Origin of the sequence: Streptomyces sp. NPDC088745, from assembly GCF_044751045.1 — a bacterium.
Lineage (GTDB): Bacteria > Actinomycetota > Actinomycetes > Streptomycetales > Streptomycetaceae > Streptomyces > Streptomyces cremeus.
Genome location: NZ_JBIVLB010000018.1, coordinates 1 through 110,757, shown reverse-complemented (window position 1 = coordinate 110,757; position 110,757 = coordinate 1). Strand labels below are relative to the sequence as shown.

130 protein-coding genes (1 of these 130 only partly in view) are annotated in these 110,757 nt (G+C 70.6%); 83 read left to right on the top strand and 47 right to left on the bottom strand.

Translation table 11 applies throughout. The features are described from left to right. The 12 genes from ACIP93_RS33070 to ACIP93_RS33015 form a co-directional block, all read right to left on the bottom strand. Nucleotides 1-3,302, bottom strand: partial view of a LysM peptidoglycan-binding domain-containing protein gene (locus ACIP93_RS33070; protein ID WP_401765050.1) — the 5' portion only. 157 nt of this gene lie to the left of the window's left edge; only the first 3,302 of its 3,459 coding nucleotides appear in the window; its start codon is at nt 3,300-3,302; its stop codon lies beyond the left edge, outside the window. A 7-nt stretch (nt 3,303-3,309) separates the two neighbouring features. Further along, complete coding sequence (locus ACIP93_RS33065; RefSeq protein WP_401765049.1) at nt 3,310-3,768, bottom strand: TadE/TadG family type IV pilus assembly protein; 459 nt, start codon at nt 3,766-3,768, stop codon at nt 3,310-3,312. Then, nucleotides 3,765-4,208, bottom strand: a complete 444-nt coding sequence (locus tag ACIP93_RS33060) for a TadE/TadG family type IV pilus assembly protein (protein ID WP_401765047.1) — start codon at nt 4,206-4,208, stop codon at nt 3,765-3,767. The genes ACIP93_RS33065 and ACIP93_RS33060 overlap by 4 nt, the downstream gene beginning before the upstream one ends. Beyond that, nucleotides 4,205-4,627, bottom strand: a complete 423-nt coding sequence (locus tag ACIP93_RS33055) for a TadE/TadG family type IV pilus assembly protein (protein ID WP_401765044.1) — start codon at nt 4,625-4,627, stop codon at nt 4,205-4,207. Before ACIP93_RS33055 ends, ACIP93_RS33060 begins: the two co-directional genes overlap by 4 nt. A 27-nt stretch (nt 4,628-4,654) precedes the next feature. Continuing rightward, nucleotides 4,655-4,843 (bottom strand): hypothetical protein, encoded by a 189-nt coding sequence (locus ACIP93_RS33050; protein ID WP_401765041.1) that lies wholly within the window; start codon nt 4,841-4,843, stop codon nt 4,655-4,657. A gap of 18 nt (nt 4,844-4,861) precedes the next feature. Further along, on the bottom strand, nt 4,862-5,752 hold the full coding sequence (locus ACIP93_RS33045; protein WP_401765039.1) for a type II secretion system F family protein: 891 nt from the start codon (nt 5,750-5,752) through the stop codon (nt 4,862-4,864). After that, on the bottom strand, nt 5,749-6,669 hold the full coding sequence (locus tag ACIP93_RS33040) for a type II secretion system F family protein (RefSeq protein WP_401765036.1): 921 nt from the start codon (nt 6,667-6,669) through the stop codon (nt 5,749-5,751). The genes ACIP93_RS33045 and ACIP93_RS33040 overlap by 4 nt, the downstream gene beginning before the upstream one ends. Further along, nucleotides 6,666-8,225, bottom strand: coding sequence for a CpaF family protein (locus ACIP93_RS33035; RefSeq protein ID WP_401765034.1), 1,560 nt, complete (start codon nt 8,223-8,225; stop codon nt 6,666-6,668). Before ACIP93_RS33035 ends, ACIP93_RS33040 begins: the two co-directional genes overlap by 4 nt. Then, nucleotides 8,218-9,141, bottom strand: coding sequence for a hypothetical protein (locus ACIP93_RS33030; RefSeq protein ID WP_401765032.1), 924 nt, complete (start codon nt 9,139-9,141; stop codon nt 8,218-8,220). The genes ACIP93_RS33035 and ACIP93_RS33030 overlap by 8 nt, the downstream gene beginning before the upstream one ends. After that, complete coding sequence (locus tag ACIP93_RS33025; RefSeq protein WP_401765029.1) at nt 9,138-9,830, bottom strand: SAF domain-containing protein; 693 nt, start codon at nt 9,828-9,830, stop codon at nt 9,138-9,140. The genes ACIP93_RS33030 and ACIP93_RS33025 overlap by 4 nt, the downstream gene beginning before the upstream one ends. A 38-nt stretch (nt 9,831-9,868) precedes the next feature. Then, a complete protein-coding gene (locus ACIP93_RS33020) occupies nt 9,869-10,444 on the bottom strand; it encodes an ATP/GTP-binding protein (RefSeq protein WP_401765026.1) in 576 nt (191 codons plus the stop codon). A 287-nt stretch (nt 10,445-10,731) separates the two neighbouring features. Beyond that, entirely contained in the window at nt 10,732-11,331 is a 600-nt protein-coding gene (locus ACIP93_RS33015; RefSeq protein WP_401765024.1) for a hypothetical protein, read from the bottom strand. A 1,351-nt stretch (nt 11,332-12,682) separates the two neighbouring features. On the opposite strand from ACIP93_RS33015, the gene ACIP93_RS33010 reads away from it, so the two are divergent. Continuing rightward, nucleotides 12,683-13,171 (top strand): hypothetical protein, encoded by a 489-nt coding sequence (locus tag ACIP93_RS33010; RefSeq protein WP_401765021.1) that lies wholly within the window; start codon nt 12,683-12,685, stop codon nt 13,169-13,171. After that, nucleotides 13,168-13,497, top strand: coding sequence for a hypothetical protein (locus tag ACIP93_RS33005; RefSeq protein ID WP_401765018.1), 330 nt, complete (start codon nt 13,168-13,170; stop codon nt 13,495-13,497). Before ACIP93_RS33010 ends, ACIP93_RS33005 begins: the two co-directional genes overlap by 4 nt. 131 nt (nt 13,498-13,628) lie before the next feature. On the opposite strand, the gene ACIP93_RS33000 is transcribed toward ACIP93_RS33005, so the two are convergent. The 14 genes from ACIP93_RS33000 to ACIP93_RS32935 form a co-directional block, all read right to left on the bottom strand. After that, entirely contained in the window at nt 13,629-14,570 is a 942-nt protein-coding gene (locus tag ACIP93_RS33000) for a replication-relaxation family protein (RefSeq protein ID WP_401765015.1), read from the bottom strand. An 18-nt stretch (nt 14,571-14,588) separates the two neighbouring features. After that, the gene (locus ACIP93_RS32995; protein ID WP_401765012.1) at nt 14,589-16,763 is read right to left on the bottom strand and encodes an ATP/GTP-binding protein; all 2,175 of its coding nucleotides are present in this window, start codon (nt 16,761-16,763) and stop codon (nt 14,589-14,591) included. Continuing rightward, nucleotides 16,760-17,221: a hypothetical protein gene (locus ACIP93_RS32990; protein ID WP_401765009.1), complete on the bottom strand. Its 462-nt coding sequence runs from the start codon at nt 17,219-17,221 to the stop codon at nt 16,760-16,762. Before ACIP93_RS32990 ends, ACIP93_RS32995 begins: the two co-directional genes overlap by 4 nt. Nucleotides 17,222-17,597: 376 nt before the next feature. After that, a complete protein-coding gene (locus ACIP93_RS32985; RefSeq protein ID WP_401765006.1) occupies nt 17,598-18,749 on the bottom strand; it encodes a C40 family peptidase in 1,152 nt (383 codons plus the stop codon). Then, entirely contained in the window at nt 18,746-21,127 is a 2,382-nt protein-coding gene (locus ACIP93_RS32980) for a hypothetical protein (protein ID WP_401765004.1), read from the bottom strand. The genes ACIP93_RS32985 and ACIP93_RS32980 overlap by 4 nt, the downstream gene beginning before the upstream one ends. Further along, nucleotides 21,124-23,667 (bottom strand): ATP-binding protein, encoded by a 2,544-nt coding sequence (locus tag ACIP93_RS32975; protein WP_401765002.1) that lies wholly within the window; start codon nt 23,665-23,667, stop codon nt 21,124-21,126. Before ACIP93_RS32975 ends, ACIP93_RS32980 begins: the two co-directional genes overlap by 4 nt. A gap of 14 nt (nt 23,668-23,681) precedes the next feature. After that, the gene (locus tag ACIP93_RS32970) at nt 23,682-24,305 is read right to left on the bottom strand and encodes a hypothetical protein (RefSeq protein ID WP_401765000.1); all 624 of its coding nucleotides are present in this window, start codon (nt 24,303-24,305) and stop codon (nt 23,682-23,684) included. Next, nucleotides 24,302-24,586, bottom strand: coding sequence for a hypothetical protein (locus tag ACIP93_RS32965; protein ID WP_401764997.1), 285 nt, complete (start codon nt 24,584-24,586; stop codon nt 24,302-24,304). Before ACIP93_RS32965 ends, ACIP93_RS32970 begins: the two co-directional genes overlap by 4 nt. A 12-nt stretch (nt 24,587-24,598) precedes the next feature. Continuing rightward, nucleotides 24,599-25,711: a conjugal transfer protein gene (locus ACIP93_RS32960; protein WP_401764995.1), complete on the bottom strand. Its 1,113-nt coding sequence runs from the start codon at nt 25,709-25,711 to the stop codon at nt 24,599-24,601. Further along, nucleotides 25,708-25,977, bottom strand: a complete 270-nt coding sequence (locus ACIP93_RS32955; protein WP_401764992.1) for a hypothetical protein — start codon at nt 25,975-25,977, stop codon at nt 25,708-25,710. The genes ACIP93_RS32960 and ACIP93_RS32955 overlap by 4 nt, the downstream gene beginning before the upstream one ends. Before the next feature lie 50 nt (nt 25,978-26,027). Continuing rightward, the gene (locus ACIP93_RS32950) at nt 26,028-26,921 is read right to left on the bottom strand and encodes a hypothetical protein (RefSeq protein WP_401764990.1); all 894 of its coding nucleotides are present in this window, start codon (nt 26,919-26,921) and stop codon (nt 26,028-26,030) included. Nucleotides 26,922-27,443: 522 nt separating this feature from the next. After that, nucleotides 27,444-29,048: a DUF2637 domain-containing protein gene (locus ACIP93_RS32945; RefSeq protein WP_401764988.1), complete on the bottom strand. Its 1,605-nt coding sequence runs from the start codon at nt 29,046-29,048 to the stop codon at nt 27,444-27,446. Between the two features lie 122 nt (nt 29,049-29,170). Continuing rightward, a complete protein-coding gene (locus ACIP93_RS32940; protein ID WP_401764986.1) occupies nt 29,171-30,244 on the bottom strand; it encodes a ParB/RepB/Spo0J family partition protein in 1,074 nt (357 codons plus the stop codon). After that, nucleotides 30,241-31,428: a ParA family protein gene (locus ACIP93_RS32935; RefSeq protein WP_401764984.1), complete on the bottom strand. Its 1,188-nt coding sequence runs from the start codon at nt 31,426-31,428 to the stop codon at nt 30,241-30,243. Before ACIP93_RS32935 ends, ACIP93_RS32940 begins: the two co-directional genes overlap by 4 nt. 401 nt (nt 31,429-31,829) lie before the next feature. Between ACIP93_RS32935 and ACIP93_RS32930 the strand changes: the two genes are divergently transcribed. The 10 genes from ACIP93_RS32930 to ACIP93_RS32885 all read left to right on the top strand — a co-directional run bounded on the left by ACIP93_RS32930 (nt 31,830) and on the right by ACIP93_RS32885 (nt 38,832). Continuing rightward, nucleotides 31,830-32,384, top strand: a complete 555-nt coding sequence (locus ACIP93_RS32930) for a hypothetical protein (RefSeq protein WP_401764981.1) — start codon at nt 31,830-31,832, stop codon at nt 32,382-32,384. A gap of 254 nt (nt 32,385-32,638) precedes the next feature. Then, nucleotides 32,639-33,376 (top strand): hypothetical protein, encoded by a 738-nt coding sequence (locus ACIP93_RS32925; RefSeq protein ID WP_401764980.1) that lies wholly within the window; start codon nt 32,639-32,641, stop codon nt 33,374-33,376. After that, nucleotides 33,373-34,179 carry an AAA family ATPase gene (locus ACIP93_RS32920; protein ID WP_401764979.1) on the top strand — a complete coding sequence of 269 codons (807 nt, stop codon included), beginning with the start codon at nt 33,373-33,375 and terminating at the stop codon, nt 34,177-34,179. The genes ACIP93_RS32925 and ACIP93_RS32920 overlap by 4 nt, the downstream gene beginning before the upstream one ends. A gap of 29 nt (nt 34,180-34,208) precedes the next feature. Further along, the gene (locus ACIP93_RS32915) at nt 34,209-34,700 is read left to right on the top strand and encodes a hypothetical protein (protein ID WP_401764976.1); all 492 of its coding nucleotides are present in this window, start codon (nt 34,209-34,211) and stop codon (nt 34,698-34,700) included. Beyond that, entirely contained in the window at nt 34,697-34,909 is a 213-nt protein-coding gene (locus tag ACIP93_RS32910) for a hypothetical protein (protein WP_401764974.1), read from the top strand. Before ACIP93_RS32915 ends, ACIP93_RS32910 begins: the two co-directional genes overlap by 4 nt. A gap of 430 nt (nt 34,910-35,339) precedes the next feature. Beyond that, nucleotides 35,340-36,080, top strand: coding sequence for a hypothetical protein (locus ACIP93_RS32905; RefSeq protein ID WP_401764973.1), 741 nt, complete (start codon nt 35,340-35,342; stop codon nt 36,078-36,080). Nucleotides 36,081-36,222: 142 nt separating this feature from the next. Continuing rightward, nucleotides 36,223-36,552, top strand: a complete 330-nt coding sequence (locus ACIP93_RS32900) for a hypothetical protein (protein WP_401764970.1) — start codon at nt 36,223-36,225, stop codon at nt 36,550-36,552. Between the two features lie 74 nt (nt 36,553-36,626). Further along, nucleotides 36,627-37,175: a hypothetical protein gene (locus ACIP93_RS32895; RefSeq protein WP_401764967.1), complete on the top strand. Its 549-nt coding sequence runs from the start codon at nt 36,627-36,629 to the stop codon at nt 37,173-37,175. A 53-nt stretch (nt 37,176-37,228) separates the two neighbouring features. Continuing rightward, entirely contained in the window at nt 37,229-37,885 is a 657-nt protein-coding gene (locus tag ACIP93_RS32890; protein ID WP_401764964.1) for a hypothetical protein, read from the top strand. A gap of 77 nt (nt 37,886-37,962) precedes the next feature. Next, entirely contained in the window at nt 37,963-38,832 is an 870-nt protein-coding gene (locus ACIP93_RS32885) for a hypothetical protein (RefSeq protein WP_401764961.1), read from the top strand. A 225-nt stretch (nt 38,833-39,057) separates the two neighbouring features. Here the strand turns inward: ACIP93_RS32885 and ACIP93_RS32880 are convergent, their stop codons facing one another. The 18 genes from ACIP93_RS32880 to ACIP93_RS32795 form a co-directional block, all read right to left on the bottom strand. After that, a complete protein-coding gene (locus ACIP93_RS32880; protein ID WP_401764958.1) occupies nt 39,058-39,870 on the bottom strand; it encodes an SAM-dependent methyltransferase in 813 nt (270 codons plus the stop codon). Then, nucleotides 39,867-40,298 carry a hypothetical protein gene (locus ACIP93_RS32875; RefSeq protein WP_401764956.1) on the bottom strand — a complete coding sequence of 144 codons (432 nt, stop codon included), beginning with the start codon at nt 40,296-40,298 and terminating at the stop codon, nt 39,867-39,869. Before ACIP93_RS32875 ends, ACIP93_RS32880 begins: the two co-directional genes overlap by 4 nt. A gap of 105 nt (nt 40,299-40,403) precedes the next feature. Further along, a complete protein-coding gene (locus tag ACIP93_RS32870) occupies nt 40,404-40,628 on the bottom strand; it encodes a hypothetical protein (RefSeq protein WP_401764953.1) in 225 nt (74 codons plus the stop codon). A 130-nt stretch (nt 40,629-40,758) separates the two neighbouring features. Beyond that, the gene (locus ACIP93_RS32865; protein ID WP_401764950.1) at nt 40,759-41,157 is read right to left on the bottom strand and encodes an ATP-binding protein; all 399 of its coding nucleotides are present in this window, start codon (nt 41,155-41,157) and stop codon (nt 40,759-40,761) included. 73 nt (nt 41,158-41,230) lie between these two features. Beyond that, nucleotides 41,231-41,728, bottom strand: coding sequence for a hypothetical protein (locus tag ACIP93_RS32860; RefSeq protein ID WP_401764947.1), 498 nt, complete (start codon nt 41,726-41,728; stop codon nt 41,231-41,233). After that, nucleotides 41,725-42,303 carry a hypothetical protein gene (locus ACIP93_RS32855; RefSeq protein WP_401764944.1) on the bottom strand — a complete coding sequence of 193 codons (579 nt, stop codon included), beginning with the start codon at nt 42,301-42,303 and terminating at the stop codon, nt 41,725-41,727. Before ACIP93_RS32855 ends, ACIP93_RS32860 begins: the two co-directional genes overlap by 4 nt. A 124-nt stretch (nt 42,304-42,427) precedes the next feature. Further along, nucleotides 42,428-43,672, bottom strand: a complete 1,245-nt coding sequence (locus tag ACIP93_RS32850; RefSeq protein WP_401764941.1) for a helix-turn-helix domain-containing protein — start codon at nt 43,670-43,672, stop codon at nt 42,428-42,430. Between the two features lie 284 nt (nt 43,673-43,956). Next, nucleotides 43,957-44,712, bottom strand: a complete 756-nt coding sequence (locus ACIP93_RS32845; RefSeq protein ID WP_401764938.1) for a restriction endonuclease — start codon at nt 44,710-44,712, stop codon at nt 43,957-43,959. Between the two features lie 239 nt (nt 44,713-44,951). Further along, nucleotides 44,952-47,366, bottom strand: coding sequence for a Helicase associated domain protein (locus ACIP93_RS32840; RefSeq protein ID WP_401764935.1), 2,415 nt, complete (start codon nt 47,364-47,366; stop codon nt 44,952-44,954). Further along, nucleotides 47,363-47,611, bottom strand: a complete 249-nt coding sequence (locus tag ACIP93_RS32835) for a hypothetical protein (RefSeq protein ID WP_401764932.1) — start codon at nt 47,609-47,611, stop codon at nt 47,363-47,365. Before ACIP93_RS32835 ends, ACIP93_RS32840 begins: the two co-directional genes overlap by 4 nt. After that, nucleotides 47,608-47,955, bottom strand: a complete 348-nt coding sequence (locus ACIP93_RS32830) for a hypothetical protein (protein ID WP_401764929.1) — start codon at nt 47,953-47,955, stop codon at nt 47,608-47,610. Before ACIP93_RS32830 ends, ACIP93_RS32835 begins: the two co-directional genes overlap by 4 nt. 207 nt (nt 47,956-48,162) lie before the next feature. After that, nucleotides 48,163-48,534, bottom strand: a complete 372-nt coding sequence (locus tag ACIP93_RS32825) for a DUF192 domain-containing protein (RefSeq protein ID WP_401764926.1) — start codon at nt 48,532-48,534, stop codon at nt 48,163-48,165. A gap of 13 nt (nt 48,535-48,547) precedes the next feature. Continuing rightward, on the bottom strand, nt 48,548-49,348 hold the full coding sequence (locus ACIP93_RS32820) for a hypothetical protein (RefSeq protein WP_401764924.1): 801 nt from the start codon (nt 49,346-49,348) through the stop codon (nt 48,548-48,550). After that, nucleotides 49,345-49,596 carry a hypothetical protein gene (locus tag ACIP93_RS32815; RefSeq protein ID WP_401764921.1) on the bottom strand — a complete coding sequence of 84 codons (252 nt, stop codon included), beginning with the start codon at nt 49,594-49,596 and terminating at the stop codon, nt 49,345-49,347. The genes ACIP93_RS32820 and ACIP93_RS32815 overlap by 4 nt, the downstream gene beginning before the upstream one ends. Then, nucleotides 49,593-51,806, bottom strand: coding sequence for a Mucin-19 (locus ACIP93_RS32810; RefSeq protein WP_401764919.1), 2,214 nt, complete (start codon nt 51,804-51,806; stop codon nt 49,593-49,595). The genes ACIP93_RS32815 and ACIP93_RS32810 overlap by 4 nt, the downstream gene beginning before the upstream one ends. Before the next feature lie 10 nt (nt 51,807-51,816). Beyond that, nucleotides 51,817-53,259 (bottom strand): replicative DNA helicase, encoded by a 1,443-nt coding sequence (dnaB, locus tag ACIP93_RS32805; RefSeq protein WP_401764916.1) that lies wholly within the window; start codon nt 53,257-53,259, stop codon nt 51,817-51,819. 83 nt (nt 53,260-53,342) lie between these two features. Then, on the bottom strand, nt 53,343-54,407 hold the full coding sequence (locus tag ACIP93_RS32800) for a hypothetical protein (protein WP_401764913.1): 1,065 nt from the start codon (nt 54,405-54,407) through the stop codon (nt 53,343-53,345). 570 nt (nt 54,408-54,977) lie between these two features. Then, complete coding sequence (locus ACIP93_RS32795) at nt 54,978-56,315, bottom strand: GNAT family N-acetyltransferase (protein ID WP_401764910.1); 1,338 nt, start codon at nt 56,313-56,315, stop codon at nt 54,978-54,980. Between the two features lie 243 nt (nt 56,316-56,558). On the opposite strand from ACIP93_RS32795, the gene ACIP93_RS32790 reads away from it, so the two are divergent. The 32 genes from ACIP93_RS32790 (at nt 56,559) to ACIP93_RS32635 (ending at nt 74,778) form a co-directional block, all read left to right on the top strand. Further along, nucleotides 56,559-56,978, top strand: a complete 420-nt coding sequence (locus ACIP93_RS32790) for a hypothetical protein (protein WP_401764907.1) — start codon at nt 56,559-56,561, stop codon at nt 56,976-56,978. Further along, nucleotides 56,975-57,373 (top strand): hypothetical protein, encoded by a 399-nt coding sequence (locus tag ACIP93_RS32785; RefSeq protein ID WP_401764905.1) that lies wholly within the window; start codon nt 56,975-56,977, stop codon nt 57,371-57,373. The genes ACIP93_RS32790 and ACIP93_RS32785 overlap by 4 nt, the downstream gene beginning before the upstream one ends. After that, the gene (locus tag ACIP93_RS32780; protein WP_401764902.1) at nt 57,370-58,968 is read left to right on the top strand and encodes a hypothetical protein; all 1,599 of its coding nucleotides are present in this window, start codon (nt 57,370-57,372) and stop codon (nt 58,966-58,968) included. The genes ACIP93_RS32785 and ACIP93_RS32780 overlap by 4 nt, the downstream gene beginning before the upstream one ends. After that, nucleotides 58,968-59,345, top strand: a complete 378-nt coding sequence (locus ACIP93_RS32775; protein ID WP_401764899.1) for an RRQRL motif-containing zinc-binding protein — start codon at nt 58,968-58,970, stop codon at nt 59,343-59,345. Before ACIP93_RS32780 ends, ACIP93_RS32775 begins: the two co-directional genes overlap by 1 nt. A gap of 108 nt (nt 59,346-59,453) precedes the next feature. After that, nucleotides 59,454-62,081 carry a DNA translocase FtsK gene (locus ACIP93_RS32770; protein ID WP_401765114.1) on the top strand — a complete coding sequence of 876 codons (2,628 nt, stop codon included), beginning with the start codon at nt 59,454-59,456 and terminating at the stop codon, nt 62,079-62,081. A gap of 191 nt (nt 62,082-62,272) precedes the next feature. Further along, the gene (locus ACIP93_RS32765; protein WP_401764897.1) at nt 62,273-63,175 is read left to right on the top strand and encodes a hypothetical protein; all 903 of its coding nucleotides are present in this window, start codon (nt 62,273-62,275) and stop codon (nt 63,173-63,175) included. A 139-nt stretch (nt 63,176-63,314) separates the two neighbouring features. After that, nucleotides 63,315-64,172, top strand: coding sequence for a DUF4097 family beta strand repeat-containing protein (locus tag ACIP93_RS32760; protein ID WP_401764894.1), 858 nt, complete (start codon nt 63,315-63,317; stop codon nt 64,170-64,172). A 39-nt stretch (nt 64,173-64,211) separates the two neighbouring features. Continuing rightward, nucleotides 64,212-64,589: a hypothetical protein gene (locus tag ACIP93_RS32755; protein ID WP_401764892.1), complete on the top strand. Its 378-nt coding sequence runs from the start codon at nt 64,212-64,214 to the stop codon at nt 64,587-64,589. 94 nt (nt 64,590-64,683) lie between these two features. Next, the gene (locus ACIP93_RS32750; RefSeq protein ID WP_401764889.1) at nt 64,684-65,283 is read left to right on the top strand and encodes a hypothetical protein; all 600 of its coding nucleotides are present in this window, start codon (nt 64,684-64,686) and stop codon (nt 65,281-65,283) included. Between the two features lie 123 nt (nt 65,284-65,406). Then, on the top strand, nt 65,407-65,634 hold the full coding sequence (locus ACIP93_RS32745; protein ID WP_401764886.1) for a hypothetical protein: 228 nt from the start codon (nt 65,407-65,409) through the stop codon (nt 65,632-65,634). A gap of 101 nt (nt 65,635-65,735) precedes the next feature. Continuing rightward, on the top strand, nt 65,736-66,398 hold the full coding sequence (locus ACIP93_RS32740; protein WP_401764883.1) for a hypothetical protein: 663 nt from the start codon (nt 65,736-65,738) through the stop codon (nt 66,396-66,398). A 133-nt stretch (nt 66,399-66,531) separates the two neighbouring features. Further along, complete coding sequence (locus ACIP93_RS32735; protein ID WP_401764882.1) at nt 66,532-67,059, top strand: hypothetical protein; 528 nt, start codon at nt 66,532-66,534, stop codon at nt 67,057-67,059. A gap of 17 nt (nt 67,060-67,076) precedes the next feature. Then, a complete protein-coding gene (locus ACIP93_RS32730) occupies nt 67,077-67,691 on the top strand; it encodes a DUF6919 domain-containing protein (protein WP_401764880.1) in 615 nt (204 codons plus the stop codon). Nucleotides 67,692-67,761: 70 nt separating this feature from the next. After that, a complete protein-coding gene (locus tag ACIP93_RS32725; protein WP_401764877.1) occupies nt 67,762-68,235 on the top strand; it encodes a hypothetical protein in 474 nt (157 codons plus the stop codon). 11 nt (nt 68,236-68,246) lie between these two features. After that, nucleotides 68,247-68,507, top strand: a complete 261-nt coding sequence (locus ACIP93_RS32720; RefSeq protein WP_401764875.1) for a hypothetical protein — start codon at nt 68,247-68,249, stop codon at nt 68,505-68,507. A gap of 89 nt (nt 68,508-68,596) precedes the next feature. Then, nucleotides 68,597-68,878, top strand: coding sequence for a hypothetical protein (locus ACIP93_RS32715; RefSeq protein WP_401764872.1), 282 nt, complete (start codon nt 68,597-68,599; stop codon nt 68,876-68,878). Continuing rightward, complete coding sequence (locus tag ACIP93_RS32710) at nt 68,875-69,345, top strand: hypothetical protein (RefSeq protein WP_401764869.1); 471 nt, start codon at nt 68,875-68,877, stop codon at nt 69,343-69,345. The genes ACIP93_RS32715 and ACIP93_RS32710 overlap by 4 nt, the downstream gene beginning before the upstream one ends. Further along, nucleotides 69,342-69,617 (top strand): WhiB family transcriptional regulator, encoded by a 276-nt coding sequence (locus ACIP93_RS32705; protein ID WP_401764866.1) that lies wholly within the window; start codon nt 69,342-69,344, stop codon nt 69,615-69,617. Before ACIP93_RS32710 ends, ACIP93_RS32705 begins: the two co-directional genes overlap by 4 nt. Nucleotides 69,618-69,754: 137 nt before the next feature. Beyond that, nucleotides 69,755-69,940 carry a hypothetical protein gene (locus ACIP93_RS32700; RefSeq protein ID WP_401764863.1) on the top strand — a complete coding sequence of 62 codons (186 nt, stop codon included), beginning with the start codon at nt 69,755-69,757 and terminating at the stop codon, nt 69,938-69,940. Further along, nucleotides 69,931-70,728, top strand: coding sequence for a hypothetical protein (locus ACIP93_RS32695; protein ID WP_401764861.1), 798 nt, complete (start codon nt 69,931-69,933; stop codon nt 70,726-70,728). Before ACIP93_RS32700 ends, ACIP93_RS32695 begins: the two co-directional genes overlap by 10 nt. Nucleotides 70,729-70,851: 123 nt before the next feature. After that, nucleotides 70,852-71,082: a hypothetical protein gene (locus ACIP93_RS32690; protein WP_401764859.1), complete on the top strand. Its 231-nt coding sequence runs from the start codon at nt 70,852-70,854 to the stop codon at nt 71,080-71,082. A gap of 12 nt (nt 71,083-71,094) precedes the next feature. Continuing rightward, nucleotides 71,095-71,244 carry a hypothetical protein gene (locus ACIP93_RS32685; protein ID WP_401764856.1) on the top strand — a complete coding sequence of 50 codons (150 nt, stop codon included), beginning with the start codon at nt 71,095-71,097 and terminating at the stop codon, nt 71,242-71,244. A gap of 113 nt (nt 71,245-71,357) precedes the next feature. Further along, nucleotides 71,358-71,516, top strand: coding sequence for a hypothetical protein (locus ACIP93_RS32680; RefSeq protein WP_401764853.1), 159 nt, complete (start codon nt 71,358-71,360; stop codon nt 71,514-71,516). Continuing rightward, nucleotides 71,516-71,728 carry a hypothetical protein gene (locus ACIP93_RS32675; protein ID WP_401764850.1) on the top strand — a complete coding sequence of 71 codons (213 nt, stop codon included), beginning with the start codon at nt 71,516-71,518 and terminating at the stop codon, nt 71,726-71,728. The genes ACIP93_RS32680 and ACIP93_RS32675 overlap by 1 nt, the downstream gene beginning before the upstream one ends. Continuing rightward, nucleotides 71,725-71,928, top strand: coding sequence for a hypothetical protein (locus tag ACIP93_RS32670; protein WP_401764847.1), 204 nt, complete (start codon nt 71,725-71,727; stop codon nt 71,926-71,928). Before ACIP93_RS32675 ends, ACIP93_RS32670 begins: the two co-directional genes overlap by 4 nt. Before the next feature lie 363 nt (nt 71,929-72,291). Next, nucleotides 72,292-72,801, top strand: a complete 510-nt coding sequence (locus tag ACIP93_RS32665) for a Pycsar system effector family protein (protein WP_401764844.1) — start codon at nt 72,292-72,294, stop codon at nt 72,799-72,801. Between the two features lie 37 nt (nt 72,802-72,838). Further along, nucleotides 72,839-73,012, top strand: coding sequence for a hypothetical protein (locus ACIP93_RS32660; protein ID WP_401764841.1), 174 nt, complete (start codon nt 72,839-72,841; stop codon nt 73,010-73,012). A 137-nt stretch (nt 73,013-73,149) separates the two neighbouring features. Then, complete coding sequence (locus tag ACIP93_RS32655) at nt 73,150-73,380, top strand: hypothetical protein (protein ID WP_401764838.1); 231 nt, start codon at nt 73,150-73,152, stop codon at nt 73,378-73,380. Nucleotides 73,381-73,469: 89 nt separating this feature from the next. Continuing rightward, nucleotides 73,470-74,048: a hypothetical protein gene (locus ACIP93_RS32650; RefSeq protein ID WP_401764835.1), complete on the top strand. Its 579-nt coding sequence runs from the start codon at nt 73,470-73,472 to the stop codon at nt 74,046-74,048. Nucleotides 74,049-74,248: 200 nt separating this feature from the next. Continuing rightward, the gene (locus ACIP93_RS32645; protein ID WP_401764832.1) at nt 74,249-74,416 is read left to right on the top strand and encodes a hypothetical protein; all 168 of its coding nucleotides are present in this window, start codon (nt 74,249-74,251) and stop codon (nt 74,414-74,416) included. Next, entirely contained in the window at nt 74,413-74,538 is a 126-nt protein-coding gene (locus ACIP93_RS32640; RefSeq protein ID WP_401764830.1) for a hypothetical protein, read from the top strand. The genes ACIP93_RS32645 and ACIP93_RS32640 overlap by 4 nt, the downstream gene beginning before the upstream one ends. A 96-nt stretch (nt 74,539-74,634) precedes the next feature. Continuing rightward, nucleotides 74,635-74,778, top strand: a complete 144-nt coding sequence (locus tag ACIP93_RS32635) for a hypothetical protein (protein ID WP_401764828.1) — start codon at nt 74,635-74,637, stop codon at nt 74,776-74,778. A 385-nt stretch (nt 74,779-75,163) separates the two neighbouring features. On the opposite strand, the gene ACIP93_RS32630 is transcribed toward ACIP93_RS32635, so the two are convergent. Continuing rightward, nucleotides 75,164-75,391, bottom strand: coding sequence for a hypothetical protein (locus ACIP93_RS32630; RefSeq protein ID WP_401764825.1), 228 nt, complete (start codon nt 75,389-75,391; stop codon nt 75,164-75,166). A gap of 527 nt (nt 75,392-75,918) precedes the next feature. Here ACIP93_RS32630 and ACIP93_RS32625 point away from each other — a divergent pair. The 4 genes from ACIP93_RS32625 to ACIP93_RS32610 are packed head-to-tail and all read left to right on the top strand — an operon-like array spanning nt 75,919 to nt 78,124. Next, nucleotides 75,919-76,272 (top strand): hypothetical protein, encoded by a 354-nt coding sequence (locus tag ACIP93_RS32625; RefSeq protein ID WP_401764822.1) that lies wholly within the window; start codon nt 75,919-75,921, stop codon nt 76,270-76,272. 59 nt (nt 76,273-76,331) lie between these two features. Beyond that, a complete protein-coding gene (locus tag ACIP93_RS32620) occupies nt 76,332-76,709 on the top strand; it encodes an HIT family protein (RefSeq protein ID WP_401764821.1) in 378 nt (125 codons plus the stop codon). Further along, nucleotides 76,706-77,191 (top strand): nucleoside 2-deoxyribosyltransferase domain-containing protein, encoded by a 486-nt coding sequence (locus tag ACIP93_RS32615; protein WP_401764818.1) that lies wholly within the window; start codon nt 76,706-76,708, stop codon nt 77,189-77,191. Before ACIP93_RS32620 ends, ACIP93_RS32615 begins: the two co-directional genes overlap by 4 nt. A 39-nt stretch (nt 77,192-77,230) precedes the next feature. Continuing rightward, entirely contained in the window at nt 77,231-78,124 is an 894-nt protein-coding gene (locus tag ACIP93_RS32610; RefSeq protein WP_401764816.1) for an NUDIX domain-containing protein, read from the top strand. A gap of 101 nt (nt 78,125-78,225) precedes the next feature. Here ACIP93_RS32610 and ACIP93_RS32605 read toward each other — a convergent pair whose 3' ends face one another. Together ACIP93_RS32605 and ACIP93_RS32600 are read right to left on the bottom strand one after the other, a co-directional pair. Then, nucleotides 78,226-78,477, bottom strand: coding sequence for a hypothetical protein (locus tag ACIP93_RS32605; protein WP_401764813.1), 252 nt, complete (start codon nt 78,475-78,477; stop codon nt 78,226-78,228). Then, complete coding sequence (locus ACIP93_RS32600; RefSeq protein ID WP_401764810.1) at nt 78,477-78,698, bottom strand: hypothetical protein; 222 nt, start codon at nt 78,696-78,698, stop codon at nt 78,477-78,479. The genes ACIP93_RS32605 and ACIP93_RS32600 overlap by 1 nt, the downstream gene beginning before the upstream one ends. A gap of 339 nt (nt 78,699-79,037) precedes the next feature. Between ACIP93_RS32600 and ACIP93_RS32595 the strand changes: the two genes are divergently transcribed. From ACIP93_RS32595 to ACIP93_RS32425, 35 genes are all read left to right on the top strand, one after another. Beyond that, nucleotides 79,038-79,445: a hypothetical protein gene (locus ACIP93_RS32595; protein ID WP_401764808.1), complete on the top strand. Its 408-nt coding sequence runs from the start codon at nt 79,038-79,040 to the stop codon at nt 79,443-79,445. 55 nt (nt 79,446-79,500) lie between these two features. Then, nucleotides 79,501-80,553 carry a hypothetical protein gene (locus tag ACIP93_RS32590; RefSeq protein ID WP_401764806.1) on the top strand — a complete coding sequence of 351 codons (1,053 nt, stop codon included), beginning with the start codon at nt 79,501-79,503 and terminating at the stop codon, nt 80,551-80,553. Nucleotides 80,554-80,643: 90 nt separating this feature from the next. Further along, nucleotides 80,644-81,450 carry a hypothetical protein gene (locus ACIP93_RS32585; RefSeq protein WP_401764803.1) on the top strand — a complete coding sequence of 269 codons (807 nt, stop codon included), beginning with the start codon at nt 80,644-80,646 and terminating at the stop codon, nt 81,448-81,450. Nucleotides 81,451-81,572: 122 nt separating this feature from the next. Further along, nucleotides 81,573-84,134 (top strand): DEAD/DEAH box helicase family protein, encoded by a 2,562-nt coding sequence (locus ACIP93_RS32580; RefSeq protein WP_401764800.1) that lies wholly within the window; start codon nt 81,573-81,575, stop codon nt 84,132-84,134. A gap of 596 nt (nt 84,135-84,730) precedes the next feature. Further along, nucleotides 84,731-85,198, top strand: a complete 468-nt coding sequence (locus ACIP93_RS32575) for a hypothetical protein (protein ID WP_401764797.1) — start codon at nt 84,731-84,733, stop codon at nt 85,196-85,198. 994 nt (nt 85,199-86,192) lie between these two features. Further along, nucleotides 86,193-86,591: a WYL domain-containing protein gene (locus ACIP93_RS32570; RefSeq protein ID WP_401764794.1), complete on the top strand. Its 399-nt coding sequence runs from the start codon at nt 86,193-86,195 to the stop codon at nt 86,589-86,591. A gap of 157 nt (nt 86,592-86,748) precedes the next feature. Continuing rightward, on the top strand, nt 86,749-87,177 hold the full coding sequence (locus ACIP93_RS32565) for a hypothetical protein (protein WP_401764792.1): 429 nt from the start codon (nt 86,749-86,751) through the stop codon (nt 87,175-87,177). Between the two features lie 572 nt (nt 87,178-87,749). Beyond that, nucleotides 87,750-88,058, top strand: a complete 309-nt coding sequence (locus ACIP93_RS32560) for a hypothetical protein (protein WP_401764790.1) — start codon at nt 87,750-87,752, stop codon at nt 88,056-88,058. A 234-nt stretch (nt 88,059-88,292) separates the two neighbouring features. Then, the gene (locus ACIP93_RS32555; protein WP_401764788.1) at nt 88,293-89,831 is read left to right on the top strand and encodes a hypothetical protein; all 1,539 of its coding nucleotides are present in this window, start codon (nt 88,293-88,295) and stop codon (nt 89,829-89,831) included. 100 nt (nt 89,832-89,931) lie between these two features. Further along, nucleotides 89,932-90,351: a hypothetical protein gene (locus ACIP93_RS32550; protein WP_401764785.1), complete on the top strand. Its 420-nt coding sequence runs from the start codon at nt 89,932-89,934 to the stop codon at nt 90,349-90,351. Nucleotides 90,352-90,435: 84 nt separating this feature from the next. Continuing rightward, complete coding sequence (locus ACIP93_RS32545; RefSeq protein ID WP_401764783.1) at nt 90,436-91,071, top strand: DUF6248 family natural product biosynthesis protein; 636 nt, start codon at nt 90,436-90,438, stop codon at nt 91,069-91,071. Nucleotides 91,072-91,188: 117 nt separating this feature from the next. Beyond that, a complete protein-coding gene (locus ACIP93_RS32540) occupies nt 91,189-91,560 on the top strand; it encodes a DUF6409 family protein (protein ID WP_401764781.1) in 372 nt (123 codons plus the stop codon). Nucleotides 91,561-91,898: 338 nt separating this feature from the next. After that, nucleotides 91,899-93,296: a hypothetical protein gene (locus ACIP93_RS32535; protein ID WP_401764780.1), complete on the top strand. Its 1,398-nt coding sequence runs from the start codon at nt 91,899-91,901 to the stop codon at nt 93,294-93,296. A gap of 360 nt (nt 93,297-93,656) precedes the next feature. Next, nucleotides 93,657-94,019 (top strand): hypothetical protein, encoded by a 363-nt coding sequence (locus tag ACIP93_RS32530; protein ID WP_401764778.1) that lies wholly within the window; start codon nt 93,657-93,659, stop codon nt 94,017-94,019. Continuing rightward, nucleotides 94,012-94,476 (top strand): hypothetical protein, encoded by a 465-nt coding sequence (locus ACIP93_RS32525; protein WP_401764776.1) that lies wholly within the window; start codon nt 94,012-94,014, stop codon nt 94,474-94,476. Before ACIP93_RS32530 ends, ACIP93_RS32525 begins: the two co-directional genes overlap by 8 nt. Nucleotides 94,477-94,623: 147 nt before the next feature. Next, nucleotides 94,624-95,118, top strand: coding sequence for a hypothetical protein (locus tag ACIP93_RS32520; RefSeq protein ID WP_401764773.1), 495 nt, complete (start codon nt 94,624-94,626; stop codon nt 95,116-95,118). 66 nt (nt 95,119-95,184) lie between these two features. Next, on the top strand, nt 95,185-95,745 hold the full coding sequence (locus tag ACIP93_RS32515; protein WP_401764770.1) for a hypothetical protein: 561 nt from the start codon (nt 95,185-95,187) through the stop codon (nt 95,743-95,745). A gap of 243 nt (nt 95,746-95,988) precedes the next feature. Next, nucleotides 95,989-97,230: a phosphoadenosine phosphosulfate reductase family protein gene (locus tag ACIP93_RS32510; protein ID WP_401764769.1), complete on the top strand. Its 1,242-nt coding sequence runs from the start codon at nt 95,989-95,991 to the stop codon at nt 97,228-97,230. A 158-nt stretch (nt 97,231-97,388) separates the two neighbouring features. Next, entirely contained in the window at nt 97,389-98,843 is a 1,455-nt protein-coding gene (locus ACIP93_RS32505; protein WP_401764767.1) for a hypothetical protein, read from the top strand. Between the two features lie 218 nt (nt 98,844-99,061). After that, the gene (locus ACIP93_RS32500; RefSeq protein ID WP_401764765.1) at nt 99,062-99,541 is read left to right on the top strand and encodes a hypothetical protein; all 480 of its coding nucleotides are present in this window, start codon (nt 99,062-99,064) and stop codon (nt 99,539-99,541) included. A 4-nt stretch (nt 99,542-99,545) separates the two neighbouring features. After that, entirely contained in the window at nt 99,546-99,920 is a 375-nt protein-coding gene (locus ACIP93_RS32495; RefSeq protein ID WP_401764763.1) for a hypothetical protein, read from the top strand. 120 nt (nt 99,921-100,040) lie between these two features. Then, nucleotides 100,041-101,003, top strand: coding sequence for a DUF6884 domain-containing protein (locus ACIP93_RS32490; protein ID WP_401764760.1), 963 nt, complete (start codon nt 100,041-100,043; stop codon nt 101,001-101,003). A 203-nt stretch (nt 101,004-101,206) separates the two neighbouring features. Further along, nucleotides 101,207-101,854 carry a hypothetical protein gene (locus ACIP93_RS32485; RefSeq protein WP_401764757.1) on the top strand — a complete coding sequence of 216 codons (648 nt, stop codon included), beginning with the start codon at nt 101,207-101,209 and terminating at the stop codon, nt 101,852-101,854. A gap of 92 nt (nt 101,855-101,946) precedes the next feature. Next, on the top strand, nt 101,947-102,606 hold the full coding sequence (locus ACIP93_RS32480; protein WP_401764754.1) for a hypothetical protein: 660 nt from the start codon (nt 101,947-101,949) through the stop codon (nt 102,604-102,606). Nucleotides 102,607-102,660: 54 nt separating this feature from the next. After that, complete coding sequence (locus ACIP93_RS32475) at nt 102,661-102,870, top strand: hypothetical protein (RefSeq protein WP_401764752.1); 210 nt, start codon at nt 102,661-102,663, stop codon at nt 102,868-102,870. A gap of 408 nt (nt 102,871-103,278) precedes the next feature. Further along, complete coding sequence (locus ACIP93_RS32470; RefSeq protein WP_401764749.1) at nt 103,279-103,653, top strand: DUF3846 domain-containing protein; 375 nt, start codon at nt 103,279-103,281, stop codon at nt 103,651-103,653. 64 nt (nt 103,654-103,717) lie between these two features. Beyond that, nucleotides 103,718-103,984 (top strand): hypothetical protein, encoded by a 267-nt coding sequence (locus tag ACIP93_RS32465; RefSeq protein ID WP_401764747.1) that lies wholly within the window; start codon nt 103,718-103,720, stop codon nt 103,982-103,984. Further along, on the top strand, nt 103,981-104,526 hold the full coding sequence (locus ACIP93_RS32460; protein WP_401764744.1) for a hypothetical protein: 546 nt from the start codon (nt 103,981-103,983) through the stop codon (nt 104,524-104,526). Before ACIP93_RS32465 ends, ACIP93_RS32460 begins: the two co-directional genes overlap by 4 nt. A 312-nt stretch (nt 104,527-104,838) precedes the next feature. Further along, complete coding sequence (locus ACIP93_RS32455; protein WP_401764741.1) at nt 104,839-105,093, top strand: hypothetical protein; 255 nt, start codon at nt 104,839-104,841, stop codon at nt 105,091-105,093. 252 nt (nt 105,094-105,345) lie between these two features. Then, nucleotides 105,346-105,843 (top strand): DUF6573 family protein, encoded by a 498-nt coding sequence (locus ACIP93_RS32450; RefSeq protein WP_401764739.1) that lies wholly within the window; start codon nt 105,346-105,348, stop codon nt 105,841-105,843. Between the two features lie 200 nt (nt 105,844-106,043). Next, nucleotides 106,044-106,475 (top strand): hypothetical protein, encoded by a 432-nt coding sequence (locus ACIP93_RS32445; RefSeq protein WP_401764736.1) that lies wholly within the window; start codon nt 106,044-106,046, stop codon nt 106,473-106,475. A gap of 273 nt (nt 106,476-106,748) precedes the next feature. After that, complete coding sequence (locus tag ACIP93_RS32440) at nt 106,749-108,629, top strand: DUF3560 domain-containing protein (RefSeq protein WP_401764733.1); 1,881 nt, start codon at nt 106,749-106,751, stop codon at nt 108,627-108,629. Between the two features lie 160 nt (nt 108,630-108,789). Beyond that, nucleotides 108,790-109,587 (top strand): methyltransferase, encoded by a 798-nt coding sequence (locus ACIP93_RS32435; protein WP_401764730.1) that lies wholly within the window; start codon nt 108,790-108,792, stop codon nt 109,585-109,587. Between the two features lie 125 nt (nt 109,588-109,712). Then, the gene (locus ACIP93_RS32430; RefSeq protein WP_401764728.1) at nt 109,713-110,063 is read left to right on the top strand and encodes a DUF3846 domain-containing protein; all 351 of its coding nucleotides are present in this window, start codon (nt 109,713-109,715) and stop codon (nt 110,061-110,063) included. Nucleotides 110,064-110,158: 95 nt separating this feature from the next. Further along, entirely contained in the window at nt 110,159-110,470 is a 312-nt protein-coding gene (locus ACIP93_RS32425) for a hypothetical protein (protein ID WP_401764725.1), read from the top strand. Nucleotides 110,471-110,757: the final 287 nt, after the last annotated feature.

Sequence of the window (110,757 nt, the reverse complement as noted above, 5' to 3'; positions counted from 1 at the left end):
AAGACCTGCCGGTGCAGGAGCTCGTTCTCCTCGGCGGCGAGGAGACCCTGGTGCGCGGCCCAGAGCGCGCCGGCGTAGTCGGCGGCTTCCCGGCGGCGGGTGGACAGCTCGTAGGCGACGTCGGCGATGGCCGACACCATCTCCTGCACCGCCGGCTCGGCCCAGGCGTAGCGCTGGGGGTCGATCGCGGCGAAGGGGCGGCCGCGGACGAGGGCGAGGGCCCGGCGCAGGGCGAGTTCGCCGTCTTCGTCGTGGCGGGCGAGGCCGGTACGGGCGAAGTTCTGGAAGGTCTTCCAGTCGCAGGTGACGGCCTGGGCGAGACGGTAGCGGCTGTCGCCGGTGTCCTGGACCCGCGGGAAGTACGCCTCGCCGTTGGCGTCCTTGCCGAGCCAGGAGCGGGTTCGGCTGATGACGGCGTTACGCATCTGCTTGTTGACCAGGCGGCCCGGCCAGAGGGCGTCGTCGATGGCGTGATGGTCGGCGCCCGGGTTGAGCGCGAGGTAGGAGACGAGCTCGACTGCAGCGCTCTGCCTGTTGGAGTCGATCCGGCCCGCAGCGCCCTCGATGACCACCCGCCCGAGCAAGAGCACCGTCGGCGCGGTGACCGCGGTGTCGTCGGCATCGTCAGCGGCACGAGTCGGGGCGGGCACCGCAACGGGGGCCGGGACGGGGGCCTCAGCCGCAGGGGCTTCCTCGGCCGGGGCGGCTGCTTGCTTGGTCAGCGCGGCGGCTGACTGAGGTGCAGCAGTTGCCGGGACTGGATCGGGAGCGGTCGGCGGACTGAAGAGGTCAGCGGTTGTGGGACCAGTGGTGCCGTGCTCGGCGTCGCCGTCGGGTGCCTCGGCCGTGCGGGCGGTGGGCGCCCCTTCCGTCTCGTCGGTGGGGGTGTCGGCCTCGGCCTGGTGCGCGGTCTCCAGCTCCTCCCGCTCGATGTCGGCGTACTCGTCCGGCATGCCGTCCTCGTCGGCGACGGCCTTCGGCTGCGTGGCTTCGCCATCGTCGGACGGATCCCTTTCGCTCACCTCCTCCTGGTCTTGCTCAGCCTGGTCTTCGGCGGTCAAGAGGTCGTCGAGCCACTCGTCGCGAGCGGGTACGTCGGTGTCGGAGGCGGACAGCGTGAGCAGCTCGATCGCGTCGGCGAAGTGCTGGTCGGTCAGGCCCTGGAGCTTGATGGGCAGACCGGAGCCGGGCAGGACGATGGTCTCGTCCGGCCCCGCGCACTGCAGGGTCCAGCCCTCTTCCGGGGCCAGGACGGCGGTCTCGCTGGCCGTGACGACTGCGCCGGCGACCCGCGGCTGGGCTGTGACCAGGTCGAGCAACGCGTCGGTCTGATCCCCTTCGGGGAGCTCGGCGGCGAGCAGGATGTGGGGGGTCCAGGATCCGCCGGCGTCTTCCTGGAGGCGGGCCGTACGGAGGGTGGGTGCGCCGAGCGCGGCCAGGGCGCGCCGTTGGTCGGCGGTGTGGCTGGTTAGTTCGACGACCGCGTCAGCGAGGGTGTCGGTGCGAGCGACACGTTCGGGGGCTGCGTTGTCGAGGCCGGCGGCCGTGTCGGCCAGCACGGTGATCTCCAGGTGGCCGGGGAGGGGGGTGCTGGCGAGCTCGACCGCGAGGGCCTGGAGGACGTGGCGGGCGTGATCGGCGTCGCCGTCCAGGTGGAGAACCCCGACGTGCTCCAGGTCTACGAGGACCAGGTGGCCAGCGCCGTCCCAGCCCAGGGAGACCAGAGCCGGGTAGGGCGCGTCGGCGCCCTGGAGGGCGTCGTGGTCGGCGAGGTCGGGGCTGGAGGCCGGGCACGTCCACAGGTCCGTGCGGCCGGCGGTGCCCGAGAAGGGCTTCATCGGCGCGGTGTCCTGGTCGAGGTGGAGTTCGACTTTCTGCTCGTGCAGGACGACGGCGGTAACCACCGGCAGGTCGCGCTCGGCTGCGGCGAGGTTGAGAGCCAGCGTGCGCAGGGCGGTGTCGAGGAGGTCGAAGCCGGTGGGGTGCTGGGCGGCGCGCAGGCCCTGTTCGGTGGCGGCGGCGCTGCCGGTGGGCATGGGGATGCGGCGGCCGGGCCGGCGGCGCCGCTGCTGGAGGATGCGGCGGGTGGCGAGCGTGCCGACGAGGGCAGCGGCCAGGGCGCCGGCGCCCATCCAGGCGGCAGCGGGCGCCAGAGCCTCGTCCGTGTCGTGCAGCTGTTGGGCGGTGTTCGCCTTGTGGCCGTCCTGCGTGGGGGTGGGAGCGGCAGTGCTGGGGGTTGAGGCGGCGGGCGCAGGAGTGGCGGGTTTCGAGGGCGCGGGGGCGGGTGCCGCAGGGGTGGGAGTTTCCTTCGCGGTGTCCGGCTTCGGGGGCGTCTTGGTGACCGGGGCGGGCCGGCTGTCGGGAGCGGGGGCAGGGGCGGTTGCGGTGGGGAAGGTGAGTTCCTGGCCGGGCACGATCAGGTCGGGGTTGTCGAACGTCCCGCCGCCCGGCAGCGGCTGCCCCTTGTTGGCTTCGAAGATCTTGGGCCAGTCCTCGGGGTCGCCGTGCTTGTCAGCGATGTCCCACAGGTTCTCGCCGGACTCGACGACATGCTTGGGCTGGGCCGCGGCGGGTTGCGCGTCGGCGGGGGCGGCCTGCGTGGGCTGCTGCGCGGTCGCGGTCGTCTCGGGCACGGCCTGGGCCGGTGCCGGAGTTGGGGTGGCCGGTTTGGCGATGTTGGCGTCGGCGGGGAGCCGGATCACGGCGCCCTTGGGCAGGAACTGGTCGCCGGCCGCGAGCTCGGGGACGCTCGGGTTGAGGGCGGCGATGTCCTTCCAGCGCGGTCCGCTCCCCAGGTACTGCTCCGCCAGGTCCCAGGGGAGTTCGGAGTTCCCGGTGACGGTGTGGGTGGGCCAGGTGTCCTGCTCCGCCGCGGCCGCCTGTTGGGCTGTCGCCACGCTGCCGCTGCCTGAGGCCTGCACGGCGGTTACCGCGACGGCGGAGCCGGGGGTCGCGGCCGAGGCTGCGGTGGGGGCGAGGAGGACGAGGCCGCCGATGAGGAGGCCGGCGAAGGACTGCATCCCGCCAAGGCCCTTGATCCGGCGGGCTGTACGGCCGCGGAACAGGGCGAGGAGCTCAATGAGGGCGGAGAAGGTGAAGGCGGCCCAGCCGACCCAGCCGATGGTCGTGAGCACCGTGAAGAACAGCGAACCGTCGTCCTGTCCGGTCAGTAGATCCCACCCACCCGCGAAATCGGTGGGCTGATACCCAACAGCCAGCAGGACGAAGGGGATCCCGGCAATGAGTGCGGCCAGGACGGCGAGGCCGAGCAGGGCGCGAAGCAGGCGTACGAAGGTGCTCATGGGCTGGTCAGCCTCCGGCTTGGGTGTGCAGTCGGGCGTGTGCCGTACCAGACACGCTGATCGTCGACCTACCCACGAACTGCGCGAACAGCGTGTCGTAGGTGTCGTGGACGGTGACGTCGAGGCGCTGGCCGCCGTCGGTGACGGTCACGAAGCCCGAGACGTTCTGGGCAGCCAGGTAGTCCTGGGCAGCGGCGACGGCGGCGTCCGGGTCGACGGAGATCTCGGTGCCCTGGACGGCGGCCGGGATGTTGAGCTGCTGGCCAGCCGCGCGGGCGGCCTCTTGCGCGAGGCCGGTGGCCTTGTTGGTCGCGTTGAGGGCGCCGCCGCCGTCGACCAGCAGTCCCATGATCATGATGATGCCGATGGCACTCAGCGCGTAGAACGGCGACAGCGACCCCCGGTCGTCACCGTGGCGGATCCGGTCCCGCGAGGCGCTGATGCGGCGGGTGAGGGCGGTGATCACTGGCGGCCCCTGTAGGAGTCGATCGGGCTGGTCCACGACGCCCGGAGCGTGCGGGATCCCGGGAGACCCGGCAGCCCGATCTCTCCGAGAGGCGCAGTGCAGGAGACCGTGACACCGACGGTGGCCTCCTGGCCGAGGTCCAGGCTGTAGCCGGAGGTGTCGACCGAGACGTTGGCGGAGGCGCAGCGGATGCCCTCGCCGTTCAGACTGCGGGTCGCCGCGGCGGACCCTGCGGCCTGCGCCGCGCCGGCCTCGCGTTCAAGGGAGGCTGCGCGAGCGGCTGCGCGAGCGGCGCCGTCCACGGCGCCAGAGGCATCAATGACCCGCCCGAAGGCGATCATGAGCAGCATGAGGGCGATGATGGCCGGGGCGAGGATGACGGTTTCAACGCTGTAACTCCCTCGGTCGTCGCGCCATTTGATGCGCCGGGCCCGCCTCACGACGCCTCCACCCAGCGTTCGACGGGGGCCTCAGCGCTCTGGACGACGTCCAGTTCGACGCCCGGGACCAGGGTGGCGACGGTGCCGCGGATGGTGATGCGGATCTGCTCCGCACCGCTGCCTTCGGCAGAGACGCTCGCGCCGCGTACGGTGCCGTACTTGGCAAGGAGTTCCTGGGCCTGGGCGACGCCGTCGCCAGGGCCGGCACCAAGCTGGCGGCCGGCCTCTACTCCCTGGGTGGCTGCGGAGCGGGCGACGGAGCGGGCGTGGAAGTACATGCCGGTCTGGATCGCGGCGAAGACCAGGAACAGCACTACGACGGCGAGCACGGCCAGCTCCACGCTGCCCGAGCCACGGTCGCCCTCGTCCCACAGGCGTGCGCGTAGGCGCCGCCACCGGTTGCTGACCTGGTCTTTCACGCCGCTTCCTTCCTCCTGGTGGGTGGTTCAGCCGCTGATGAGCGGGATCTTGGCGTCGGTGAACGTCTTGATCGCGGCGACGACCGCGATGGCGATGGCGATGACGACGCCAGCGATGACGGCGAGCTCGGCCGAGGTCTGCCCGGCGTCACGCGGGGCGTTCTTCAGGCGCTCGATACGGGCGGCGAGGACGGTGGTCAGGACGCGGATGTGCATGGTGCTCTCCTTTGGGTTTCAGCCGTTGAACATGGAGACAACGGGCGGCAGGACGACGAAGACAAGCATCAGCAGGACCGCGAAGGTCACCGGCAGCACCATGCTGGTGCTGGCTTCGTTGGCTTGGGCTTTGGCGTCGGAGAGGATCGCGACGCGCAGCTGGCGGGCTTGGGCCTGGAGGGTGGTGTAGACGGCGGCGCCGTCGCCTGCAAGGGCGAGGGTGTCTGCGGGCCTGGTGAGTTCAGGGATGTCGAGTTCCTCACCGAGCTGCTTGAGGGCCTCCCAGACGGTCACGCCGGCAAGGTCGGCCTCGTAGAAGGCCTGCCGCATCCGTTCGAAGATCCAGCCGTCGCCGACCTCAGCGGTGTCGGTCAGGGCCTGGGCAGCGCCGGAGTTGGCGATGCGGGCCAGGGCGACGCGGTCGAGGTAGGAGGCGGCGGCGTGCCGTACGACAAGGCGGGCGGCCGCGGCTTCCTTCCTGACTTCCTGGCCGGGCCACAGCCAGAACAGGGCGGCCAGGCCGATACCGGCCCCGGCCGGAATGACGAAGGGCAGGCTCACGCCCAGCATCGACAGGAGCGCGCCGGCGAGCTGCAGCAGGACCAGCCCGTACAGCGCGAATAGGAATCTCTTGCCGAGGTGCTCGGCCGGACTGATCCGGAGCAGGTTGAGGTCCCGGACGGGCAGGGTAATCCGCTCGCCGAACGCCGACAGGAGGTGGGTGCCGACCTTCTCGGGCAGGGACCCGGTACTGGTGGCGGTAGTCCTGGGCTGGCGGGCGATGTGGTCGGCGTCGAGCCGGTCCATGACGGAGACGATGTCGGGACGGGCAGGCCACAGGGCGCGGATGGCCACGCCGGTGAGGGCTCCGGCGGCCGCGGCGGGCAGGACCGCTTCCATAGGGATCATCGGACGGCTCCCGTCAGGGCGGCCGGCTCGGCCGAGGGCAGCGGGTTGAGGAGGCGGGGGTCCGGCTTCGTCGCGGCGGCCCGGCGCAGCCAGGCCAGCGTCCAGGCGAAGAACCCGCCAAGGATCGCGAGGGCGAGCTGCCCGGCCGGGGACTGGTACCAGGCTGACCAGGCTTCGTTGAGCATGCAGCCGACGAAGACGACACAGATCACGATGCTGACGATCCGGCTGGACTTGCGGATCTTGGCGCGGTCGGACTCGATGTCGCGGGCGTCGGCGGCCTGCTGGTGGATCGTCACCGCGAGTGCCTCCAGCGCCGAGCTCAGGCCGGGACCCATGTTCGCCGCGTGCGACTGGAAGAGCAGTGCGACGTGGTCCACAACACCGTCGCCGAGCTCGTCCGCGAACAGGGCGAAGGCCTCCTTGGAGTCCATGCCGGAGCGCAGCCGCACGTCGAGGGCGCGGACGTTGGCGGCGATGGGGGCAGGGGCGTTACGAGCGGAGGCGCGGATGGTCTGCACGAGGCTGATGCCCGCGGTGTGGATGCCGGCCAGACCGTTGAGCCACTGCCCGGTGGCCTCCAGGCGCTCGATGCGCTGCTCGGCGGCCGTACCGGGGTTGAGGAGGAACGGGAAGCCGAGGACCGCGGCGCCGGCGAGGACGCCGTGGATGGGCCACCCGGTCCATGCCCACACTGCGAGAACGGTGATGCCGGCGGTGGTGACCAGCGCACGCCAGCGGCGCTGCCAGGCCTCGGGCAGGCTGGCCTTTGCCGCGCGGATCCTGCTGGCACGGCGCGAGGCGGGTTTCGCCGGGTCGACGACGTGGCCGCGCCACTCGCGTACGGCGATCAGGCCGGCGAGGACCATGACGAGGGCGCACAGGGCTGCGACGAGAGCGATCTGCGAGGAGTTCATCGCTTCACCACCTCCAGGGCCGGGCCCCATGCCCCTTCGGGGTTATGGGTCAGCCATCGGCGGTCGAAGGTGCCGGTGCGCTCCAGGACGTCGATGAAGGAGGGCATGTTCCGGTACACCGCGCGTGGTTCGGCACCGCTGGGTGCGAAGAGCTCGCTGGTGGTGGGGCGCCCGCCTTCACCGACGACGTCGTGGACCTCGTAGATGTTCGAGACGAAGCGGTGCTTGCGACCACCGATCGCGGTCTCGTCGAGGTACGTGAGGTACACGACCACGTCGATCGCGGAGGCGATCAGGTGATTGGCGGCCTCGGTCTGCATGCCGGCCTCGGTGCACAGCTGCACCAGGCGGGAGATGATCGCGTGGGGGCGGCGGACGTGCAGGGTGCACATCGAGCCGGAGCCGCCCGCGGACATCGCCTGGAGCATCGGCAGGACCTCGGTGGAGCGCACCTCCCCCACGATCACCCGGTGCACGTTGTAGCGCAGGGCGGTGGGGAACATGTCGCCGATGGTGACCTCGCCCGAGGAGCTGCCCGCGCGGACTTCGCCGTTGGACTGGCGGGCCTCGAACGCGAACGTGAGCGGGCCCGGCTTGCCTTCCGGGCCGGGCTCGTCCAGGTAGAGCTCGCGGTCGGACTCCAGGGTCGCGATCCGCTCGCCGGGCGGGATCTCCCGGCCCAGGGCGCGCAGTAGGGAGGTCTTGCCGGCCCCCATGTCCCCGACGACCAGGATGTTGAGCTTCGCCTGGACGCAGGCCAGCAGGAAAACGCGCAGGAGCGGGTTGAGCGAGCCCCACCGGACGAGCTCGTCGATGCCGTGCTGGCGGATGCGGTGCTTTCGAATCACCACTGACGGGCGGGTGGTGAGCAGGCTCGCGGTGACGCGGGACCCGTCAGGCATACGGAAGCCAACGTTCGGAGTTGCCTGGGTCAGGGCGCGCTCGCCGTGCCCGGACAGGCCAGCCATCCGGTTGACCCAGGTGATCAGCTCCTCGTGGGAGTCGGCGACCCGCTCGATGGTGCGCCGCGGCCGGTCGTAGTACTCGATGTGCGCGCGGAGCCCGTCGACCATGACGTCCTCGACGCCCTCCTCGTCCAGGAGGCCCTGGAGGCGGCCGCCGCGGAACATCGCGTCGAACACCGCGTTCCCGATGGCGCGTTCCTCATCCGGCGTCAGCGCGGGGGCGCCGTGCGAGTACTTCGAGGCCCAGGTTGCGACGGCCAGGGTGACCATGGAGCGGGCCTGGGCCCGGCGGTCGTCTTCTTCCAGCAGACGACCGGGGTCCTTCGCGGACAGCTTTGCGGACACGTCGGCCTGGAGTGCCTCGATCACCTCCCAGCCGACCGGTAGCTGGCCGGGCAGCCCGGCCAGTTTCGGAACCGCGCTCGGGCTGGTGGCTGCGGTGCGGGCAGGCGCGGGCAGAACGGGAACCGGGGTCGGTGCCGGTGCCGGCTGGGGGATGTGAGTCGTGCCGATGCGGCCGGTGAGAAGGTCGGCGATGTCGGCGGGGCCGTGCGCGGTCGCGCCGTCGGGCCGCTGCTGAGTGTCAGACACGGGGATCCTTCCGGCCCTGTCCGAGGCGCTGGAGCACCCCGGCAACCTGCGGAGCGGCCGACGATGCCGATGCGGCCGACGCCGCGGGTACAGGCAGGGCGGCCGGGGCCTGAGTAGGTGGGTACTTCTGGTGCAGGGCCCGCCGGGACGCGGCCGCCCGGAGGTGTCCGAGCGCGGTACGGGCGGAGCCCAGAAGCGCGGACTTGTTCAGCTTCCGTGATGCCCTGCCGGTGCCCGCGAGGTAGGCCGCGGTGTCCGGCTCCCAGGGCAGCGCGGCCATCACCGGCAGCCGCAGCGCCTCGGAGACCTCGTGGGCGCGGCGGGGGCCGTCCTCGATGAGGAGGACGCCCAGGGCGTCCGGGCCGGTGCCTCGGTCGGTGAGTTCGTTGCGCAGCGGTTCTGTCATGTGCCGGGCCAAGGCGAGGGACTGGTCGGTGGCGCGGACGACGAGCAGGACCAGGTCGGCGCCGTGGAGGAGGGGTGCGGGGGTGAGGGTGGAGTGGAGGCGGCCCGATTCCAGGGCGAGGCGGCCCGCGTCGATGACGACGTCGTAGCCGCCTTCGTCGGACAGGACCCGCATGACCTGGGACAGGGCAGGCCAGCTCCGTGCGAGGGCGGGTGCCTGGGCGGGGTCCGTCAGGCCGGGGAGGACCTGGCGGTGGCCGGACTCGTCGAGTCGGACGAGGTGGGTGGCGAAGGCCTGCGCGAGGGCGTCCTGGCCGGCGCGCTCGGCAACGGCCAGGTGGTACAGGCCGATCCCGGCCGTGATCTGGGCCTGGAAGAGCCCAGCCCTTATGGTGCCGCCGGCCGGGTCGCACTCGGCCAGCAGCGAGGGGCGTGTGGAGGACAGCGTCATCGCGAGGGCGCTGGTGGTGACGCCGCACGACTTGGCGCTCACCAGCGCGGTGACGGTCATGATCCGCTCCGCACGTCGCGGACCAGGGCGATGCGGCCGGAGGAGGCACGGGTGGCCAGCAGGGGCCCGTCCGAGGAAGAGACGGCGAGGTTGACGACGACGGCGCCGGAGGCGTCGGGCCGGCTGACGGAGACGACGACGGCCTTGACGGAGCTGGGCGGGGCCTCGGCGCCGTTCTTGCCGGTCGGCTGCTCGCCCTGGCCGGGGACGGTGACCGCGAGGACCTTGTCGCCCGGTACCAGGGAACCGGCGGGTGCCTGGCCGCGTTTGACCTGGACGCCGACCTGCTGCTTGTCGTCGCCCAGGCCGGTGCCCGGCTGGAGCTGGGCTGCGACGAACAGGCTGCCCGCGCGCAGGTCGACCGCGGGCCGCTTGCCCACGACGCTCGCGCGGTCGGTAGCGGGCATCGGGGTGAGCGCCGCGTCGGTGCTGACCTCCGCGACGACGATGTCCGCATCGGTCAGCGGCTGTCCGGCGGGAACGTCGTTGGCGATGGCCAGGACCTTCGTGCGCTCGCCGACGGCGGTGACGGCGGCGGCCGCGCCGAGGGCGGCCGCGACGGCCAGCACGGTGCTCAGGGCCGCCGCGGCGTACCGGCGCTGCCTCTTCACGGGGGCCGCAGTGGTGATAGGGAGCTCGGTGCGCGGTCCGGCGGGACGCGGCACCGGCGGGGCGGCGGGGGTTTCCATGGGGGGATTGCCTTTCGGGGAAGTGCAAGCAGCGCGCGTTAGTTGAGGACCTGGACCTCGGCGACGTTGATGTCCACGGCGCTCGTGCGGATCTCGGTCAGCTGGCCGCCCTGGGCACCGCCGGTGACCTGCCAGTCGATCGACCAGGTGGACGTCGCGGTGACGTGGAACGTGCCGGAGTCGGTGGTGGAGGACGGCTTGTCGTAGCGGTGGCCACAGTCCGGGGACGGCTTCTTGCCGTACTCCGGCTTGTAGGGCGTGCCGGCCGTCGTGCAGGTGACGGTGTGGCCGTCGCCCATGTTCCATACGATCTTCGACACCCGGGCTGTGGCCGTGACCGAGACGGGGCCCACGGACGCCGAGGCAACGTTGGGGCCGTACGTCTCGGGGCCCGTCTCGGTCCACAGGTAGACCGGCATGCCGACCACGCCCTTGCCGCCGGGCTTCGGCGTGATGCCGATCGCCGGGGGGCGCAGGCGCATCTTGTCCATCGCCTGCTGCGCCACGACCGCGGGGTCAATCACCGGGCCGCCGCCGCCAGGCGGGGCTTCGGTGAAGATGTTCTTGATGTCGTGCATGCCCGTCTCGTTGTCGAGGCAGTCCTCGATGTACATGGAGACACCGGGCTTACGGCCGCCAGGCCCCCACAGCGCGCTGTCGTCCCCCGGCTGAGGGTCGGCCGGGGTGTAGGTGCAGGTGTAGCGGCTGTTGCCTCCGCCGGGGTCTCCCCCTTTATCGGCGCCTCTACCGGCGCCTTCAGTTTTTCCGCCGGGGGTTGCGGGGACCTCGACGACTGGGCAGACGAAGCCGGTCTCGCACTTCGGCCTCTCTTCTGCTTCAGCTGTGACGGGGAGGGCCAGGGTCACGGCGAGGGGAAGGGCAAGAGCGACGTACCGACGGTTCAGCACGGCTGGTCCGCATGGAGTTCGTACTTGAGGACCATCCACGAGCCGTTCCAGCGCTCCATCAGGCTCGTGATGACGTACTTGCTGACGGGGCTGGTGGCAGTGGGGGCCGGCTGCCCGGTCTTCTTGTCCGTGATCTTCCATTTGGACACGTCCAGGCAGGCCGAGACGGAGACGTTGGGGGTCTTCTTCTCCAGCTCCGCCCCGGTCACGGTGGAGTTGGAGAGGACCGGCTCACCGGTCATGACCCGGCCGTTGGTCTTCAGGTTGGCGATCTCCTCCGTGGCCTTGTTGAGGGCATCGGCGGTGACGTACTTCTTGAGGTCTGTGCCCTCGATCGCTGTAACCGCGTAGGCCTTGGGCAGTTCCGTCCAGTAGGCCTTGTAGGCAGTCAGGGCGTCAGCTTTCGCCTGCTCGGTCGGGTCGAGCGTGGCGGACTTGCTCGGCACGACGGTGGTCGGCGCCGGGGCCTTGCCCTTCTCGTTGTCCGAGCCGGTCGATGAGGTACACGCCGCCGTGAGGGCGACGCAGAGGGTCAAAAGAAATGCAGGGGTTGCGCGGCTGCTGTTCCAGCCAAGCTGATCGAGTCGTGCCATGGGTACCGCTGCCTCCCGGTAGAAAGCCCTCGCCCGGTGCAGGCCGTGCGAGTTGTTTCGCGCGGCGTGAACCACAATCATCACAAGCAGCCGGCCTGTTCCCATACATTACGCAGAGGCGGCCAACATCCAAAGTTGTTACTGCAGTTCACGGCGACGCGGACGGTGCAAACCCGGCCTTTCTACACCCTCGCGGGACCTTCTCGGAATTCAGTCCGAGGAGCGAGGCGCCAACAACGGGCGCCCTGCAACTCACCCCTTTCAAGCAACCCGGAATGTCGATTCATCTGCATCTCGGATTCAGGGGGTGGATTCTCAACGTGTAATCGGAACGACTGGAAACATGGGCCGCCGTCTGGCTTGGAGTGAACCGTCTGCAGCCAGCCCGCCCCGAGTTCACCTACCCCCCGGGGCTCAGGTCTCGGCCCGCGTCTCGCCGTCGATGCCCGCGTCTCGGCGCCGATCTTCGTGCCGGTCCACCCGCGTGCCCTGCGCGCCACCGGCCTCCATCACCCGCGGACCGCACAGCACTTGAGCGTTCACACGTTGCCGAGACTTGGCCCCGGTACTACCTCAGCCCCTCACGCAAGCCACGAACAGCCGTCAGGCAGGCAGCAAGGCCCGGCTGGTTCCTGTGCCCTGGACGGCACCAGCCACCTTCATCGCAGGCAACTGCCCAGTGGAGGGCCCCCGGGGCCCGGAGCGGTGCGGGGGCGACCGTCAGGGAGGCCGCGCAGGGCAGGCGGCAGTGGCTGGTCCAGCGCAGCCGAAAGGCGCTGGCGGGGGGTCCGGGGGCAAGGAGCCCCCGGTACGGGGTGCAGGGGCAGAGCCCTTGCCAGGGGGTCCGGGGGCTGGCCCCCGTGCCTCGGCCGGTCCAGCGCGGCCTGGGCGCTGGCGGGGGTCCGGGGGCTGGCCCCCGGTATCGGGCCGGAGGTCCGATGTCCACGATGAAGTGGCAGCGGCCGGCCGGGCTCGGGCCCGTTCCTCCTCGCTGGCCGGACAGAGGTACCGGGGTGCTGCGGAGTGTCGGCGGGCCACGAGCCGGGAGGGCGGGGGCCGGTGACTGACCCTCAGGTGCATGCACATAGAGGGCGCCGAAGCGAAACGGCCTCTGACCTGCATAAACATCGATTCCTGAAGGGTCTCTGACTGCATCACATGATGAAGCGGGAGACGTAGAGATGTGGCGGATGAGCACAGTGATGTGTCTCTGATTTCATCATGTGCAGGTGTCCGAACTGCTCCAGAAACAACCAGGATCGCAGCACTCGCGCATTGTTGTTCTGAGGAACAGTGTCGTGCAATGATCTTCGGGTTACTGTTCCCGAGGGGAAAGGTGCGCCTCGCTGCCATGCCGGCACAACCCGCGCGCGTACGGCGCTTTGCCGACCGCGACACCGGCGTGATCCAGGAGCTCGAAGACCTGGACGCCGACTCACGGACGACCACTCCCTACAGCTTTCCAGGAGGCTTCACTGCAGTAAGCAACCGAACCGGTCTCGCCATCCTGAGCAAGAAGTCCGGGCTGACCCCCGCGGACCGGGACGTGCTCGCACTTCATGTGCACGGTCCCGAGAAACGCGGAGACGTACTGCGCTGGCCTCGGCAGAAGATGGCCGACTACCTCGGCATCACGACCCGAACCGTGGCATCGTCGATCAAGAAGCTCACCAAGGGCGGATGGCTCTTTGAGGCCGAGCGACACGGGCGAACCATCTACTACAGGGCGACCGCTCACCATGCCTCGCGGGCTGGTGGTGAGCAACAGCAGCAGGACGCTGCCTCGTTCCGCTTGCCTGTACTCCCCGGAATGCCTGAGAAGGAAGGACGCACAGCATGAGCAGCTACCCGCTTGTTGGCGACAGGATCGACCCCGTCGTCCTGAGCCGGATTCTGTCCCTGCCCTACCCGCAGATGCGGGTGGTGGTGTTCTACCTGACCGCGCAGAAGGACCCGGATTTCGACTACGGCGTGGTGATGACCGGGCAGGAGATCGCCGAGGCCATCGACATGAACCGCACGACCTTCAGCAAGCAGCTGCCGGTACTCACGAAGGCCGGCTGGCTGCGGGTGGCTCAGCGCCACGGCAACGTCAAGTACTACGGCCTCGGCCCGGTGGCCGAGCCGGAGCGGAGCAATGTAGTGCCGCTGAGGCGCACAGCATGACGATGCCCGTTGCACGACACGTTCCCCCGTGGGAAAGGTGACCGGCGCGGGACTTCATCACACTGTGCTCCACAGGAAAGATGCACATTGAGAGGGGTGTCGGGTCTGACTTGACACCCCTCTCATACGTCTCAGGCAGCATCTGCCACAGCGCTCCTGATCCACGCATCCATGGGTTCTGCCGGACCGAGGACCGGGGTGAAGACGGGCTCGAAGGGGCCGTGGGCGCGCAGCTGGTCCAGGGTGGTGACGCCGACCCGCAGCGGAGTGGAGGCGAGCGCGGGATCGCTGGCAGCGAGACTGCGCAGGTCGGCGATCCGGCGGGCGAGGCGGCCCTCGGAGGCCCCGGTCAGCACGAGCAGAAGTCGGGGGAAGGCCGGGTATCGGTAACGCCATGCCGGCATCGCCCTCTGGCGACGGGGCCCGCGGGTGCCCTTGGCGGTCGAGGGCTGAGGCGCGTACTCGTGGTACGCGGCGTAGGCGTGGAGCTTCTGAGCGAGGCGGGCGATCGTCATCTGCGTACGGTCGACCTCCACGAAGAAGGTGAGCAGCGTGCGCTGCTTGGCATGGGTGTGAACGTAGTTGAGGACCGCATCCGGGACCAGGCACAGCTCCTCCCCCGGCCGGGCTTCATCCCGGTAGTAGTGGGCGATCTCGGGCGACCAGTCCAGGGGCCCGCACTCGTGGCCGAGGCGGCGGGCGTGCTCGACGAAGGCGGCCCCGGTTTCGACGACTGCGAGGGTGTGCTCCTGGAGCGGGCCGAGAGCGGCCTCCTGGCTCATCCGGTATGCGCGCGGCTGGAGCAGGCCCATGGCCTCGACGGACTGTGCTCCCTTCTCCGTCAGCCACCACAGCAACTGGGTCTGGCCGGCGCTGCGCCGGCCTACGGCCTCGGCGAAGCCGGCCTGGCGGAGGGTGTGGAGCTGGCGCCGCAGGAACTCGGAGCGGGTGTGGTGCGGGGTGATGAGCCGGTGGAGCTGCATGGTTGAGACGAGGCGGTGCTGGTAGAGGACCTGGGCGGCCTGCTGGGCGATCTGACCCAGCCCGGTGGGGGCAGAGTGCGGGTAGGGCATGAGGGTGCTCGCCTTCTTCTAGCCGATGACGCTGGTGGGGTCGCCGGCGCTGGAACCGCCTGGACGCCGGCCGGTGTGGTGGGCAAGGACGACGGCGTCGAGGTTTTCCAGCTCGGCGAGGATGTCGCCGAGCGGGCGGCGATTGAGGTTGCTGTCGATCGCCTTGTCGAGGTCGGGGACGCCGGCCGGGTTGTCGTAGTGCGCGAAGACCTCGTCTACGGGCAGACCGCGGACCCGGAAGGGTGTGGTGCGGGCCCCGTTGAGGTTCACAGACATCACGTAGTGGTACTTCGGCAGCTCAGTGATCGTCTCCGGGCTGACGTGCCCGTTCCAGCGCTTCGCGATGAACGCGGCCTCGTCATAGTCCGCGGCACACGTTGACAGCCAGCTCTGGTTCTGCAAGAGGGCCTGGCGGGTGATGGCGGAGAGCCGGAGCACCATTTGCGTCATGCCGATGAACCTGACCTCGTACTTCCTGAGCTGCTCGGCGATGGCGGCGAGGAATCCCTTGCTGCTGCTGTCGAGGGCGGTGAGCTCGTCGCCCCAGACCCAGAAGGTGTTGCGCTGCTCGCGTGGGGTGTCCTGGCGGGAGAGGCCTGCGCGGTGCAGGTCATGGATGAGGAGGCAGCTGACCAAGGCGTCGCTCTCGCTGCCGGACGGGCAGACGAACACCACCTTCGAGGTGTCCATCGCGTGCCGGACGTCGTACGCGGAGCGCGGGCTGCCGAAGAATCCCTGGAGGGACTGGGAGGTGTCGAGGCGGTCGATGGCGTAGGTGACGGTGGGCACCGCGTCCGGGCCCAGCTTGGGGAAGGTGTTCTCCCAGTACGCGCGGACGCGGCCCGGGAGCTTGGGCAGGAGCCGCTCGCGCCAGTCCTCGTCGGTGAGCCAGGTGCGCAGCTGGAAGAGGGTGCACTGCGCATCGGGTTGGCCGGCCTGGACTGCCTGGAGGTTGAGCAGCGCCAGGGCCTGGGAGGCGCGGGCCAGGATGGTCCGGGCGCGGGGGGCGTTATCGCCCCAGTCCTGCGCTGCGGCGATGCCTTCGGTGACGGAGCGGACGATGTCTTGGACGTCGGAGAGGGTGCGGCCCTCCATCGACAGCGGGTTCCAGGAGACGACCGGTTGGGCCGGGGTCGCCTTGGCCAGGTTGATCTCCCAGAGCCGGTCGGCGGTCTCCGGGTGCGCGAGGTAGGGCTTGGCACGGGCCCAGCCCTCGCCGTGCGGGTCGAGGAACCAGCAGCCGTAGCCGGAGTGTGCCATCGCGATGCACTGGACGAGGGCCTCCTCGGTCTTGCCGTGACCGGCCTTTCCGAGCTGGAGGCCGAAGAGGAGGTCCTGGACGCGGGCGGCGGCAATCCGTTCGCGGCCGTCGGGGTAGACCACGGCGCCGAGCGGGATCAGGTCGCGCTGCCCGGTGTAGACGGGGAGGTCGGCCGGGGCCGGCGGGACCAGGCCGCCAGAGCGGACCACGCTGGAGGCGGTGCACTTCACCGTCGGCGGCTTCAGCCAGCCGGCCAGCTCGGGAACCGTCAGCCACTGCCGACGGCGCGGGGCGAACTCCCCGGTCGTAAACCGCCGTTCGAACTTGCCGATGGACCAGCGGCGGGGCCGGTGGGCCTTGAGGTAGTTCTCCCCCGAGGTCATCGACAGCGCGGCGATCAGCTGGTTCATCCGGGCCAGCGCCAGCTGAGGGTGCGCGGCCTCGGTGCGCAGCAGGATCTGCACGGCGAACACGGCGCCCGCGGTGGGTTCGAGCTTGCCGACGCCGTCACGCAGGTCGGTCTGCCGCGGGATCCGTTCTGACCGGTTGGAGGCGCCGGCACCGCCGGACCAGGCCGCGGTGGCCGATCCCCAGAAGCCGCCTCCGCCGAGGCCGCCGGTGAGGCGCTCACCGTACGCGGACGGGCCCCGGCGGGCGGCCCTGGCCATCAGGCGGCGTCGGCGCCGGACCAGGCGCTGCTCGGAGACCGGGACCAGATCGAAAATCGCTTCCGCTTTTTCCCCGTCCTCGGTGCGCACGGAGGCCATGGCCGCAGCCAGCTGCTGGAGCGGGTCCGGGTTCAGGCCGAGGGAGGCCAGGGCCTTGTAGTCGGGCAGGCCAAGGGCGAGTTCGGCGCGCTGCACGTACCGGCGCGCGCCTGCCTGGACAGTGGTGGTCTTCGCGGGCTTGGCGAGGGAGACGACGGCGGTCATGGCGTACCTGCCGGGCCGTTGAGGCGGACAGGACGGATATCGGCCTGGCCGTGCTGGGTGCGGACCTCCACCTCGGCGAAGCCAGGCATGTTCAGGACCGCGGCCGCGGCGGCCGGCCCTTCGATGAAGCAGCGCATCTTCCCCTCCACGGCGGTGTACCGCAGGCGCACCGCCGATCCTCGGGCCGGGACCCCGTCGGCGGCGTAGTGCACACGCCCAAGCTGGCGGGCCCAGCGCCCGACTTCCCCTTCACCGGGGTCGAACGTGGCGGTCGGGATCACCTCGACCTGGACCCGGTCGGCGAGTGCCTCCCGCACGAGGGCCGCGCGCCGGATCGTCCACCACACCCACACCGCGGCCCCGAGCACGCTGAGGGCGACGAGGTACGGTGCGGCCGCGTCCAGGGCGGCCTGGAGCTGGGTGAGGAAGTCATCGACCGGCAGGTTGGGGAGATTCATGTCGGCCGATCCGAGGTCGGCTGGGGCGGGGCGGTGTGGTGCACGGTTCCTCCAGGATGGTGGGAAGACGCCCTTCACCTGGACCAAGTAAGAATTCGAGGGCGATCCAGACACCGCACCCGAATGCTTTGCAATCCCTTGACTTTCGGGGGGCGTTGACGCGTCGATCCGGCCTGGCCAGTGCCCTTCACGACGCCGAGGCTGCTGATCTCGTCATGAGAGAAGCGATCTGCACGACTGCGTCCGCCCTGCTGCTGGCCGTTACGGCTCCGGTGTACGCGAGCACCGCACCGAGCGGCCCTGCGTGACCATCCAGCGCTGACCACGTCGGCCGGTGCCCGTCCCGCGGATGTCTGGGACGGGCACCACCTCGGACTTAGCCAACGATGCGTCGGACGACAAGAATTGAGCCGCCGAGTTCGCCTTCCTTCGACACCATCACCGGCTTGCCGGTCTGGGGGGCGTGCACCGCGTATCCGTACCCGATGGACATGGCCACATGTTCGGGCGCGGACGCTGTTCCGCGGACGAAGAGAAGATCGCCTGGAGCAATGGCGCTCGCGGGGACGCCTCTCCCCTCGTGTACCTGGGTGTGAGTGGTGCGGGTGATCTCCTTGCCGGCCACTCCGTACGCGCGCTGGGTCAGGGAGGAGCAGTCGCACCGCTCGGATGGGTTGGGACCGCGCGGGTTGGTGCAGCTGCCGCCCCACTGGTACATGGTGCCGAGCTGGCCGAGAGCCCAACGGATCGCGGTCTGTACCTGCGTCGGCACATTGGCCGGGATCTGGTAACCCTCCGGCAGGGAGCCGGGCGGGATATTCCCGAAGTCCGCGGTGGCACCCGGTCCGACGCACCCGCCCGGGCCGAGGCCGGGCTGTCCCGGCATCGGCCCGGCGGGAGCGGCGCCGAGGGTGGGGGCGATGGCCTGCTGGAGGGCGGTCGCGAGAGGCTCGTGCTTGGCGTACGCGTCGGGGAAGCCGGATCGCTGGACCTTCTGCGCGGCCACGGTGACGGGCATCTGCTCCCAGTCCTTTAGCTTCATCAGCCTGTCGTAGAACTTTCCCGAGGAATAGACGGGGTCCATGATCTGCTCACGGGTTCCCCAGCCCTGTGAGGGCCGCTGCTGGAACAGGCCGAGCGAGTCGCGGTCGCCGTGATCGCGGTTGATGAGGGTGGACTCCTGGAGGGCGGTGGCCAGTGCGACGACCTGGCCACGGGCCGGCACCCGCTTCTGGATGCCGGTCGCGACGATGACCTTGGCGTTGGGGATCTGCCTCTTGGGCTCGGACAGGCCGGAAACGTTCACGCCGCCGCTCCCGGCGAGCATCTCCTTAACCTTGCGGGCTACCTCGGCAGTGTTCGGGTCGAGGCCGGGCTGGCCCCCGTTCGGGCAGCTGGCCGCCGCGGCGGCCTCGGCCTCGCTCTGGATGAGGTTGGCCGCACGGGATCCGATTGCGGCGAGCAGGACGAGCGCCAGCCCGAGCAGGCCCGCGAGGCCGACCAGCCACCTCTTGAACTTCTTCTTCATGAGCGGCGCTGTCGGCGGCGACGCAGGTTCAGCTCCCGCTCCTCGTTGCGGCTCAGGGACGCGTCGCTGGGCCGTCGCGGAGTCACGGTCGGTACGCGGCGCGGTCCTGGCTGTCGGGGGGTGCCGCGGTTCAGGCGCTGCCGGAGCTGCTGCTGACGCGGCGAGGCCGCCGGCTGGACCTGGACCTGGTAACGGCGCTGGTGGTGCCTAGCGGCCTGCGGGTTGGGCTGGTTTGTCGGAGGGCCCGGCGGTTGCGCGGGCGGGTTCTGCGGCAGGGCGGGTAGGTTCTGCGGCGGGGCGGGCGGGTTCTGCGGCAGGACGGGCGGGTTCTGGCCCAGGATGCCAGCGTTGCTCGGCTGTTGTTGCTGTTGTTGCTGTTGTTGCTGCTGTTGCTGTTGCTGTTGCTGTTGCTGTTGCTGTTGCTGCTGTTGCTGCTGCTGCTGCTGCTGTTGCTGCTGGTACTGGGACTGGCCCGCAGGCCGGGCCGAACGGCGGCGGCTACCTCTGCGGCCGGACTCGATCCGGTTCATCAGCGCGACGGTGCTCACGCTGGAGCTCGTGGCGTAGCCGAGAGCGGCGATCGGATTGCCCGAGGCGAGGGAGACCCCGACCATCGCGGTGCGGACCGCGCCGCGGGTGACCTTGCGGGCGATCGACTGGTTCTTCGCCACCGGGGTCGAGGCGGGTGCGAGGGCGGAGCCGTTGGTCCCGCCAATCCGACCGGAGGACATCTTGTCGCGCCACTTGGCCGCAGCCTGCTTGGACTTGACGGTGAGGGCCTTGCGCTTCTTGATCGCGCCGATGCACACGATGTCCACGGCCAGGAAGCGCAGGGTGAGTTCGTTGCCCCAGTCCTGCTGCATAGGGTCGAGTACGGCCTGGATGATCAGTATGAGGACGGCGAGGCCGATGATGGACGCGAGGAGCTGTCCAAGGGAGTGCAGGACGGATGCCGCCCAGTCCCACAGGTAGCCGCGGCCGGCGCCGGGCAGCAGGCCGGCCACGAGGGCCGGTTCGGCCCGTACGGCGTCCCAGGCGATGCGGCACTGTGCGACCAGGAAGTTGCCTGCGAGACCGGCGATCAGCACGGTGACGATCAGCGCGGCGATGAGGAGGAAGATCGCGCCGCCGAGCTTGTCCAACGAGGCCCGCTTCGCGGCCTGGACATCGCCCTTGACGCAGTCTTTCTCGAACTGCCCCATCGGCGGGCTGCCGAAGTGGTCCTGGGCCCATTGCTTGGCCAAGGGCATGGTCCAGTCGGCAATCTGGGCGCCCATGGGGTCGATCCAGGCCCGGTAGCTGTTGAATTTCTTCAGCGTCTCCATCTGCTGGTTCACGGCCCGCTCGTACGCGAGCTGCGTGATCTTTGCATCGGAGTACTTCTTCGCGCACTCGCCTTCGAAGACCTGGCCGTACTGCAGGAGCATGGCTGGCTTGACGATGAAGGCGTCGGTGAGCGCGTTGGTCAGCGGGCGGGAGAGTGCCCGGCTGCTGGCGGAGTCCTCGTCGTCGGGGGCCTTCTCCTTCGGGCCTGGGTTGGCGTCGAGGATGATGTCGGCGACTTCGAGGGCCAGGCCGCGGGCGGCGGCGATGGCGCCGTCCTGCTCGCCCAGGAGGAACTGCGGGGGCGAGGAGAGCAGGGTGGCGGTGAGCGCGGCGATCAGGAGGGACAGGGCTGCGTCGCCCCATCCCTTCGCCCGGTCCCCGAAGAAGATGCGGACGACCGCGATCAGCGCGCACACCGACAGGAAGAGGCCGGGCAGCCCCATCTGCATGATGACCTGGACGTGCAGGCTGTTGGCGACGGACAGGACTGGTGCCAGGAGCAGCTTGGCGAGGCCGAAGCTCAGCGCCCAGACCATGAGCCAGCAGCAGAAGGCGATGACCCACTTGACGGCCATGAAGCACAGCTCGACGAGCAGGTTCATGATGGCGAGGTCCCAGTCCATCGCGCCGCCAGTGTCCGACCGGACGTTGTAGGCCGAGATCGGCAGGTTCCGCTCATCGGTCACGTTGAAGACGGCCAAGACCCCGCCCTCGTCGGGCAGGAGTTTGCGCAGGCGCTCCTCCTCGGCCTTGAGGAAGGCCTCCTGCTTGTCCTTGGAGGACCGTTTGTTGAGGTCGGCGACGATCTTTTCGATCTCGGCGAGCTCTTCCGGGGTGGGCGTGCGCGTACTGGCCGCGGGCGGTCGGAGGGGGTTAGCCGTCGGCGGGCTGGTGGGCGCCGGAGTCGCGGACGGACTCGGTTCGGCGAGGGCCGGCATCGAGGTGAGCAGGGTGAAGGCGGTGGCGGCAAGCGCCGCTACGAGCAGGGCGAGGCGCAGGCGGGCTGTGCTGAGCAGGCGCAGCCGCTTGAACGGGGCGCGGGAGCTGCTCATGCTGACGCCTGCTGGCTGGTCGGGGTGGTGTGGATGACGCGCTCGATGGCCTTGTCCCGGGGGATGAGGACGCGCATGAGACCGATGCGACCAGCCAGGTCGCGGTAGAGGCACTCCCCCGCGCGGGCACGGCGCTGGTCTTCGGGCAGTCCGAGCGGCGAGAGGCCTCCGGTCACCAGCTCCAAGAGGGTGGTGTCGGTCGCGTCCACGCCGAGGAACTCCAGGCTTCGGGCAGCCAAGGTGCGGCTGGTCTGCCGGAAGACGAAGCGGTGTGGGATGAGTCCGCGGACGATCACACCCTTCTCGTTGTCCGACGGGCCGATGTCGTTGGCGTCGTGGCTGCCGACGTATGCGGCCGCGTTGCGCTTGCGGCCGTCGCGGAGCAGCTCCAGGAGCAGCTCCAGGCCCTCGTCGCTGGAGGTGAGCCACCAGCACTCGTCGAAGACCGTGACGGCGAACTCGTCGCGGGAGCGCATCGCGGTCTCGCGGGAGACCGCGGCGATCAGGTACATGAGCGCCCTGCCCAAGACCTTCTCGAATTCGAGGCGCTGGATGCGGTGCTCGCTCGCGAGCTCGGACTTCTTCGGCAGCTGCAGCGCGCTGACCAGGAAGACCACGCTGTCGGCCCGGTGGGTATCGACGACCGGCAGCGTCTCGTCGAACACCACCCGGGCCAGGTCCTTGCGGGCCACCGAGGCCAGCTTGCGGGCCAGGCCCTGGGCGGCCGCGTCGGTGACGCCGCGCGCGGTGAGCTCCTCCATCAGGGCGCGCATCGACGGCTTGGGCCTGGCCAGTACGGCCTGGACGGCCTCGGACAGGGCGACGCCTTCGAGGTCCATCGGGCGGACGCCGAGGAGCAGGGTGAGGAAGGACTCGGTGAAGCGGGCCGCGACCTCGGGGCTGTTCTCCTTGTAGAGGCGCAGCGGGTCGAGGGAGACCTCTGCGGTGTGGTCGATGCGGATCAGCTGGGTGGTTCCGGGGCAGGCCTTTGCGAACCGCGCCCATTCCTGGTCGGTGGTGCGGTCGACGATGACGGCGCGGCCGCGGGAGCCCGGGCGGCCGAGCTGGTGGCCGCGGGCAAGGACGTTGTAGACGGCGCCCTTCATGCCGACCGACTTGCCGGCGCCGAGCTCGCCGAGCCAGGCCATCGACGCGCTCGCGTTCTCGCGGGGGCCGCGGGCGGGGTCGATCAGGACGGGGCGGGCGCCGCCGGAGGCGACCTGGAGGCCGTAGAGGCCTCCGCGCTCGTCGCCGAGCTGGGAGCCGCACCAGGGCATGGCCATCGAGAAGTCCCGTGCGAGGAGGACCTGCGCGTAGCCGACCATGACCCGGGGGGTACGGCAGCCGGGCAACATCGCCTGCCACAGGCTGGTCTGCTCGCCGACGGGCCTGGAGAAGGTGTAGTCGGTGGAGCCGAAGTCACCCGCGAGGGCGGCGGCGCGGTCCATGGCGTCGTCGGGGCTGTTACCCCAGACGGCGAGGGTGACCATGGCGCGGATCTCGACCTCGCGCCGGTTGGCGGTGAGCCTCTCGTGGTACTCCTCGTTGTCGGCCTGGTTGCGGGCGACGGCGGTGGGCGGGCCGGCCGGGTCGCCTTCGTACTCGGCGGCCTGGGCTTTCAGATGGCGGGCGCGCTTGCGGACCTTCGGTTCGGCCTTCGAGCCGGGGACGATGACCAGGCGGGCGGTCCAGTCGACGGGGTAGGCCAGGTCGTCGAGCTGCTGGAGGTAGGCCGCGCCGGGGAGGGCGAAGGCCTCGGGCATCTCGCTGAGGGCCAGGAGGGCCTGGTAGGAGTCGCCCCACTCGGAGGAGACCTGGAGGAAGCGTCGCGTGAAGGGGTTGGCCGGCAGGGCGGGGCCGGTGTTGAAGTCGGCGCCGCCCTCGCCGACGAGGATCTCTCCCAGGGCCGCGGTGTTCCGGCCGCGGCCGCGGACCGGGGCCTCGGTGCCGTCCGGGAGGAACGGCTCGGCGAGCCCGCGGCGGGCGGAGTGTCCGTAGATCCACAGGATCTCTGCCTCGGACGCCGGCCGCATCGACACACCCATGGGCCACTGGGCCTGGATCCGCTGGGCCTGCTCCAGGCGCCGGCGTACCTCTGTGTCGGTGACGATCGCGGGCATCAGGCCGAGCTGGAGGGAGACTTCCGCCGTCGCCGCCCGGAACGCGGACAGCACCGCGTCCTTCTGCGAGAGCGGGGGCAGCGGGAGCGCGAGCCAGTCGGTGCGGCCGGTCAGCTCCAGGTCCTCCAACTGGTCTAGGACCGCGTGCCCGAGCTGCTCGTAGCGGGGCGCGCGCTCCAGGTCGATGTCGTCGACCATGGCGCGCACCACGGCGGTCGGGTCGATTTGCGGGCACAGGCTCATGAGCATCGGCTCGCCGGTCATCGCCTTGAACAGCCCCTCCAGGGCCTGGAGGCGGCGGCGCTTCACGACGGCCGGGGCGTGAGAGTAGTTGGTAGCGGCGACGCGCCAGACGGCCCAGACGGTGCCGTGGGTGGTGAAGATCAGGTTGTTCTGGACGTGTCGGATCGGCAGGCGCATCGTCAGGTCTCCGGTCAGGTGCGGTTCGTGGGGGCGCGGCGGGCGAGGAGGGCTTGCACCCCCGAGGCCACCGGTGCGCCGGGCGCCGAAGGCTGGGCGGCTGCCGGTGGCTCGGCGGCGGGTGCCGCAGGGCGGGGCTGGACCGGCCTGGGCTCCGGTGCGGGAGCGGCATCGCTCGTCGGCCTGGTGGCCTCGGCGGCCCGTTCGTCGGCGGGCAGGTGGATGCGGGTGTCGCCGCGGGTAGGGCGGGCCGGCCGGTAGGTGCGGCCGCGGAGCTGGCCGCGCCGGGGTGCGGCCAGCATCAGGGCGATGCTCAGCAGGGCGGCCGCGGGGTTGCGGCCGTCGATGTGGAGGTGTCGCAGCACGAACGCCACTGCGGCGGGCAGGACCAGGAGGACGATGATGTCGAGCCAGCCGTTGCCGCCCCAGACGGGGCGGGTCAGGATCAGGGCGGCGACGGTGGCGACGATCCCGGCGAGCTGGGTGAGGGTGTAGGGGCCGCCGGGCAGCCGGATCCCGCGGCCGCCGTTGACGTCCCGGATCACTCCGTGGACCAGGGGCGCGCGCCGGGCTTTGGTGTAGCAGCGGCCGATCAGCTCGAAGTCCGGCTCGCCGCCCCCGGCGGCGGCCTCGGTCACTGGTCGCCCTGGACGCCGTTGGAGCCGCCCTGGTACTGGACGATGTCCTCGGTGGTCTTGTTCTTGAGGGCGCCCATGTTCGCGGACAGGCCCCAGACGATCGCCGCGAAGATGACGGCCATGATCGTCGGGCCAGGTGCCTTCGTCTTCCAGCCCACGATCACGATGAAGATCCCGCACAGTGCCGGGATGGCCACGTCGAAAATGAGGGCCTTGATGGCGGTGCCCAGGCCCGTGCCGGTCTGGATCCAGCCCGCGGCCAGCGTGATGGTCTCGTTCATGCCGTGCTCCTCTTATGCGGTGGGGGCGGGTGCCGAGCCCGGGGCGCCGGAGGCGGCCGGCCCCGGAGTCGGTGAGGTGACGGCGGGGGCGCCGTCGAGGCTGGCGATCTCCCAGCGGCCCGCGCGCGCCTTGAGGGTGAGGGCGTAGGTGAGCGGGAGCCGCACTTTGTCCTGACCGGTCGCCCGGAGGGTGACGAGCAGGCGCAGGGTCGTGCCGTCACCGGGGACCGAGACGACCGGCTCGCCGCCGGTCTCGCCCTCGACGGCGAACTGGTCCACCGCAACGCCCGAGTACGGCGCCGGGGACGGCGCGGCCAGGCGGGTGCCCGGCGCGAGGTAGCGGTCGAGTTCGGCGCCGGCCTTCGTGAGGTAGGCGGTCAGGAAGCTGGTGACCGCCTGGGTGCGCGGGTCGGTCGGCAGCGCTGGGCGCATCGCACCGTAGACCAGCTCCGGTGTCTTGGCCCGCTCGGGGGCGGCGACCTCGGCCGGCAGCGCGAGCGCGGTGTACGCGGTCGCTCCCCCGGCGCCGGGCGCGGTGGCCACGGGCACCTGGAAGTAGCGCACCGCGTCGGTCGCGGCTGTCGGGCTCGAAGAGGCGCCCGGCTGCGTGGACGGCGTGGCCGTCGGCGTCGCGCCGGTGACGCGGGCCGCGACCGTGACCGCCCAGACCGAGGTGTCGGTCTGTCGCAGCCGGACGACGGTCAGCTGCTCGCCCCAGCGCTGGCCGGAGACTCCGTCGAGCTGAAGATTGCTGGCCGGCGGGTAGTAGGCGGCGAGCTTGGGCTCGTCGCCGCGCCCGGCGGAGAGGTAGGCGGCGACGAAGAGGCTCGCGAATCCGGCCGCGCCCTGGCCGCCGCTCGCGGGCGGTGCGGGCGGTGCGGTCTTCGGCGCCGGAGACGCGGACGTGGTGGGCACCGACAGGTAGGCCAGCGCGCCCAGCAGCGGGCCGAGCACGATCAGGCCCCAGACGATCCAGCGGATCAGCGCGGCCGAGTTGGCCTGGGCGCCGGTCGACCAACCACCGACCCAGCTGGCGTCATGAACGGCCTCGGCCTCCTGGGCATCCGGCGCCTGCGGTGCGGCCAGCGCGGCCGGCTTCTGGCGGCCGGTGAGGACGGGGCTCATGCCGTCTCTCCGGCCGAGCGCAGGGTGTGGCCGGCCAGCTCCGCGATCCGGCTGCGGAGTTCTGCTTCGGGCCGGCGGCTCAGCGCGGCGAGCGAGGCGAGGACCGGCTCGGCGTCCTCGTCGAGGAAGGCGCGGAGTTTCTCGTGGGTGCCGGGGTCGAAGGGGCGGGCGACGAGGGCGGCGCCGAGGTGGATCAGCAGACGCTGGGCGCGGGTGACGCGCTCCTCGTCCGCGTCCAGCGGCGTCGCTGCGGCGGGTGTGGTCAAGACGCATCTCCAAAGGGGGGAGCGGACGGTGGCCTCGGCGGTGGTCCCCTTCATGCCGCGGCCTCGGGCTGGAGGGATGCTGTGAGGCGGGCCAGGGCCCGCGAGCGGCGGCGCTGCCAGGCGCCGGCCGTGGTTTCGGCGCGGGCGGCGGCCTCGACGTCCGGGATGCCGCCGCTGATGTGGTGCCAGGCCAGTGCCTGCGCGTCCGCCGTCGACAGCGCGCCGTCGCGCATCGCGTCGAGGAGGAGCTCCAGGAGCTCCAGCCGGGCCGGGGCGGTCGCGGCATCGTCGGCCGGTCCGGCGTGGAGGCCGGCTTCCGTGGCGGCCGCGCGCACGGTGCGGGCGCGGGCGATCTCGTAGGGGCCGGGTGACCGGTCGGCGAGCTGCTCCGCGGCCGCGAGGTCCTCCCCCGCCGGCCCCTGCTCGGCGGCGAGCTCGGCCAGGACCCGGCGCAGGGTGTCGAGGGTGAGGTTGGCGGCGGGCCGTCCGGGGCGGAGGTGGATGCGGCCGGCGCGGGCCACCTCGTAGAGGGCGGCCACGGTCACGTGACCGACCGCGTCGCGAGTGCGGCCGCCGGTCGCGTGGATCTGTCCGCGGGTGATGCGGATGACGGCGGGGAGCATCGCCTGGACGATGACGCGACCGGCGAGTACCGCCGATCGGTCACGGCCGGCAGCGAGCTGGAGGAGGACCCTCAGGACGGCATCGGTCAGTTCATCGGTCACGCCGCCGGCCGTCGGGCGGAGCGCGGCCAGGAGCTGCTCGGGCGTCAGGGAGCCGGACCAGGAATCGGTCACGGCGGCGATGCCGTCGGTCAGGTGGCCATCGGTCACCCAGTCGGTCACCGCCTGGCGCACGGCGGGGTCCGCGCACAGCGCGGCCCAGTCGGCGTCCAGCCGGTCGAAGTACCCGCCGCCGTCGGCGGGGTGCGAAGCGTCGTGCACGGCACGTCTCCTTTCGGATCTCGTGCCGTACACACTCCTCAGACCGGCTTGCCCGAAGGCTTGCCCGCAACCCTAAAAGCGCAGATGGGAGGCTTGCCCTCTAGCTGGGCAAGCCTCCCGTGACCGATTGGGCAAGCCTGGTGGGGGCTGGGCAAGCCTCCTCGTGACCGGTCCATGCAACTGCGGGCAAGCCTCCCTGGGTGGTGGGCAAGCCCTGGAATTCCAGAGTGGAGGCTCGCCCAGGGGCGGGCGCGAGGACACTGCGGGCGGGCGCCCGGCGGCCGCGGATCGGTCATGACCGGTGACCGATGGGGTCTCGATCGGTCACCGGTCGCCGGGCCCGGGATCGGTCACGGGCGGGGCCGGGCATCGGTCACGGGTTCGGCCGCGGGCGGGTTCGTCCATCGGTCACGGCGCCGGTCGCGCGACCGGTCACGTGCCTATCAGTCACAGCGGGGCGGCTGCGCGGGCTGGCCGGGAGCGGTGGCCGGTGACCGGTCACCGCTCCCGACCTGGAATCGGTCAGCTGCTGCCGACGGAGCGGAGGTGCGCCCGGCTCTGCTGCCGGCGCTGTCCCTCCAAGTGCTTCTGGGCATCGAGCACACGGCGCTGGCCCGTCTTGGGTGAGACCCCCAGGCGCCGGGCAGCCTCAGCTCCAGACAGCTTCTTCCCGGCCTCCTGGGCCTCCATCAGCCAGTAGGCCACCAGCTCGACCTCACGCTGAATCGGGTCTGCTTCGGTCGGCACCTCGTCGGCCTGCTGGCGAGGCACCCGGGCGGTCGCTTCACCGGACGCGGTCACCTCGGCTACCCAGTCCTGGCCCTCCGTCACGGTCGGCGCCGCGAGCACGGGCTGCTCGAAGGAACGGCCCGCGGGTACGGCCGGGCCTGCGTCGGCCACCGAGGCCGTCGGCGCGGGGACCGCTCCGGCGGGCAGTCGTACGGGCTCGGCCGACGGTTGCGTCAGGCTGTGGATGCCGTGCGCCGGAGCCGCAGCCGCCGGCGCGTCGGTCATCGGCTCCTCGGCCGCCGGTACGGGAGCTGGGAGCGCGGCCGCTTCTGCCGCTGCGGCCCGGAGCTCAGCGAGCACCGGTTCCATCAGGGCATCGGACAGAAGGCCATCGGTGTCCTGGTCGGTCAGGCCGTAGTCCCGTGCGAGGAACGCCGCGAACTGCTCCGCAGACGGAACCGCGCCGTACTGCCCCATGAAGTCCCGTCCGGCTAGTACCAGGTCGACGAGGACAGGTTCGGGCGCCGTGTCCCAGGCATCCGGAGCGGCATCCTCGACGTCGGCCGGAGATTCCGCTTCCGGGACGGGGATTTCCTCAACGGGTGGCTGGGCGGCCGGGGGCAGCTCGGGCGCATCTGCCGATGTCACCAACTCCGGCTCAGCAGCCGGCACGGGCGAGGGCGTGGTCTCGGGGCGCGAGAGCAGGACCGGGCTCAGGCCGGCTGCAGTCAGTCCGGCGGCTGCGGTCTGCGCGAGCGGGACGCCGATCTTCGCGAGGCGCAGCGGCATCAGCGACTCGACCGGCGCCTTGCGCTTCCAGGAGCGCCCGAACCGGGCCTGGAGGCGGGCCTGGTAGATCAGCCGGTCCTGCTCCAGCTTGATGACCTGCTCGTAACTCCGCAGCTCCCACAGCTTCATCCGCCGCCACAGCCGGAACGTCGGCAACGGCGACAGCAGCCAGCGCGTCAGCTGCACGCCCTCCATGTGCTTGTCGGCGGTGATGTCCGCGATCCGGCCCACCGCGTGGCGGGCCGCCTCGACCGACACCACGAACAGCACCGGAATGACCGCGTGCATGCCGACACCCAGCGGGTCCGGCCACGACGCCGCGCCGTTGAACGCGATCGTCGCCGCCGTCAGCAGCCACGCGGTCTGCCGCAGCAGCGGGAACGGAATCCGCATCCAGGTCAGCAGCAGGTCCAGCGCGAGCAGCACGCAGATGCCCGCGTCGATCCCGATCGGGAAGACCAGGGAGAAGTTCCCGAAGCCCTTCTCCTCGGCGAGCTCGCGCACCGCCGCGTACGAACCGGCGAAACCGATCCCCGCGATGATCACCGCGCCGGCGACCACCACACCGATCAGAATCCGGTGGGTACCGGTCAGCTGCGGGGCACTCACTGATTTCTCCTCATCTGTATACGGTTCGGGGTACTGCCGTCTCAAAGATCCATTCACCCTGTCATGGGGTGCGCCCCCATCCCCGGGGATGGGGATGAGGGCGCAGTCGCTATCGGTTTCGACTACTGGGTCAGCAGCTTGGCCAGGGTGTGCCGGTCCTCGGCGGACATGTGCTCACGCAGCAGGCTGTTGAGCGCTTGCGGGTTGTGCCAGGGCAGCCGCAGAGTTCCGCTGTCCTCCCCCGTCCGGGGAGTCTGCTCGTGGGGCGGCGTAGCTTGCCCGCCGGGCGCGGGGGGTGAAGTGATAACTGAGTTATCAGCCGTCGCTCGGGGGCTTTCCGCAACGACCTCCGGCTCGCGGGCGGTAACTGAGCTGTCGGCCGGAGGGTGTTCGGCGGGCGGCGGCTCGGCGGGCGGGGCGATAACTGAGTTATCAGTGCGCTGCCGGGGCCGGGCTGCTGCCTTGCGCTGCTCCTTCTTCCGCCGCTCCGCTTCGATGCGCTGCGCGACTGCGGTTCGCTGTTGCTCGTGGTCGAGCTTGGAGAGCCCGCGAACCTGGTTCACCTGGACGGAGCCGGCGGTCAGGTCGGCCTGCAAGTCGGGGGCGAGCGCGAGCAGGGAGAGCTTCTGCGAGATGTTCGCCTGGGTCATGCCGAGACGCTTGGCCGCCTGGTGCTGGGAGCCGTAGAAGGCTACGAGCTTCTGCAAGGCATGGGCGTCGTCGATCTCATTGAGCGGCTCGCGCTGGGCATTGGCGATATAGGCCGCCTCCAGCATCGCGGTGTCCGTGGAGGCGAAGTCGTCATTGAGGGTGACCTTTATGGTCGCCAGCTGCGCTTCGTGCGCGCCCGCCAGCCGCCTGTGGCCGTCGACGACGACGTACTGCGCCCCGTCGGCCAGCTCGCTCTCGCGCCCTGACCGGTCCTTGAGCCAGGCCTCAACCGTCGCAACGGTGATCGCCTGGACTTGACCGATCTCCAGGAAGCTGGCCGCAAGATCGCTGACGTCGCCTACGTCTTCACGAGGGTTGTCCGGGTTGTGGCTGATCGCGCTGAGGGGGAGTTCGACCGGCGGTCCCTCGGCGGCGGTTCCCATCAGCGCGTCGACGAGCTGCCCGCGGCCGCTGGTTGCGCGGTTCACCGCGCCGAATGATGCCGAGGCCCCGACACGGTCGGCGGCGCTGGAACGGTTGCTCACAGCAGCTCCTTCGCGATGGTGCGCATGACCTGGGACTGTTCGCAGTCCGGCGCGTACGCCAGGAGAGGTTGCTTGCGCCGCACGGCTTCGCGTTGTTCCTTAAGTCGGCCGATGGTGGCGAGCACGCGAGGCTCCTTGAGCTGCTTCCATGCCTCCAGCGAGGAGGTGACGACGTAGCCGTCTCGGGAGTCGTACATGTTGACGACCAGGCCGAGGTAGTCGACAGCGATGCGCCAGTCGAGTTTCCCCGATTCGATTTGCTCGATGAGCATTTCGTAGGCGTCGGCGGAAGAATCTTCGGCGAGGACCGGCACGATCACTCCGGATCGGCCCTCTTCTTCGCCCTCCCGGCGTCGTGCGAGGTAGATCGCCGCGTCCATTTCGACACCGAGACTGGGCGGTGAGTCGATGACGAAGGCGTCGTAGTCCTCTTCCAACGGCTCCAGGGCGAGTTCGAGGGTGCCCTGCCGGTTACGGGAGGGCGCGATCATGATGCCCAGCAGGAACGCGTCGGCACAGGCGGGAAGCACGTCGAGGCGTCCTCCGAACCGGGGGTCCTCCACCGTGGTGATCAGATTCTTGATCTCCTCCGGTGGGAGGCGGAAGCCGGGGGCCATGAACTTGGCGAGACTCGGCTCGTCTCGGTGGATCTTCGGCAGGCCCAGTTGCTTTGTCAGGTGTCCCTGCGGGTCGTAGTCAACAAGGAGGACCCGTTTGCCCGGCCCGCCGTTCTCCGGGGATTCCGCGAGAGCCTGGGCGAGACCTGCCGCCACCGCAGTCTTGCCGACGCCGCCCTTTTGGTTGCATACGACAATCCGCTGCACCATCCGGTTCGGAAGAGCGGCGTTCGGTGTCGGAAAGACGCGGGGGGAGGGGTGCGCGGACAGCCACGTGGACACCGACTGTGAGAGTCCCTGGACGAACGGGATGCCTCGGGACTTGCAGGTTTCCTTGAGCAAGTCCCATTGCCCGGGCGGCAGGTAGGTGGAGAAGTTTTCAGCGCCGGCGGTGTCGATGATTTCAGGCTCATCGTTTGCGGTGCGCCATCTGTTGACGCCCTCGCTGACAGCGTCCTGGATGTCGATGCCGAGTTCGGCTGTCCGGACCTTCAGGTCCTGGCGGAGCCAGAGCGGCAGTTTGGAGACTACCTTCTCTCTGTCACCGGAGGGGATTGGAGTGACCATGGGGGAAGCATACTAACTTCGCGCCGAGTTCGGCCTTGGCGCGCCGAACCGTGGGTGGCAAGTCCGTCTTCTGCAGTTCACAGCCCCGGGGCCCGTCCGGCGATCCTTCCGTGAACCCCGACGGGGCCACCAGCCGGTGCGCTAGCCGACCATGATCGTCATCGGCACCAACTGCTGCACCAACTCCCCGCGAGGTCGTATGGGTAACTACCCGAAGAGGTGACCACTTTCCTGCCGGAAGGAACGCCCCTGCCCCGCCCCGCCTCTACACCCTGCTCTCGACCACCGGACCCGACGGCTACCCCGTCCAGCACGTCAGCGCCCAGCCGCCAGGCACGTACACCGCCTTCCTCGTGGACGGCCGCTCGCGGTGCGCTGGATAAGGTCAGCGCACTTGTTCGATGTCCCTGGGAGATTTCATGCTCAAGTCCTCGCTGCGCCGTGCAGCCGTCGCGGCCGTGACGCTGTCCGTGCTCACCGTTTCCTGCGGCGCCGACGCCAAGCCCGACCGTCCGCAGGCCGCCGCGTCCCACGCCGGCGCGCAGGGCGCTGCCACCCCGTCCGAGACGTCCGGGAAGGACGGACCTTCCGACCCTGACGACTCGTCCGACGAGTCGTCGGGATCCTCCGGTACGGCGACTCCCGCCCCCGAGGCCGTTCGAGACGCCTTCGCCGGGCTTCAGGCGACCCTCGACGACTCGTGCGCAGACCCGGGCAACTGCTCGTACGTCCTCAGCCGCACCTACGAGGAACTGCACGGCCTGGACGAGGCCATGAAGGCGGACCCGAAGGGCCCCGGCCACTTCCCCGAGCCGCTCGCCTGGATCAGGAAGCTCGACGCGAAGCTGGGTGGCGACCTCGGATTCGAGAACCTCAAGAAGAACCAGAAGCTGCTGATCAGTACCCGCGACAGGATCAACACCTGGATGCAGGGACACCCGGACGACTACCGCTGACCCCCGTCCCCACGAAGCCGGCCGGATCGCTCCCGCCACGCGTACCCGACTCCCCACTCTTCGACGGCTCGTACATCGCCGACCCGGCGGAGTGCCTGTAGCAACCGGCGGGCCGGGGCGGCAGTCCCGGTCCGTCACCCACACGAGTGCAGAATTCTTGCCATTTTCCCCGGAGGCTAGACGGGCCCGATTCGGCCCGTCAGTCTGGCCATGTAGAACAAGCAGAACCCGGCAAGAATGCACCGGAAGGACTCATGAAGATCACCATCGAGGGCGCATCGGAGCAGTTCGCCGAGAAACTCCTCGCGCTCGTCGCCGAGCACCGCGCCGAACTGACCGTCACCGCCGACACCGACTGGACCGCCGAGCGGGCCGAGCGCTACCTGCGGGCCCTGACCGGCGGCGCCCGGCACTTCGCCCGCCTCGTCGTCGCCGGCGGCGGCCGCGCCGACGCCAACCAGTTGCGAGAGGAGTTCGACCGGGGGCTGCGCGGCCCCACCGTCGCCCTGTCCCGCGCCATGCCACGCGGCGTCCGGGAAGGCTGGTGGCCCGAGGGGACCCCAGCCCCGATCCGCGTCGAGTACGACCCGGAGAACCCCAGCTGGCAGCGCGCCGTCGCCTACACCATGGACGCCGCCAACGTGCCCCTCTTCCGGGAGGCGCTGCGCCGCGTCGACAAGCCTCCGAGGATCACCATCGACCCTTCGCCCCAGCCCGAGTGGCAGCTCGCCTTCGAGTCCGACAGCAGCCACGGCCCCGCCTGGGTGCTGCGTTACGGCGTGGGCGGTGCCGCCGAAGAGGCCCACGCGACCACCGCGTTCAGATACGACGACCGGGAGCAAGCGCAGGGCTGGGCCACCGGTTACCTCAACGACTTCCACGACGAAATCGTCCGCCTCTGGGCCCCCAACTCCACCTGGCCCTTCACGGCGGCTCCCACCCGCTGGACGGCCGTCCTCGACGACACCGACGGAGAAGGAGAGACCCCGTGACCGACCTCGACCCCACCCACCAGGAACCTACGGGCTCCGCCGCCCTGCCGCCCGGCGCGCTCCTGGTCGCTGTCGGTCCCGCCGCCTCGGGCAAGTCGACGTTCGCGGATACCGCGCCCGTCGACGTGGTGGTGTGCCTCGACGTCCTGCGAGGCGAGCTCGGCGGGGGGCCGGGCGACCAGACGGCGACCCCGGCTGCCGTCGCCCGTCAGGACTCTCTGCTGGAGCAGTACCTGAGCGCCGGGACATCGGTGTTCGTGGACTCCACGAACCTGGAGGAGCGTGTGCGGGCCGGGCTTGTCGAGCGGGCCCGCCGGCACAAGCGCCCCGCCGTCGCCCTGCGCTTCTTGACCGACCTCGACACCTGCCGGGCCCGTAACGAGCTCCGCCCGGCTGATCGGTGCGTGCCGGAAGACACCTTGCGCTGGCAGCACCGCACGGCCCTCGCGGTCACCCCGGAAGTCCTCTACGCGGAAGGCTTCACCGCGGTCTACACGATCCGCCATCTCCCCGAGGTCCGCTTCGCCGTCCTCACCACCTCCGACCGGCGGCATGCCTTCTACTGGGCGGCCCCCGCCGAGTCCTTCGACCAGCTGCTCACCGTCTGGAACCGGGAGGAGGACATCACCGCCGCGCCGTTCGAGTTCACCGACCCCGAACTCGTCGCCGAGACGCAGGCATGGATCGCCCGTACGCGGCAGGAAAGCGGACGCCTCTCGACCGTGATGGTCGGCTCGGTCGAAGACGGCCGGTGGGTCAACTGGAACCTTGACAGCCCCCGGCCGCCGGTCCCCGCGTCCTGAAATCGATCTCCAAGAAGGGAAGAACGACCATGGGAATGTACGAAGAGGAACTTGCTGCTGGGAAACGGGCCCGCCACGGGGTATGGGGCTGCACCTGCGGTACCGACAACCCGCGGCACTACGACGCGTGCACCGGATGCCAGCGGCCGTCCTGGACGTGTGCGGCCTGCGGCACCGTCAACCCGCAGCGTTCGACGTGCACCGAGTGCGGCGGGGAGACCCCCGCCGAACTCCTCGGCGACGAGGGCGAGCCGACGTACGCGGAGTGGTGCGCCCTCCAGGTCGGCCCCCGCCGCGTCGGCGGCACCTACGAGGCCGGGTACGACGGCAGCCGGTACGAGGTCCTCGGCATCGAGCACGGGCCGCGCCCGCTCGGCCAGTGGCCGACGTGGGACATCACGGTCCGCGGGACCGACGGGCGGGTGCGCACGCACTGCACCGGCTGGGACCCGCGCCGGGACCGCATCATCGCCCAACCGCTGCCGACCGGCGACCGTTCCGTCGACGGGGAGCCGCAGTGACCGCCACCCCCGACTTCGCGACCAGCGCTGAAGAAGCCAAGTTCTGGGTGGAGATGGGCATGGGCGAGATGGATGACGCCCATGCCCGTGCACTGATGACCGAGGTACGTAACGAGATCACATGGGGCCTGGTCAAGCTGCTGCGCGCCCACGGCCACGAAGCCGCCGCGCAGCTCCTCGACAACACGCTCCCGCCGCCGCCCGACTAGGCATCGGCCGACGTACGACGCAGCGCCGGGTCCCGGAGACAGTCTCAGTGTCTCCGGGACCCGGCTGCCACGTACGCTACCGGGCTGCCTCACCAGATGACTCGACGGCCCTCACGGAGCCTTCGGCGCCCGTGACCAGCCATACACCGACAGACCCACCCGGAAGTAGCGCTCGATGACTGGAATTTGGCTGGCTCTCCCCACGCGGGCGGGGACCCGTTGTAGCGTCGACGGCCTCCATGAGCAGGAGGTATGGAGGTCGCTGTCCGGCCTGCCGTGCAGCACACAACGGCCGCCGGGAGGCTTTCGACGGCGGCGTTCGTGAACCATCCCATTTCCTATGCCCCACCCCATAGACAAGAAGCTATGGGGTGGGGCATAGTGATGTGTGTCGGGGAGCACAGACCCCGCCGAACCCGAGGGGGACACGATGACCGCACTCACCGCCACCGCCGCCGCGACCGAGGCCCACGTCACCGTCGCCACCATCCGTGCCTGGTGCCGCAACGGCGTCGTCGCCGCCACCAAGACGGCCGGCCGCTGGGTCATCGACACCGTCTCCCTCGCCCGTCGCCTGGAGATCGGCGCCCGCCGCCGGGCCCGCAATATCACCTGCGTCCAGCCCAACGTCGAGAACATGCCGGCCAATCGAAGGGGTTCCAACGCCATGTGGGACGACACCATGCGGGAACACCACGCCTCCCTGATGGCCGGTGAGTACTACCGGTACGACGACTCGGAGGGTGATGCCTACGAGATCATCCGGAAGTACGGGCGCTGGGACGACCCGGAGAACTGCACGGACGAAGACCTCAAGCGAAGGTTCGGGAAGAACTGGCTGCCGGTGGTGACCGTCATCCGCCAGGCGGCCGCCCTCACCCGGGAGCAGGCGGAGAGGATGGCCACCCCTGCCCCCATGGCCGAGCACGAGCTGGACTGGTACATCGAGAAGGTGGAGGAGGCAACCGGACGGGACCTCGACACCGACCCCTTGTGGGATGTCGTCGGGGAAGCGGGCGACGAAGCCACGGACCCCATGTGGACAAAGGGTGACACCTACTGGCAGAACCGCATGGCCTATCTGGCTGTGCTCATGGCGGCCACGCTGGGGGACGAGATCCCCGAAAAGCTGCACTCCCAGATGACGGAGACCTGGAACGCCGCGTTCTGAACTCGCGGCCATTCGTACCGTCCGCTACGGCTATGGCGAGTCCCGCGTCGCCACCCGCCAGGAGATGTGGGAGGCCGTCGTCACCGGCATCCGCACCGGCCCTCGCAACCCTCTGAACCCTCAACCCCGCAAGGAGCCCACCATGATCACCACCGGATACGGCAGCTGGTACAACCACACCGGGAGCAACCTCAGCCCCGAGGGCGACATCGCCGACTACATGAACGGCGGCGGCTCCGACTGGTGCGAGCGCATGGATGAGGCGGGCGCGACCAAGGCCATCGCGGACGACTACCGTGCCGCCGTCGACGCCGCCCTCCCCGAGGGGATCTACCTGAGCGGTGACGAGTTCCTCGGCCTCCACCAGACCGACCCGAACTACACCGACGAGATCGCCGAGTTCGACATCAAGGCCGCGATCGAAGACATCGACCTGGAGCCGATCGTGCGGAAGCACGACATCGACGCCTGACCTACATCCCACCACGCGGGGCCGCCCCTCACCGGCAGCCCCGCACACCCCTGCCCAGGAAGGCATTCCCGCTGATGACCTCCGACCACGACAGCCTCCGCACCCACTTCCTCGCCGCCGTGAGAGCTGCCGACCTCCGCGCCGAAGAGGCACGCTCCGGGGTGGAGCTGGCCGCCGACGAGCGCGCACACGCCATCCTCGCGGCCGTCGAAGCACTGCCCCGCGGAGAGGGCCGCCCTCGCGTGGCGGAGTGGCTGGGACGCAACGTCCTGCAGGTCGACGTCGCGCTGCGCCGGGCCCGGCAGGGAAGCCCCGCGCGCACCCTGCCCGTGGGCGCCATGGACCGCATCCTCGACGACCTGCGCGCCTCACTTCCCCCGCTGCCCGCCACCCACTGGCAGGCTGTGGCCCACGTCGTGCGCGGCACCGTCATCGACAGCACGTGGCTGCACGACCCGGCCGGCCTCCTCGCCGACGACATCGCCGAGGCGGGCGACGACCTCGGCGGCATCGACACCACGGCACTGGCCAAGGCGGTACGGGGCTGGTCGGCGGGGCAGACGCTGGCCGTCATCGACGCCTGCCAGCAGGGCAGCCTCGCCGAACTGCCCACACAGGGATGAGACGCACGGGGACACTGCGTGCAGAAGCAATCACAACCACCAAGGGGGAATCCGTGAAGGGCAAGGAAGCAGCGCAAGCGGCCGCGCGTCGCCAGCGCCAGGCAGAGGCGGAAGCCGAACGGCTACGTGACGAGCTGGCCAGGCTGCACGAGCAGCACGCAGCAGAGACCGCAAGCCTGCAGGAACAGATCGACCAGCTCACCCGGACACACATCGCGGAGGCCGGCAAGCTGGCCGGCCAGGCTGTTCTCGCCGCACAGCAGGAGGCAGCGAACGCCCGGCGCGAGGCGGGGACTTCCCAGGAGGAGGCGGAGCAGGTTCGCGCGGTGCTCGACGCGCTTGTTCGCAGTGCCTGCCAGTACCTGTCGATGAGCCAGGGCATGCAGCCCCTGGCCGCGCTCGTAGCCGTCCTCGTATGGATGACCGGGAAGCCGTCCAACGAGATCACGAATCTGGAAGAAACCGCATCGCGGCTGTCGCTGCCTCAGGACGGCTGGGCCTTTCGCCTCCTGCGTAGTCGGCGCAGTTGGCTGCGTCAACTGCGGGGCCCAGGGCAAAGCTGGGCGAACGTGATGAGCCTGGAGGAGGCGGAGCGGGACTACGCCGACGAACTGCTCCACCCCGACTACGACCCGGCCTGGTATGCACCCACTCCCAGCCCCTCCCGCCCCGCGTCGCACGCGGCCAATGTCTACCTGCGGAAGGGATGAACCGTGCGCCACGAAACAGCCCGCCTGTCACCTGTCTGTAAGCAGGGGAACATCGAGGCCCTTCCGGCGGAGTCCCGGTGAGCCTTCGCCCCAGCGGCCTGCCCAAGGCGCGCGCCCAGCTTCTGCGGCACCTGGAAGACCCTGCGTCAGCGCTGCGGAGCACGACCAGCGAGGCGCAACGGCCCGGCCTTGAAGTAGCGACCACGCACGTGCGGGCGGCCGACCTGTACTGGGTGACCAAGGACATGGCCGCGCTCGCCGTGTCCGCCGGCGGTCAGCTCGCCGCGGCGCGGTGGGCGACCGCGGACCGGCCGTCCGCGTGCGGGCTGATCTACTTCGACGGCGGCATCGGCATGCTCGACGCGCAAGGTGTGGAGATGCCTGTGGACGCCATGACGTGGGGGCCGAGCAGCTCAGGCTGCGAGGTCGGCTTCTACATGGACCGCCGCCGCGTGGACGAACGTCTGCGCAGTACCGGCATGACGTTGGTCAAGGAGGACGTGCCGCCGCTGGTGCCGATGGTGTCCTTCGCCGCCCCGGTCACCACCGAGCCGCACCCGATGGCGGAACTCGACGACGAACCCGCCGTACTGTTCGGCGCGTTGGCGGCGGCGTGGCTGCTGATGCAGCAGCCCCAGCTCGTCGACCGCACCCGCGAACGCGCGGACGGGCCCACCCGGCGCGCCCACGCCCGCCAGAACCTGCCGTCACCGGATATCACGGTGGTGGACCTGCGCCGCCAGTACACCCCGCAGGACCGCGACCCGGACGCCGGCGGTGACGGGCGCACGTACCGGCACCGGTGGGTGGTGTCCGGGCACTGGCGGAACCAGGCTTACGGGCCTGGGCAGTCCCTGCGCCGCAAGACGTATGTACCCGCCTATGTGAAGGGTCCTGACGGGGCGCCGCTGCTGTCGACGGAGAAGGTCAACGTGTGGCGGCGCTGACTGGGCGGAGCGGTCATCGCCAGGTGCCGCGCAGTGCCGCGGCGGAGAACCCGGGCCCGAATGCTGCCATGACCCCCCGTCGACCCGTCGGCGGGGGGCTTTTCGTGTGTGCGGCGCAGGACCGGCGCCGGTCTGCCCCGAGATGATGATCGGCTGGTACGGGAGGTGATGCCCGATCACCAACCGTGATCATTCACCGTCCAAGATCCACTTTCGACACACAGCCTAGAGGGGCTTGAAGGCGATACCGGCGAAGGCGGCGGCCTCCTCGGGCGGACGGCGGCGGAACTTGCTGCTGGGGTGCCAGTGGTGCGGGGCGGTCAGTCCCGGGCCGAGGTGAACGAGGCCCCCGAACAGGGCGGCGATCTCGTCCCTGCTGCGGGGGTAGATGTCGAGCAGGTGATTGGCGTAGGCCTTCACGACGGCGTCGACGGTGCCGGGGTGCCAGTGACCGGTGAAGTGGGTGCACGACAGAAGGCTGCCCGGTGGCATCCACTCCCGCAGAACCCGGAGGGATCGGCTGACGGCGTCGCTCTCGATCCACGGCAGCACGTCATGGAGTCCTACGGCGACTGGCTGGCTCAGGTCGATTACCTCGCGCACTTCCGGCGATGTCAGGAAGGCGTTCATGGCCCTCACGTCGGCCCGCACCACGCGCTCGCGGGGACTCTGCTCCAGAGCGGTACGAGCGTGCGCGAGGACGCACCAGTCGTGATCGGCGTAGACCACGCGGTAGTCGCCCTCCGCGAGCTCGTGGGTGTTCTGGCCGTGCCGGACGGGGTAGCCGCATCCCAGGTCGAGGAACTGGCGGATGCCGCGGGCTGCTGCGACGCCGACGGACCGTTCGGCGAACTCGCGGTTGATGAGGGCGGCCGTCCGTGCCCACGGGGCGACCTGGGTGATGGCGTGCGCGGCAACACGGTCCGGCCTCATGTTCCAGACATCGCCGAGCAGCCAGTTGTAAAGACGCGACGAATTCGCCCTCTCAAGCCAAAGTCTCTGCTGGTCGTGACTTCCTGCGCCCGTCGGGCCGTTCACGTAGCGGCGTCGGTCTTTTGGGCGGGCGCGAGCCGGCGCTGCACCACCAGGACGTCGGTAAGGGTCCGTACGTGTCCGGCCAGGGCCTCGGCGTACTTGAAGGCGGCATCGTGGTGGCGCCGGATCGCGCTTCTGTCCGCCTGCCTGCTCTCGAACTCCCTTGCCGCGGTGCTCCATCGCTCGATGAGGATGCTCCCGCCGTGGGCGGCCTGGTGGTACCGGCCGCGGAGCTTTCCGTGAGGGGCCCCGTCGATCTCCGCCAGCATGGCCGTGAAAGTCGTCTCCAGGTCCGCGATGGCCCGGAAGAGGACGTCACGGTCGGGGAAGTACCGCAGGCCCAGGATCGACTGGTACAGGGCCCGGGTCGCCACCAGGTCGATAGGCTCCGTCTGCGGGTCTGCGGTGGTCGTGGGCTTCAGGGAGGTCACCGGGATACTCCTTGGTCGTAGGGGTTTCGGACGTGCCCGGAGGGAAGACGTCAGCCTCGCTGGCGGCCTGATCGTCTCGGCCGGCGGTGCACGGGTTCGCGAGAATCACGCGGAGATGGCGAGAAATACCACGGCGAGGACGAGGAGCGTCAGGGACACGGCGTACGTCACCGCCATCCACCGGAGGGACGGATACCGGGCCCAGAGATGCCGGCACGCGGCCAGCCCGGTACGCCCGTCCGCTGCCAGCCGGAGGCCGAAGAACCGGACCTCCAGCGATACGTACTGCACCGGGCCGTGTTCAGTGCCGGTGGGCTCGGGTTCTTCCACGTCTACCTCGCAAGTTCCATGACAGCGCCCGGCCGGGGGCGGGGCGTATCGGCATTCCGAATTCCGAAGGCGAGTGCGACGAGTAGCCCAAGGACGATCAGGGTGAAGAGCACCTGCCGGGCGCGCTCGTTCATGTCGCTCCTTTCGTCTGTTCCACGTCGGCCCAGACCTGTTTGCGGTTGGACATCGAGCGCACTCCCCAGCTCTCCGCCAGTTCCGCGACGATGCCCAGGCCGCGGCCCCGCTCGTCGTCCGGTGAGGCGGCGACTGCCCTGGGGAAGCGCGCGGCGTCGAAGTCCACGACCGCCAGCCGGACCCTGCACCGCCGGGTGCGGGTGACCGTCACCCGGATCAATCGGCCTCGGGCGTGCCGGACGGCGTTCGCCACGAGCTCGGACATGATGTGCGCCGCGGAGTCGCGCAGACCGGGCAGGTGCCACGCGTCGAGCGCGGACCGCACCAGGTACCGGGCCGTTGCCGCCGACTCCGGCACGCGCTCCAGCGTCGCGGAGTAGGCGGGGGTGCACACGCAGGGGTATCGCGTCGGGCCCTCGGCATCCTTCGTGCACCCGCAGCCGGGGCCAGGACCGCCCTTCACCCAGTCACCCATGGAACACCGCCAAGTACCGGTAATGGAAAAGGAGTTGGGATACGGCACCCGGTGACACGAGGCAGCCCGGTGAATCCATCGGCACAGACCAGAACACCCGCGTCTCATCCGCACGGGTCAGACCAGGGCGCGGCACGCCGAGGATCGAGCCCTTCCCCAGGCACGGCGCGTCCCTGTCCTGCCAGTAGCGCGAGGCACTGACCGGCACCAGGACGTAGTACCAACGGGCGGCCCGGTCGCAGATGACCGGCCCGCCGACCAGCGCGCCCTCCAGGTAGACGTCGATGACCTCCTGGTCGGTGCTGTTCGCGCACAGCTCCACAATGTCGGCACTGAGGCGCACCGCCGCGAACAGACCCCCGCAGGGGAGCGCCAGAACGGGCCACCGCTTCCACCGCAGCACTTCGCGCTCGGCATCGGGTGAGGCCGCCAGGAGCCAGTGCGCGGCGGCGAGCCGCCGCTCTCGCCCGGTCGTGACCTGTGCGCTCACAGCCGCGCCTCCAGGTTTTCCGTACCGGCGTACGCCCTCAGCAGGTGCTGGCCCACGAAGGCCCCGTGCAGGAGGTCCACCGGGGCCGACGTCTCGTCCACCCACGGGCGGGTGTCCCACCGCATTCCGTGGGCGGGCGGGACGGCGATCCACCGTTCAGGCCCGGAGCGCACCCGCCCCGGAAGCCCTTCGCGCAGTGCGTACTGGCCGGTGGCCGGCTGGACGAGGAGGATGGCGGTGTTCCCGGCGAGGAGGCAGGGCACGGGCGCGATGCTCTCCAGGGTGGCCATCGCGGCCATGCCCACCGGGCGCCGCACGGCGACGGCGTCGAACTGCTGCGTCCAGGCCAGCAGAGCCGCGCCCGGCGACTCCTTCAGGTCCTGCTCCAACTGGGCCTCGTCGCGGGAGGGCGGCGTGCACGGCAGCGGGTGGGCGCCAGGGGTGGGGCAATTCGCTTCCCCGCAGGTGCAGCCCTGCCGGGGCCGGTACCTGTGCCCGACGGACAGGGGCCAGTTCAGGATGGTGGAGTAGGCGCGCACCGCGTCGCCCGGTTGTCGAGTATCGATCGGCCTCATTGCCGCGACTCCTCAGTGATCACGCATCAACGGGCAGTGACCAAACGAGCGTGGCAGCAGCACACAAGCGCGCCCCCTAGAAAAACTAGGGGGCGTCAACTGTTCGACTTCGGGCGGCAGTTCGCTACCGGACGAGTTCCATGTTCCTGATGAGACCGGACAACGCCGCTGCCTGGGTCGGCACCCCTACTCGGCTGAGATCGGACACCAATGCCCTGCTCATCGGGTCGGCGTAGACGTAGTACGGCGCGTCCGCCGCCGCCTGTCGCAGCTTCACGACCGCCGACGAACTCTGCCCCATCCGGTGCAGCGCACGGGCCTCGTCAATCCGGAAATGGGTCCGGCGCTCCTTGCTCGGCACCTCGGCGATGTTCACCTCGGGGACCCGGGCCAGCCCGTCGCCGGGCTGGTCCACTTCCACGCCGATCTCCGCCGCGTGCACTGCGACCGTGCCACGGCCGAACACGGTGTGCCGGTCCAGGTCGTACCAGGACCGCCCGAGCCGGTCGGAGTCCTCCAGCGCCAGGCCCAGCCGCGACCACGCGTCATCCGGCGACCCCACCCCCCGGGCGTGAGCGATCGAGCACCGCAGGTGAAGGGCCCCCCTCAGCGACAACGCTTCCTTGTTCACCTGGCGGCCGGTGACGTGCGGTTCGAGGTCGTGCAGGGCCGCGTCTGCGACCGCGATCGTTTCCCGCAGCGACGCCTGGTGGAGGAGCGCTCCACACCTGTCCCAGGCCACAGCGGCCTTCTCCACCGGGTCATCCAGGATCGCTGCGGCGCCGGCTGCCACCTCGGCCGCCGACCACGCCAGATCCGGGTAGCCAAACTGGTTGAGGGCCATCCTCGCCGTGCGGGCCGCGCTCGCCAGGAGCCTCAACGCCTGGTCCTTCGCTGCGCCGGCCGCGGTCAGGACGGCCGTGTTCAGGTCCTCGATCAGGGGCGGGAGGAGCTTCGCGACCTGCAGCAGATTCGCAGCCTGCCGAGCAGCAGCGGCTTCGGACGTCTGCCTCATCAACATCGCCAGATCAACCGGCGCTCCCTGCGGAGCGAGACCAGGGTGACCGGTCAGGATGAGCCCGGAGCGCCGCAGCCCGGTACGCAGGGCAGGGACGTGGGCGTGCGCGAGGCCGCCCCCGCGCTCCAGGCGGTAGGGCTGCCCCAGCAGCCACACCACGTCGACATCACACAGCTCGGCGATGCTGGTGATGACGCTGTACCGGTCGAGAGGCTGCCGGCCGCTCTCGACGTTCGCGACCCAGGACTCGGCCCGACCGAGAAAGTCCGCCATCTCAACTTGCGTCAGTCCTGCGGCATTTCGGGCGATGCGCACGCGCGTGCCAATGTGCTCGTCGGAAGATGTAGGCATACTGCTCTCCAGTACTCCGTGCTGACCTCGACACTCAGGACGGTACTCCGGTGAGCGCCCCCGTGAGCCCCGAGCCGCGGGGGCGCCACCCTGGACTCCGGTGCAGCGGAAGCAAGTTCGGCACCATCTGCGGGCGCGAGCGCATCTTCATCCCTCCGCGCTGCAACACCCTGTGGGCCCCCCTTCGTCAGGCGCTATGGCAAGGGGTCGGCATGCCAGGCTCACGGCAGGCCCAGTTGGCCCTTCTCAACTCGGAGGCACGTCGTCGAGTTACGTCCGCACGGTCAGAACGGGGGGCGACGCACCCTTCCTACCGGATGGCTGCGCCGCGGCGCCGGCAGGTCGGCCAGGATCTCCCACAACGGCAGCGAACCGCTGGCCCACGTGTTGAGAGTGGTCCGGTCCACCAGGTGCAGCCGTTGGCTTTGAGCGAACTTCACCGCGGGAGCGGTAATCCTGCCGTTGGTGACAAGGACGACGACATCGCCGCCGTGGACGGGGCGGCCTGTTCCGTTGAGGACGTGCAGGTCCGGCGTGCCGACCGCGGCCCCGGCAGCACCGTCGCGGCGGTGCTTGCACTGGATTACCCAGCGACGGCCTGCCGGGTCGGTCCCCTTGACGTCGGCGCCGTTGTCGCCGGCGCCGCCCACCCGGATGGCGTCGTAGGCCCCGTCGCGGCGCATCAGGTCCCGTACGGCTTCCTCGAATTCGGTGTGGTGCAGGGTGTCCAGGAAGTGGATGTCCCAGCCCTCCGGCCGGCGGCGCCGTGCAGCCCAGGCAGAGGCCCCGCGCCGTCCGGCTTTCACGAGGACCAGAATCAGCGCTCCAGCGGCCAGGGCAGCGATGGCGACAGCGCCGGCACGGGAGCCGTGGAGTGCAAGCCACTGCCTGGCCTGCGGAATGAGGACGGACGCGAGCGCGGCCACCACCAGGAGGCCGGCAGTGTCCACGCCCTGCCCTTTCTTCCGGCGGTGGACGGGGCGACGTGCCCGTCCTGGTCGTCGTGGAGCGGAGTGGGTCGGGTACCGACGGCGGGTCATGGCCGGCCTTCCTGGAGCAGGTAGTGGCGCCCACCCGCAGCCGAAGCGCTGGTGGTGGGGCCGGTCTCCCACCGGGTGGTGAGGTCTCCGCCTACACTGCTCAGCCGGGCTTGCCCGAAGGCTTGCCCAGCACTCGAAGGGGCGAGCACAAAGGCTTGCCCAGTGCGCAACCCGTGAGGAAGTCCCCAGCAAGGAGCAGCACCGGGGTATGCCCGTGCGACCGACCCGCGGCCGCTCTTCTACGACCAGCGCATGCCCAGAGCCGACAAATCCTCGACGCGTTGGGCGGACAGCTTCCCGGCCTTGGCCCGCTGCTGGCTGATCCACGCCCCGAGCCGTACGGTCTCGCCGTCGACTTCCTCGCTGTGGCTGCGCGGCACCTCAAGGTCGCCGACGCGAGCGCGGTACTGGGCAGCGGCCCTCAGGTTGTGCGCCCACATCTCCGCTCGGGTCCGCTTGACGGGCGCGGGGGCGGGCGTGACGCCGAGCGCGGCGAGCATCGCCTGCTGTTCCCCCGTCAACTTCCCGAACCCCTGGCGCTGCGCGGCGGCCCAGCGGCCGAGGTCCTCGTCGTCCTCGACGAGGAGACCGGGACCGTCAGGGAGTGTGCCCCCGGCTCCCACATGGCGCTGGGCGAGGCGGAAGGCCCGCTGCCAGTCGATGGTCCACTCGGGGCACCAGCCCGGGTCGATCTCCGCGAGGGCGTTGTGGCGCTCGGGGGAGAGCGGGGCCTTCGTCCGGCGGGCGGCTGCGCGCTGGTTCTTCAGCCAGCGGCCCACGGGGTACCCGTCGAATTCCGCGTCCACGGGGGCGGCCAGGCCGACGCCCGAGGCGGCAGCCCAGGCGGCGGCCGCGGCAAGGCCTTCGTCGAAGCTGGCGTCGAAGGCGTTCCAGAGCATGCCGAGTTTCTCCAGCTGCACGATCCGCTCGGCGTCGAGGGAGCCTGCCTTGTGATGGCGGCGGCAGTCGGCGATCCAGACACCGAGCGGGAAGTTGGCGGGGGACCAGTGGTCGGGGGTGTGAAAGGCGTACGCGACGCGGAGGTTGCCGTGCTCGGAGAGGTAGCGCTGGGCGGCCTGGATACCTCGGCGCCACTGGACCCGCTCAGGGTTGAGGACCCGCAGCTGCACGAAGCTGGCCAGCTGGTTTGCGTCGCGCGGCTGCGAGAACCGCAGGAGCTCGCGGGCCGGCACGCTCACCGTGGCCTGTTCGTCGTCCCGGGTACCGTCCTGGTCGGCGGGAACGGGGCCGGGGTCGCCGGTGCGTGCGGGGGTCGATGCGCCCGGGTCGGTCAGCTGCTCGATGCGGGTGTCGTGGGCGCGCAGCGCGGCGAGGAGCTTGGCCAGGCCCGCGTACGCGGGGGAAGTGAGCATGGTCTCGGGGGTCTCGCCGGTGGCGAGGAAAGCCGGAACGACGAGGGTGGCGATCTTTCCTTCGCCGGGGTGCATGCGCAGCGCGCGGCCGACGGCCTGGACCAGGTCCGGCATGGAGCCGCGGACGTCGCAGAAGACGACACCGTCGCATTCCCGGGTGTCGACGCCTTCGCCGAGGACCTTCACGCTGGCGATGAGGGAGAGCCGCGCGTCCTGGCCGCTGTTGGTCAGGCCGGCCGCGAACTGGGTGAGGACACGGCGCCGGTGGGCCGGCTTGTGCTCGCCGTGCAGCCACTGCGCCCACACGGCAGCGTCTTCGGAGAGGGGCGTTCCGCCCTGGCGGTGGAGTTCGCGGGCTTTGTCGGGCAGGCCGGCGGCGAAGGCCTCCGCCTCGGAGACCCGCTGGTGGAAGGAGAGCACGCGGCGCAGGCCCTCTTCCTCGGCGGCCTTGAGGGTGGCCGTCTGGAGCGCGCCGAGCCTCAGACCGCGTACCGCGTCGGAGCCATCACCGGCGGCCAGCATCGCGGCGTTGAGCTGGTGGTCCTGCACGTCCATGACCACGACCTGGTACGGCGCGACGATGCCCCGCTCGATCGCGGTCTCCAGCGGCAGGTGATAGGCGACGCGACCGAAGAGGCCGTCGGGGTCGTCGGTCATGGACGCGACGAGCTGGCCGTCCTCCTCGTCACCGTCGCCGGCGGCCCAGATGCGGGGAGTGGCGGTCATGTAGAGGCGCGCGGCGGCCGGGATCCGGGCGTTGTCGTGGACCATGGCCCACGGCTTGCCCGCCCGTCCGCTGGTGCGGTGTGCCTCATCCACCACGATCAACCCCCAGGGGGTCAGGCCCGATTCGTGCGCGGCCTCCAGGATTCCGTTGCCGAGGGAGGCGTATGTCGCGAAGACGGTGACACGGCGGTCGTGGGCGGTGAGCTGTACCAGGGTGTGCGGGTCGGTGGTGTGCGGGAACCCGGTTTCGTGGTCGTCGAGGGAGGAAACGCCGACGAAGGCTCCGGTGCGGCCGCCGTCCCGCCAGGCGCGGGCCGTCTGGTCGAGAAGGTCCAGGGAGGGGACCAGGACCAGGACGCGGTCTCCGCCGACCTGTTCTGCGGCGTGTACGGCGACGAGGGTCTTGCCGCTGCCCGTGGCCATGATGACCTGGGTGCGCAGGCCGGCGGCCGGGGGTTCGGCGAGGGAGCGGGGGGTGAGTTCCTCCACCGCGCAGGCCAAGGCCTCGCTCTGGTGCGGTCGCAGCGGCGGGGGAGCGGTGCGGGTATCGGTCATGAGCTCGCCTTGCTCTCGGGTTCCGGGCTCTGAGGCCGGGAGGCGGACGGGTTGGAGGAGCGGTGGGCGTGGTCGGGGCAGAGGTCGCGGCCGTCGCGCAGCCTGCGCCATCCGCGTGCGCGCAGCCAGGCACGGAGGGCCCGGTGGTGGGGCATCGGGACCGGAGCGAACCATTCGCGGTCGCACTCGGCATCGCCTACGCCGGTGTAGTCGCACCTGATGGTCGGGATGCTTCCGGCGGTCACGGCCGCGTGTTCCGCGTGGCCCAGATCGCGTACTCCTGGCGGACGTAGCCGCAGGGGTCGGCCGCCCAGGCGGGGTCGTCGGCGGTGAGGGGGCCGGCCGTCGTGGCGTTCGCGGTGTCGAAGGCGATGAGCTTGTCGACGCTCCTCTGGAGCGCGGTCTGCACCTTGCCGTCGGCGGGACCGGCGCCCCGGGTCTGCCGGTCGGTGAGGGCCGCGTGGCGCAGCAGCCAGTCCCGGTCGCTGATCCGGCCCGCACGTCGCAGGCGCAGGAGCTCCTCGGTCTCCTCCTGGACGTGGGGGGCGTTGATGTAGGTGGTGTCGAAGGAAGGCGGGAAGTCGGTCATCGGCTGCTCCGTTTCTCTTGGTTCGCGGGGGAGTTGGGGGGCAGTCCGGGAGTCCGTCGGTCATGCCGGTCTCGGTGGTCTGGGCGATGCGAGTGCACCGCCAACACGAGTATGCATTCATTTGGAATGCATTTCAAGTGAATGCATACGTGTGGGTGAAGGGACCCCGAGGCAATCGCCCCAGGGCCGCCGCACCTAAACGCCTGGCTAGGGGGTGCCCACCAGCACAGGACCCTGCTGCAGCTCCACCACGCTGCCGACGCGCAGACCCCAGGCGTCCATGGCGCCGGCCTCGGCCTCCAGGACGTGACGGGAGCGGAATCGCGGACGGCCCAGGCGGTTGGGAGGCATGGTGGTCATCGCGATGACGCGGTGACGCCGGTCCAGGAAGGCGACGTCGATGGCGAACCGCATGCGGAAGGTGTGCACGCTGCCGGCCGGCGTGAGCAGCAGGGCTCCCTTGATCCCGTCCCGTCCGAGCAGCCCTCGCGTCCGGGCCCGGTAGGAGGCGGCCACCTCTAGCTCGACCTCCACCGGGCCGCTCCGCAACTGCCCGCGCCCGTCCCGCCACTTCACCATGCGGACACCCTAGCTAGGGCTTCCAGGCACGGATCTCCAGGCCGACGATCGGTGTACCGGGCTCGATGCGGTCGTTGTCGACGAGCCACTTCTGCACGGCAGCCGCGACGTCTCCGCCGGCTGCGTCGACCAGGGCCTTGAACTCGGCGCCGTCGAACCCCTCCTCGCCGGATCCCGGGCCGCCGCGGTTGTCGGCGTAGGCCCGCTCCTCGGTCCCATCACGGCGCTGGACGACGTTGCGCCGGACACCGGGGGAATCGGCCCGGCGGCCGGCGTCGTGCTTGAAGGAGCCCTTGCGGGCCCGGACGGTGAAGGCGATCTTCCCGCCGTTGGCGGCCGCGTCGTCGACCACGGGCCTCAGCCGGCCTGCGCCGGAGGAGATGTGCTGCCTGCCGGCCTTGGCCAGGGACGAGGACCAGGCCCTGACCGGCTTCCCGTCGGCGCCGATGACCGGCTTGCCTTTGGCGTCCTTGACCGTCCGTTCCGCCCGCACCCGCGTCTTCCCGCGCACACGGGCCTTGTAGCCCTCCCGGTTCAGCCGGGGCTGGACGTGCCCGGCGGCCAGGGCCTTCAGGCTCGCGACGTCCCGCGGGCCGCCAGCCTGCACCTCCTGGACCACGGCCCGCAGCGCCTCCACCATCGAGGCGCCCTTGTTCTTCGTGAAGAACTGCGAGACCAGCGACGGATTGCGGCCGAGGATCTCGCCTACCTGCTTCCGGCTGAACCCGGCCCGCTCCAGCTCCGAGGTGAGCCGGGCGGCCTCGCCGCGCTGTGCGCTCCGGCCGCCCGCCGGCCTCCTCCTGCGCGGCGTCACGCGGCCGCCTCCTCGTTCTCGTCGTCACACTCGTGGTCGGCGTACACCAGGCTGCTGTCCTCGAAGTGGTCGTCGCCCTCGTCACCGCAGCCGTGGCACCGCCACTCCGCGCTCCACACCACCGCTCCCTCCCGGCCGCAGTCGTGCCCGGAGTCGACGGTCGCCTCGTCCTCCCACATGGCCTCGCCCGAGGCACCACAGGCCGGGTGCTCCCACTGCCCACCCCAGGCCACGTCGACGCTGCTCACATGCCCTCCGCTTCCAGCGCCTGACGGCCCAGGCCTTGCAGGTAGTAGAACTCCTCGTCCGTGCGCGGGGTCGTCTGCTCCCAGGGCATGCGTCCCTTGAGCAGGTAGTCGCCCGGCTCACCGCCGTACTCCCAGCTGACCGGCGCCGAGGTGTAGATGGCGTCGGTCCGGAACGCCAGGATGCTCCCGGGCGGGAGGTGCAGCGCACCAGCCTTCAACGGCTTCCCGGTCGCCGGGTCCTTCGAGCTGGTGCTCACCGACAGCAGCGCCGCCCGGGCCGCCGACCACACCCCGGCCGCCCACTCCGGGTGAGCGTACTGGTCCCGCGCGAACCCCTGGTTGCGCTCCCAGGTGACGTGGGTGTCCGTGATGCCGGTCAGCCGCGCACCGTCCGGCAGGTCGGGCACCGCGCCGCCGCCGCCCAGCTCCAGGGAACCGGTCGTGATCCGGGGGCGCTGCGCGAACGTGCCGATCCCGTACAGCAGGATGCTGCGCACCGCGCGGGAGGCCAGGTGGCATGCCTGCTTCTGCTGCTCGTCGCCGTGCAGCTCGGCGGTGGCCCGCAGAGCCTGCCAGGCCTCGCGGAGCTTGGTGCTCCAGCTCTTGAGCGGGTTGCCGGTCTCCCACAGCAGGCCGTCGAGGATCTCGATCCGCCACGGTGCGATCGGGTTGCGCAGCGCGAGGTTGACCTCGGCGCCGCCCGCCCAGGTGGTGAATGTCTGCCCGCCCTCGTACGGGTAGTGCCAGGACCGCTCACCCGGTGCTGGGGCAGGGAGCAGCCCGACGTGGCTCCAGCCCTTCGGGATCGTCACCCGCACCTGCCAGTGCGACGGCGCGAACAGTGCGTCGTTCTGCTCCTTCTCGGTCATGGCCGCGAAGGCTGCGGCGGTGATCCGCTTCGGTACGCCGACCCCGGATGCCCAGGTGTGCTTGGCGTAGGCGAAGGTGCGGTCGACCTCGTACCAGCCAGGTACCCGCTCCGGTACGCGCGGCGGCGTGATCAGCTCGGTCCGGCCCTGTCCGGCGGTGGCGTGGAGCAGGCCGCGGATCTCCTGCGACATGACGGGGAAGCCCTCTGCCCACTTCGCGCCGGCCTTGGCCGGGATCGTCCGCGACCACAGGTCCCGGCCGGTCTGCGACGGCGAGCCCATGAGGACGACGTCCTCGAAGTGCGGCCGCAGCGCCTTCCACAGCTCGACGAACGCGGCGCGCACCGTCGCCGGGTCAGCGCCCTCGGGGTCGAACCATTCGCCGACCGAGCGGATTTCGGTGTGCTGGTCACCGCGCTGCCAGCGTCCCACGGGGTTGCGGGGGTGGACCAGGTGGCCGGCCTGGCGGTCCTTTCCGCGGGAGGACTCCACCGTCCAGCCCTCCGGGAGCGGGCCGTTCAGCCAGGCGGCGACGGCGTCCTTCAGGAACTCGTGCCGCTCGCTGTCCTGGTGCCACGGGTCGCCTGCGGTGACGTAGATCCGTTCGACGGTGGCCGGGACCTGTGCGTAAACGGCGGTGAGGATCTCCGCCACCGAGGCCCGGCCGAGGTCCAGGCGGACGGTGCCGCCCTGCCACACCAGGACACCGGTCGCAGCGTCGAGGAACGCCATTCCTCTGGTGGCCTGCTTGAAGTTCGGCCGCTTCGACGTGAGGCCGGGCTCGGCACGGAACCAGGCGTCGCCGTCGGCACCGTCGGGGATCGAGGGCAGGACTCGCACGTCCTCCTCTGCCCCGGTGGCAGCGGGAGCCGGTGCGGCTGCGGCCTGCTCGGATACGGCGGGCGCTGCCGGGCCTGAGGCGGCGTCGGTGGACGTGGCGCCGAGGCGGGCTACGGTACCGGCCGGCTCTGCGGGCCGCAGTTCATCCGCCGTCGGCGGCGCGGCCATTTCCTTGATCGGCTCAGCGGGCGCCTGAGGGGCCAACTGATCAACGGTGGCGGTTCCGGTCACGGAAGGCTTCACAGGCCCCTCAGGGGCGCTCTGAGGGGCCAGAGAAGGCACCAGGGCCACGATGTCGATCACGGAGAGACCGGCGGCAGTCGCGATCCGGTCCGAGGTCGCCTTCGTATACGCCCCGAGCCGACGGATCTTCTCGGCCCGGTTGGCGTGCAGCTTGCCGATCTTGGCCTGGAGCTGCGTCAGCTCACGTTCCAGGGGCTTGAGTTCGTCGCGTACGGCCCGCAACTCGGTGAGGCCGGTGGAGAATTCCTTGCTGTCCATCTGGTCCCCCTCAGGTGTTGGCCATGTCGACGAACCGCGACATGTAGAGCTGCTGCGCCACTGTGATCGTTGCGGTCGGCCCGTTGCGGTGCTTGCCGACAATGATGTCGACCTCGCCGGCCCGCGGGCTTTCCTTCTCGTAGGCGTCGTCGCGGTACAGGAGGATGACCATGTCCGCGTCCTGCTCAATCGAGCCGGACTCCCGAAGGTCCGAGACCTGCGGCCGCTTGTCCGCCCGCATTTCCGGCCCTCGGTTGAGCTGCGAGAGCAGAATGATCGGCAGCTGGAGCTCCTTGGCCAGCAGCTTGAGGCTCCGGGAGATGTTGCTGACCTCCTGCTCGCGGGACTCGTACCGCTTCGAGCCGCTGGTGACCAGCTGCGCGTAGTCGATGATGATCTCGGCGAGGTCGGGGATGCGGGTCTTGAGGCGGCGGCACTTCGCCTGAATCTCGGCCAGGGACCGCGCGCTCTCGTTGATGTAGAGCGGCGCCTCGCTGTACCGCGTGGCAGCGATGGCGAGCCTCTTCCACCCCTCCTCATCGAGTGTGCCCGAGCGCAGGTGATGAAGGGCGACGTCTCCTTCGGCGGACAGAGCACGCATGTTGAGTTCGTCGATGCTCATTTCCAGTGTGATGAACGCCGCCGGGCGGCCTGCATCGGGGATGGGCTGCCGGTTCTTTCCTCGCGGCATCGTGCAGGCGCGCGCGAAGTCCATGGCGATCGTGGACTTACCCATTCCGGGTCGGGCGGCCACCACGATGATCTGTCCCGGCTGGAAGCCGTTTGTCAGCGAGTCGAGGTCGGTGAAGCCTGTCGGCACACCGGTGAGCTCGGCGCCCGACTCGGCCGCCTGGACCATGTCCAGGGTGCCTTCGAGGGTGTTGCTCGGGGTGAAGAAGTCGTCCTGACGGTCGCGTCCTTCGGTGACCGCGGCGATCTCAGCGGCGGCGCTCGCGGTGATCTCGTCGAGTTCGCCGATGCCCTCGTAGCCCATCTGAACGATCTTCGTGCCCGCCTCCACCAGACGCCGCAAAACGGCCCGCTCGCGCACGATCTCGGCGTAGTACTCGGCGTTCGCGGAAGTCGGGACGGACTGCACGAGGACGTGCAGGTACGGAGCCCCGCCGACCTTCGCGAGGTCGCCGGCCTTCAGGAGGGCGCCGCTGAGGGTAAGCGGGTCGACCGGACCCTTGGCCGCCAGTTCCAGGATCGCCCGGTAGATCGTCTGGTGGGCGGGTCGGTAGAAGTCGTCGGCGGCCAGCAGGTTGGACACGTCGGTGATGGCTGCCTTCGACAGGATCATGCTGCCGAGGACCGACGCCTCCGCGTCAAGATCCTGGGGCGGGATTCGGTCGAAGGCCTGACGCTCGGGCTGGTCGCGTGCGGCCCGGAAGGTGGGCTCGATATGCAGGCCGTCCTCCGTCGGCACCGCGGGGGGTGGAACACTGGTCATGGATCTCTTCCTGTCAGGTAGTGGTCTGGAGCGGCGGCCGGTTCTTCGCGGGAGCGGCCGCCGCCATCATGTGCGCGGCTGGGTCAGACAGCCGGCCGTCGCAGGCCGGAAAGAATCGTGGCGACCTTCTCCGGCATCGGGACCGGTGTGAAGTCGGGGGCGTCGGCCACGGCCGGACGGGGCCTGGGTACGTCCTTGCGGGCCAGCCGACGAGGGAGGTCCTCGATGCGGCCCTTGAGCACCTTCGTCGGACGCTTCACGCCTTCGGGGTTCTGGGTGAGCTCTGCAACCAGGGAGTCGTCCAGCTCCCATCCCTGATCGGCAGCGACTTCTGCCAGCAGAGGAGCGAGGGCCTTCGCGGTTACGCGCCCTGCGGTCCAGGGGCGGGGCAGCGTCTGCAGGAACTGCGACGCGGCTTCCACCTGCTCAGCCGAGGGCGTGTGGTTGGTGGGGGTCTCCCCCTCCTCCTCCCGCGCCGCAGGCGCCACACCTTCCGCACCTGTCCCGAGGGGGTAGGGGGAGGAGGTATTTACCTCCTCCGGGGGGTGTGGGGGGGAGCCCTTTCCACTTCCGGTGTTCGCGGACGTGGGCTGACCTGCGGAAACGAACGATCCTCCACGTCCGCGAACACCGCTTCCGCGAACACCGGAAGCACCCTTATTTCCGCGAACACCGGAAGAGGCCTGACCTGCAGAAACAGCAGTTTCCGCGAACACCGGAAGTTTGGTGTCGGACTCCTCGGCGGCGTCCTCGGGCGAGTAGTCGGGGTTGTCCTCGAAGTGCTCGTACACCTCGTACGAGGTCAGCCCGCGGTACCCCTTGCCCTTCGGGTTAGGGATGGTCGTACGGCGGATGAAGCGGGCCTCGATGAGCCGGGCGAAGGACTCGTAGACGGCATCCCGGCCCACGAGCTCGGTACCGCTCTTCGCCGACCGCACGCCCGCTTCGCGGACCGAGGCGACCACTCCGGGCACGGTGACCTGGTGGCCGGAGTTGATCGCGAAGAGGACATGGAGATAGACGACGTAGTCGAGCTGGTGTGTCAGGCGGCCGCTGAAAGCCACGGCGCGCTGGACCGTGACGGCGCGAGCCGGAGCCTGGCCCCGGACGATGGCAGCGCTGAGGTCGAATTCGTGGCGCTGACTCATGCCGACACCGACTTGCGGCGGCTGGCTACGGGCAGAGCGGTACGGGGGCGGCCCGCCACCCACGTGGTGGCGGTCAGAGGGTAGTTCGGGTGCACGGCACTCCTCCTGGCGGAAGTTGTGCCGTGAACTCTCCACATCCGGGCTTGCCCGAAAGCTTGCCCGCGGCCCGAAAGGCCCAGGTGCGGGGCTTGCCCATCTCGGCGTGGTCCCGGCGGGGCGCCACCGGGCAAGCCTGGCCCGCGGGGCGGGCTCGGGGTCTGTACGGCCCTGGCGGCATTGTGCTGGTTTGACACGCAAGGTTCCCTTCATGAGGGAGCCATGGATCAGCTGATCAACTGTGACGCGGGCCACCTGGGCAAGGGTGTGCTGTGCTTGCCCACGGATCGTTGTCTATTCTGTCGGGTAGGTGACCAGCGGGCCCCTGGTGGTCCAGGCACCCAGCGCGGTCACCGCGCTGAACCACGACTCCGGATGCTTGCCGGCTGGGGAGTCGCTTGACGGCCGTCCTGTCCAACCAGGGCGGCCGTCCTCGTTTCTAGACGGAGTCGATGTTCATGGCGGACATTCTCCTCACTTTGCTTCGGTGCTGACGGGTGCCGCGCTTGCCGGCGCGGTCTGGAGCTCGGGGCCGATGCGGCGGACCTGGCCAGCGGTGCGCTGGAAGAGGGCGCCGCTGCCGCGGCCTTCCGCCTCGACGGTGCGGACGTGCTCGAAGCCCCGGCCGAGGTAGTACTCCTGGAGCGCGTTGTTGTCGCGCCAGGCGTCCAGGCGCAGCCACTCCAGGCCCGCGGCCTTGGCCTGCTCGCTGGCCCAGTCGAGCATGGCACTTCCGAGTTCGCCGCCGCTCACGTCGCGCCGGACGACCATGCGATGCACGTACAGGGCGGGCTGGGCTGCCTCCTCCTCCGTCCAGAAGTCGGAGTCGGCGAACCGGTCCAGGGTGATGGTGGCGAGGGCGACCCCACCGTCCTCGACCAGGTAGCACTCGCCCGCGGCGATGTTGGCCGCGATGCGTTCTTCACGCGGGGCGTACTGCCACTGGTTGATGCCGCGGTTGTTGAGCCATTCGGCGGCCTGCTCCCAGAGCGCGGTGACGGTGCCGAGTTCGCCCTCGGTCGCGGGTCGGATGATGAGAGGCCCGCCCAGGCTGGGCTTGCAATGCTCCCAGGTGATGACGTGGCGGTCGCCAGGGAGGCAGTTGACGACCACCCGGACAGGCTTGTCGGCGGCGGTGAAGCCGGTGAGGACGTGGATGGCTACTGGTGTGCCCGGGCCGAGATGGAGGCGGTCCACCTCCTCGGGCGACGGCATCCGGACGTGGACCTCGTTCTGGGCCCGAACCTGCTCATAGCCGAGTTCGCCGAGCACGACGTTGGCGCCGCGCGCGATGTCTTTCGGGTCCATGATCTCGGTGCCCTGCACGAGGTCGAGGGGGAAGTAAGAGTCGTTGGTGTTGAAGGGCTCGCCATCCACGAACCGGACGCGGCGGCGTACTGCTGTGAGCTGGCCCTCCTTCAGCTGGAGGTGCTCGCGGATTTCCCGGGTGGGCTGGACGATTGCGACTTCGATCTTCTGGCTCGCGCTCCGGCCCTCGTTGCTCAGCTGCGCCATGAAGGCGTCCATGGCCGGGCTGAGCGGGCGCCGCCGGAACTCGGCCTGCGGGCTGTAAGCCATCGGCCGGCGGTCGCGGACGAAGTGTCCGCGGGGACGGTCGGCGACGACCAGCCCCTCGTTGATCAGCACCCCAAGCCCTTTCACAGCAGTGGACCGGGTGGTGTCCCAGCGCTGTGCGAGTTCAGTTTCGGTAGGCAGGCGCGCACCGGGAGCGAGCGTGCCATCGCTGATCTCCGCCCGGATCTGATCGGCGATCCGTAGGTAGAGAGCGCGGGGCTTACGGCTGATCGACATGGAAGATCTATACCTCGTTTCGTATTGAGTAGTCAATGTACCCGATTCGGCGATCCGCGCTTGACCGGACGCGCGGAGTGATGTCAACATCATTCACGTCGAGCCATTGGATACTCAATGCACTTCGAGTGATCCTTGCATGCCTAGACACGAAAAAAGCGGCTCCCCCGGGCCTCTGCCAAGAAACACCGGGGGAACCGCCGCACAGGCCGTCTTGTATCCATCCGAAGTGGAGACCGACCCGTGAACACCATCATCGCAGCCAGGAGCCGTACGACCCGCCCGCAGGGGCTGGAACAGATCGAGGTCCTGCACCAGCTGCAGCTGCTGACCGGCGTGAGGCCGGTCGACTGGCTGGCCCCGCTGGACGAGTCGGCCGAACAGCAGGCGGAGCGCCTGGAGTTTCAGGCCGACGTGATCCTCGGCATCGCCGAGCACGACCCGAAGACCGCCGCCCATGTCGCCGAGCTGCTCCGCCGGTTGACGGGCGAGCCCGAGTCGAAGCAGACCGACCGCGTCTTCGGTCCGGTCCCCGCGGACTCCCACCCGAACCGCCCCGGCTCCATCTCCTTTCCGCTTACCGTCGCGCTCGTGGCGGGCTTCCGGCGGGGCAAGTCGGCCCCGGCGACCTTCTTCATCGCGCGGGAGGTGAAGGTCGCATGAGCACCAGCACCTCGTACGGCCTGCCCTTGAAGGTCCAGGCCCTGGTGACGACGTGGTCCATCACCGCGTTCATCCTCTTCGGTGCCGGCTGGCTCCTGGGCCTGGAGGCGACCTGGTGGCAGCGCGTACTGATCGCGCTCCCGGTCGCCGGCCTCGGCTACCTCGACAGCCGCGGCCACACGCCCATCGTCGAGATCCGGGCGCGCCTGACCCGGCTCCTCGCCGAACTCGGCGCGATCCAGCTTCCTCTGGCTGTGGCCGGCGGCGCCTGGCTCCTCGGCCTCACCCCCGGCGTCGCCGAGCGCCTCGGCGTCTGCCTGGTCGTCGCCCTCGTCGCCGCCCTGTACCGCTACGCCCCGCACGCGGTCACCCCGACCGCCGGAGGTACGCCGTGAGCCTCGCTGACTTCCGTACCGCCCGGCGCGAGGACAACGCCGCCGAGGCCGAACAGACCCGCCTGGCCGAAGAACTGCGTGCCCGTCTCGACCGTGAGCGGCGGCAGCAGGCCTTCGATCAGGAGCGGGCGCGCGCCGCCGATGAGCAGGAAGCCAAGGACCGCGAGGCCGAGCGCGTCCGCAAGGCCAAGGAGGCCGAGGCCGCCGCCAACCTTGCGAAGGCGAAGGCGGACCAGGCCGCGAAGGCGGCGGCCGAGAAGGAGCGGAGGCGGGAGAAGGCCCGGCGCCGCAAGGAGTTCCGCGAGCGGGTCGCCGCCCGGCTCAACGTCGCCCCGGCGTGGCTGGCCGAACACCTCGACCTGGCCGCCGCACTGGCCGTCATGGCCTGCAGTATCGTCCCGGCTCTCATCTCCCAGGCTGCTTCGCTGAGCGTCACGGGTCTGCTCACCGAGATGCGCTGGGTGGGCTTCCTTCTGGTCGCTCTGCTGCCGGTGATGCTGGAGTGCTCCGCCTGGGCGGCCACGGCCGGCGAGGCCAAGGCGATGCAGCAGGGCCGCTCGCCCTGGCCGTACCGGATCGCGATCTACATTTTCGCGGGCCTGGCTGCATTGATCAACTGGCTGCACGGCCAGCAGGTCGGTGGCGAGAAGTACGGGACCATCCTGGGCGCCGTCCTGGCAGCGTCCTCGATCATCCCTATCGCCGTCTGGCAGCTGGTCCAGCTCGGCCGGCACCAGGAAGCCCGGGCGCGGCTGAAGGCCGAGCGGGCCCGGCGCAAGGACATGAAGGCCACTCGCAGGCAGCGCGAGGATCTGCTGCCGGAGGTGTGGGCGACGGCGAAGATGCTGCGTGCGATTGCCGGGCACGAACTGCTCTCCGAGGACGAGGCCTGGCACGCTGCGTACGGCGTGCACGAAGGCACCGGCGCCGAGCTGCCCGAGGAACTGCTGCGGCATCTGTCGGCTGACATGCTCGGGCTGCGGGTGGACGCGGAGGGCCGTCTGGCGGAGGTCCTGGAGGAGCTCGCGGACGCGCGCCGCATGCGCCTCACCGCTTCCGCGAAGGTGTCCGCAGTGGCGGCCGAGAACGTCTCTGAGGGGCCCGTAAAGCCGTCCACGAAAGAGCTTGCAACCCTCCCCACACGGGTCTTTGCCGGAACCCGTGACGGGCTCGTAGAGGGCCCGGCGAACGCTTTCCGGTGGAATGGATCTTCGCAGGTAAACGCGTCCGTCCCCCCGCCCGCTCGTCCACCCAGGAACGCGCCCGCACGGAAGCGCGAGCCCGCGGCCGCGGGTTCGAAGCGGCAGTCCGTGACGGCGCCCGTGCGGAGGCTCTCGCCGGCCGCTCGGCGGGCTGCTGCGGAAACCGCGAAGAACTACGACGCGACCGAGAAGACCGTGATTGAGGAGTGGATCCGCGACGAGATCCGTGACGGCCGGATCCCCACCGCCAAGGGGGTCGCCGCGGAGACGAAGCGGCGCCGCGCGGAAGTCCGCGGAGACCAGGCCATCGAGCCGGGCAAGTCCTGGGTCTACGAACGCCTCGCCAAGGCCAAGTCGGTTCTCAGCAACTCGGCCGGCCCCGGGAGCCGGTGATGCCGCGAACCAGCCCCCGCTACGACGACCCGAAGGGTGAGGAGTTCGGCCTACCGACCTGGCCCTGGAAGCTCGGCCCCGACCCCGAGGTCATGGCCACCTACCGACAGCTGCGGGCCCGCGGGCTGCGTCCGGGCGGCCAGCCCGTGGCCGGCCAGCTCGGGTGGACTCGCCAGGGCAACCCGATGTTCGCCGCCCTCTACCTGGTCGAGCTGGCCAAGGCGAAGCGGCCGATGACGGAGGCGCGATGGGCCGCGGTCCGCAAGGCGGTGGCGGCCCGCCGGGTCTGCCCCGAGTGCCACACCGAGAAGGACTACGAGATCCCCAAGCGTTACGGGGTCTGCAACGACTGCCCCGGCGGCGCGAACACCGCCTGACCCGAACCTTCCCCCAGAGCGCAGGGCGGGGCCCGCCGGTCTCAACCGACCAAAGCGATGCCCGGCTTCCCCACCCCGCGCTCACCCCCGACAGGAGGCGTGACCAGCATGACCGAGATCGACACCCACCCGAAAGTCAGCGACCCGCATCTGTGGGCCAAGGTCGGCCAGGCCATGGACCGCAAGGTGCTCTGGGAGGCCGCCGAGCTGGTCGTCTCCACCCAGTTCGGCTCCCCGTCCATGCTCCAGAGCAAGCTGCGCATCGGCTGGGAGCTGACGGAGCGGATGATGGACGCGCTGGAGGCCCTCGGCGTCGTCGGCCCCGAACAGGGAACCCAGGCCCGCGAGGTGAAGATCAAGCTCGTCGAGGACCTGGAGCCCGTCTTCGAGAGCCTCTACGGCGACGGCGGCACCGCCTTCACAGCGTTGCTGCACACGGACCGCGAGACGCCGGCTGCCATCCCGGCCCAGCCGACGGACCCCTCGGACGACGAAGGCCGGGACGAGGACAACGAGCCGGCGCCGGAGCACAGCCGGCCGTTGGAAGGCACCGTCTACACCCCCGAGGAGTGGGAGCTGCGCCAGGACCCGGAGGGCGACCGCCCCTGGATCAACCCGCAGCTGCGCACCAAGAACGGCCGCAAGGCCCGCTACGCCTATCTGCGCCGGCAGCTCCGCCGCCGGATTCGGAAGGCCGCGGCCCGCCAGCGCACCGTGCACGGGATCGTCCCGAGGGCCCGGCGCGGGGAGCGCCGGGTGCGCTCCTGGGTCATCGGCATGGAGGGCTACAAGGCCGCGGCCGACGAGCGCTTGGCGCTCGCCGCCGTCGAAACGGCCAAGCGCAGCGCCCGCCGCGCGCAGCTCGCGCTCCTGCAGCGCGAACAGAAGCAGGCCGCGGCGGCCAAGCTCCAGCTGGAGGCCGGCAAGCAGTTGGTCGTCGCACAGAGCGCCCGCAAGAGCGCGAAGCGGGCCATCGCGTTTCGCGCCGGCGTCACCTACGGTCCGCTGGTCCTGGCCGACGCGGCTGCCTACGGCTTCGCCGACGTCTGGGGCTTCCTCGGCGCCGTGGTGTTCAACCTCGCCGGTGTCTCCATGCTGGGCCGCGATGTCGAGGTCAGCGAGGAGGAGCAGGAGCGGCTGGAGCGGATCGAGGCCGGTTCCCCGCAGCAGGTCAGCGTGGGCATGACCCCGCGCATGTTCGAGCAGATGATGCGCCAGGCCCTCACCGAGGATCTGAAGCTCACCCTCTCGGCACTGCGGGTCGACCCCTACGCCTGGGGGTTCGAGATCCACGTCTGGCTGGAGCGGATGTCCCCGGAGAAGATTTCCAACGGGCTGGCCACGCTGGAGGCATGCCTTCCCGGCGTGCGCACCGGCAGCGTGCTGCTCCAGCAGTCCGCGGAATCCCGCAACTACTGCGTGATCCGCGTGCCGGGCCGCAACCCCTGGCAGGCCGTTCCCGAACTGCCCGTCCGGGAACCGAAGTCCGTTTCCACCGCCGACCTCCACAAGGAGCAGATCGGCGGCGACATGGCGGGGCGGCCCCTGGCCCTGCCGATGTGCCGGACCAACGTCAACGTCGTCGGCAAGAGCCGGTCGGGGAAGTCCACGATCCTGCGGGCCATTCTGGACGTGCTCACCGCGTCCGAGGACCAGATCATCATCGGCATCGACCTGGGCGGCGCCGGCAGCGGCTTCGGCGGGCTCCGGCATGCCATGCACGTGGTGGCCACCACCCCCGCGGAGGCCAAGGCCGTGCTCCAGTGGGGGCTGGATCTCGGCCAGGGCCGCGCCGGCCTCTTGAACCGCCTGGGCATGGGCGAGAACTGGGTCACCTCCAGTCGACGGCCCGGCGTCAAGTTCATCGTGGACGAGTTCCCCGCGCTGGTCCGCGAGAGTCGGAAGGGCTACTACGACGAGGACCTCAAGCGGCAGGTTTCCTGGGACCTGGACGGCATGCTCGCCGAGATGGCGATCACCTGCCTCAAGAGCGACGTCACCATGGTCATCGCCGGACAGGGCGTCACGAAGGAGAAGGTGAAGGACAACACCTGGCTCACGGAGCTGGCCGTCCAGGTGCTGGCGGCGTGCGACAAGGACGACGTCGTGCAGATCCTCGGTGACGGCATGCTCGCCCAGGGGTGGCGCGCCGACCGGCTCGTGCCTGCCATGGGCGACCAGATCTACGACGCTTCTGTGGTGTACGTGATGGCGGGCGGCGCCTACTGCGAGCCCATCCCGTACCGCGGCTGCTACGCCGGCCCCGAGGAGCTGCTGCGCCGCGGCCGGGCCCGGGCCCAGGCCGGGTTGGTCGACATCGACCCCGAGTCCGCGAAGCTCAGCCGCATCTCACTGCGGAGCCTGATGGAGAGGAGCGCCCGGAACTACGCCGCCGGGGACCAGGAGGGCGCCGTCCCGCAGTTGATCGCCTCGATCCGCGAGGTCTTCCGGGCGGCCGGGGACCCGAGCGGCCTCCAGCTGGAGGAGATCGCGGCCGGCCTCGCCCAGGACGACGCCGACCGCTGGGCCCTGGAGGCGTTCGACGGGGAGGACGCGGCAGACCAGGAGGCCGCCCGTGCCGTCGCGCTGAAGGCGGCGATCAAGGCGGTGCTCGCCCCCGGCGACAAGTCCTGGACGACCGACAGCTACCGGCGCCCGGGCGAGAAGAGCACGGTCAAGGGCTACTGCCTGCGCCACCTCAAGAAGATCACCGGCGAGGACGCCAGCGCCTCCTGAGCGCAGGAACACTCCAGGAACACGCAGGTCAGCGCGCCGGAACAGGTCGAGAACAGGGAGGGAACACCGCACACGACCGGTGGCGGTGTTCCCCTCCCAGTACCTGTTCCCACCGTGTTCCGGCCCCCTGACCTGCACGTTCCTCCCCGTTCCCGGCTGTTCCCCGCCTGAAAGATCCCCAGGAGTCCGTAATGATCGACCCGTCCCGCCCCCACGACCCGGGCGCCGGCTACTACCGCATCACCGCCGAGCGCCGCTTCAACTACCTTCGGCTCGACCCCGATCACACCGTCCGCGTCGTCTGGCAGGCCCTGCCCGTCATCTGCCCGATGTGCGGCGCCGACACCGGCCTGACCTTCGTCATGGAGCGCGCCGCGCAGCCGCTGGTTGAAGTGCTCTGCCCGGCCCGGCACGAGTGGTCCGAGCACCTCATCGACCCCGGCCACTTCACCGCCTGGGCGGACATGCGCTGGACCACCCCGAACTGGGACATGTACTGGATCCTGGAGGCCGGGTTCGGCGAGGAGCCGCCCCCGCCCATCGACCTGGTCGAAGAGGTCCCCAAGGCCGCGCGGATCATGACCGGGGTCCTCGTGCGGGAGGCGAAGACGCGCGTGCGCCGCCACGCCCGCCGCCGCGTGCGCAAGGTGAAGAAGAAGGCCCTCAACGTCGCCTACTCCCCGGTCGCGGCGCTCATCCGTACTGCCTGGGCCATGCAGGCCGGCATTCCGCAGGAGGCGCCCGCCCCGGTGCAGAAGAAGGGCAAGCAGGCCCCGGGGCCGAAGATCCCTTCCGTCGCCAAGTACCGCGCCGCGTACGGCATGGCTGCGCCGGTCAAGGGGCCGGCGTGCCTGGTCTGCGAGGACAGGGGGCGGATCGTCGCGCCGGGCCTGGACATCACGTGCACCGAGTGCGAGGGCCCCGCCGCGGCGGCCCTGGCCGCTGCCGAGCGCAAGGCCGCCCGGGCGCGCGCCGGTGGCCGCGCACCTGCTGGTCCGAAGGCAGGGTCCCGCGGTGAGAAGGCGCCCGCGGGCGCCGGTCAGCCTGCAGCGGGCAACTCCCGTTCCGGTGGCATGACCTGCGCCGACGCGTAGTCGGGGGAGAGCCCGCAAAACACTGAATGCATTCACTTGAAATGCATTCAGTGAAGATGCATACTTGAGTCAGCAAGGCCCCGGGGACAGCAAGTCCCGAGCATCCACACCCGCACCCTCTCCGACCAAGGAGTACGCCTTGACCACCTCGAAGACCTTCACCGCCACCGCCGCTGGCGCCGTGGGGACCGACATCATCAGCCACGTCGGCACGGTCACCGTCACCGTCGACCCGACCCTCACGCACGCGGTCATCACGGTGAGCACGAGCGACGACGACGGCCCCCTCGCCGATGCGGTGCGCGGTGCCACGAAGCAGGAGAGCACCTACCAGAACCTCAGCTGCCTCACCGTCCGCGTCCCCGAGGTCAACGGCAACACCATGACGATGGGCAACTCCACGTTCAACTTCAACGGCGGCATCGGGCAGAACTTCGGCGTCATCACCGGCCCGGTGACCGGCATCCACATGTCAGGCGGCGACATCAGCATCGGCGGCCGCAAGGTCGTCTCGAACGGGCGCGTCGTCGCGGAGCAGGGCACCGTCGTCTCCGGCGGCGTCATGGGCACCATTGCCGTCGACGTGCAGCTGCCCAGCGACCAGTCCTCGGTCCGGCTGGAGACCACCAGCGCCAACCTCACCGTGCACGGCGACCTTCAGGACCTGGACGTCAACTCGGTCTCCGGCGACCTCCAGGCCCGTGGCGTGCACACCCTGCGCGGCAACCTCACCAGCGGCGACGTCCAGGTGGGCCGGGTCGACGCCCGCGTCGACGTCCACTCCGTCTCCGGCGACATCGAGATCGGCGCGTACAACGGCACCGAGTTCCGCGCCAGCACCGTCTCCGGCGACGTCCACGTCTACGCGACCCCGGCCGCCACCGGCACGATCGACGCCACCACGGTCTCCGGCGACGTCACCACGCGCGGCACCAGCGGCCGCGACGACCTGCACGAGCGCGTACGTACCGTCTCCGGCAAGCACCGCAGCCGCTGACCACCCCGTCCCCTGCCACACACCGACCCAGGAGTGACCATGACCGACCCCAACACGCACGAATTCTTCCGCGAGCTCGCCCGCGACTTCCAGGAGCACCGCGACGTCAGCCGCGCGGCCGCCGCCCACTTCATCGGCATCTTCGCGATGACCAGCGCCCTCTACGACACCCAGGAGGAAGCCGAGGCCGAGGCCAACCGCCTCGTCACCCAGGCCCTGGAGAACGGGGAGCCGTGGGCCAAGGAGTGGATGGAGGCGACCATCAACATCATGTACCCGAACGCCGCCCTGGTCTGCGAGAGCGCCACGAAGGCCAGCACCGACCCGATCGCCGCCCTCCAGGCCGTCTACGGGATCGCCGCCGACGTCGCGGGCGACCTCGCCCGCGCCGTCAGCCGCCGCCGCAACGTCAGCTGACGGCGCCCCGGGGCGGCCGCCAGGTCGCCAACCACTCAGCCGGCCGCCCCGGGCCTCCCAACCGCCCAGCACCACCAGCCCGAAGGAGCCCATCGTGACCCACGTCCTGGTCCACCCCGCCGAGACCGCCCGCCCCAAGTCCCTGGAGAACCGCCCGGTCCGGGCCGCGCGCGCCCGGCGTGCCAGCGTCAGGGCCCTGTCCGCCGTCATCCGCTACGACAGCAGCGTGATCATCGCTGGCACCGGCGCCCTCCAACTCCACGCGATCGTCAACAACGAGGGCCCGCTCGCGAACCTGACCTTCCCCGAAGCCGTCGTCATGTCGCTCATCATCATCGGCACCCTCTCCGTCATCGACGCCGCCGCCCACGAGCTCATCCACCGGATCAACCCGGACCGCTGGGACGGCGACAGCGCCTACGCCCTGGCGGAGGAGCTCGACCAGATCCGCAAAGACATCGACTTCGGCGCCGACCCGGAGGAGATCCAGCACAGCCTGCACACCAGCGGACTGCTGGAGACGGCCGGCGCGCTCACGCGCAGGCTCGCCGCGGCCTTCGCCGAGCAGGACAAGGAGGACCAGGCCCAGCGCCTGTACGCCTCCACCCTCCACCTGCGTAAGGCCGACCAGGCCCTCGGGCACGACCAGGCCGGTGCCGAGGCGGCCGACGACGCCCGCAAGGATCTGCAGTAGAGGCGCCCCGGGGACGGCGGCCAGGTCGCCAAACTCAGCCCGCCGTCCCCGGGCCTCCCAACCAGCTCCAACCGGAGCAGGAGGGCCGGACCCATCGTCCCTCACGACCGCGAGGAGCCCCACATGACCCCCCGCCCCGACACCGAGCCCACCACCGCCGAAGACATCAAGGCCGCCGTGCAGATCGCCCAGACCGTACGCGACAACGCCGTACTCGCCGCCCAGAAGGAGTTCTGGCAGCGGATGGGCGAGCTCAGCAAGAGCTACCACGGCGCCCAGCAGGACGTCGCCGACGCCATGGGCCGCAGGCGCGACTACGTCTACAAGAACGTGAGGAAGTACACCGCCTGATCCACCGCCTCCGGGGCCGGCCGCCAGGTCGCCAACCACTCAGCCGGCCGCCCCCGGAGCTCCCAGCCTCACCGTCCCGCAGCAGGCAGGAAGGCTTCGCCATGCCCGCATCCGCAGCACCCGCCGCCTTCGGCACCCAGGCTCCCGACGCGAGCACGCGCCTCCTGGCCGACGAGGTCGAAGCCTGGCTCAGGAAGATCACACCGGCCGCCGCGCCCGCCCCGGCCGCCGAACAGCCCGCGCCCGCGGCCGGGTTCGACATCCCCGCCTTGGTGGCCGCCGGCCTCGCCGAGGTCGAGCGCAGCGAACAGGCCGCCGCCGCCGCCCAGGCCGCCGCCCGCCCTTCCCTCCTCGACCGGATCACCCGCCGCCACCAACGCCCGGCCACCCGGGCCAGCGTGCACATCCGGCGCGCCGCCGCCGCGCTGGCCACCGGCGGCTGGTGCCGCGGGGAACTCCGCGACGCCACCGGCCGGCACTGCATCCTCGGCGCCCTCATGGCCGCCCCGGCCGACTCCGACACCACTGGCCGCTCCCACATCTACATCCGCTCCGCGATGGCCGAACCGGCCGCGTGCACCCAGCCGGCGCCCGACTACCGCGCCCGTATGGAGGCGCAGTGGCGCCGGGAGGGCCGCGACCCCCGGGCCCTGAGCCGCCAGTTCGACATCGCCGTGCACAACAACGTCGCCGTCCCGACCGTCGGCGCCGTCCTCAATCTCCTGCAGCGCGCCGCCGAGCTCGCTGAGCGCGCGGGGGACTGACAGCGGCCGAAAAGAAGGAGGATGCCCCCTAGAGAGAGTGATGATTAATAGGTATAGTTTTCTTGTAGGGGTCCGTTCTGGATCCCCCCTCACTCCATCCCACCCGCCCCAATCACCCCGGAAGGCACCCCGCATGCGCATCTCCACTGAGCACTTCCTCTTCGGAAGCGGCCGCATCAGCAAGTACGCCAGGACCATCGCCCCCGACGCCGAGAAGCTCGTCCGCGACACGTTCGGCTCCCTGCCGGCCGTCCACCTGGTCCTCAACGGCGACACCAGCCAGATGGACCACCTGGTGAACACCGGCGAGACCCAGCTCCTGTCCGGCATCAACCCCACGCAGGTCAACACCGTCAGCCGCCCCGACCGCCACTCCCGCCACTCCTTCGGCCGGACGTCCATCGACCGTGACGGCGTGCTGATCGTCCTTCAGCTCCCCAACATGCGCAGCGAGCACGACGTCCGCGAAACCCTCGTGCACGAGCTCGTCCACGCCCACCAGCTCGGCGACCGCTCCGCCCGCGACCTCCACCTCAAGTACCTCAAGCACGTCTGGGGCCAGCAGCCCATGAAGCCCAACACCCTCAGCGCCTACGAGCTGCTGATCGACCAGCGCGAGGCCGAGGCCTACGGCGCCGAGAACCTGGCCGCCCAGCTCTGAACCCGAGGAGGACCGCCATGAAGATCCGACTTCCCTGGCCGAGCCGTGCGGACCGCCGCCTCTGGCGCGCCGCCACCACCTTCTCCGACCTCGCCGAGCTGACCGCCCGCTGGCTCGAAGGCGACATCCGCTCCTGCGCCGGAAACATGCCGAACTACGGGCCCGACGAGGAGACCCTGTCCCTCATCCCCTGCCTGGCCGCCGCGAACCGCGCCGGATTCCTCACCGACGACTCCCAGCCCGGCCACGCCGCCGCGGACTACGCCGGCAACCTGTGGCAGCAGCGCGCCGCCGTCACCGGCTTCGTCGCCGACCCCGAGCTCCTCACCCGCCTCGTCGACTCCGCCGAGCAGGCCGGCCTCGACCTGCTCGTCCGGTTCCAGGACGACGTCCACCACCCGGGACTGGTCGTCTCCCGCATCAACGGCCTGGACTACACCCGGTTCGGCCGAACCCTCACCCGCTCCGAGCTCCGCCACGCCTGGCACAGCCGCCTCGTCGGCGACACCGCCTTCGACGCCGTCGCCCGTGCCACCCAGCTCACCATCGCCGACACCGTCTTCGAGCCCAGCGGCATCCTCTGGACCGTCCTGGACGAAGCCCTGCGCCTGCCGAGCACGCCCGGCCGCTGACAGCCCCCGCGGTACCCGCCCCCCACCTCCCGAGGACCAGACAGACCGGCTCGCCGAAACGGAGAACCTGATGCCCACCACCACCGTCCCGCACTCCGACACCGACTTCGACGCCGTCCTCACCCCCAACCTGCACCGCGCTGCCGCCGCCACGCTGCCGCTGGCCAACGGCGCCCTCCAGCGGCTCGGTATTACCGCGCGGACCGAGACCCACCCGGCCGCCGCCGAGGCCGTCTTCCCCGGCAACACCCCCCTCACCGACGACAAGCCGACCGCCCTGGCCGTCTACCCCGTCACGCGCAACCGCCTCTCCCTCAGCGCCTACGCCGCCCGGGAGGCGGCCCGGGCCAAGGGCGAGGCCTGCCTGAAGCGGTGCCCCCTTCCGGAGGGCGCCCTCATCGGGCCGGTGCCGGACAACGGCGACGAAACCGTCCCCGAGGACCTCGTGACGTTCGGCTCCGGCCGGAACGACGAATACGCCACCAGCCCCCGGATCACCGTGCAGCCCGTCCTCGTCGCCCACGACTCGGAATCCGAGGACTGACGATGCACTCCATGTGGGAAGTCGACGTTCCGATAGAGCGCGTCGGCACCGGCGAGCGCGGTGTGCACGTCTTCACCGGCCTCGCCGAGAACGGCCGCCAGGCCCGCCAGGCCGCACAGCGCGCCTGGGAGACGGCACTCCTCCACACCATGGCCGACCAGGACATCCCCGCCGCCGCCCGCCGCGCCGACTGGTCCGCCCGCGGACTGCGCCCCGGATGGGACCTGCGCTGGGACCAGGCCACGCACAAGTGCATCGACCTCGACCTATAGATCCGCCCCGGGACGGCCGTCAAGGCCTGAGAAACCGCCGGCCGCCCCGGGCCCCTCACCCGCCCAAAAACAGGAGAGAGACCACCATCATGCATGCCACCCGACACAAGCAGCACCACACCTCCACCACCCGCCGGCTGAGCACCGCCGGCCGGTTCCTGAAGACCCTGGCCAAGGCCAACCCCCTGCTCGCCGACCGCGCGTTCGTGTGCAGCCGCTGCGCCGTCTCCTGGCAGGGCGACGAGGCCGACTGCTGGAACTGCGGCATGCCCGCCACCTTCGGCTCCCACCACCACGGCTCCGCGCTTCACCACCTCCTCGCCTCCACCAAGACCCCCCGCACCCTCGCCCCGACGGGAGCGGCGTCGTGACCGGACTGACCTCCCTGACCTGGCTGATCGGCGCCCAGGCCCTCAGCGACCACATCGTGGCCCGCGTCAACGAACTCGTCGAGGCAGGCACCGAGTACGCGCAGGCCTGCACCGCGGTCACCGACGCCGCCGACGCGGGCGAGGCCTGGGCCACCGCCGCCACCCGCCAGACCTGGGTGCGCCGACCGGACACCGACGAGGACGACGCCCCGATCCGGCGCCTCTACGTCCTGGAGCGCACCGGAGACACCGTCGTGGTCGCCGACCTCGACCTTGACGAGGACCCCCACGCCAGCCGGATCGGCGGCCTGGAACCGCAGTGCTCGCACCTCGGAAACGAGGAGCAGGGCGCTGTGGTCGACGTCGATCTGCTGAATCTGTACGACCTCACGGCCTGGGAGCCCTTCGAGCACCTGCTGCCCACCGCCGGCGTCCCGGCAGCCGGCACCACGGGGGTGGGGGAGTGACCACCACCGGACTCGCACCCTGGCCGCGGCTGACCGGCAACGAACCGTGCCGGGCACCCGACGCCGACCCCGCGGACTGGACCGGGACCCCGAAGCAACGGGTGAACGGACAGCTGGCCTGCCTCAGCGCATGCCCCGCGGCCGTCCGCGAGCAGTGCCTGGCCTGGGCCCTCGACCACCCGAGCCGCGCCGGATCCGCGATCTGGGCCGGCACCACTTTCAGCGACCGCCGCCGCCTGCGCGCCGAGCGCCGCGACGCCACCGCGACCTGACACCCGCCCGCTCACCCGTCCGTCCGGTACAGGGGCCCACCCCCGTACCGGACGGACGGCCTCCGTTCCCGCCCGCACACCCGGGCGTACCCCAGCCCTGGCCGGACAGCCGCCTGCACGCTCGGAAGGGAGCACCGATGCAGCTCCGAACGGACCTCGCCCCGCTCGCGGCCGCCGTCACCGACACCGCCCGGGCCCTGACCGAGCCCCAGCCACTTCCGGACCGAGCCCACGAACCCCGGGCGCGCACCACAGAGTTCGGCGCCCAGCACACCCCGCGCCGACCGCGCCCGCCCCTCCCGAAGGAACAGACATGCCGATGAACCCCGAACACCACCACCGCAACCTCCAGGCCGTCGGCCTCATCGCGGCAGCCGCCCCCTCCGAGCAACTGCTCAACCCGTCCGACACCTCCACCGGCCGGCCCACGGTCGTCACCCTCTGCGGATCCACCGCCTTCTGGAACGAGCTTGCCGAGGCCAACTTCCGCGAGACGGCCGCCGGCCGCGTGGTCCTCGCGCCCGGCATCGACATGAAGAAGGCTCACCCGCTGTGGGCGGAACCCGCGGCCGCGGAACAGCTCAAGCTCGCACTGGACGCACTGCACCGCTGGAAGATCCGTGCCTGCGACGAGGTCCTGATCGTCAACGTCGATGGCTACGTCGGCGACTCCACCCGCGCTGAAATCGCCTACGCCCACCAGCTCGGCCGGCCCGTCCGCTACACCGAGCCGGTCGGGCACGCCGTCATCCTCGACCGGCCCGGCCTGGACCCGGTACGGATCGGCCCGTACGAGCACGAAGGGCGTGCCGAGGAGATCGCCGCGGGCCTGCGCAGGCAGCTGCACTACACCTCGCACGTGGAGGGCACCGTCATCACCGTCGGCGCCTTCCGCCCCGACCTCGACCACCTCGCCCCGCAGGTCCCGAGGGACCCGTACGCGCTGGCCGAGGCCATGGACAACGACCCCGGCGGCGACGGTACCGGCCACAACTTCCCCGACCTCTACGCCCGCCTGTGCGCCCAGGAGCCCGCCGAGTACGCGAGCAACCTGTGGAGGAGGGCCTGCTCCGCATACGACTACCTGCACGCCGACCCCGTCGACGAGTAGTCCCCGGCGCCCCCAAGATGACAATTTTTAGTTGGCCAAGTCTGTATTGACAAGCCAACTTTTAGTTGGCATTCTTAAGGGGTCGGGTCAACCGGATCCGGCAAACGAACCAAGGAGCACTTCATGGCTCACCCCAACTGGCTCACCAGCCGCGTACGGGCCGACGCCGCCATCGCGACCGCCAACGCCCGCCAGACCGCCACCGACCTTCACGCCCAGGGCCGCGACCACTACACCGACCCCACCTGGCGTACCGCCGTCGCCGACGCCCACCGCGCCGTCGACAAGGCCGAGGAGATCGGTCTGGACACGCACGACATCCTCGACGCCTCCAAGGCTCGCCCGACCCACTGAAGGAGAATCGGCATGTCGCAGCAGTCGGAGCAGGAGACGGCGGCGTTCCAGGAGCGGATGCGCCAGGAGTCGGAGGCGGTTTACGCCCGGCTCGGCGAGCCCGGGATGGACGTGCAGGCCGAACTGATGGCCGCGCAGCTCCGGGCGTCGCAGGGCGAGTAGCCCACCGCCCCATCTGATCAACAACCCATTCAGGTCGGTCCCGGCGGGTGCTGGACACACCACGCCGGGGCCTGAGACCACCCACCTATGACACCTAGGAGGGCGATCCTGTGATGGATCGTATCTACGGCGCGATCATGTGCGCCCACCAGGACCCCGACAACGCGGCGCAAGCCGCGATTGCCCGTGCCGCCGAGGCCGCCCGTGCCGCCGAGGCCGCCCGCCAGGCCGCCGCCGCGATCCGCCGCTCCGCGCAGGGCGGGGGCCAGTGATGACCTACCGCGACGGCGACAAAGTCCTCATCAAGGGGTGTGACGGCGACCCGGACGCGGTCGGCCGGGTCGGCATGATCGTGGGCGACGCCCCGATCGACGGCCGCTGGACCGTGATCGGCGTCGGCTCCTACCTCGGTCCCGCCGCGTGCCGCACGGACCAGCTCAAGGCGCTCATCCCCCCTCACAAGACCGACGGGGGTGCGCGGTGACCTTCAACGGCGGAGACAAGGTCCAGATCATGAGCTGCGCGGACGACCCGCGTGCGGCCGGGCGTACCGGCGTGGTCCTGGACGAGGTGCCCCCGGGGCCCCTCACGAACCACCGGTGGACGGTGGCGGGCATCAGCTGGCTGATCGCCCCGGTCCTGTGCGAAACCCGCGAGATCCGCAAGATCGACGACGCGCGATGAAGTGGACGACGAAGGCGCGGACCGCCAGATGGGGGTCCTGCTGCGCCGCCAACGGCCCGTGCGCGCAGATTCGACACCTGCGGGCCCGCGGCTAGTTCGCTCGCGAACTCCACCGGTGCAGGTCCGGCCTGTAGGCCACCCCACCACTGCGCTCGCCCGGCCGGGCGAGCGCAGTGGCGCTTCCTGTGGGGGGGCTTGCTCCGCATGCGACTACCTGCACGCCGGCCCCGTCGACGAGTAGTCCCGGCATCCTCGAAGTGGCAATTTCAAGTTGGCCAAATCTGTATTGACATGCCAACTTTTAGTTGGCATTATCTAGGTATGGGCAGCGGCCCGCACCGACCCGGACAAAGGAGTCGCACGATGGAGCAGCAGACGCAGCGCTCGCCGCAGGCCCCCGACCGCGGCGAACCGCCCACCAGCACGCCCGCCGCCACCCGCCTCCAGCAGGCCCGCACCGAGGTCATCGCCGAGATCGGCCGCACCGACAGCAAGGCCGCCGCCCTGCTCGCCGCCTTCGGCCTCCCGCTGGCCGTGCTCGTCGCCGTCGTCCCCGGCAAGGAAATCACCACGGCGGCCACGGTCCTCATCGGACTCGGGGCGGCCGGCCTCGTCGCCGCGATGCTCGTCGTCCTCCTCGCCGTCCGCCCCCGCATCGGCGGCACCACCCGCGGCTCCTACCTGCACTGGGCCACCTGCACGCCCGAACAGCTGCGCGCCGATGTCGCTGCCGACAACAACGCCGAACAGATCGTCAAGCTGTCCAGGATCGCCGCCGCGAAGTACCGCAGGCTGCGCCTCGCCATCGACATCACCGCCGGAGCCCTGGTCCTGCTGGCCCTCGCCCTGGCCGCCGCCCTCGCCCTCAGCTGACCCCCCGCCCCTCCCTCAACTCCTCAGGAGACTTCCCATGGCCAAGTACGTCGCGACCGTCACCTCCCGCACCGGCCAGAAGGTCAACATGATCACCGGCGGGCCCAGCGACCAGAAGGCGATCTACAGCGACCAGGAGCTGAAGGAGCGCCAGTCCGCCGCCGCGAAGGACCCGCGAGACCTGGAGGTCGAGGTCCGCTTCCTGGACTGACCTCCACCCCGACACCCGGGACGGGCGGCCGCCGGCTACCCACCATGCGCCGCCCGTCCCGGGCCGCCCGACCCGCTCCAAGTACGGAGCAAGGGGCAGATACATCGTCCCTCACACCGATACGGAGCCCGACCACCATGACCCCCACCCGACCCGACACCCCCCAGGCCACCGCCGCGAAGAAGCGCCTCGACGACGCGGCCACCGCCCGGGACAAGGCCATCGAGGCCGCGCACCGCACCTACTGGAGCGCCGTCGCCGCCGAGATCGAGGCGAAGAACCTCACCCAGATTGCCACCGCCGCGCACCTGGACTTCTCCCGCGAGCACGTCCGCAAGCAGATCAAGCGCTACGTCGACGCCAACTGAGGGCCGTGACCCGGGGGCGGCCGTCACGGCCAAGCGACCGGCCGCCCCCGGCTCCCCGTCCCAGAACAGAAACTGAGGAGAGATACAGCATGAACCACCGTTCCATCGAGCGCCTCGCGCTGTTCGGCGGCCTGCTGGCCGCCTTCGGCGAGATCCACCCTTTCTGCGACCACTGGGCCCAGGGGTCAACCACGGCGAAGTGCAAGCGCCTCTACGGCACGCACCGCGTCTACCGAGACGGCGTGCACGTAGGGGAGGAGACGGACGACCGCAGCAATGAGCCGACCACAACGGCCAGCGCCCGCGGCCGCCGTGCCGTCACGCTGCACGTCGCCACCTACACCGCGATTCAGACCGGCGCGGCCGTCGGTCTCACCAGGGCCTTCGGCTACCGCGTGCCGGCCTCCGCGCTTCTCGCCGGCGCAGCCGTCAACGGTCTGACGCATGCGGCGATCGACCGCGGCGCGCTGTTCCTGTGGCTCGCCGACAAGGCGAGGAAACGCGGCTACGTCGAGCACTGCCAGGCGGTGCGCCTGGACGAGGAAGGCACGGCTCACGCCGAGATCAACGGTCCCGGCACCGCCTGGATCGAGCTGGATGCCGCACTGCACCGATTCATCGGCGTCGGCGCCGCGGCCGTCACTACCTGGCTCGCCACACGCAGGTGAGACACGGCGAGAAGGCAGCGACAAACCCGTTCCAGACCGGCCACCAGGCCGCGCACATCATCGCCCTCACGATCACGGCCCTCACCCTGGCCGGCCTCAGCTGAGCACAGCACCGCACACCCTACCGCCCCGATGGTCGCAGGCCGGGTCCGACTCCCGGCCGGGGCACGGGCCCGCACCCCGCGGACCGCACCGAAGAGATGAACAGCAACGTGTCCGTCAACGTCACCAAGACCACCCCGCACAGCGCGGAGATCACCCGGGAGCCGGGAGACGAACCGGGCATGCACTCCCACGCCCGGCGCGCGTACGACTCCGGACGCCTCAAGGCAGGCAACCCCACCAAGGGAAAGGATCACGACTCATGAGCGAGCAGACCCCCGAAGAACTCATGGACGCCCTCCGCAAGGCGGCCGAAGACCTGGAAGAGGGCACCCGGCGGCAGGCCGAAGCGATCGCCGAGGCCGCCCGGCGCGACGGCGGCTGCTGACTTCCGAAGCCGAACGTGGCAGCCGGCAGCAGCCCGAAGCACACGCACCTCCACCCCCGTACCCCCGCAGTACCACCGAGAGCCGAGGAGCACACCGTGCCGGACAACACCAACAGCCAGCAGGACCAGCAGGACACCACTCCGAGCTCCAGCGACGCCGTGGTCATGGGCGACACCAGCAACAGCATCACCGGCGGCCTGCACACCGAGCCGCTGGTCTTCGGCGACCTCACGCAGTAGCCCCGGCCCCAGCCCTGTCCCGCATCCCGCACCCCAGGTCAAGTGCGAAAGCAGAAGTCAAACCACATAGATCTGGATGGCGGGGGCCTTCGGTGTTAGGTCCGCGCCACCGCAACGGTTCTGAGGGTTGTCAAGCGGCAGTTGGGCGAGGTTGCTGCCAAGTTCTCCGCTTCCGTGGGTGGTCGTACCGCGCGTGTGGCTGCCTACGGACTCGGTGCGACAAGTGTTGTCGAATGCAGGGCTTCCGATGACACCAACGCCTCCTGCGGCAGCAGGGTTTGCGGTAGAGATTGCTGCACCCACGGATGCAACGGTCAGCGCGAATACTGTGACTGCTCGTTGAGATCCCATGGCTGGTAAACGACGATGCCGGTGCCCAGTTACATCAATGTCGAGGCGGCGTTGGCTGGTCGTCCGTCGGTATCTGCACAGCGGTACGGCGCCGCCTCCACCACTCCAGCAGCGCAGCGACCGCCAGGTACGCACCCGCTGCAGTGCCGCCGTAGGCCACCGCATCCCAGCCACAGTCCCAGTCCTTGAGGAAGCCCCGGCCCACCCCCATCACGATGCCGTAGACGAGCGCGGCCGCGATCCACTTCCACCAGGTCGTCATGCAGCCCGGCTGCCCGGGAGGCGCGCGACGAACACCCCTGGGGGCGGCCGGGGGAGACCCGCACCGCACCTTTCGGACCCGGCCCGCTCGACGGCTTTCCTCGCCTCGGCCACCGCGTCTGGGTTCGTACCGCCTCTGCTTGCCCAAGAGGTCCGCGTAGAGGTCGAGGACGAGTTGGGCCCGGCGCCGCGGGTGTAGCCGAATTCCTCCACTGGCGGTGCGGTGGTATTCAGCTGGCGGTCGGCGTCGTCCGGAGGGCGGCGAGCTGGTCCTGGACCTCGCGGCTGAGGCGGGGATCCTCGCTGTGTTGGGCCCTGGCCGGCAACGGCCGTCCTGGCAGATCCTCCTGACGCCTCGACCTCATTGCCGCAGGTCGGGGGCGTCGCCGTCCCCAAAGCACAGATAGCCAAATCCTAGTTGGCCAATTCTGTATTGACATGCCAAGTTTGAGTTGGCATCCTTGAAGGGTTGGACCGCCCATCCCGGCACCCCGCAGCTCAGCCCCGCCCCCACTCCGAGGAGCCGCAGTGACCAGCGAGATCCAGGCCCCGAAGCACCTCGCCACGATCACCGGCATCGAGACCCCGGCCCGTACCAGCCTGACTGCCGACGGGGGAGACCTCGCCGACCTCGCCCCGGCCGCCGCCGCCGCGCTCCGCCTCCTCGCCGACGCCATCACCCGCGGACACGCCAACCAGGACGACATCGTCCAGGCCCTGAAGGACGCCAATGTCCACGAGGCCTTCGCCGACGTCCTGACGGCCGCCTCCAGCGCCGTGATGGACGAGACCGAGGACCCCTACGACATCGATTACAGCCTCACCGCCGACAACCTCAGCGGAGCGGCCAGCCAGGTCCGCGGCATCTTCCACTGGATCTGACCAACCCGCCCCGCACGGGACCCGATCGACTCAACACCGCACATTGGGAGAGGCCCACCGTGAAGAACTGCGTTTTTTGCTCCATCGCCGCCGGGGAAGCCCCGGCCGTCATCGTCCGCGAGTGGCCCGACGTCCTCGCGATCCGCCCCCGCTCCGGAGGCGTCAACGCCAGCCACCTCCTGGTCCTGCCGCGCGTCCACGTCGAGGACGCCGGCACCGACCCCGAGGTGACCGCCACCGTGATGCGCCGGGCCGCCGAGCTGATGGCCGAGCACCCCGCCGCGAACCTGATCACCTCGAAGGGCGCCGCGGCGACCCAGACGGTCTTCCACCTTCACGTCCACGTCCTGCGCCGCCAGGAGGGCGACGGCCTGCCCCTGCCCTGGACCCCGCAGCACGCCGCCCGCGCCGCCGCGCAGAACGGAGCCTCCTCGTGACCGGCATCAACCTCGTCATGGCCCGCGAGCCCATCCCCGTCGGCCCGTCCGTCTTCCTCGCCGGCCCCACTCCGGACAAGGCATCCGTCCCGTCCTGGCGGCCCGCCGCCGCTGAAACCTTGGCCGCTCAGTGGACCGGCGCCCAGCCGCTGACCGTCCTGAGCCCCGAGTCCCGGCACGGCCAGCGCGCCGACCGCTACGAGACCCAAGTCGACTGGGAGACCGACGCCCGCGCCGCGGCGAGCGCGATTCTCTTCTGGATCCCCCGCGACCTCAAGACCATGCCGGCCATGACCACCAACGTCGAGTTCGGCCTGGACGTGTCGACGGGCAGGGCGGTGCTGGGTTGCCCGCCCGACTGCCCCAACGCCGAGAGGAACAGGTACCTGATCTACGTGGCCCGCCGCCACGGCGTGCCGGTGTGCACCACCCTGACCGCCACGGCCGCCGCCGCCCTCGCACTCGTCCCCGGCAACCACTGATCCCGCCGCACCGACCAGTCACCACGGAAGGAACCCCTGATGGAACGCGTCTACCTCAACCAGCGCAGCGGTGAGCGCCGCATCCACGTCGAGATCGACGAGCCGGAGATCGCCGAACTGCTCGCCGAACTCGGTGAACCGACGACCCCCGCCCTCCGCCAGCTGACCGAGATCCTGGACGCCGCACACCGGCGCTTCGGCCACGGCGCACCTGAGCGCATCACCGAAACCGTCCCCGCCGGACTCCGGAGCTGGGACGTGCCCTGGCAGGAGTACACGCCCACGGACATCACGCCGGCCGAGCTGCTACCCGAGGCCCTGGCCCAGCACGTACCCGGCTGGGCCGAAGGAGCCCCGACGCCGGCCGAGGTAACCGACTGGGACGCCCGACAGGCCGCCGCGCTGGTGCCCTTCGAGCGGAACGCGCGAGGCTGGCCTCTGCACCCGACGGGCCGCACCGGCCGCAGTGGCAGGAACCTGGGCCGGTGGGGCGAGAACGCGGCTGCGGACCCCATCGTGGTGGCGGGGAACGGCACAGACCGCCGGGTTTTCCTGATCACGCGGGACGACATCAAGGTGGAGGCCATCCCGGGAGGCATGGTCGACCCGGGCGAAACCGTCCCGGCGGCCCTTGTCCGTGAGCTGCGCGAGGAGACCGGTGTCGACCTGGCCGGTCATCAGCCGGTCATCCTCAGCCGGAGCCTGGTCGACGACTGGCGAGCTTCGGACCACGCCTGGGTTGCCTCCACCAGCGCGATCTACCTGCTGCCCGCCACCGTGACGGCCATCGCCGCTGATGACGCCCTTGACGCAAACTGGTGGCCGTTCGGCTCCCTCGACCAGCTCGAAGCGAAGATCACGGCAGCCGGACGCACCCTCTACGCCGCGCACCGGCCGCTTCTGCAGCGCGCCCTCGACTACCTCAACCGGTAACCCGAGTCCGACAGAGCTTCGGGCCGGTCCCGGCCCGACGAGCAGAGCCCCGGACATGAAGTCCGGGGCTCTCGACCAGGTGCTCGGGGCCGGCCGGGGAGTCAGTCGGTCTCGATGTAGGCGACCAGGACGAGCGTGCCCAGGGCAGTCGGCACGTACAAAATCCGGACGCCGTCCTCGCGGTGCTCACGGATCGAACCGTGCTTCGACAGCACGCCGATCTCCGGATCCTTCGAGACGGCCACCAGCACCGGGTCGAGGCGGAGCCGCTCGGCTTCCGTCATCTTCTCGATCTGCTCCTGCGCCACGTCGTAGAAGACGATGCGCGCGCGCCTGGGCGCGTGTCGGCCCATCAGGCGACGTGCGAGGTGGGAGCGGAGTCGTCGAGCGAGGGCTGTCCGAGCTTTTCGCGCAGCTCCTCCCAGGAGGTGACGGCGTCCAAGTCGACCCCCTCACCGGCCAGGCGCTCCAGGACGTAGGCGATCTGCGGGTCGCCGTCAGCCAGCTCCCGCGCGTCGGCCCGCAGGGCCTCCTGCTCGGCCGGGTCGAAGACGATCCGCATCGCGGCCTCCAAGTCGTAGATGCTGCAACGAGGCTAGCGCAGGCGCGCCCCACCGGAACCCGGAAGGCGAAGAGATACGGAGACCGTCCGCCGCGCGAGGCGCCCTGCGGTCGGCGGAGACGAAAGCGGCCGGCGCCCACTTCCGCCGAGGCGGGTGGCAAGGGCGCCGGCCAACCGAAAACACACACTCCGGGAAACCCGAGAGGCGCATCTCACCGTCGAGTGTATCCACACGCCGCGGCGTTGCGAACACTCCACTTGCCAACGGTGATGTAAGCTAGGTAATGTTGTCTTGCTTGCGGGCGGTGGCAGCCCGCGGTACCGAACACACACCGACACCCTGGAGGCCCCATGTCTCTCTCCCTCATCCACCCCGCCGGCACTGCGACGCAGGCCGAGACCGCCGCATCCGCGTGGCCGGCCACCACCGCGGCCGCCGAGGCCGAACTCGCCCGCCTCACCGAGCTCCTGGCCGAGGCCGGCGTCACCGCCCTCCCCGGCGCGGGCGTCCTGGCCGTCCCCGGCCTCGCCGCCGGCCCGGGTGACACCACCGGCATCCGGGTGCGCACCACCAGCAACCCGCCGCACGCCCTGTACGTCATCGCCGCCGGCCGCATCACCCCGCACGCCGGAGCCGACAGCGCCTTCGCCCACCTCCGCCCGCTCATCGAGGCGGCTGCCCGCCCCTGCGACGGATGCGGCGCCGAGGCCTACGAGCCGTGCAACCCGTTCTGCCTGCCCGATCCCACGACCGACTGACACCCCTGACGGCGGGGCGCTCCGTGCGTCCCGCCCCCTGACAAAGGAGAAGCACGTGATCCGCGCCGGACGCCTGCAGTACGTCCAGACCATGTCCGACCTGGCCGACGCCCTCGGCAAGAAGCTCACCACGATCCGCAACCAGAAGCCCTACGCTGCGGAGGGCCACCCGGCACCGATCAGCTCACCCGACGCCCGCAACCAGCTGTGGGACTCCGAGCAGACTGCGGCGTACTACGCCGGCGAGCCCATCCCCGAGCTGCCCCAAGTCGACGACGACGAAGACCTCCTGGACCGCCACGAGGCCGCCGAACTGCTCGGCATCGCCCCCATCACCTGGAACACCTACAAGAAGGACCCGGCCCTGGCTGCCGGTGTCGTCCTTGTGCCCGCGGGCCCCAAGGGCACCGAGCACTGGCCGCGGCGCCTGGTCCTCGCCTTTAAGGACAGCCGGCCGGGCCGCGGTGCCGGCGGCGGCCGCCGCGAGGGCAGCGGCGACATGATCCCCCGCGATGAGATCCTGCCGCGGATCGCCGAGCTCCTGGACGCCGATCCAGCCGTCACCGTCGAGACCGTCTCCGACACTCTCGGCATCACCAAGTTCCCCACCGCTCAGTCCGGCCTGGCCACCCTGCGCGGCCGGCGCATCGCCGACCTCGTCGAGAAGCAGCCCGGCCTCGACCTGAAGGACGCCGCCCTTCAGCTGGGCTACCCCGCCATCACCCACCGCGCCGCCGTCGTGTTCGCCGAGCGCGAGCTCCGCGCCCGCAGTGCCCAGCCCTACCTGCAGCACACCGCCGACGTCCTGGCCGCGGCCGGCATCGCCCAGCAGGCCCAGGTGGAGATGCGCCAGCTCGACGGAGGCGCCGTGGCCGCAGCCGTGATGCTCGACACCGACCAGCCGGCCGCAGCCGCAGTGTGGGACTCCCGCTACGGATGGCGGACCTCGACCAGCCGCCGACACCCCATCGGCAAGGAAACCGACCGTGCGCCCGAGGGCGAGGGGATCCGCTACCTGGGTAGCGGACTCCAGCCCGAGCCCGAAGAGCTTCTCGCCGCCCTGCGCGACGGCCGCAAGGGCACCAAGCGCCCTCACACCAAGCCCTGAACGGCGCACCGGCAACCAAGACGCGGGCATCGGCGCCTGCACGCAGTCCGCACCGGGCCGTCGACTACACGCAGACGAGGGAGACACAGCGTGAGCATCGAGCAGCACGCCTCCGACCCATACGGGCAGGAGCTGGCCCGCATCCGCCATCACCAGAGCGAAGCAACGGGTGCGCGGTTCACCGTCTTCCAGGCCCTGGCCGCTGCCGGGGTCTCTCCAGAGCAGGCGGACGAGATCGTGTCGAAGCTGGAAGCCGGGGCCGTGGCCGGAGCCCACACCTGGATCTCCGAGAGCAGCCCCCCGTACGGGTCGGACCCGCAGTTCGAGGACGGCTGGTTCGCCGGCGTCCGCGACGTCGCCAGCTACCTGCTGCGCATCGCCGACACCACCGCCACCACCCAGCGCGGGCTCGCCGCCTCCAGCGCCCTGCTGCTCGCGCACCTTCGGCAGTCGGCCTCCCCTGCCTCAACACCCCTGGCTCAGAAACCGGCTCCGACGCTGGACACGAAGAAGGTCCTGGCCGCAGCCCGACGGTGCACGTGGGCCTTGGCCGACCCGAGCGACTTCCTCGGCCCCGAGGCGTCGGACGAGATCCTGGCCGCGGCGCTCGGCGCCGTGCGCGAGGACGAGAGGGCCGGATACGCGGAGCGCCTGGAGGCGTTCGCGGAGCAGCACCGCGCGCGCCTGGAACAGCTGCTGCGCGCGTACGGGCCGGGTAGTGCGCCGGCGTCGCACGGGCGCTACATGCTGGCCGGTCGGCCCGAAAGCCTGATCATCTGTGAGCGGATGGAAGTCGTGCCGCTCCTACTGCGGAGCCGATGGGACGAGGCGTTGGAGGCGGTTCTCCTGGACGACCTTGAGTTTGCGTGGGGGCCGCGCACCCGCTTGAGCAGGTGAACCGGCGAGGCAGACGCCGATGGGCCGTACGGAGCTATCCGTGCGGCCCATCGCTGTACGGCACACCTACTGAAATTCGGGTCACCTTGATCCCGAATCCGGGGAAGAATGACCCATTCCGGGTGAGCATCAGCCCACCCGTCAACCGGGGCGGGGAGGCCAGGATGCCGCTGGACTGGAATCGGATCGGCACGGGGGGCAGCGAGGCCCTTTTGAGGCCTCGGGACATCTATTCCGGACTGGCCGACCGCCCGTGGCCCTACCTGCGCCACGAGCAAGGTGAAGTCCTCGACGCATGGTTCGACCGGCGTGACGACCGCGACGTGGTGATCAAGCAGAACACAGGAGGCGGCAAGACTGCGGTCGGCTTGTTGATTGCCCAGAGCACCCTCAACGAGGGCATCGGCAAGGCTGTGTACCTGGCGCCGGACAACTACCTCGTCAAGCAGGTCCGCGCGGAAGCGAGCAAGCTCGCGATCACCACGACCGAAGACCCCCAAGACCCGGGGTTCCTCACGGCGCGGACGGTCTTGGTGACGAACTACCAGAAGCTGATCAACGGCAAGTCTCAGTTCGGCGTTGTCGGCGACGGCAAGCAGCCGGTCGACCTCGGCGTCGTCGTGATCGACGACGCCCACGCCGCACTCTCGCGGACCGAGGACCAGTTCCGGCTCCGCGTACCCTTTGGCCACGACGCCTACCAGGCCCTGCTGGACCTCTTCCGCGAGGACCTGCGCCACCAGGCTCCGAACGCCTTGGCCGACCTTGAAGCGCGGGACTTCAGTGCGCTCGCCACCATCCCCTTCTGGGCGTGGTCGGACAAGAACGAGCAGGTCCTGAAGATCCTGCACCCGCACCGCGGCGACGATGCCTTCAAGTTCGCATGGCCGCTGATCGCGCACGTCCTGCCCCTGTGCTCCGCGACGGCGACGTCCGCGGCGATCGAGATCCGGCCCTCGTGCCCGCCCATCGACCGCATCCCCTCCTTCGCCCGAGCCATCCGCCGCGTCTACCTCACCGCCACCCTGGCCGACGACAGCGCCCTGATCACCGACTTCCAGGCCGACCCCGCGCTAGTCGCCCTGCCGATCACACCCGGCAGCGCAGCCGACCTCGGCGAACGCATGATCCTCGCACCCATCGCCCTCAACACCGACCTCGACAACGACGCCGTGCGCCAACTGGCCCGCGAATACGCCGATGGAGACCGGGACGGCGACGGCGTGCGCGACGCCGACCCGATCAACGTCGTCGTCCTCGTACCCAGCGCCCAGGCCGCGGCCGCCTGGAAGCCCTACGCCGACCGCACCCACCACGTGCAGGATCTCGCGGCCGGAGTGAAGGAACTCCAGGACGGCCACGTGGGCCTGGTCGTCCTGGTCAATAAGTACGACGGAGTCGACCTGCCCGCCGACGCCTGCCGCCTACTCATCCTCGACGGCATCCCCCGGCCCCTCGACGCCGTGGAACGCCGCGAGTCCGTGGCCCTGGCGGACAGCCCCGTCCGCCTTGCCCGGGAAATCCAACGGATCGAACAGGGCATGGGCCGCGGCGTCCGGGACAGCGAGGACTACTGTGCGGTCCTCCTCCTCGGTGCGAACCTCGCACTCGCCCTCCACGAGCCCCGGCACCTCCAGCTGTTCTCGCCCGCGACCCAGGCCCAACTCGCCCTCAGCCGGGAAATCGCCGAACAGATCCACGGTGGCGGCCTGAACGACGTTCGCCACGCCCTCGAAGCGTGCCTGGCCCGAGACCCCCGGTGGACCGGACGCAGCCGCCGCGCCCTCGCCGAGGTCCGTTACACCCAGCTCGGCACCGTGCGCCCGGAGGCGGTGGCCCTACGAGAAGCCTTCGACCTGGCTGCCACCGGTCTCCCGGAAAAGGCGGCCGACCGCCTCCAGAAGACGATGAACAACCTCGACGATAAGCCGCTGCGCGGGTGGCTACGCGAGCAAAAGGCCGCCTATCTCCACCCGATTAACGCCAAGGCGGCCCAGCAGAGCCTCGTCACCGCCGTCGGCGAGAACCAATTCGTCCTGCGCCCCCTCGCCGGCGTAGCCTCCGCCCAGATCAAACCGGCCGCCGTGCAGGCGCGCGCCGCAGCCGCGTTCCTCGCCAACGAGTACGCCGACGGCGTCACCCTGGTGCTCGGCATCAAGAAGCTCCTCGAAGACGTGGTCTGGGAGGACGAAGAGCGATCGGACGACGCCGAGCACGCCTGGCACCGCCTGGGCCTCCACCTCGGATTCGTCAGCACTCGGCCCGAGAAGCAGGAGGGCAGGGGCCCGGACAACCTCTGGGCTCTGACCTCGGACCTGTTCGCCGTGACGGAACTCAAGACGGGCTGCGTCACGGATACCATCGCCAAGAAGGACCTGGGACAGCTCGGCGTCAGCGTCGACTGGTGCGCCGAGAAGAACCCAGAGGCCAGAACCTTGCCGGTGATGTTGCACCGGAGCCGCACCGCCGACCAGTACGGCACCCCGGTACCCGGCATGCGGGTAGTCACCCCGGCGAAGTACGAGCTGCTGCGCACGGCCATCATGAAGTACACCACCGCACTCGCCAGCGATCTTGGCAATTGGGGCGAGGAACAGGCCGTCGCGGAGCAGCTCGTGCAGAACAAGCTGACGGGCGCCAATTTCTTCTCCACCTACGCCGAAACCTGCCGTACGGCCCCATAGCGCGATAAGCATCCGACCAAGCCGCCGCAGCCTTCCCTCGGAATGTAGTCAGTCCGGGGAAGGCCGCGGCACGATGACGCTGACGCCGGCCTCAAGAGCGGAACGGATGAGCGCGAGTTGGGAGCGTGTAATCACCGAGCTGCACGCATAGGGTCTCGCGGCCCGGGCCGCGGCCGACCGGGTCAACGAGACCGAGGCTGACGTATGGCGAGCGGACCGGCGGTTTGCGGCAGACGGTTTTTGGGGGCGGCGGTGGTCGACCGGATGTGCAGCGCCCCGGCACCGCCGCTGCTGGACGCGATGATTGAGCAGGCCGAGGCGCTCCAGGCCAGCCTCCACGGTCACCGCCAGCATCCCAGGATGTACGAGAAGGCCAGCTCAGCCCACAGGCACGGCTTGCCCACGCTGTACCGAGGCTTGCCCAGGCTGGTGCGCACAGGGCTTGCCCATGGGGTAGCGAGGCTTGCCCAGGTCACAAAAGGCCAGCTCAGACGACTTGTCCACAGCTGACGTGCTCTGGCACCTGCGCCGGTTCGCCGATCACCCGTCAGGGAGCAGGGCCAGGGCTGGGCGAATGGTCGGGCTGAGCTCCCGCCATGTCGACCGCCCCTCGGCCCTGGCCGGCCCTGATGTGGGCCACGGCGCCGTGGCCGAGGCGTCCACCGGCACCCTTCTGCTCGTCGTCGACGAACGCCGTACCGGCCGGGCCGAGACCCGCTTCGGCCGCCCTACCCGGTTATGGACGCCGCCGTCGCCCTCCACCTGGTCAGGCCGACGAATTCGCCGACGTCTCCGAACGGTTCTACCTCCTGGAGGACGCCCACGCCGAGTACCAGCAGCACACCTGGACCGTGGACCTCCCGACCTGCCCCAGCAGCAGGGCCCCCGAGCTGCTCCCGGCAACCTGCCCCACGCCCTACGTCGACCACTGCGGGAACTGTGGGACGACCGTCGCGATCGAGGGCTGGACGATCGCCCCGCTCGGCTTCTCCTGCCCGGACTGCTACGACGTGATGTCAGGCGAACCCGGCCGCCACAACCTTCGGTACCACCGTCAGCGGTAGGCGGGAACCGGCCCGTCCGGAGCGCTGCGGAGGTGGGCAAGCCCATGCCGGCGCGCCCCCGCGGCAGTTGCACCGGAAGGGGGCTGGAGGGTTGCCTGCAGAGGTGCCCTAGGAGTTGTACCGGAGGTGTGACCGGGAGTGGGACCCCCACTTTTTCGATCTTGAGCATCGTGCCTGTTCAGGCCCGGTGGGCAAGCCCCTTCGCCACGACGACACCTCTTTCTCCGCGATAGCCGGAGGAAGAGGCCTGCTTCTTCTCAGGGCCGGGCCGGCCTTCACCACCACGGTCCAGCCCAGCTCCGATCAGGCCGGCTCGGACCGGCCCCCGCAGTCCGGTCCGTGCCTCGGCCCGCTCCCTGCTCCCCGCTCCGGATCCGGTGCCGTCCGACGTGCGGCCCCGGCCCCGGACGCCGCGTGCGCCCCCGCTCGAAGGCTGCGCCCGGACATGCCGAAGCGGCCCCGCCGGGAAGGCGGGGCCGCTTGGGGTGGAGCTGATTCAGTGGATCTCCCAGTCAACGCAGCGGCGCTGGGGGAGCGGCGGCTCAGCGCCGAGGCGCAGTGCCAGCCGGACCGCTGCGCGGTCCCGCTTGTGTGCCGCCTGCTGGTAAGGCTTCCGGCTCCCATCCTTCGGGTGGGAGATCCAGGGCCGCTCCTGAAGCTGCATGTGCGTGGGGCGGTCATGGAAAGTACGGGCCATCTCGGGGCTCCTCGCTGTGGATTTGTCGTAGTGCGTGTTTTGCGGTCGCTGACCGGCTGCCACCGCCGATCAACTGAGACAACAATAACCCCTACACGTCACTTTCGTCAAGTGGGGGTGCTCGGGAAGTCGCCGCGTGTCGGGTGCGGCGACCGAATGGGTGAATGCGAAATCGAGTCGAGGAAAAGGCCGTTCCGGCTTCCCTGAAGTGATGAGTGTGGGTTATAGTTGTCTTGTTGGTCGGGAGTGGCACCCGGCCAACACCCCCCGAAATCACACGCTCCAGGGAGAAACCCCGTGTCGAACTCCATGAAGATCACCGCCGGTCAGACCACCACCCGCACCCTGACCGCCCTGATCCGCGCCATGGACGGGCAGCGCGCCACGACCATCACCTACGTCGACAGCAAGGGTGAAGAGTCGGTGCGCACCATCGAGATCCACAACATCCTCACCACCAGCAAGGGCGGCATCATCGTCCGCGCGATGTGCCGCACCCGGGGCGAGATGCGCACCTTCACTCTGGAGCAGATCAAGGCGTACACCGTCCACCGCATCCGCTTTGTTCTCGACGTGCCGGAGGAGAAGGCGGGGGAGGCGTTCCCCGTCGCGCACTTTGTGTCTGATGTCGAGCGAATGATTGATCTGGAGCTGGAGCGTGACTACCCGCTCCCCAAGGTGTCGCTCGTCGCGTAGGCGAGCGGGGGCCCACCCGCAGGGTGGGCCCCCACCCCCCGGCGTGCCCTGCCTGAGACCGGGACCGGCCGGGCGACAGCGGGTGCCCGCCACGCCCCGGGACAGACCAGTTCCGGCCCGGGCGCACGAACTGACCAGCGTTCATGAAGGAGGAGCCATGGCAGACCAATTCCGCGAGACGACGGTTCGCGTCGCCGGGGTTGACCACCAGGTCCGCACGGAGATTGAGGGCCGGGTCCGGACCGTGGCGCAGCTCGAATCCGCGCACGCGAAGGCCGTCAAGGCGAAAATCGCGGAGCTGCGAGGAGCCAACATCCCTGCGTATCGGGCTGCGGTTGTCGCCGCCGAAGCCACCTCGGAGCGCATGGGGAATCGGTGGCTGGAGGAGCAGGACGCGGTCCGCGCACGGGCCATCCTCCGGCGGGCCGAACGCGGAACGGTCGTGTCCCACGCGTCCCCGTGGGCGGCTGACCTGCGCCCGCTGCCGAAGTTCCGTTTCACGGGCGAGATTCCTGCCTACCTCGTGGAAATCGGGGCCGACCACTACGCCACGCCCGAGGCGGCGCAGCAGCTGGCGCTGATCTAGTCAACGGGCATATCGGGGGAGTTGCGTGTACGGCCTGACCGTGTGCACAGGGTCTGACCCCGGAACGTGGAGATGCGTCCCGCGCCGGGCTCCTCCGTCCGGAGCCAGCGAGAGACTCCTGGCGCGCGGTCGCGCCGAGGGTGCGGGCGGGTGTGTGAAGGTGGGTGCCCGCCGGGGGCGAACCTGAGCGCCACGGTCCACCTGTACGGGCGTGATACGCCCTGGGGCCGAGGCACCGGGGCGCGCGCCGCCCGTCGGCCGCTGGCCAGTCCTTTGGTCTTCGCCTTTTCTGCGGCCCCGAACTACCTGCTCGGGCATGGCCGCCGCGTCCCTGCGGCCCGTCTCGGCCGGCGCCGGCACCCGTGGTGGGCGGTTCGGCGGAGGGTGGTCACCGGCGTCCCGGGCCAGAAATCTGACGAGTAGTCAGATTCGAGAGTGACAGGGCCGCGCCTCTGTTGAAAGTGACCTTTAGCGTGTATAGTTGTCTTGCTGGTTGGGGGTGGCACCCGGCCAGCACCGAAAGCGCAGAAACCGACGGACTGCCGCATGCAGCCCGAGACCAGGAGAGTGCAATGACCACCACCCTCATCACCCGCGTGATCCTCGAATGCGACCGCTGCTCCGAGCCGCTCCGCGAGCTCCCGCCGTCCAGCGCCTACGCCCCGCCGCGCTACGAGCACGAGGGAGCTCCCTGCACCCTCAGGCGCCCCCGCTCCAGCCTCTTCCCCGACCTCCCCACGACCTACCCCGTAACCAACCCCCAGCCGCGCAGGGTCTGCGCCGCCGACGGGGGCGTACTGCTGGACACCTCCGGCTCCTGGGCCGACTCCCGGACGTGCGCGGTCTGCGGCGCCTCCTGGCGCACGAGTCTGGGGGACTGACCCCCGGCCGGGGGGGGGGGGGGGGGGGGGGGCCCCGGGGGCGGGGGGGGGGGGGGCCCCCCCCCCGGGGGCGCCCCCGGCGGGGGGGGGGGGGGCCCCCCCACGGCCGGTTATGGCGAACCGCCGGAAGCGACGCGCCCACGCGCGCCGACGCAACCGACGAGACACATCAGACCCGCCCCTGCGGCAGTGGCAGCCGCGCACCCCGAACACGCACCCCGCCCGAGGAGACCCATGCCCCTGCCTGCCCGTACCCGGACAGCCGTCCACACCGCCCGACCCGCACGCTCCGCCGTCCGACGTAAGCGTCCGACCGTCCTCACCTGGGGCCTGGGCGCGGATTCGACGGCCGAGATCCTCATGTTCCTCAACGACCCGGTCGCCCACGGCCTGGAGCCGGACCTGTCCGACCTCGTGATCGTGCATGCCGTCACGGGCGACGAGTTCAGCGACTCCCTGGCCTTCGCCGACCGCCTGGTTCTGCCGCTCTTGCGTGCATGGCGGGTCCGCCTGGTCCAGGTCTGCCGCGGCGGCCCGCGCGACGCCGACGGCGTCCTGGTCCTCGACGACTCCCGCACGCCCCTCCGCATCCACGCGGCCGGCCCCTGGCGCCTGTCCGACGAACTGCGCACCGCCGGCACCGTCCCGATGCTCGCCTCCGGCCAGCGACGCTGCAGCATCCGGTTCAAGGGCTGGGTACTGGACACCTGGGCCGCCCACGAGTTCGGCACCGAGACCTTCCGCCGTGTGATCGGCTACCACGCTGACGAGACCGGCCGCGCGCTGAAGGACTCCGCCATCCAGGACCAGCTGAACACCGCCGCCGGCCGGATCATCTGCGAGCCGGACTACCCCCTGATCCGCGCGGGCATGGCCAGGGCCGCCGTCGAGCAGTACGTCCTCGACAACCTCGGCGAAATGATCTTGAAGAGTCACTGCACCATGTGCCCCTTCACCGGGGTCTGTTCCTCCCGCGACCTCTACGAGGAGCGGCTGCGCGCCCACCCGGCCGAGGCCGCGCAGGTCCTGCGCATGGAGTACATCTCGCTCGCCCTGAACGAGCGGATGTCGCTCTACGGACCCGCCGGATCCCTCCACCGGCGCCTGGCCGAGGACGGCCGCAACATGCCCGTCCTGGACGCCTTCCAGGCCGACCTGGAACAGGCCCCGTACGCGGTGTACGAGGTGCGCCGCCTCACCGGCCTCGGCCGTACGAAGGACTGCCGGCGCTGGCACGGCAAGAACTGCACGGAGCCGAAGTGGTGGTGCACCCAGCAGCGCAAGCCCCGCTGCCGTCGCATCCATACGGTCGTCGACCAGGACGGCGCGCCGGTCGACGCCGAACCGCAGTGCCTCGGCGACGACGAGCGATGCCGCGGCGCGCAGCAGAAAGGGCCGACCTGGCGATCGGTGCGCACCGTGTACGAAGGGCCCCGCCAGCGGGCCGAGCTGCTGGTCACCCGCTTCGCGGAGCGGTTTCCCCGCCGCGCCCGCCTGGTCGTGGGAGAGGCGTCCGGGATCCGGCGCGCCCACTACCTGCCCGACTCCGAAGGCCTGCCGCACGCCGAAGCGTTCATCGTCGCGGCACCCGCGGGTGTCGCCGACAAGCAGCGCCCGGGGTTCGAGGAGCGCTGGACGGCGCACACCGGGGCCAAGCCGGTCTTCCGGCCGCTGCGCGAGCTGCCCGAACCGGCGCCGCGCCGTCGGTCGGCCGGGGGCCCGGCGCCGCTGCACCGGGCCAAGGTCATCGGGGACGTGTGCCTGATCGCGTGACCGCACTCCTTGCAAAGTGATGAGTGGTGTGTATAGTTATCTTATGGGTCGGCGGTGGCAGCCGACCTCCCCCCGGAACCACGCAACTTGGAGGCACTTCATGAGCACGCAGACCCTCAGCACGTCCCGACTCGACGCCGTCGTGACCGAGACCGCCAACGCCGAGCAGGCCGGACCGGACCTGTCGGCCGAGATCGCCGACCTGCGCGGGGCGTTCGAGTGCGGCTACGGCGCCACCGACATCCGCAACGTCTTCGGCCGGATCTACGACGCGGGCGGGCCGTACCTGGTCTGCGTGTGGGACATCGCCGACGAGTACGGGTTCGGCGGCAACTCCGAGTTCTACGCCGAGGACGAGGAGGGCATGCTCTTCGAACTCAAGCCGGACATCTACCACTGGCTCACCGGCCAGCAGGACACCCCCGGCCCGCTGGAGACCTGGATGGGCACACACGTCCCCGAACTGGTCGAGTTCGCCGCCACCGACGACCGTCACAACTACGCCCGAACCGAGCGCTGACCTACGCCGCGCACGACAGGGGGCGGGCCCCGTCCCCTGTCGTGCGCGCCTGCCTGCCGACCTCACAGCACCGAAGGGATTCGCATGAACGAGAGCCGCGGCGTGGCCGGTCGGCAGCCGGCCGAGCAGCACATCGCTCACCCGGTCATCCGCCGTCCGCAGCGCACCTTCACGCCGGAGGAGCGCGAGATCGTACGGGGGATCTCCCATCTGAACTTCCAGGGCGCCCTGATCATGGGCATCGTGGATCCGGTCCCCAACCCCTCGCCGATGGGCGAGCTGGAGGGCGCCTGGGTGCGCGAACAGGTGTGGCCCGCCTACCTCCAGGGGATCGAGCGCAAGTACCCCTTCGGCTTCGCCCGGTGGGCCATGTGCGAGCGGGGCACCTGCTGGAACTGCCTGGCCGGCCGCTGCGACCTGTGCGTCCACCGGCAGGAAGGCGGCCCGCACGTGGACGACAACACCGACTGGGTGCGAGATGGGCGCGGCCGGTGCGTCGCCAGGCTGATCCTGCGGCCCGGGGGCGAGCCGTGCGTGTGGTGGTGCCGGTGCGCCTGCCCCAAGAGCGACGTGCCCACGGCGGGGCCCGCGGCTGCGGTCGAGAGCGGGCCCGCACCGGGAGAGGAGGCTGCCGCTCCGCCAGGTGAAGCCGCACCGGGGGGCCGTCGGGGTGGGGGCCGTCGTGCGACCGGTGACGGAGCGCAGTGCGCCCTCTTCTGACGGCGATCGGCGCGCCGGGGGGCGGGGCACCCTTGCGAAAGTGATGAGTAGTGGGTATAGTTGTCTTGTCGGTGGGGGTTCCCGCCGACACCCCCACCCCTCTCCAAAGGAGTCCACATGACCGTCGCCACCGCCTCCACCGCCCAGGCCGTTCTGGAGCCGGGCACGGTCGTGCGCACCCCCCACTACCACGAGGGCAAGAACACCGGCGAGCGCCGGGCCATCGTTGTCGGCCTCTGGAAGGAGGACGACCCGAAGGCCGGATACAAGGTGTGGTTCTACACGCTCGGTGCCCCCTCGTTCGCGCCGAGGACCCTCGGGTTCGCGTTCGCCTGCGAGCCCACCGTGGTGGGCACGGTCGACGACATGTCCGAGCGCACGCTGATCCGCCTCTACCGGTGGCTGCGGGACCTCGACCAGTTCTCCAAGGCGCGGTACCGGATCCAGAAGGCGGGCCTTCGCAAGCGCGCGATCCGCCTGGGCCAGTAGGCCCGACGCCGGGGGCGGCCCCGCCGCCCCCCGCCCCCCCCCCCCCCCCGGGGGGGCCGGGGCGGCCCCCCCCCCCCCCCCCACACCCCCCCCCCCCGGGCCCCCGCCCCGCCCCCCCCCCCCGCGGGGGCCCCCCCCGGGGGGGTGGGGCACCTCGACATGTACCCCACGGGGGGTTCCGGTACCCAGTGGGGGGGCGTGGGGGGGGGGGCCCGCCGCGGGGGGGGGCCCCCCCGCCGGGGGGGGGGCCCCCCCCCCCCCCGGCCCTCCCCCCCCAGCTGGTCGGCCGTGGCAGCCGACCGGCACCGACAACACACCCCACACCAAGGAGCCCCGTCATGGCCCGAACCACCTTCGTCGCCTCCACCGGCTGCACCCGCACCAGCGAAACCCGCCACTACACCCACGCGGTCACCGTCGACCGACGCGAGGGCGAGGGCCGCATCGTGCACACCTGGTCGATGTCCGCGGCCAACGTCGCCAAGGCGGCCCGGGCCGCCGAGCGCGCGGGCTGGAAGAACACCGCGATCGAGGAAGTCACCGTCCAGGCCAAGCCGGTCCGCACCCGCAAGACGACCCCCGCCCAGGCGCCCGCCGAGGCGCGGCCGGCCCCGGCCGAGAAGCGCACGCCGCTCGCCCTGTACTCCGTACGCCCGGCCGCCGGTGACCGCTTCGTCGTCGTCAACAGCTCGGGCATCTTCATGCCGGGCGACTGGCAGACCGAGGTCGGCGCCCAGGAGCGCGCCGAGTTCCTGAACCTCCAGGAGAACCGCAAGCGCGCCGAGGACGCGCTGACCGGACCGCAGCGGCGGGTATACGCCGTCGTCAAGCGCGACGGCGCGATCGGCGCCGGATACGGGCACAGCCTCACCGCCGTCCGGAGCCTGCACGCCGCAGGCCTCGTCAAGCTCACCGAGTACGGCCCCGGCTCCTGGAACGCCGTCCACGTTCCGCAGCCCGCCGGCCCGGCCGAGGCCGCCCCGGCCGCCGGTACGGGCGTACTGCCCGAGGACGCCGAACACCCGGCCGCCGCCGCCGCGGTGACCGCCCTGTCCGGACAGCCGCTCGCCGACGTCACCAGCCCCGACGACCTCGGCGAGGTGGCCGGCTACTGGGTCCGGCCGGACGGCACCAGCGGCCGCCTGACCGTCGGCTGGGTCGTCGAGAACGGCAAGCTGACCACCGGCGCCGACGGGCGGCCGCCCCTGGCCGCGCTGCGCGTCGCGAAGGAGCTGTTCGAGCGCACCGAAGGCTGGCTCGTCGAGCCCGGCGACCACCCGCCCCTGGTCGTCTGGCACGTGCCGACTCTGGAGTCCGCAGCCGCACAGGGTGCCACCGCCGAGCAGGACCGGGGCGCGATCACCGACACCTGGACCATCACCCACACCGGACTGCCCGAAAGCCGCTCCTTCCTGAGGGTTGAGGCTCCCGACTCCGACGCGGCCTTCGCGGCCGCCATGGCCGCCCGCAGCGGCCGCCTGGCCCAGCAGGCAGGGCATCGGCTCAGCGCGTGGTGCCTGAGGGAAGCGGACCTGGACCGCATTGTCGGCGAGCGGGTCCGGCACGTGGCCAGCGGCCAGACCGGCACCGTCGAGGCGGTGAACGTGCGAATGGCCGGCGCTCGGGCGTACCGGGACGGCGTGACCGTCGCCGTTGACGGCCGGTCCCGCAAGACCGCGCGCTCCCTGGAGTGGGAGCCCCTGCTGGCGGCCGAGGACCCCGAGGCTGCCTGCTGACGGCCCCCGCCCGGCCCCACGGGGCCGGGCGGCTCCCCTTTTCCCTCCGTTGCCGTCGCGCGTCCGGAGTGCCGCGCCCAGGCCGCGCGCTGCCGAGAGCCACCCGCACCACCACCGGTGCCGTCTGCGGATGTCTGCTGGGGAAGCAGCGGCGAATCCTTGCAAAGTGGTGAGCCGTTGGTATAGTTGTCTTGTGGTCGACGGTGGCAGTCGGCCACACCGGACACACATCCTCGAACCCTTCAGAGAAACATGATCATCCGCACGCCACTCCCTGACGCCCTGCACGCATCTGTCCGTGCCCGGCCCCCCACCCTGACTTCCCCCGCCGCCCGAGCGGCGTCCTGCCTGGAGACCCTCATGCCCTCCTTCATGTTCCGCGCCATGCTCCCCGTGATGGTCGTCTGTGACGCCCCGGACTACGAGAGCGCCCGCCAGATGTACGCCGACATCGACGGCGCGACGTACACCCTGAACTTCGCCACGGAGTACGGCCCGGTCCTCGCGCACATCGCGATTGACGACAGCAACCCCGTGCTGGAGCAGGTTGACGAGGTGGAGCCCCCGCGCTGCCCGGTGTGCCCCGCCTACGGCGAGCGCGGCCGCATCGTCGCTGGCCGCTGCACATGGGAGCGGTGCCCGTCCCGGCCTGCTCCCGCCTCTCCCACCCCGCCCTTCCCCCGCTGCACGAACAGCACTCTGTCTGGAGACCCCCATGCCTGAAACTCCGCCCGACCACACCTTCACCTTCCTGCGCGTCGTACGGGTGATGGTGTCGGTCACGGCCCCCGATATCGCCGCCGCCGAGGAGCAGTATGCGTTGATCGACGGCGACACGTTGGAGATCGGCTACGCCAGCCACGCCGGGCCCAGGGTCGAATACCTCGCAGTCGACGACACGGCCCCGCTCGTTGTCGACCAGATCAACGGATGGGATGCCGTCCCCTGCGAGGGATGCGCCACCGAGGATGAGCGCGGCTACGTCGTCAACGGCCAGTGCACCCGCCGGACATCCTGCCCCGACCAGTGCGTCAACGACGGCTGTGCCGGGCGCACCGATGACGGAGAGGGCTGGGACGGCGAGTGCGGGAACTGCGCGGACGTCCGCGCCTCCCATGACGACGAAGCGCACCAAACCGCTCGGCGCGCCGACTGCGTGGCCTGCGAACTCACCGCCTGACCGCGGCGGGAGCATGCGGCCCCGCTGCTCCCGCCCTCCCCTCTGCCTCACGGCCGGCTGTGTGCTGCCCGCACGTCAGTGGCACCCGGCCGGCGGCCGACAGCACGCCGCGCGGCCGCTGCACCGGCCGGCCTGAGGGAGGCGCTCGTGACGGAGGCTCAGGCTGCCGAGCGCGTCGCCGAACCCAGCCGCGTCACCGCCCTCGGTGCCGCGGCTGGAGGCTTCGCGCACCTCCTGCCTGACCACGACGGCACCACCACCCGCTGCGGCTTCACCGCCTGGCGCAGTCACGTCATCTGCAGCGACTGGTTCGAGGGGCACACCGGCCCTGTCCGTCTCGCCGACCTCGCGCCCGGCCTCGGTGCCGAAATCCCCGCGGACGTCCTCGCCGAGCTCGACGAGATGGCTGGACCCTGGTCGGCCCGCTGGCTCCTTCGCCCCCGCAAGGGTAACCGCGGGCGCGCCGTCGGCGTCTGCGCTGGCCCCGACGGCTGGGGCGAAGGACTCGAAGTCCTCGGAGCTCGCTACGACGCCGTCGGCCTCGACCTCTCCGGCGGCGCCCGCACACCACCGGTGCCGTCTGCGGATGTCTGCTGGGGAAGCAGCGGCGAACCCTTGCAAAGTGATGAGTTGTTGGTATAGTTGTCTTGTGGTCGACGGTGGCAGTCGGCCACACCGGACACACATCCTCGAACCCTTCGGAGAGACATGATCATCAGCGCGCCGCTCCCCAACGCACTGCACGCAGCTGCCCGTGCCCGCGCCATCGCTGGTATCGCCCGACGCAGGAGCGTGCTCAACCACCCGGCCCAGGAGACCTTGACCACGGTCGCCGAACTCCTCGACGACGCCGCGCTGCGCTTCGAGACCACCCTCCCCCCGGTCCTGAACGGTGTCGTCATCACCGACACCATCCCTCTCCGCGCCTCCCTGCTCCTCGACAGTGCCGAAGACGTCATCGCCCAGAACAAGGCGACTGGGCTCCCCGAATCCCTCAGCCAGTACGTCACCAGCGCCGTGTTCGGAACCCTCAAACTGCCCCGGAGCCTGCACCCCGTCAGCCCCCAGCTCGCTACACAGGAGAACCGCCTGCGCGCTGCCCTCCAGATGCTCCACGAGCGCCACCTGACGGGAGCCGGTGAGCCGCCGGAGGCGGCGGCGCTCTACCTGGAAGCCGCATTCAAGATCCACCTGAACTGGTCCCGACTCGCCGCCGCCATCGCCGTGGACAATGCCCGCCCCTGCAACCGGCCGACCGTCGCTCCGTAACACCGCGCCGGGTGCGACCACGTCGCGCGCCCCGGTGCCCGGTTTTGACCGCTCGCCGTCGCGCTTCGACGACCGGGCGAATCCCGAAGGCACCGCCTGGAGCACCTGCGTACCACCTTCGGCCTGACCGTCTGACCGCCGGTTTCCCGGTCACATCCTTCTGATCCCCCAGCCGGGCGGCAGTGGCAGCCGCCCGGCGCCGAACTCACCACCCCGCACCCCTGAGGAGACAGATCCATGGACATGAGCACCCGCCGTCGGTTGCTGGAAGGGATCCGGCGCGCCCACCAGGCCGACGCCGCGCGCACCGCCGCTGACCGCGCCCACGCCCGGGCGGCCAAGGCCGCCGCTGCCGCACACGCCCGCATCACCCGCCACCCGCAGCTGCAGGCCGACGCCGAGGGGCTGGAGGCCGCGCAGGCCGCGCACGCCGGCCTCGTCCGCCGCGAACAGGAGGCCCGCGCCAAGGTCCGCCGGACCTTCACCGCAGCCCGCGCGGCGAACCGCACCCTCGCGGCGCTCTACACCCCGCACGCCCCGGGCCGCGGAACCGGCGGCGGGCGCCGGTCCGACATCGCGGCCGCCCTCCTCGGCGAGCTCGCCCAGGCGCCGCGCGAGCTCATCCTGGCCGCGGACAAAATCCTCGTCTCCACCAGTGCCGGCAAGGACTCGCTCGTCTGCGCGCACCGCGTGGTCACCCTGGCCGCCGAAGTCGGCTGCCTGGACAAGGTGATCCTGGTTCACGCAGATCTGGGGGAGGAGTCCGAATGGCCGGGGGTGCGCGAGCTCGCGCAGCGCCAGGCCGAGCGCTGGGGCGTCGAGTTCCTCGTAGTCCAGGCCGACCGCGGCCTGCTCGGCCTCGTCGAGAAGCGCGGCATGTGGCCTGACGCGGCCCGCCGGCTGTGCACTTCTACTCTGAAGCGGGACAAGATCGCCCCGCTGTTCAAGCGGATCACCGACGCGCTCGGCCTGGACAAGCAGGCGTTGATCCTCTCGGCCCTCGGCATCCGGGCAGCCGAATCCCCCGCCCGGGCCCGGAAGCTGCCGCTCGCCATCGACATGCGCGCGAGCACTGGGCAGCGCATGGTCCTGACCTGGCATCCGATCCTGGAGCTCTCCGAGACCGACGTCTGGCAGGAGATCGCCGACGCTGCCCTGGAGTACCACCCCGTCTACGACGCGGTCATTCCCCGCCTGTCCTGCGTGATCTGCGTGTTGGCCGGCCGGGACGTCCTGGTGCGTGCCGTACGACTGTGCTGGGCCTTGGGCCTGGACCTGCCCGCCCGGTACGTCGCGCTGGAAGAGCAGATCGGCCACCGCTTCAGGGAGAAGCTCAGCGTCGCCGAGATCGTCGCCGAGGCGGCACGCATCGAAGCGGAGGAAGGTCCGCTGGTCTGGGCGCGCGGAGACGCGCTGCGGCGCCACGTCGGCGAGGAGGCTGCGGCCAACTACCTCCGCCGGCTGGCCCTGGTCCTGGCTGCTTGACCTGGCGAGACGACACGTGAAGGGAAAGGGGAGCACCCTTACTACCGAAAGTGATGCATGGAGGTTATAGTTATCACGCTGGTTGGGGGTGGCACCCGACCAGCGACCGAAGGCACAGCACGCGGCCGCCGAACCGGCCGACCCGAGGGGAGCAGCCCATGACGGACGCCCACACCGCCGAACGCAGCGCCGAACCCATCCGAGTAACCGGCTTCGGCACCGACGCCGAGGGCCTGGTGCACCTCCTGCCCGACCACGACGACACCACCGCACGCTGCGGCTTCACGGACTGGCACAGCTACGTCGTCTGCGTCGACTGGTTCGAGGAGCGCACCTGCCCGGTCTGCCTGGCTGAGCTCGCGCTCGACCTCGGCGCCGAGATCCCCGAGGACGTCCTCGCCGAACTGGACAAGATGGCCGGGCCCTGGCCCGGCCGCTGGCTCCTGCGCCCCCGCGAGGGCGACCGCGAGCGCGTCGTCGGCGCCTTCGCCGGCCCCGGCGGCTGGGACGAAGGACTCGGCGCCCTCGGCGCCCGGTACGACGCCGTCGGCCTTGACCTCTCCGGCGACGCCTGCGCCACCGCCGAGCGCGCCGGGCATCGCCGCGTCGTCACCGACATCACCCTGCTCGACCCCGAACACCCCGCGCTGCGCTGGACCGTTGGCGTCATCCTCTCCCCGCCCTGCCCAGCCTGGTCGACCGCAGGCAAGCGGGCCGGACTCACCACTCGGTCCCTCCAGGTCCTCACTGCCATGCTGCGCGCCGCCGGGGAGGCCTCCGGGCACGGCGGCCGGGCCGAGCGCTCCGGGGCGACCTGGGCCGAGGTGCGCGCCATGGCGGCCGCCATGCCGGACCCGGAAGCCGGACTCGTCAGCGAGGTGCTGATCTGGGCGCTGGGCCTCCAACTCCATGGTGAGGCCCTGCGCTGGGTCGCCATGGAGCAGTCCGCGAACCTGCCCGAAGACGTGCGGGAGGCCGTCTCGTTCGAGCTGGCCCTGGCCGGCTGGTCCCAGCAGCAGTGGGTCGAGCTGGACGCCGCCGCCTACGGAGTGGCCACGCACCGGCGCCGCGTGTTCTTCATGGCGGTGCGCTACGGCCGCATCCCTGGATCCGTCCGGCCCGACATGCCCTTCGCCGAACAGACCCTGGCCGCCGCCCTCGGGTGGGCCGCAGGGGAGCGCGTCAACACCCGCGGCGTCCGGGGAGTCGACGCGAAGGGGCGCCCCAAGGGCGGGAACACCTTCTCCGCGGACAAGGCCGGCTGGTGCCTCACAGGCAAGGCCCGGACCTGGTATCGGGAGTCGGACGGCTACCGGCTGACCGAGGCCGAGGCCGGACAGCTGGTCGGGTTCCTGCCGACCTACCCCTGGCGGGCCTCGGAACCGACGGCCCGCAAGGACTCGCGCACGAGCGCGTTCCAGCGGATCGGGGACGTGGTGTGCCCGCCCGTCGGCGCGGTCGTCCTGGGAGCCCTGACCGGGCGCCCCTGGCACCGGCCGGTCGCGGACTACCTCGACCGGGTCTACGGGCGCGCCGAACGTCCGGCGCCGGTCGACGTGCCACAGCAGCGCGGCCAGCGCGCCCCGGCGGACCTGCTGGCGCTGGCCGCGTAGTCCAGCCTCGGCGGAGCAGCACCCTCGGCGGCCGGACCGCCACCGCCGAGGGCGGCCCCGGATGCGGTGGCAGCGCCCCCACTGGGGCGCGCTGAGCTGCTGGTGTCTGGGATCGGGTGTGCGTTCCCGCCCGCATTAGTGGTGTGTGGATGGTATAGTTGTTTCATGGTCGGTGGTGGCAGCCGACCAACCCAACCGAACACACACCAAGGAGAGTCATGACCCGACAGTCCCCCCCGAGAACCGGTTCCGTCCGCACCCGCGTCACGATCGACGGCACCCCCGACTACCCGGCCGTCCTTGATCCGGCCGTCCGCTGGAACGGCTTCGTCTGCCCGTTCTTCACCCTCGACACCGTCCGTCAGCTCGCCGCCGAAACTCTCGACGTCGCCACCCGGTACGGCTACGACTGCGCCGACACCATCCACGTCATCGACGGCGGAACCACCAGGGACGGCGCGCCTCGCGCGGTCGTCCTCCACATCCGCTGGATTTACCTCGAAGACGAGGGCCCGGCCCAGGTCACCTCCATCATCGACCCCCGAGAGGAGGACGGCCTCTACTGCATCGGCGGCTGGGAATGGACGTGGTCCATCTCTACCTGGGACTGCGCATGCGGCAGTTGGTACTACCACGAGACCGCCCCCTGCCCGAACTGCGGCGGCGAACGCCCCGCCGAGTACGAGCTGGCGGCCTGACGCCATGCCCATCAACACCGCGCCCCGGCCCTCCACCTGTCTCGTCGTCGACCCGGACGGACGTGGCTTCGTACTGCAGGTCACCTCCGTGCACCACCTCGACGGCGAGACCCTCGCCGAGCGCCTCTACGACGCCTACGCGATGACCACCGAGGACGGCGAGGAACTGCCCGCCGAGATCACTACCGAGACCCTCCTCGGCCACCTCGGCGCGCAGACAGCCGCCTGCGCCGAAGGCTGGCACCACTGGGCCAACGAACCGACGCAAGAGGCCTGGGACACCGTCCGCCCCTGGGCCGAACGGCAGGTCCGCCGCCTGTTCCCGAACCTGACCTGGAGCGTCGAGCCGGACCGCAAGTTCCTCCCGCCCAACGCCTGAACACCGACCAGCAACAGGGGGGCGGCCGACAGGACGGCCGTCCCCCTCCCCGCCGCCCTGTCCGCGACCGGCCTGCGCCGTCGCGCGCCGCGGCACCGCCCGACTTCAGGAGCGCCTCACGTGTCCACTGGCCCCATCCCCGCGCCGTCGCCCCGTACGCGCCGCCGAGTCGTCTACCGCGACGGCGACTACAGCACCGTCTACCGCTTCTGCTACGCCACCGCCCGCCTGGAGGCCTTCCGCACCGGCCGGCAGTGGCACGTCGACCAACTGATGCCCCACAACGCCCCCGTGCCGCGGGAAGCCGTCGTGCGCTGCGCCCCTGCCCTCGCCGAGGCCGTGGCCCAGGCGGTTGTACGGCTCGACCGCCGGGCTGTCCCGGCGCCCGACCACACGGACGACACCCTGCGTGCGTACGCCGCCGCGGGATGGGACGTCGTCGACCCCGCCACCGGGTGCACGATGGCCTGGGCCCGCCGCCACGTCGGCGACCCCTACCCCTGGCAGCCGGCCCAGTACGAGGGGCTCGTCCCGGTGAACAGCAGCCGCAGCGCCGGTGCCGCCCTCGACGTCCGCGAGACCGCCCAGTCGACGACGCCCGGCCCGCTCGGGCCCGTCGTCGTCGTATCGTGCAGCGCCTCCAAAGCGGTCACCAGGACGGCCCTGACCGCCCGCCAGCTCTACACCGGTAGCTATCACCTCCTGTGCCGGCAGGCGGCCGAGCGCCTCGCCGGCGCCACCGGCGACGTCGTCGTCCTCTCCGCCAAGCACGGCTTCGTCACCCTCGACGAACCGCTCTTCCCGTACGAGCTGCGCATGGGCCAGCCCGGCTCGGCCACACCCGAGATGCTGGCCGCCCAGGCTGCGCAGCTCGGCATCCTCCCGGGGCCGCGCCCGGTCGTCGCCCTCGGCGGCCGCGCCTACGTCCAGGCCGTCACGCAGCTGCGCCCGGACACCCTGCAGCCGCTCGCCGGCTGCCGCGGCATCGGGGAACAGCGCGCCCGTCTCTTCCGGCTGATCCGAGCCGAGCAGCCGCTCGGCGTCCTCCATCAGCTCACCACCGCGGCCGCACCAACGGCCTGAACGCCGGCAATCCAGCACTGGCCTCGCCCCGTACGGGGCGAGGCCAGTGCTGCGTGATGGGTGCGGCCGGAGGTGAGTCCCTGAGCAGCGGAAACAGGACCAGAACTCTCCCGACAGTGATTAGTAGGTGGTATAGTTGTCTTGTGGTCGACGGTGGCAGTCGGCCACGACCGGAAACACACGCGAACACCCTGGAGACCCGCATGCCCCTGGACTTCACCAACCCGCACGAATTCAGCTGCTTCGGCACGCTCCACCCCGACCACCTCGTGGACTGGTCCTTCGGAGACGCCCACGTCGAGTGGGACCTCACCGGCCTCTTCTCCGGGACCTACGCCACCGTCCCGCTCGACGCCGAGACGGACATGCACTACCTCCCCGGAGCCTCGGGCGCCACCCACACCGTGGCGCAGCACCTCGCCGCCCGCTACGGCTTCGACGACCTCGACATCCGGGGCCCCGTCCACTTCACCGGCCCGAGCGGCGAGACCGACCGCGCCCTGGGCCTCGCACCTGACGCCTTCGACATCATGTATGGACGGGTCCAGGACATCTGCGCCGCCCTCGGCGTCCGTACCTGGTGCAAGCTCCGCCCCGGCGACACCGTGAACGTCCGCTTCGACGACCTCGAACGCGGCGACGTCTACTGGTTCCTGAACAGCCCCCACCGTTTCCAGTGCTTCAAGGACCTCCCTGCCGACAGCAAGACGCTGGAGTTCATCCCGGACGCCCGCTACCTGGTCTGCGACGACGAGGAGACGTTCATCGCCTACGGCACCTACCAGTGCCGCGCGGACCGCGCACCGGCCGGGTACTGGCAGCGCACCGGCCACCAGCTCCTCAGCGCCTGACCCCGCCCCTCCCCCCCGGCCAGGCGCCGGGGGGAGGGCCCCACGGCGGTCGGCCGCACCGCCGGCCCTCCCAACACGCTTCAGGAGGAACGATGCACACCACCCTTCAGGGCTGCCAGGACGCCCTCCAAACCGCCCGGGCCCAGGCGCAGGGCATGACCCACACCCTCGCCGCCACCCTGGCCCACATGTACCCGCACGCCGCCTACCTGGTGCTGCGCCGCGACCCGCGCTCCGGCGACCTCCACCTGGACAGCCTCCGGACCGCCAGCGGCGGTATCCAGTGCGTCTTCGCCGATTGGGACCTGCTCCCCGAGCTCACGGACGCCGAGCTGTGCGCGGCCTGGGGGCAGGTCAACCCGCGTGACCCCCAGGCCCTGCTCCAGGTCCTTCGTGACCTCGACCGCCTCGGGACTCCGTTCGGACGGCTCCCCGACTCCGCGTGGGAGCAGGGCAATCCGTACGAGGACACCGCGTCCCTGCTGTGCCTCCTGGTCAACGCCGGCGCGCCCGAGCCGGAGGGTCATGACCGGGAAGTGGCCGTGCGCCTCGCCCTGACCGTGACCGAGGAGGTCACCTACGAGTTCACCGCTGAGGTCGAGCTCCCGGCGTACATCGCCAACAATCCGAACGCCGTTCGCGACTACCTCGCCGACAACGAGGACATCTGGCTCGATCACCTGGACGCCCTCAGCGGCGTCAGCATCAACGAGCGCAGCCTGGACGACGTCGAGCTCACCCTCGCCGCCTAGACCCCCAAGAGCTGACACGCGGGTGCCCAGGGCACCCAGGAAGGACAAGAACGCATGCCGGAGTACAGCGTCACCTGGACCATCGAGATCGGCGCCGACACGCCCGTGCACGCCGCCTACGAAGCGCTGGCCGTACAACGCGACCCCGCGTCCTGGGCCACGGTCTTCACCGTCCACACGGACGACGGTGACGTGGTTGTCGACCTCAACCCCCGCCAGCCGGGTCCGCCGTCCCTGAGCGGCCCCTGGACCCTGACGGCATAGCCTGCACACCCTCGCGCCCCGGCACGGCCCACCAGCTGCGCCGGGGCGCCTTCGCGCCCGTCCTACCGGGGATGCACCGCCAGGCCGCGAGCAGCAGGACGGCGCCGCGCGGTGCATAGGGGGCCTGCGGCCGCGGTTGAGGGCTGCGCGCCGCCGATTCGGGCTGCGCTCCTCGACCACCGCGGCCGCTCGCTCCCGCAGCCGGCCACCTCGACCCTGGCGCCGGCGCCCTGGAAGGCCGGCGGCGCGTTTCTGCGTTCCGCCGGCGTGCCTTCGGCATGCCGCTGAACAGGGGAAACAGCCGCTTAAAGCGTTCCCAATGTGACTAGTAGTGGGTATAGTTATTTTGTGGGTTGGTGGTGGCAGCCGACCCGCACCGAAAACCAACTCCCAGGAAAGGGGACCCTCATGCCCACCCTCCTTCAGGACGGCTACGCCCTCCGGGTCGAGCCCACCGGCGGATTCAGCCTGCTCGACTGGGATCCTGCGATGCGCCCGCAGGACGCGCTGGACGCTGACCAGGTCCGATGCGTCGACCTGACTACCCGGTTGATCATGTGGACCGACGAGTGGGCCTTCCCGCTCGGCCGCCCCGACAACGGACCCGCCAGCCAGCTCCTGCACACCTACCAGGCCAAGCCCTGCAAGGTCAGCGGACTCGCCGTGTTCACCGGCACCACCACGTCCGACGGCAGCGTGCTCGGCCTCACCGAGGACCAGGCGCTCGTACTCGTCGACCGCTACGTCAACCGGCACCGGGACATCCCCCGGTCACGCCGCTAAACACAGGTCGCCCCGGCCCCGGAACCGAATTCCGGGGCCCTCGAATTCGATGAAAGGAAAACCCGTGAAATTCACCATCATCGGAGACTGGTACGAACTCTGGGATCTCGCCTCCACATTCGTGGTCGTTGCCGAGGGAGAGGATTTCGAGAATGCCAAGGCGAACGCAGCCGTTGCGGTGCTGGAGGCCTTCCCGTGGCGCGCCGAGGAGTACGGGGAGACGCCCGAGACCCTCTGGGGCGGAGACCACGGCGCCTACGTCGTCGCGGCCTTCCTCGGAGACCTCGGCGCTCAGGCGGTCGACGCAGTGGAATTCGAGCTGATCGCATGACCGCCGCGATGCAGACGTACACCGTCATCGGCCTGACCCTCGACGTTGACCGCACCGAACTGCTCATCGCGGCCGTCCTGACGGGCCCCGTCGCGGACCAGGTCGAGCTGCTGGCCACTAGCGAGGAGGACTTCACCCGGTGGGCTGAGGAGTTCAACGCCCCCGACCCGGACACCGCCGCGGACCTGGCCTACGCGTACTGCCGGGACTTCGGCTACGCAGAGGAGACGACCGCCGGGGAACACCTCCAACAGGTCCTGGCGGAGACGGGCATCGAATCCACCGGAAGAGAGCACACGGCCTCAGGCTGCTCCTGGATCGCCGTGGCCACCCCCGACGGCGGCGAGATCCTGCTCACCGGCCAGGGCAGGCACGAGGCCGAAACGGACTACCCGCTGACCGATCACGCCGGTTGGCGCGCCTGCGCCTACGACGAGGACGGCGCCGAGTTCACCGTCCTGTACGACTCCCAGAATCCCGACTTTGCCGCCGACACCGCTGCAGCCGTCGCGGCCGTACGCGCCAGCGTCGCGGCCGGATAGACACCAACCCGCCCTGCGCCCCCACCGTGCCGCTGCCGCACGGTGGGGGCGCAGTTGTGCTCGACAGGGTGCCGGGCCGACCCGCCTCTCAGGCAGCGCCGAAACCTCCGTCGCTCGCTCCCTCGTGCCGGCCGCGGAGGGGGACGCCGGCGGTGCACGCACGGCCGGTGAAGGACGGTCGCGCGGCAATTCACCCAGGTGGGTGAGCTAACGAGAGCCCCGAAAGTGATTCGCGTGTGTTATAGTTTTCTTGTTGGTCGGCGGTGGCAGTCGATCACAAACCGAATCCATGCACAGCCGCGAGGAGACATCATGTCCGACACCCTGCTTCGCGCCCTCGACCTCATCGAGCCCGGCGACCTGGTCCTCTACCACGGCAGCATCCCGTCGCTCCACGGCCTCTACCTGGCCCGGCCGTGCGAATGCTTCGACTGCGGCCTCGCGGACCGCCTCGGGAGCACCGACACCCGCTACCAGCTGAGCGACCCCTTCGCAGAGGACCCGGACGCTCCCACGCTGCGCCGCGTGCGCCGTGAGTCCATCACCCGGTCCACCGCCAACGCCTGACCCTCCCCCGGGGGGCCGCCCCCAGGGGGCGCCCCCCCCCCGGGGGGGGGGGGGGGGCCCCCCCCCCCCCCCCCCCCCCCCCCCCCCCGCCCCCCCCCCCCCCGGGCGGGGGGGGGGGGCCCGCCCCCCCGCCCCCCCCCCCGCCCCCCCCCCCCCCGGGGGGCCCCCCCCCCGCGGGCCCCCCCCCGCCCCGGGCGGCGGGGAGTGGCACCCCGCCGCCGCCGAGAACACCCGCTCACGAAAGGGCAGACCATGACGGACAAAACCCTCATCGACGGCACAGCGAACCGGGACAGCCTGGGCCCCGACGCGATGCGCTGGACCCCCGGGCCGGAGCAGCCGGATGCTTCCGGGGCCGACATCTTCGGGGAGGTCATTGACAGTTACAGCCGGGCCCGCGCCCTCGCCGACGGGGCCCTCGTCGCCGTCGGCGAAGACATCGCCCGCGAAGCCGGGTTCCGGTTCCCCGTGGCGCTCACCGCGGCCGCGTGGGCCGACTGCGTGGCATGGACGGACGAGGACAACCGGCAGACCTACCAGGACGAGTCGGGCCGCCTCTGGGACGTGCTCTGGATGACCCGCCGCGCCATCCGGCGTTCCGGCGGCGGGCCGTCCTGCACCGTCGAGCTCTGCCGCGTCCCGCGCGACGGAGAGAGCCACGAAAGCGAGCAGACCTGGCTGTTCGTCACATGTGGGCCTGGCGACGACGAGGAGCCCGTGATCACCATCTCCCTGCCCGGCGAGGGCTGACCGCCGGAAGCAAGCGCCCCACCCCTCAGGCGAATTCAAGGGGTGGGGCGCTGTGCGTTCGCGGCCTGTCCCACGTGCGGAAACACCCCGGGAAAGATCCACGCAGCCCCTCCGAAAATGGTGAATATGAGGTATAGTTGTCTCGTTGGTCGGTGGTGGCAGCCGACCGGCAAACCGGAAACAGACCGAGAGGAATCAGCATGACAATCACGTCGCACGACCGGACCCCGTACGAGATTGAGCGCGCCGCTGCACTGTTGATGGGCTTCCTCGACGCGGCAGGGGACGGCTGTCACGTCCTCATCATCGCGGCATCGGCGAACGGCGACGGCCTCTCAATCACCGTGCCGTTCCACAACGACGGCGACACGACCGACCTGGACCCGGACGACGCCCTTGAGGCGATGGAAATCCTCACCCTCGCCGCCATGGTGGGCGGCGGCGCGGTGCTGCGCACGAACCTCGCCGACCACACCACCGAGGCGCGGGGTTGGAAGCTGGTGGAGTTCTACGCCAAGCCGCTCAGCGCCGCGCAGATCTTCAACGCCTACTGCACGGATGCGGCAACCGGTGAACTGATCCCGCCGGAGTGGGGGGTGGAGTACGTGGCCGCACCCCGTCTGACGGTCTGAATCGGGGGCCCCGGGGGTGCGGGCGCTTCGCCCGGCCCCCGGGGCCTCTCCGGCCTAACCCTGTCCGCCCCGTCCTGTCCGGCCACCTCCGCGCGGTCTGCGCGCAGGGGGAGGTCGGCGTTTACCTCGCTCGGCCGGCCGTTGCGGGCGGTGCCCTGCGAAGGGTGGCGCAGTAGACAGAGTGAGATGTTGCAGTTATAGTTATCTCGTGGTCGACGGTGGCAGTCGGCCGCAAACCGGATCCACATTCTCAGCCTTCAAGGAGATGCCCGCATGACCCAGTACATCGCGACCAAGTACGTGTCCGCCGAGCTCCGCAGCCGACTGAAGGCCGAGTTCCCGGGGGCCAAGTTCTCCGTCCGCACCGGCACTGGCACCGCATCCGCCTGGATCTCCGTCAGCTGGACCGACGGCCCGGACACGCAGGCCGTCGACCGGATCGCGGCCCCCCTCCACGGCGCCCACTGGGACGGGTCCACCGACAGCTACGTGCAGACGAACAACGAGGTCACCGTCACCGTGGACGGCAAGAAGGTCACGGGCAGGCCGCTCGTGGACGGCATCAACACGCACCGCGACTTCTCTGACGACGTCCTCGCCGAGGCGAAGGCCCTCTGGTCCGCCGCCTTCGACGGAGCCGACCCGGACGCACCCGGCGCGATCCGCGACACGGCCTACGTCTGCGGAAAGTACCTCCCCGACACCTGGGCCCCGCAGCAGGTCCACTTCATCGCACGGGAGATCGTGGCCCCCAAGCGCTGGAAGGCCGCTCAGGACGCCCCGAAGTGCTCGGCCAAGACGACCGCCAAGCCTCGCCGAAAGGCCCCCGCCAAGGCCGACCCCGCCGCCGGGATCACTGTCAACTACACCGCCGAGACGGGCGTCACCGTGACCGGTACGACGTTCGGCGACGGTGCCGCCCCTGTTCTCCGTACCCACGGCTTCGACTGGAGCCGCAAGGCCGCGCACTGGTACGTCAAGGGCACCCGGGGCGACCAGTCCATCGCTGCGCTGATCGCCGCGCACACCGCCGCCCAGGCCCTGCGCACCGCAGGAATCACGGTCACGGCCGAACTGCCCGAACTCCCCGCCGACACCGTTCTCCCCGCCGCCCCGGCCCCGGCCGAGGACGTCGAGGAAGACGACGACGTCCCGGAGGACTTCGCCGGGATTGTCCTGCGCCACACCCGCGCGGGCGGCACCCTCGCCGAAGGCACCGCCCGCGGCGACGGTTCCGCCGAGATCCTCAGGGGCCACCGCTTCCGCTGGTCCCGCAACCTCGGCTGCTGGTACCTCCCGCTCTCCCGCGACAAGGCCGCCGACCACTTCACCCTCAACGCGCTTGCCGAGGCCCTCCGCGAGGCCGGGCACGCCGTACACGTCACCGTGCGCGAGGACATCGCCCGCAGCTTCACCGAAGCTGAGGCCGAGCGGGAGGAGCGCGCCGCCGACCGGTCCGCACGGTTCAGCGACCGAGCCGACCGGGCAGCCGGCGCTTCTACGGCCGCGTTCGCGGAGGCCCGCCGTATCGGCTCCAGCATCCCCTTCGGACAGCCGGTCCTGGTCGGCCACCACTCCGAGAAGCGCCACCGCGCCGCCCTCGACCGCATCGACAGCAACAGGCGAAAGGGCATCGACGAGGGAAACCGAGCAGAGCACTGGGCGAGCCGGGCCGACGCCGCCGCCCACTACGAGCAGCACCGCAAGGACCCGGGCCGTACCCTGCGCCGCCTCAAGGAGCTTGAGGCCACCCTCCGGGGCCTAGAAAAGCTGCTGGCCGGGGAGTCCGCGTTCGGCTCGTCGCGGGACATCAGCAAGCCGGAGAACGTCGCCGAGCTCACCCGCCGCCACGCCGAGACCGCCGAGGAGATGGCCCACTGGCGGGAGATCGTCGCGAAGGCGGAGGCCGACGGGGTCAAGCTCTGGTCCCGCGCCGACTTCACCAAGGGCGACTACGCCCGCTCCCGCGGCCACTGGTACGAGGTGCTCCGGGTCAACGGTTCCTCGCTCACCGTTCCCGGCGGCCCGGACATCCAGCCCGTCATCGACCGGAACACCCGGGCGTACTCCTGGGACGACCGCATCTCGTACGACGACATCAAGGGCCGCATGAGCGCCGAGGACATGGCTGCCCGCCTGGCTGCCAAGAGCTGATCAGGGCACAGCGGCCGGCACCTTAAGGAGTCGGCCGCAGTGCCGGAACGGGAGGGACAAACACAACCAAGAGTGATGAGTCTGTGCTATAGTTATCTCGTTGGTCGGTGGTGGCAGCCGACCGCGAACCGAATTCACACAGACTTTGAGGAGCTCCCTCGTGACCATGACCCGTGAAGAGCAGAAGGCGCACCGAGAGGCCGGCCGACTCGTCGCCCTCGCCCGCGACCTCACCGAGGACGAGAAGGACACCGTCGCCGAGCACTGGCAGGAGTCCAGTAGCGTCACGAACAAGCTCGACGGCGCCCACTTCACACCGCTGTCCCTCGCGTCCGACCTCCGGTTCCACGTGGTCGGCACCCGGATTATCGACCTGTGCGCCGGTGTGGGCCGACTCGCCTACGCCGCCCGTGAGCTCTACAACCGCAGGCGTGAGGGCCTCCCGCCCCGTGAGAGCGTGTGTGTGGAGAAGAACCCTGATTACGTCGCCGTAGGCCGCAAGCTCATGCCCGAGGCTCGGTGGATCGTTGCCGACGTGCTGACCATGGACGCCGAAGAACTGGGTTTGGGCGAGTTCGACACCGCCATCGCGAACCCGCCCTTCGGCCCCCGAGTCGAGCGCCACGGGTCGGGGCCCCGCTATCGGGGGGACCGGTTCGAATTCCACGTCATCGACTGTGCGTCCACCCTCGCCCGGCATGGCGCGTTCGTCATCCCCCAGCAGTCCGCCCCCTTCGAGTACAGCGGTCGGCCCTGCTTCCGGCACCGCCCCAGCGCGCAGTACACCCGTTTCTACCGTGAGACCGGTCTGACGCTGGGTGAGAACATCGGCATCGACACGAGTTACGACGGCTACCGGTGGCGCGGGGTGTCGCCCACGGTCGAAGTCGTCACGGCCGATTTCACCGATCCCACCAACGGACTCCTTCCGGCACCTCCGTACCTGGCTGCGCGTTAGGTCTGGCTGCTCCGGGACAGCGCGGCCCCCCCCATAAGTGATGAGTCTGTGGTATAGTTTTCTTGTTGGTCGGGGTGGCAACCGGCTGACACCGAGAACCCACACCCGCGAGAGATGGAGTCGCTATGACCATCACGCCGTCCGCCCTGCTCATCACCCCCGAGGCCGACATCATCCCCGTCGACCTGCCCAACAACAGTGGGGACCGACTGACCGTCATGTACTCCGTGATCCGTTGCCGGAACGTGGACGTGGTGGCGCTGACCGACCGGCTGGACATGTGGTTGGACGACAAGGGCCTCTACACCCAGCCGGTGAATCCGGTGGCAACGGCGCTCGCGCGGCGCTTCGGCCGGACCTACCAGAGCTACCACGGCCCCGTCCTGCTGACCGGTGGAGCGGACGAGGAGGGGGAGACCGTGCCGCTCAGCAAGGACAAGGTGCTTGCCCTGCTGGCGAGCCTCACGGACCTCTGACGGAGCTCCTGGGGGAGCAGCCGGAAGGCTGCTCCCCCAGGCCCCTCCCCAGCGCCGACACCAGAAATCCGCACCCGCGAGAGATGGGAACCCGTATGTCTGTCACGTTCTTCGCCGACTTCACGGATGAGCCGGTGAACATGGCCAACGCCAACGCTGCCCGCGTGCTTGATGTGCTTGGTTACGGTTACGACGAGCTGTGTGGGGATGCTGAGGCGGAAGACTTCCTGGGCCGGGTGTTGGTGGCGCTCGCGGTAGCTCCTGCGGACGCGGGGCGTCCGGCCACGGTCGACGGCAACGTCATCGACTGCGGGCGTCCGGCGGGCTACACGCAGACGCGACTGGAGGAGCTGCGAGAGCTGGCCGAGGACGCATGTGCGCGGAGGTTGCGCGTGGCCTGGGGGTGAGTCGGGCCCGAAGCGGGCCGGGGGTGGGGGGTTTGACGCTGTGATAGCTGTGTGGGAGAGGCCCGAAAGGGCCTCTTCTTCTTTTCCGGCAGTGGTGTCCTATTCGATTCCCGGGCGTTCTGTATTTCCCCCACCCGTTCTCTGATGTGTCATCAGTTTCGGCGGGTTTGACGGTCCGCCGGTGAGGTGGGTCAGGGATATCGGAACGGGTCTCCGTGCAGCGGAGGGAGGGAATTCGGGGCCCGTTGTTTCGGCCGTAAGGCCGTCCCGGAATTCAACCACGCACC

Bases quoted from the DNA above. Each gene is read 5' to 3' on its own strand.
- ACIP93_RS32470 (WP_401764749.1), top strand. From the start codon at position 103,279: ATGCCCACCCTCCTTCAGGACGGCTACGCCCTCCGGGTCGAGCCCACC.
- ACIP93_RS32895 (WP_401764967.1), top strand. From the start codon at position 36,627: ATGACCTCCGACCACGACAGCCTCCGCACCCACTTCCTCGCCGCCGTG.
- ACIP93_RS33045 (WP_401765039.1), bottom strand. From the start codon at position 5,752: ATGATCCCTATGGAAGCGGTCCTGCCCGCCGCGGCCGCCGGAGCCCTC.
- ACIP93_RS32720 (WP_401764875.1), top strand. From the start codon at position 68,247: ATGTGGGAAGTCGACGTTCCGATAGAGCGCGTCGGCACCGGCGAGCGC.
- ACIP93_RS32510 (WP_401764769.1), top strand. From the start codon at position 95,989: ATGAGCACCCGCCGTCGGTTGCTGGAAGGGATCCGGCGCGCCCACCAG.
- ACIP93_RS32745 (WP_401764886.1), top strand. From the start codon at position 65,407: ATGACCCCCCGCCCCGACACCGAGCCCACCACCGCCGAAGACATCAAG.
- ACIP93_RS32660 (WP_401764841.1), top strand. From the start codon at position 72,839: ATGGCCAAGTACGTCGCGACCGTCACCTCCCGCACCGGCCAGAAGGTC.
- ACIP93_RS32495 (WP_401764763.1), top strand. From the start codon at position 99,546: ATGCCCATCAACACCGCGCCCCGGCCCTCCACCTGTCTCGTCGTCGAC.
- ACIP93_RS32960 (WP_401764995.1), bottom strand. From the start codon at position 25,711: ATGAGCCCCGTCCTCACCGGCCGCCAGAAGCCGGCCGCGCTGGCCGCA.
- ACIP93_RS32440 (WP_401764733.1), top strand. From the start codon at position 106,749: ATGACCCAGTACATCGCGACCAAGTACGTGTCCGCCGAGCTCCGCAGC.
- ACIP93_RS32650 (WP_401764835.1), top strand. From the start codon at position 73,470: ATGAACCACCGTTCCATCGAGCGCCTCGCGCTGTTCGGCGGCCTGCTG.
- ACIP93_RS32725 (WP_401764877.1), top strand. From the start codon at position 67,762: ATGCCCACCACCACCGTCCCGCACTCCGACACCGACTTCGACGCCGTC.
- ACIP93_RS32770 (WP_401765114.1), top strand. From the start codon at position 59,454: ATGACCGAGATCGACACCCACCCGAAAGTCAGCGACCCGCATCTGTGG.
- ACIP93_RS32525 (WP_401764776.1), top strand. From the start codon at position 94,012: ATGCCTGAAACTCCGCCCGACCACACCTTCACCTTCCTGCGCGTCGTA.
- ACIP93_RS32605 (WP_401764813.1), bottom strand. From the start codon at position 78,477: ATGGGCCGACACGCGCCCAGGCGCGCGCGCATCGTCTTCTACGACGTG.
- ACIP93_RS32485 (WP_401764757.1), top strand. From the start codon at position 101,207: ATGCCCCTGGACTTCACCAACCCGCACGAATTCAGCTGCTTCGGCACG.
- ACIP93_RS32840 (WP_401764935.1), bottom strand. From the start codon at position 47,366: ATGACCGATACCCGCACCGCTCCCCCGCCGCTGCGACCGCACCAGAGC.
- ACIP93_RS32665 (WP_401764844.1), top strand. From the start codon at position 72,292: ATGGAGCAGCAGACGCAGCGCTCGCCGCAGGCCCCCGACCGCGGCGAA.
- ACIP93_RS32685 (WP_401764856.1), top strand. From the start codon at position 71,095: ATGTCGCAGCAGTCGGAGCAGGAGACGGCGGCGTTCCAGGAGCGGATG.
- ACIP93_RS32575 (WP_401764797.1), top strand. From the start codon at position 84,731: ATGTCGACCGCCCCTCGGCCCTGGCCGGCCCTGATGTGGGCCACGGCG.
- ACIP93_RS32555 (WP_401764788.1), top strand. From the start codon at position 88,293: ATGCCCCTGCCTGCCCGTACCCGGACAGCCGTCCACACCGCCCGACCC.
- ACIP93_RS32995 (WP_401765012.1), bottom strand. From the start codon at position 16,763: ATGACCGCCGTCGTCTCCCTCGCCAAGCCCGCGAAGACCACCACTGTC.
- ACIP93_RS32965 (WP_401764997.1), bottom strand. From the start codon at position 24,586: ATGAACGAGACCATCACGCTGGCCGCGGGCTGGATCCAGACCGGCACG.
- ACIP93_RS32795 (WP_401764910.1), bottom strand. From the start codon at position 56,315: ATGTCGATCAGCCGTAAGCCCCGCGCTCTCTACCTACGGATCGCCGAT.
- ACIP93_RS32630 (WP_401764825.1), bottom strand. From the start codon at position 75,391: ATGACGACCTGGTGGAAGTGGATCGCGGCCGCGCTCGTCTACGGCATC.
- ACIP93_RS32930 (WP_401764981.1), top strand. From the start codon at position 31,830: ATGTCCCTGGGAGATTTCATGCTCAAGTCCTCGCTGCGCCGTGCAGCC.
- ACIP93_RS32935 (WP_401764984.1), bottom strand. From the start codon at position 31,428: ATGGTCACTCCAATCCCCTCCGGTGACAGAGAGAAGGTAGTCTCCAAA.
- dnaB (WP_401764916.1), bottom strand. From the start codon at position 53,259: ATGACCAGTGTTCCACCCCCCGCGGTGCCGACGGAGGACGGCCTGCAT.
- ACIP93_RS32990 (WP_401765009.1), bottom strand. From the start codon at position 17,221: ATGAATCTCCCCAACCTGCCGGTCGATGACTTCCTCACCCAGCTCCAG.
- ACIP93_RS33025 (WP_401765029.1), bottom strand. From the start codon at position 9,830: ATGGAAACCCCCGCCGCCCCGCCGGTGCCGCGTCCCGCCGGACCGCGC.
- ACIP93_RS32460 (WP_401764744.1), top strand. From the start codon at position 103,981: ATGACCGCCGCGATGCAGACGTACACCGTCATCGGCCTGACCCTCGAC.
- ACIP93_RS32695 (WP_401764861.1), top strand. From the start codon at position 69,931: ATGCCGATGAACCCCGAACACCACCACCGCAACCTCCAGGCCGTCGGC.
- ACIP93_RS32560 (WP_401764790.1), top strand. From the start codon at position 87,750: ATGACCACCACCCTCATCACCCGCGTGATCCTCGAATGCGACCGCTGC.
- ACIP93_RS32850 (WP_401764941.1), bottom strand. From the start codon at position 43,672: ATGCCTACATCTTCCGACGAGCACATTGGCACGCGCGTGCGCATCGCC.
- ACIP93_RS32975 (WP_401765002.1), bottom strand. From the start codon at position 23,667: ATGCGCCTGCCGATCCGACACGTCCAGAACAACCTGATCTTCACCACC.
- ACIP93_RS32425 (WP_401764725.1), top strand. From the start codon at position 110,159: ATGTCTGTCACGTTCTTCGCCGACTTCACGGATGAGCCGGTGAACATG.
- ACIP93_RS32500 (WP_401764765.1), top strand. From the start codon at position 99,062: ATGACCCGACAGTCCCCCCCGAGAACCGGTTCCGTCCGCACCCGCGTC.
- ACIP93_RS32480 (WP_401764754.1), top strand. From the start codon at position 101,947: ATGCACACCACCCTTCAGGGCTGCCAGGACGCCCTCCAAACCGCCCGG.
- ACIP93_RS32900 (WP_401764970.1), top strand. From the start codon at position 36,223: ATGATCACCACCGGATACGGCAGCTGGTACAACCACACCGGGAGCAAC.
- ACIP93_RS32680 (WP_401764853.1), top strand. From the start codon at position 71,358: ATGGATCGTATCTACGGCGCGATCATGTGCGCCCACCAGGACCCCGAC.
- ACIP93_RS32545 (WP_401764783.1), top strand. From the start codon at position 90,436: ATGAACGAGAGCCGCGGCGTGGCCGGTCGGCAGCCGGCCGAGCAGCAC.
- ACIP93_RS32595 (WP_401764808.1), top strand. From the start codon at position 79,038: ATGTCTCTCTCCCTCATCCACCCCGCCGGCACTGCGACGCAGGCCGAG.
- ACIP93_RS32925 (WP_401764980.1), top strand. From the start codon at position 32,639: ATGAAGATCACCATCGAGGGCGCATCGGAGCAGTTCGCCGAGAAACTC.
- ACIP93_RS32690 (WP_401764859.1), top strand. From the start codon at position 70,852: ATGGCTCACCCCAACTGGCTCACCAGCCGCGTACGGGCCGACGCCGCC.
- ACIP93_RS32825 (WP_401764926.1), bottom strand. From the start codon at position 48,534: ATGGTGAAGTGGCGGGACGGGCGCGGGCAGTTGCGGAGCGGCCCGGTG.
- ACIP93_RS32445 (WP_401764736.1), top strand. From the start codon at position 106,044: ATGACAATCACGTCGCACGACCGGACCCCGTACGAGATTGAGCGCGCC.
- ACIP93_RS32550 (WP_401764785.1), top strand. From the start codon at position 89,932: ATGAGCACGCAGACCCTCAGCACGTCCCGACTCGACGCCGTCGTGACC.
- ACIP93_RS32540 (WP_401764781.1), top strand. From the start codon at position 91,189: ATGACCGTCGCCACCGCCTCCACCGCCCAGGCCGTTCTGGAGCCGGGC.
- ACIP93_RS32775 (WP_401764899.1), top strand. From the start codon at position 58,968: ATGCCGCGAACCAGCCCCCGCTACGACGACCCGAAGGGTGAGGAGTTC.
- ACIP93_RS32810 (WP_401764919.1), bottom strand. From the start codon at position 51,806: ATGGACAGCAAGGAATTCTCCACCGGCCTCACCGAGTTGCGGGCCGTA.
- ACIP93_RS32565 (WP_401764792.1), top strand. From the start codon at position 86,749: ATGGCAGACCAATTCCGCGAGACGACGGTTCGCGTCGCCGGGGTTGAC.
- ACIP93_RS32515 (WP_401764770.1), top strand. From the start codon at position 95,185: ATGATCATCAGCGCGCCGCTCCCCAACGCACTGCACGCAGCTGCCCGT.
- ACIP93_RS33020 (WP_401765026.1), bottom strand. From the start codon at position 10,444: ATGTACATCGAGGACTGCCTCGACAACGAGACGGGCATGCACGACATC.
- ACIP93_RS32830 (WP_401764929.1), bottom strand. From the start codon at position 47,955: ATGACCGACTTCCCGCCTTCCTTCGACACCACCTACATCAACGCCCCC.
- ACIP93_RS33040 (WP_401765036.1), bottom strand. From the start codon at position 6,669: ATGAACTCCTCGCAGATCGCTCTCGTCGCAGCCCTGTGCGCCCTCGTC.
- ACIP93_RS33015 (WP_401765024.1), bottom strand. From the start codon at position 11,331: ATGGCACGACTCGATCAGCTTGGCTGGAACAGCAGCCGCGCAACCCCT.
- ACIP93_RS32450 (WP_401764739.1), top strand. From the start codon at position 105,346: ATGACGGACAAAACCCTCATCGACGGCACAGCGAACCGGGACAGCCTG.
- ACIP93_RS32980 (WP_401765004.1), bottom strand. From the start codon at position 21,127: ATGAGCAGCTCCCGCGCCCCGTTCAAGCGGCTGCGCCTGCTCAGCACA.
- ACIP93_RS32730 (WP_401764880.1), top strand. From the start codon at position 67,077: ATGAAGATCCGACTTCCCTGGCCGAGCCGTGCGGACCGCCGCCTCTGG.
- ACIP93_RS32430 (WP_401764728.1), top strand. From the start codon at position 109,713: ATGACCATCACGCCGTCCGCCCTGCTCATCACCCCCGAGGCCGACATC.
- ACIP93_RS32640 (WP_401764830.1), top strand. From the start codon at position 74,413: ATGAGCGAGCAGACCCCCGAAGAACTCATGGACGCCCTCCGCAAGGCG.
- ACIP93_RS32475 (WP_401764752.1), top strand. From the start codon at position 102,661: ATGCCGGAGTACAGCGTCACCTGGACCATCGAGATCGGCGCCGACACG.
- ACIP93_RS32740 (WP_401764883.1), top strand. From the start codon at position 65,736: ATGCCCGCATCCGCAGCACCCGCCGCCTTCGGCACCCAGGCTCCCGAC.
- ACIP93_RS33005 (WP_401765018.1), top strand. From the start codon at position 13,168: ATGAGCAGCTACCCGCTTGTTGGCGACAGGATCGACCCCGTCGTCCTG.
- ACIP93_RS32765 (WP_401764897.1), top strand. From the start codon at position 62,273: ATGATCGACCCGTCCCGCCCCCACGACCCGGGCGCCGGCTACTACCGC.
- ACIP93_RS32655 (WP_401764838.1), top strand. From the start codon at position 73,150: ATGACCCCCACCCGACCCGACACCCCCCAGGCCACCGCCGCGAAGAAG.
- ACIP93_RS32610 (WP_401764816.1), top strand. From the start codon at position 77,231: ATGGAACGCGTCTACCTCAACCAGCGCAGCGGTGAGCGCCGCATCCAC.
- ACIP93_RS32845 (WP_401764938.1), bottom strand. From the start codon at position 44,712: ATGACCCGCCGTCGGTACCCGACCCACTCCGCTCCACGACGACCAGGA.
- ACIP93_RS32535 (WP_401764780.1), top strand. From the start codon at position 91,899: ATGGCCCGAACCACCTTCGTCGCCTCCACCGGCTGCACCCGCACCAGC.
- ACIP93_RS32715 (WP_401764872.1), top strand. From the start codon at position 68,597: ATGCATGCCACCCGACACAAGCAGCACCACACCTCCACCACCCGCCGG.
- ACIP93_RS33000 (WP_401765015.1), bottom strand. From the start codon at position 14,570: ATGCCCTACCCGCACTCTGCCCCCACCGGGCTGGGTCAGATCGCCCAG.
- ACIP93_RS32985 (WP_401765006.1), bottom strand. From the start codon at position 18,749: ATGAAGAAGAAGTTCAAGAGGTGGCTGGTCGGCCTCGCGGGCCTGCTC.
- ACIP93_RS32455 (WP_401764741.1), top strand. From the start codon at position 104,839: ATGTCCGACACCCTGCTTCGCGCCCTCGACCTCATCGAGCCCGGCGAC.
- ACIP93_RS32675 (WP_401764850.1), top strand. From the start codon at position 71,516: ATGACCTACCGCGACGGCGACAAAGTCCTCATCAAGGGGTGTGACGGC.
- ACIP93_RS32735 (WP_401764882.1), top strand. From the start codon at position 66,532: ATGCGCATCTCCACTGAGCACTTCCTCTTCGGAAGCGGCCGCATCAGC.
- ACIP93_RS32915 (WP_401764976.1), top strand. From the start codon at position 34,209: ATGGGAATGTACGAAGAGGAACTTGCTGCTGGGAAACGGGCCCGCCAC.
- ACIP93_RS32905 (WP_401764973.1), top strand. From the start codon at position 35,340: ATGACCGCACTCACCGCCACCGCCGCCGCGACCGAGGCCCACGTCACC.
- ACIP93_RS32530 (WP_401764778.1), top strand. From the start codon at position 93,657: ATGCCCTCCTTCATGTTCCGCGCCATGCTCCCCGTGATGGTCGTCTGT.
- ACIP93_RS32855 (WP_401764944.1), bottom strand. From the start codon at position 42,303: ATGAGGCCGATCGATACTCGACAACCGGGCGACGCGGTGCGCGCCTAC.
- ACIP93_RS32785 (WP_401764905.1), top strand. From the start codon at position 56,975: ATGAGCACCAGCACCTCGTACGGCCTGCCCTTGAAGGTCCAGGCCCTG.
- ACIP93_RS33010 (WP_401765021.1), top strand. From the start codon at position 12,683: ATGCCGGCACAACCCGCGCGCGTACGGCGCTTTGCCGACCGCGACACC.
- ACIP93_RS32645 (WP_401764832.1), top strand. From the start codon at position 74,249: ATGAACAGCAACGTGTCCGTCAACGTCACCAAGACCACCCCGCACAGC.
- ACIP93_RS33050 (WP_401765041.1), bottom strand. From the start codon at position 4,843: ATGCACATCCGCGTCCTGACCACCGTCCTCGCCGCCCGTATCGAGCGC.
- ACIP93_RS32505 (WP_401764767.1), top strand. From the start codon at position 97,389: ATGACGGACGCCCACACCGCCGAACGCAGCGCCGAACCCATCCGAGTA.
- ACIP93_RS33030 (WP_401765032.1), bottom strand. From the start codon at position 9,141: ATGACCGTCACCGCGCTGGTGAGCGCCAAGTCGTGCGGCGTCACCACC.
- ACIP93_RS32755 (WP_401764892.1), top strand. From the start codon at position 64,212: ATGACCGACCCCAACACGCACGAATTCTTCCGCGAGCTCGCCCGCGAC.
- ACIP93_RS32800 (WP_401764913.1), bottom strand. From the start codon at position 54,407: ATGAGTCAGCGCCACGAATTCGACCTCAGCGCTGCCATCGTCCGGGGC.
- ACIP93_RS32700 (WP_401764863.1), top strand. From the start codon at position 69,755: ATGCAGCTCCGAACGGACCTCGCCCCGCTCGCGGCCGCCGTCACCGAC.